Origin of the sequence: Undibacterium parvum (assembly GCF_003955735.1) — a bacterium.
In the GTDB taxonomy this organism is placed as follows: Bacteria; Pseudomonadota; Gammaproteobacteria; order Burkholderiales; family Burkholderiaceae_D; genus Undibacterium; species Undibacterium parvum.
The window spans coordinates 3,109,630-3,224,972 of record NZ_CP034464.1 but is presented as its reverse complement, the minus strand read 5'-3'; the positions used below and the strand labels follow the sequence as shown (position 1 = coordinate 3,224,972).

The 115,343-nt window shown below is 50.0% G+C and carries 95 protein-coding genes, 3 tRNA genes, 1 other RNA gene and 1 pseudogene (1 of these 100 running past the window's edge); 28 read left to right on the top strand and 72 right to left on the bottom strand.

What is annotated here, in order from left to right; all coding sequences use genetic code 11:
* Positions 1–59: 59 nt before the first annotated feature.
* Both EJN92_RS14095 and EJN92_RS14090 read right to left on the bottom strand, forming a co-directional pair.
* Complete coding sequence (locus tag EJN92_RS14095; protein WP_227869552.1) at positions 60–1,073, bottom strand: extracellular solute-binding protein; 1,014 nt, start codon at positions 1,071–1,073, stop codon at positions 60–62.
* 299 nt (positions 1,074–1,372) lie between these two features.
* Entirely contained in the window at positions 1,373–1,975 is a 603-nt protein-coding gene (locus EJN92_RS14090; protein WP_126128407.1) for a hypothetical protein, read from the bottom strand.
* A 535-nt stretch (positions 1,976–2,510) separates the two neighbouring features.
* Here EJN92_RS14090 and EJN92_RS14085 point away from each other — a divergent pair.
* Positions 2,511–3,992, top strand: a complete 1,482-nt coding sequence (locus EJN92_RS14085; protein WP_157984367.1) for a glycoside hydrolase family 10-like protein — start codon at positions 2,511–2,513, stop codon at positions 3,990–3,992.
* A gap of 326 nt (positions 3,993–4,318) precedes the next feature.
* The gene (locus tag EJN92_RS14080; protein ID WP_126128405.1) at positions 4,319–4,513 is read left to right on the top strand and encodes a hypothetical protein; all 195 of its coding nucleotides are present in this window, start codon (positions 4,319–4,321) and stop codon (positions 4,511–4,513) included.
* A 12-nt stretch (positions 4,514–4,525) separates the two neighbouring features.
* Here EJN92_RS14080 and EJN92_RS14075 read toward each other — a convergent pair whose 3' ends face one another.
* Positions 4,526–5,386 (bottom strand): HDOD domain-containing protein, encoded by an 861-nt coding sequence (locus tag EJN92_RS14075; protein WP_126128404.1) that lies wholly within the window; start codon positions 5,384–5,386, stop codon positions 4,526–4,528.
* Between the two features lie 214 nt (positions 5,387–5,600).
* Here EJN92_RS14075 and EJN92_RS14070 point away from each other — a divergent pair, with 214 nt between their 5' ends.
* Together EJN92_RS14070 and EJN92_RS14065 are read left to right on the top strand one after the other, a co-directional pair.
* Positions 5,601–6,386, top strand: coding sequence for a YdcF family protein (locus tag EJN92_RS14070; protein ID WP_126128403.1), 786 nt, complete (start codon positions 5,601–5,603; stop codon positions 6,384–6,386).
* A gap of 29 nt (positions 6,387–6,415) precedes the next feature.
* The gene (locus EJN92_RS14065; RefSeq protein ID WP_157984366.1) at positions 6,416–8,794 is read left to right on the top strand and encodes a VanZ family protein; all 2,379 of its coding nucleotides are present in this window, start codon (positions 6,416–6,418) and stop codon (positions 8,792–8,794) included.
* A gap of 115 nt (positions 8,795–8,909) precedes the next feature.
* Here the strand turns inward: EJN92_RS14065 and EJN92_RS14060 are convergent, their stop codons facing one another.
* Together EJN92_RS14060 and EJN92_RS14055 are read right to left on the bottom strand one after the other, a co-directional pair.
* Positions 8,910–9,383 carry a CreA family protein gene (locus EJN92_RS14060; RefSeq protein WP_126128401.1) on the bottom strand — a complete coding sequence of 158 codons (474 nt, stop codon included), beginning with the start codon at positions 9,381–9,383 and terminating at the stop codon, positions 8,910–8,912.
* Positions 9,376–10,851, bottom strand: coding sequence for an APC family permease (locus EJN92_RS14055; RefSeq protein ID WP_126128400.1), 1,476 nt, complete (start codon positions 10,849–10,851; stop codon positions 9,376–9,378). The genes EJN92_RS14060 and EJN92_RS14055 overlap by 8 nt, the downstream gene beginning before the upstream one ends.
* A gap of 517 nt (positions 10,852–11,368) precedes the next feature.
* Between EJN92_RS14055 and EJN92_RS14050 the strand changes: the two genes are divergently transcribed.
* The gene (locus EJN92_RS14050; RefSeq protein WP_126128399.1) at positions 11,369–12,049 is read left to right on the top strand and encodes a MarC family protein; all 681 of its coding nucleotides are present in this window, start codon (positions 11,369–11,371) and stop codon (positions 12,047–12,049) included.
* 24 nt (positions 12,050–12,073) lie between these two features.
* Here the strand turns inward: EJN92_RS14050 and cadR are convergent, their stop codons facing one another.
* Positions 12,074–12,502, bottom strand: a complete 429-nt coding sequence (gene cadR / locus EJN92_RS14045) for a Cd(II)/Pb(II)-responsive transcriptional regulator (RefSeq protein ID WP_126129935.1) — start codon at positions 12,500–12,502, stop codon at positions 12,074–12,076.
* Positions 12,503–12,628: 126 nt separating this feature from the next.
* Here cadR and EJN92_RS14040 point away from each other — a divergent pair, with 126 nt between their 5' ends.
* Positions 12,629–14,902: a heavy metal translocating P-type ATPase gene (locus EJN92_RS14040; RefSeq protein WP_126128398.1), complete on the top strand. Its 2,274-nt coding sequence runs from the start codon at positions 12,629–12,631 to the stop codon at positions 14,900–14,902.
* Here the strand turns inward: EJN92_RS14040 and EJN92_RS14035 are convergent.
* The 4 genes from EJN92_RS14035 to EJN92_RS14020 form a co-directional block, all read right to left on the bottom strand.
* On the bottom strand, positions 14,866–15,180 hold the full coding sequence (locus EJN92_RS14035; protein ID WP_126128397.1) for a hypothetical protein: 315 nt from the start codon (positions 15,178–15,180) through the stop codon (positions 14,866–14,868). The genes EJN92_RS14040 and EJN92_RS14035 overlap by 37 nt on opposite strands.
* A gap of 92 nt (positions 15,181–15,272) precedes the next feature.
* Entirely contained in the window at positions 15,273–16,817 is a 1,545-nt protein-coding gene (locus EJN92_RS14030) for a SpoVR family protein (protein ID WP_126128396.1), read from the bottom strand.
* An 8-nt stretch (positions 16,818–16,825) separates the two neighbouring features.
* On the bottom strand, positions 16,826–18,094 hold the full coding sequence (locus EJN92_RS14025) for a YeaH/YhbH family protein (protein ID WP_126128395.1): 1,269 nt from the start codon (positions 18,092–18,094) through the stop codon (positions 16,826–16,828).
* 63 nt (positions 18,095–18,157) lie between these two features.
* Positions 18,158–20,080 carry a PrkA family serine protein kinase gene (locus tag EJN92_RS14020; RefSeq protein ID WP_126128394.1) on the bottom strand — a complete coding sequence of 641 codons (1,923 nt, stop codon included), beginning with the start codon at positions 20,078–20,080 and terminating at the stop codon, positions 18,158–18,160.
* 1 nt (position 20,081) lies between these two features.
* Here EJN92_RS14020 and EJN92_RS21595 point away from each other — a divergent pair, with 1 nt between their 5' ends.
* Positions 20,082–20,273 carry a hypothetical protein gene (locus tag EJN92_RS21595; RefSeq protein ID WP_126128393.1) on the top strand — a complete coding sequence of 64 codons (192 nt, stop codon included), beginning with the start codon at positions 20,082–20,084 and terminating at the stop codon, positions 20,271–20,273.
* A 197-nt stretch (positions 20,274–20,470) separates the two neighbouring features.
* On the opposite strand, the gene cysM is transcribed toward EJN92_RS21595, so the two are convergent.
* The 14 genes from cysM to gyrA all read right to left on the bottom strand — a co-directional run bounded on the left by cysM (position 20,471) and on the right by gyrA (position 36,929).
* Positions 20,471–21,373 carry a cysteine synthase CysM gene (gene cysM / locus EJN92_RS14010; RefSeq protein ID WP_126128392.1) on the bottom strand — a complete coding sequence of 301 codons (903 nt, stop codon included), beginning with the start codon at positions 21,371–21,373 and terminating at the stop codon, positions 20,471–20,473.
* Between the two features lie 166 nt (positions 21,374–21,539).
* Entirely contained in the window at positions 21,540–22,115 is a 576-nt protein-coding gene (locus tag EJN92_RS14005; protein WP_126128391.1) for a ComEA family DNA-binding protein, read from the bottom strand.
* A gap of 187 nt (positions 22,116–22,302) precedes the next feature.
* Positions 22,303–23,232, bottom strand: coding sequence for a D-glycero-beta-D-manno-heptose-7-phosphate kinase (rfaE1, locus tag EJN92_RS14000; RefSeq protein WP_126128390.1), 930 nt, complete (start codon positions 23,230–23,232; stop codon positions 22,303–22,305).
* Positions 23,233–23,240: 8 nt separating this feature from the next.
* Positions 23,241–24,614 (bottom strand): UDP-glucose dehydrogenase family protein, encoded by a 1,374-nt coding sequence (locus tag EJN92_RS13995; RefSeq protein WP_126128389.1) that lies wholly within the window; start codon positions 24,612–24,614, stop codon positions 23,241–23,243.
* A gap of 57 nt (positions 24,615–24,671) precedes the next feature.
* Entirely contained in the window at positions 24,672–25,847 is a 1,176-nt protein-coding gene (gene lapB, locus EJN92_RS13990) for a lipopolysaccharide assembly protein LapB (RefSeq protein ID WP_126128388.1), read from the bottom strand.
* A gap of 32 nt (positions 25,848–25,879) precedes the next feature.
* Positions 25,880–26,194, bottom strand: coding sequence for a LapA family protein (locus EJN92_RS13985; protein WP_126128387.1), 315 nt, complete (start codon positions 26,192–26,194; stop codon positions 25,880–25,882).
* Positions 26,195–26,355: 161 nt separating this feature from the next.
* Positions 26,356–26,688 carry an integration host factor subunit beta gene (locus EJN92_RS13980; protein WP_227869835.1) on the bottom strand — a complete coding sequence of 111 codons (333 nt, stop codon included), beginning with the start codon at positions 26,686–26,688 and terminating at the stop codon, positions 26,356–26,358.
* Between the two features lie 14 nt (positions 26,689–26,702).
* Positions 26,703–28,424, bottom strand: coding sequence for a 30S ribosomal protein S1 (rpsA, locus tag EJN92_RS13975; RefSeq protein ID WP_227869551.1), 1,722 nt, complete (start codon positions 28,422–28,424; stop codon positions 26,703–26,705).
* Between the two features lie 116 nt (positions 28,425–28,540).
* Positions 28,541–29,212 carry a (d)CMP kinase gene (gene cmk, locus EJN92_RS13970; RefSeq protein ID WP_227869550.1) on the bottom strand — a complete coding sequence of 224 codons (672 nt, stop codon included), beginning with the start codon at positions 29,210–29,212 and terminating at the stop codon, positions 28,541–28,543.
* Positions 29,209–30,546, bottom strand: a complete 1,338-nt coding sequence (aroA, locus tag EJN92_RS13965) for a 3-phosphoshikimate 1-carboxyvinyltransferase (RefSeq protein ID WP_126129933.1) — start codon at positions 30,544–30,546, stop codon at positions 29,209–29,211. The genes cmk and aroA overlap by 4 nt, the downstream gene beginning before the upstream one ends.
* A gap of 81 nt (positions 30,547–30,627) precedes the next feature.
* Entirely contained in the window at positions 30,628–31,557 is a 930-nt protein-coding gene (locus tag EJN92_RS13960) for a prephenate dehydrogenase (protein ID WP_126128384.1), read from the bottom strand.
* A 255-nt stretch (positions 31,558–31,812) separates the two neighbouring features.
* Entirely contained in the window at positions 31,813–32,883 is a 1,071-nt protein-coding gene (gene pheA / locus EJN92_RS13955; RefSeq protein ID WP_126128383.1) for a prephenate dehydratase, read from the bottom strand.
* Between the two features lie 232 nt (positions 32,884–33,115).
* Positions 33,116–34,219, bottom strand: a complete 1,104-nt coding sequence (gene serC / locus EJN92_RS13950) for a 3-phosphoserine/phosphohydroxythreonine transaminase (protein WP_126128382.1) — start codon at positions 34,217–34,219, stop codon at positions 33,116–33,118.
* Positions 34,220–34,223: 4 nt separating this feature from the next.
* Entirely contained in the window at positions 34,224–36,929 is a 2,706-nt protein-coding gene (gene gyrA / locus EJN92_RS13945) for a DNA gyrase subunit A (RefSeq protein ID WP_126128381.1), read from the bottom strand.
* 866 nt (positions 36,930–37,795) lie between these two features.
* Here gyrA and ompA point away from each other — a divergent pair.
* The 5 genes from ompA (at position 37,796) to dacB (ending at position 42,476) form a co-directional block, all read left to right on the top strand.
* Positions 37,796–38,461: an outer membrane protein OmpA gene (ompA, locus tag EJN92_RS13940; RefSeq protein WP_126128380.1), complete on the top strand. Its 666-nt coding sequence runs from the start codon at positions 37,796–37,798 to the stop codon at positions 38,459–38,461.
* A 201-nt stretch (positions 38,462–38,662) separates the two neighbouring features.
* Complete coding sequence (ubiG, locus tag EJN92_RS13935; RefSeq protein WP_126128379.1) at positions 38,663–39,367, top strand: bifunctional 2-polyprenyl-6-hydroxyphenol methylase/3-demethylubiquinol 3-O-methyltransferase UbiG; 705 nt, start codon at positions 38,663–38,665, stop codon at positions 39,365–39,367.
* Between the two features lie 59 nt (positions 39,368–39,426).
* Positions 39,427–40,110: an HAD family hydrolase gene (locus EJN92_RS13930; RefSeq protein WP_126128378.1), complete on the top strand. Its 684-nt coding sequence runs from the start codon at positions 39,427–39,429 to the stop codon at positions 40,108–40,110.
* 47 nt (positions 40,111–40,157) lie between these two features.
* Positions 40,158–40,518: a transfer-messenger RNA gene (gene ssrA, locus EJN92_RS13925) on the top strand.
* A 524-nt stretch (positions 40,519–41,042) separates the two neighbouring features.
* Positions 41,043–42,476, top strand: a complete 1,434-nt coding sequence (gene dacB, locus EJN92_RS13920) for a D-alanyl-D-alanine carboxypeptidase/D-alanyl-D-alanine endopeptidase (protein WP_126128377.1) — start codon at positions 41,043–41,045, stop codon at positions 42,474–42,476.
* 22 nt (positions 42,477–42,498) lie between these two features.
* Here dacB and EJN92_RS13915 read toward each other — a convergent pair whose 3' ends face one another.
* The 7 genes from EJN92_RS13915 to EJN92_RS13885 all read right to left on the bottom strand — a co-directional run bounded on the left by EJN92_RS13915 (position 42,499) and on the right by EJN92_RS13885 (position 50,455).
* Positions 42,499–42,867 carry a Na+/H+ antiporter subunit G gene (locus EJN92_RS13915; RefSeq protein ID WP_126128376.1) on the bottom strand — a complete coding sequence of 123 codons (369 nt, stop codon included), beginning with the start codon at positions 42,865–42,867 and terminating at the stop codon, positions 42,499–42,501.
* On the bottom strand, positions 42,864–43,142 hold the full coding sequence (locus tag EJN92_RS13910) for a K+/H+ antiporter subunit F (protein WP_126128375.1): 279 nt from the start codon (positions 43,140–43,142) through the stop codon (positions 42,864–42,866). The genes EJN92_RS13915 and EJN92_RS13910 overlap by 4 nt, the downstream gene beginning before the upstream one ends.
* Positions 43,139–43,654 carry a Na+/H+ antiporter subunit E gene (locus EJN92_RS13905; protein ID WP_126128374.1) on the bottom strand — a complete coding sequence of 172 codons (516 nt, stop codon included), beginning with the start codon at positions 43,652–43,654 and terminating at the stop codon, positions 43,139–43,141. The genes EJN92_RS13910 and EJN92_RS13905 overlap by 4 nt, the downstream gene beginning before the upstream one ends.
* Positions 43,651–45,411, bottom strand: a complete 1,761-nt coding sequence (locus tag EJN92_RS13900; protein ID WP_227869549.1) for a monovalent cation/H+ antiporter subunit D — start codon at positions 45,409–45,411, stop codon at positions 43,651–43,653. Before EJN92_RS13900 ends, EJN92_RS13905 begins: the two co-directional genes overlap by 4 nt.
* Positions 45,408–45,779 (bottom strand): Na+/H+ antiporter subunit C, encoded by a 372-nt coding sequence (locus tag EJN92_RS13895; protein ID WP_126128373.1) that lies wholly within the window; start codon positions 45,777–45,779, stop codon positions 45,408–45,410. Before EJN92_RS13895 ends, EJN92_RS13900 begins: the two co-directional genes overlap by 4 nt.
* Complete coding sequence (locus EJN92_RS13890; RefSeq protein ID WP_126128372.1) at positions 45,779–48,805, bottom strand: monovalent cation/H+ antiporter subunit A; 3,027 nt, start codon at positions 48,803–48,805, stop codon at positions 45,779–45,781. The genes EJN92_RS13895 and EJN92_RS13890 overlap by 1 nt, the downstream gene beginning before the upstream one ends.
* 195 nt (positions 48,806–49,000) lie before the next feature.
* Entirely contained in the window at positions 49,001–50,455 is a 1,455-nt protein-coding gene (locus tag EJN92_RS13885; RefSeq protein ID WP_227869548.1) for an aminotransferase-like domain-containing protein, read from the bottom strand.
* An 87-nt stretch (positions 50,456–50,542) separates the two neighbouring features.
* Here EJN92_RS13885 and EJN92_RS13880 point away from each other — a divergent pair, with 87 nt between their 5' ends.
* The gene (locus tag EJN92_RS13880) at positions 50,543–51,817 is read left to right on the top strand and encodes a benzoate/H(+) symporter BenE family transporter (protein WP_126128370.1); all 1,275 of its coding nucleotides are present in this window, start codon (positions 50,543–50,545) and stop codon (positions 51,815–51,817) included.
* Positions 51,818–51,895: 78 nt separating this feature from the next.
* On the opposite strand, the gene EJN92_RS13875 is transcribed toward EJN92_RS13880, so the two are convergent.
* The 3 genes from EJN92_RS13875 to EJN92_RS21455 all read right to left on the bottom strand — a co-directional run bounded on the left by EJN92_RS13875 (position 51,896) and on the right by EJN92_RS21455 (position 55,354).
* A complete protein-coding gene (locus EJN92_RS13875) occupies positions 51,896–52,600 on the bottom strand; it encodes a PEP-CTERM sorting domain-containing protein (RefSeq protein WP_227869547.1) in 705 nt (234 codons plus the stop codon).
* A gap of 650 nt (positions 52,601–53,250) precedes the next feature.
* Positions 53,251–55,026: an ArnT family glycosyltransferase gene (locus tag EJN92_RS13870; RefSeq protein ID WP_157984365.1), complete on the bottom strand. Its 1,776-nt coding sequence runs from the start codon at positions 55,024–55,026 to the stop codon at positions 53,251–53,253.
* Between the two features lies 1 nt (position 55,027).
* Positions 55,028–55,354, bottom strand: a complete 327-nt coding sequence (locus EJN92_RS21455; RefSeq protein ID WP_157984364.1) for a hypothetical protein — start codon at positions 55,352–55,354, stop codon at positions 55,028–55,030.
* 152 nt (positions 55,355–55,506) lie between these two features.
* Between EJN92_RS21455 and EJN92_RS21590 the strand changes: the two genes are divergently transcribed.
* Positions 55,507–55,671 (top strand): hypothetical protein, encoded by a 165-nt coding sequence (locus tag EJN92_RS21590; RefSeq protein WP_170174905.1) that lies wholly within the window; start codon positions 55,507–55,509, stop codon positions 55,669–55,671.
* 130 nt (positions 55,672–55,801) lie between these two features.
* Here the strand turns inward: EJN92_RS21590 and EJN92_RS13865 are convergent, their stop codons facing one another.
* Positions 55,802–56,257, bottom strand: coding sequence for an Lrp/AsnC family transcriptional regulator (locus tag EJN92_RS13865; RefSeq protein WP_126128367.1), 456 nt, complete (start codon positions 56,255–56,257; stop codon positions 55,802–55,804).
* 243 nt (positions 56,258–56,500) lie between these two features.
* Between EJN92_RS13865 and EJN92_RS13860 the strand changes: the two genes are divergently transcribed.
* Together EJN92_RS13860 and rocF are read left to right on the top strand one after the other, a co-directional pair.
* Positions 56,501–57,583: an ornithine cyclodeaminase gene (locus EJN92_RS13860; protein ID WP_126128366.1), complete on the top strand. Its 1,083-nt coding sequence runs from the start codon at positions 56,501–56,503 to the stop codon at positions 57,581–57,583.
* A 29-nt stretch (positions 57,584–57,612) separates the two neighbouring features.
* The gene (rocF, locus tag EJN92_RS13855; RefSeq protein WP_126128365.1) at positions 57,613–58,530 is read left to right on the top strand and encodes an arginase; all 918 of its coding nucleotides are present in this window, start codon (positions 57,613–57,615) and stop codon (positions 58,528–58,530) included.
* 185 nt (positions 58,531–58,715) lie between these two features.
* Here rocF and proB read toward each other — a convergent pair whose 3' ends face one another.
* The 9 genes from proB to EJN92_RS13810 form a co-directional block, all read right to left on the bottom strand.
* Positions 58,716–59,834, bottom strand: a complete 1,119-nt coding sequence (proB, locus tag EJN92_RS13850; RefSeq protein WP_126128364.1) for a glutamate 5-kinase — start codon at positions 59,832–59,834, stop codon at positions 58,716–58,718.
* A gap of 199 nt (positions 59,835–60,033) precedes the next feature.
* A complete protein-coding gene (locus EJN92_RS13845) occupies positions 60,034–61,008 on the bottom strand; it encodes a GlxA family transcriptional regulator (protein WP_126128363.1) in 975 nt (324 codons plus the stop codon).
* Positions 61,009–61,114: 106 nt separating this feature from the next.
* Positions 61,115–61,423 carry a DUF1272 domain-containing protein gene (locus tag EJN92_RS13840; protein ID WP_126128362.1) on the bottom strand — a complete coding sequence of 103 codons (309 nt, stop codon included), beginning with the start codon at positions 61,421–61,423 and terminating at the stop codon, positions 61,115–61,117.
* Between the two features lie 300 nt (positions 61,424–61,723).
* Positions 61,724–63,049: a sensor histidine kinase gene (locus tag EJN92_RS13835; RefSeq protein WP_227869546.1), complete on the bottom strand. Its 1,326-nt coding sequence runs from the start codon at positions 63,047–63,049 to the stop codon at positions 61,724–61,726.
* A gap of 4 nt (positions 63,050–63,053) precedes the next feature.
* Complete coding sequence (locus tag EJN92_RS13830; protein ID WP_194074937.1) at positions 63,054–63,785, bottom strand: response regulator; 732 nt, start codon at positions 63,783–63,785, stop codon at positions 63,054–63,056.
* Between the two features lie 51 nt (positions 63,786–63,836).
* Entirely contained in the window at positions 63,837–64,601 is a 765-nt protein-coding gene (locus EJN92_RS13825) for a hypothetical protein (protein WP_227869545.1), read from the bottom strand.
* 94 nt (positions 64,602–64,695) lie between these two features.
* Complete coding sequence (locus tag EJN92_RS13820; RefSeq protein WP_227869544.1) at positions 64,696–65,322, bottom strand: arylesterase; 627 nt, start codon at positions 65,320–65,322, stop codon at positions 64,696–64,698.
* Position 65,323: 1 nt separating this feature from the next.
* The gene (locus tag EJN92_RS13815) at positions 65,324–67,813 is read right to left on the bottom strand and encodes an ABC transporter permease (protein ID WP_126128361.1); all 2,490 of its coding nucleotides are present in this window, start codon (positions 67,811–67,813) and stop codon (positions 65,324–65,326) included.
* Positions 67,785–68,519: an ABC transporter ATP-binding protein gene (locus EJN92_RS13810; protein WP_126129927.1), complete on the bottom strand. Its 735-nt coding sequence runs from the start codon at positions 68,517–68,519 to the stop codon at positions 67,785–67,787. The genes EJN92_RS13815 and EJN92_RS13810 overlap by 29 nt, the downstream gene beginning before the upstream one ends.
* 456 nt (positions 68,520–68,975) lie before the next feature.
* Between EJN92_RS13810 and EJN92_RS13805 the strand changes: the two are divergent.
* Together EJN92_RS13805 and EJN92_RS13800 are read left to right on the top strand one after the other, a co-directional pair.
* Positions 68,976–69,377 (top strand): annotated as a pseudogene (locus EJN92_RS13805) (methyl-accepting chemotaxis protein); the annotation flags it as partial.
* A 294-nt stretch (positions 69,378–69,671) separates the two neighbouring features.
* On the top strand, positions 69,672–71,588 hold the full coding sequence (locus EJN92_RS13800) for an ATP-binding protein (protein ID WP_170174904.1): 1,917 nt from the start codon (positions 69,672–69,674) through the stop codon (positions 71,586–71,588).
* Between the two features lie 44 nt (positions 71,589–71,632).
* Here EJN92_RS13800 and EJN92_RS13795 read toward each other — a convergent pair.
* From EJN92_RS13795 to EJN92_RS13680, 24 genes are all read right to left on the bottom strand, one after another.
* A tRNA-Gly gene (locus tag EJN92_RS13795) sits at positions 71,633–71,706 on the bottom strand.
* Between the two features lie 113 nt (positions 71,707–71,819).
* The gene (locus tag EJN92_RS13790; RefSeq protein WP_126128359.1) at positions 71,820–72,878 is read right to left on the bottom strand and encodes an AI-2E family transporter; all 1,059 of its coding nucleotides are present in this window, start codon (positions 72,876–72,878) and stop codon (positions 71,820–71,822) included.
* Positions 72,879–72,908: 30 nt separating this feature from the next.
* On the bottom strand, positions 72,909–74,222 hold the full coding sequence (locus EJN92_RS13785; RefSeq protein ID WP_322348660.1) for a c-type cytochrome: 1,314 nt from the start codon (positions 74,220–74,222) through the stop codon (positions 72,909–72,911).
* 8 nt (positions 74,223–74,230) lie between these two features.
* On the bottom strand, positions 74,231–74,959 hold the full coding sequence (locus EJN92_RS13780) for a c-type cytochrome (protein WP_126128358.1): 729 nt from the start codon (positions 74,957–74,959) through the stop codon (positions 74,231–74,233).
* A gap of 211 nt (positions 74,960–75,170) precedes the next feature.
* Positions 75,171–76,874 (bottom strand): alkaline phosphatase D family protein, encoded by a 1,704-nt coding sequence (locus tag EJN92_RS13775; RefSeq protein ID WP_126128357.1) that lies wholly within the window; start codon positions 76,872–76,874, stop codon positions 75,171–75,173.
* 211 nt (positions 76,875–77,085) lie between these two features.
* Entirely contained in the window at positions 77,086–78,543 is a 1,458-nt protein-coding gene (locus EJN92_RS13770; RefSeq protein ID WP_126128356.1) for a Ppx/GppA phosphatase family protein, read from the bottom strand.
* A gap of 146 nt (positions 78,544–78,689) precedes the next feature.
* A complete protein-coding gene (locus tag EJN92_RS13765; protein ID WP_126128355.1) occupies positions 78,690–79,586 on the bottom strand; it encodes a class I SAM-dependent methyltransferase in 897 nt (298 codons plus the stop codon).
* Between the two features lie 118 nt (positions 79,587–79,704).
* Positions 79,705–79,780, bottom strand: a tRNA-Lys gene (locus EJN92_RS13760).
* A gap of 90 nt (positions 79,781–79,870) precedes the next feature.
* Positions 79,871–79,946, bottom strand: a tRNA-Lys gene (locus EJN92_RS13755).
* A 53-nt stretch (positions 79,947–79,999) separates the two neighbouring features.
* Positions 80,000–80,749 carry a tol-pal system protein YbgF gene (gene ybgF, locus EJN92_RS13750; RefSeq protein ID WP_126128354.1) on the bottom strand — a complete coding sequence of 250 codons (750 nt, stop codon included), beginning with the start codon at positions 80,747–80,749 and terminating at the stop codon, positions 80,000–80,002.
* Positions 80,750–80,908: 159 nt separating this feature from the next.
* Positions 80,909–81,436, bottom strand: a complete 528-nt coding sequence (pal, locus tag EJN92_RS13745; protein ID WP_126128353.1) for a peptidoglycan-associated lipoprotein Pal — start codon at positions 81,434–81,436, stop codon at positions 80,909–80,911.
* 59 nt (positions 81,437–81,495) lie between these two features.
* The gene (gene tolB, locus EJN92_RS13740; RefSeq protein ID WP_227869543.1) at positions 81,496–82,776 is read right to left on the bottom strand and encodes a Tol-Pal system beta propeller repeat protein TolB; all 1,281 of its coding nucleotides are present in this window, start codon (positions 82,774–82,776) and stop codon (positions 81,496–81,498) included.
* Positions 82,777–82,780: 4 nt separating this feature from the next.
* On the bottom strand, positions 82,781–83,695 hold the full coding sequence (gene tolA / locus EJN92_RS13735; RefSeq protein WP_126128352.1) for a cell envelope integrity protein TolA: 915 nt from the start codon (positions 83,693–83,695) through the stop codon (positions 82,781–82,783).
* A 155-nt stretch (positions 83,696–83,850) separates the two neighbouring features.
* Positions 83,851–88,143, bottom strand: a complete 4,293-nt coding sequence (locus EJN92_RS13730; protein ID WP_126128351.1) for a translocation/assembly module TamB domain-containing protein — start codon at positions 88,141–88,143, stop codon at positions 83,851–83,853.
* A 14-nt stretch (positions 88,144–88,157) separates the two neighbouring features.
* Positions 88,158–89,999, bottom strand: coding sequence for an autotransporter assembly complex protein TamA (locus tag EJN92_RS13725; RefSeq protein ID WP_126128350.1), 1,842 nt, complete (start codon positions 89,997–89,999; stop codon positions 88,158–88,160).
* Positions 90,000–90,067: 68 nt separating this feature from the next.
* A complete protein-coding gene (locus tag EJN92_RS13720) occupies positions 90,068–90,511 on the bottom strand; it encodes an ExbD/TolR family protein (RefSeq protein WP_126128349.1) in 444 nt (147 codons plus the stop codon).
* 33 nt (positions 90,512–90,544) lie between these two features.
* Positions 90,545–91,240 (bottom strand): protein TolQ, encoded by a 696-nt coding sequence (gene tolQ / locus EJN92_RS13715; protein WP_126128348.1) that lies wholly within the window; start codon positions 91,238–91,240, stop codon positions 90,545–90,547.
* Positions 91,241–91,310: 70 nt separating this feature from the next.
* Complete coding sequence (ybgC, locus tag EJN92_RS13710) at positions 91,311–91,712, bottom strand: tol-pal system-associated acyl-CoA thioesterase (protein ID WP_126129923.1); 402 nt, start codon at positions 91,710–91,712, stop codon at positions 91,311–91,313.
* 102 nt (positions 91,713–91,814) lie between these two features.
* Entirely contained in the window at positions 91,815–92,567 is a 753-nt protein-coding gene (locus tag EJN92_RS13705; RefSeq protein WP_126128347.1) for an SDR family oxidoreductase, read from the bottom strand.
* A 205-nt stretch (positions 92,568–92,772) separates the two neighbouring features.
* Positions 92,773–94,419, bottom strand: coding sequence for a glucose-6-phosphate isomerase (gene pgi, locus EJN92_RS13700; RefSeq protein WP_126128346.1), 1,647 nt, complete (start codon positions 94,417–94,419; stop codon positions 92,773–92,775).
* A gap of 28 nt (positions 94,420–94,447) precedes the next feature.
* Entirely contained in the window at positions 94,448–95,221 is a 774-nt protein-coding gene (gene rsmA, locus EJN92_RS13695; RefSeq protein ID WP_126128345.1) for a 16S rRNA (adenine(1518)-N(6)/adenine(1519)-N(6))-dimethyltransferase RsmA, read from the bottom strand.
* A gap of 40 nt (positions 95,222–95,261) precedes the next feature.
* Positions 95,262–96,296, bottom strand: a complete 1,035-nt coding sequence (pdxA, locus tag EJN92_RS13690) for a 4-hydroxythreonine-4-phosphate dehydrogenase PdxA (RefSeq protein ID WP_126128344.1) — start codon at positions 96,294–96,296, stop codon at positions 95,262–95,264.
* On the bottom strand, positions 96,296–97,696 hold the full coding sequence (locus EJN92_RS13685) for a peptidylprolyl isomerase (protein WP_126128343.1): 1,401 nt from the start codon (positions 97,694–97,696) through the stop codon (positions 96,296–96,298). Before EJN92_RS13685 ends, pdxA begins: the two co-directional genes overlap by 1 nt.
* 90 nt (positions 97,697–97,786) lie before the next feature.
* The gene (locus EJN92_RS13680; RefSeq protein ID WP_227869542.1) at positions 97,787–100,018 is read right to left on the bottom strand and encodes an LPS-assembly protein LptD; all 2,232 of its coding nucleotides are present in this window, start codon (positions 100,016–100,018) and stop codon (positions 97,787–97,789) included.
* A 307-nt stretch (positions 100,019–100,325) separates the two neighbouring features.
* Between EJN92_RS13680 and EJN92_RS13675 the strand changes: the two genes are divergently transcribed.
* The 4 genes from EJN92_RS13675 (at position 100,326) to EJN92_RS13660 (ending at position 104,765) form a co-directional block, all read left to right on the top strand.
* Positions 100,326–101,327, top strand: a complete 1,002-nt coding sequence (locus EJN92_RS13675; protein WP_126129922.1) for an aminoglycoside phosphotransferase family protein — start codon at positions 100,326–100,328, stop codon at positions 101,325–101,327.
* Positions 101,328–101,435: 108 nt separating this feature from the next.
* Positions 101,436–102,188 (top strand): N-acetylmuramate alpha-1-phosphate uridylyltransferase MurU, encoded by a 753-nt coding sequence (gene murU, locus EJN92_RS13670; RefSeq protein WP_126128341.1) that lies wholly within the window; start codon positions 101,436–101,438, stop codon positions 102,186–102,188.
* Positions 102,185–103,534 carry an aminopeptidase P N-terminal domain-containing protein gene (locus EJN92_RS13665; RefSeq protein WP_126128340.1) on the top strand — a complete coding sequence of 450 codons (1,350 nt, stop codon included), beginning with the start codon at positions 102,185–102,187 and terminating at the stop codon, positions 103,532–103,534. The genes murU and EJN92_RS13665 overlap by 4 nt, the downstream gene beginning before the upstream one ends.
* A 43-nt stretch (positions 103,535–103,577) precedes the next feature.
* Positions 103,578–104,765: an FAD-dependent monooxygenase gene (locus EJN92_RS13660; protein ID WP_227869541.1), complete on the top strand. Its 1,188-nt coding sequence runs from the start codon at positions 103,578–103,580 to the stop codon at positions 104,763–104,765.
* 210 nt (positions 104,766–104,975) lie between these two features.
* On the opposite strand, the gene obgE is transcribed toward EJN92_RS13660, so the two are convergent.
* The 4 genes from obgE to EJN92_RS13640 form a co-directional block, all read right to left on the bottom strand.
* On the bottom strand, positions 104,976–106,088 hold the full coding sequence (obgE, locus tag EJN92_RS13655) for a GTPase ObgE (RefSeq protein ID WP_126128338.1): 1,113 nt from the start codon (positions 106,086–106,088) through the stop codon (positions 104,976–104,978).
* A 271-nt stretch (positions 106,089–106,359) separates the two neighbouring features.
* A complete protein-coding gene (gene rpmA / locus EJN92_RS13650; protein ID WP_126128337.1) occupies positions 106,360–106,635 on the bottom strand; it encodes a 50S ribosomal protein L27 in 276 nt (91 codons plus the stop codon).
* A 47-nt stretch (positions 106,636–106,682) separates the two neighbouring features.
* Positions 106,683–106,994, bottom strand: a complete 312-nt coding sequence (gene rplU / locus EJN92_RS13645; protein ID WP_126128336.1) for a 50S ribosomal protein L21 — start codon at positions 106,992–106,994, stop codon at positions 106,683–106,685.
* A 139-nt stretch (positions 106,995–107,133) separates the two neighbouring features.
* Positions 107,134–108,141: a glycosyl hydrolase family 18 protein gene (locus tag EJN92_RS13640; protein ID WP_126128335.1), complete on the bottom strand. Its 1,008-nt coding sequence runs from the start codon at positions 108,139–108,141 to the stop codon at positions 107,134–107,136.
* Between the two features lie 412 nt (positions 108,142–108,553).
* Here EJN92_RS13640 and ispB point away from each other — a divergent pair, with 412 nt between their 5' ends.
* The 6 genes from ispB to zapD form a co-directional block, all read left to right on the top strand.
* Positions 108,554–109,534: an octaprenyl diphosphate synthase gene (gene ispB / locus EJN92_RS13635; RefSeq protein ID WP_227869540.1), complete on the top strand. Its 981-nt coding sequence runs from the start codon at positions 108,554–108,556 to the stop codon at positions 109,532–109,534.
* Between the two features lie 984 nt (positions 109,535–110,518).
* Positions 110,519–112,249 (top strand): type IV-A pilus assembly ATPase PilB, encoded by a 1,731-nt coding sequence (gene pilB / locus EJN92_RS13630; protein ID WP_126128334.1) that lies wholly within the window; start codon positions 110,519–110,521, stop codon positions 112,247–112,249.
* 18 nt (positions 112,250–112,267) lie between these two features.
* Positions 112,268–113,500: a type II secretion system F family protein gene (locus tag EJN92_RS13625; RefSeq protein ID WP_126128333.1), complete on the top strand. Its 1,233-nt coding sequence runs from the start codon at positions 112,268–112,270 to the stop codon at positions 113,498–113,500.
* Entirely contained in the window at positions 113,500–114,366 is an 867-nt protein-coding gene (locus EJN92_RS13620) for a prepilin peptidase (protein ID WP_126128332.1), read from the top strand. The genes EJN92_RS13625 and EJN92_RS13620 overlap by 1 nt, the downstream gene beginning before the upstream one ends.
* The gene (gene coaE / locus EJN92_RS13615) at positions 114,366–114,974 is read left to right on the top strand and encodes a dephospho-CoA kinase (protein ID WP_126128331.1); all 609 of its coding nucleotides are present in this window, start codon (positions 114,366–114,368) and stop codon (positions 114,972–114,974) included. The genes EJN92_RS13620 and coaE overlap by 1 nt, the downstream gene beginning before the upstream one ends.
* Positions 114,975–115,069: 95 nt before the next feature.
* On the top strand, positions 115,070–115,343 hold the 5' end (the start) of the coding sequence (zapD, locus tag EJN92_RS13610) for a cell division protein ZapD (protein ID WP_126128330.1). Its footprint extends 482 nt past the window's final position; only the first 274 of its 756 coding nucleotides appear in the window; the start codon lies at positions 115,070–115,072; its stop codon lies off the right edge, out of view.

Below are 115,343 nucleotides of genomic sequence, written 5' to 3'. Positions count from 1 at the left end.
CGTGTAAAAAGCGAACCGTAGAACAAGGTCCGCTTTTTTAATCGACTACCAGCCGCGCTTTATTTGTAGCCAGCTCTATCCATCAACTTGACCGCTGCTGTCTGCAACTCGCCAGCCTTATTCACGTTGATCAGATTTTGTTTAAACGGACCCCAGGCCAGTAATTTAGGATCGGCTTTGACGGCAGGATTGGCCGGATACTCCATGTCCAGATCAGTAAATAGGTTTTGCGCTTTATCTGAGGACAACCACTCCAGCAGTTTCTGCGCACCAGCGCGATTTTTGGCGTACTTGGTGATCCCCGCGCCAGAGACGTTCACGTGCACACCTTTGGCGTTTTGATTGGCCCAGAAAATAGAAATCGGGAGCGTCGGCTTCTTCTCCATCAAGCGACCATAGTAATACGTATTGGCGATACCAACTTCACATTGTCCGGCCGCGATCGCCTCCAGCATTTTGGTGTCATCGGCAAACACATCGGTGGCTAGATTCGCTACCCAGCCCTTGATAATTTGTTCGGTCTTGGCTTCACCATGCTCGTCTATCAGCATCGCGGTCAAAGACTGGTTATATACTTTTTTGGAAGTACGCAGACACAGCTTGCCCTTCCATTTAGGATCAGCCAAATCTTCATAGCTAGACAGATCTGTGGCTTTTAATTTTTGGGAATTGAAGAAGATAGTGCGTGCGCGCACTGACAAGCCAAACCACTGATTCTTAGGATCACGCAAATGCGCAGGGATGTTCGCGTTCAAAGTAGTTGAAACCACCGGCTGCAATAAGCCTTGGTTGGCGGCCTGCCACAAATTACCAGCATCGACCGTGATCAGCATATCGGCAGGCGTATTGGCGGCTTCAGCTTTCAGACGTTCCATCAAAGGACCTTCTTTATCGGTGACAAATTTAATTTGCACCCCAGTCTGCTTGGTGTAGGCATCAAACAACGGTTTGATCAATTGTTCATTACGCGCCGAATACACCACCACTTCTTCGGCTTGCGCAAAAGAGGCTAAGGATATAGCGGCTGCACTTGCGGCAAATAGCCCAGCTTTAATCGGAGTCATCAATTTCATAGGCACACCTCACAAGAATATTAATTTAATACTTCATGCGAGCAACTTCACAGTCGCTCTATCCAGCAATATTAACATAAATAGTAATGATTATCATTTGACGAGGCGCAAGTTTCAGCATGTTTCCAAAGCAGGCAGGCTGGAGGCGCATATCCCATGCGGGCTACAGCACAGGCAGGCCGGAGAAGCGCATGGAATATGCGCGCTGGCCGGGTGGTGAGTTGAAAACTGACCAATGGTGAATGTTAAGCGCAGGCGGCTGACAGAAAAGTCGTTACGAATCTTCAGTTAGCAGCGACTTAAGGCACCTGCAAGGCATAAACTGCGTCTGCTGGTGAAGGCAAATATCGTGCGCCGTATAAGGTATTTCCTGATAGCACAGCGGTGGCATATTGCACGGCTGGATCTGCGCGAAAATTGTAAGCTGATTGGTTAAAATCGACTCTTAAAGCACGAGCAGCGACCCGCACCGGATAGGCGATTTGTATGCCGTTGAGGTAATTGCCATCGTCGTCAATCGCCATCAAAAATGCCATCAAATTTTCAACCGCAGTGGCGCTGCGCAGACTAGAAACCGTGTAACGGCTGGCCTCGTACAAAGACGAGTATGCAGCTGGCAATTCACCTGGCATGGTAAATAACAGGATATTGCCTAAATAAAAGCTCACTACGTCATTCCCGGTGTAGCCGGTATAGCGCCCAGCGGCAGTCGTAAAATGCAGATCTGATCCGGTACTCGTATTGAAATACTCCAGACCTGAAATCGTCGGATGGGTTAAATATTCAATTCTTTGCTGTGGCGGGATGGGACGATTATCCACCACATCAACATCCACAACGGCGCCACCACAAGCAGTTAGAATGAAAGCGCAAGGTGCTAAGAGTGCGAAAAATTTATTCATGGGTTCTCCTATACGTCTACCCTTAACGCAGTGTGAGCAGATCAGTTGACCCAGAGCGAGCGCAGCCCATTTCAATTGGTTTTAATAAGGGCATGCCGCAAGGCGCAGTATCTATGCGGCTCACCGGATGCATGCCGCCAACAGGCGCATAGCTACTGCGCCTTGGCAGGACGTGTTTTAAAATTCTCTTTTTTAATCAGCTCCACTCAGCCCGACGCGCGCACAATCAAGTGAGCCAAACAAGTGACCGAAAAAGCTGAGCCGGGTTAAGGAAAACTCTGGTGTAGTGCTGCGCGATGCAGTAGCATCTAGTCTCTTTTGTTTAGCAGTGAAACGGCGCATGCATTTACTCTCAAGTTGTTACTGTAGGCATCAGTATCCGTCAGCCCACCTACCCTTATTATTTGGATTATTCGCACGTCTATTTGCGCTCTTGCTTGCCGTCAGCGCCCTATTGAGCATTAGCGCCTGCAACACCACATCAAGCACTAACGCGCGCTCCACTACTTCGCCAACAGTCGCTGCATGGCCGGCAATGACGACTGCCAACTCAACGATAATACTTACGCCCGCAAACGACGCTGCCCTGCCGCCATTGGCACCGCGCGAGTTTCGTGCTGCCTGGGTCTCAACGGTTTCGAATCTGGATTGGCCGAGTCGAAAAAATCTGAGCAGCGCCCAACAGCAAGCCGAAATCATCGCTATTTTAGACACTGCGGCCCAACTCAAACTCAATGCCATCGTCTTGCAAGTGCGCCCCAGTGCCGATGCGCTGTACGCCTCTGAACTAGAGCCATGGTCAGAGTTTCTCACGGGTGAACAAGGCAAAGCGCCCAAGCCATATTACGATCCTTTGCTGTTTTGGATACAGCAAGCACACGCCCGTGGACTTGAGCTGCATGCATGGTTTAACCCCTACCGTGCGAAAACCGCGAGTGGTAAAGCGCCCGTCACCGAGGCCTATTTCAAAAAAATAGCAGGTAATGCCATCAAACGTTATGGCGATCTGTGGTGGCTAGATCCAGCCGAACCAGTGGCGATGCAACATACGCTGGCCGTGATTCGCGATGTAGTAAAACGCTATGACGTCGATGGCATACAAATGGACGACTACTTTTACCCCTATCCATTAAATAACGCCAAAGGCAAGCCGCTGCCATTTCCTGACGATGATACTTGGCTGGCTTACCAGCAGCAGGGCGGTAAATTAGCGCGGGCTGATTGGCGCCGTCAGAATGTCAATCAACTAGTTCAAGCAGTGCAGCAAAGCATCAGACAAGAAAAATCCTGGGTAAAATTTGGCATCAGCCCGTTTGGCATAGGCAAACCTAGCCGCCTGCCGACCGGGATTAAAGGCTTCAGTCAGTATGATCAGTTATATGCTGACGTAGAACTATGGCTAGAGCGCGGCTGGGTCGATTATCTGGTACCGCAACTCTATTGGCCTATGGCGCAAACTGCACAAAGTTTTACTGTCTTGCGCGACTACTGGCATGCGCAGAATCCGCAAGGCAGGCATATCTGGCCGGGTCTATTTACGAATAATCTAGCGCATAAAGATAAATCCTGGTCTGCTGAAGAAATTTTGCAACAGATAGAGGCGAGCCGCGCACCCGGCTTGCATACACAGAGCCAGGGTCATGTGCACTTCAGCATCACGGCGCTGATGCAAAACCGCAAGAATATCCGGCAAGGCTTAAGCGCAGAAAAATATCAGAGCCAGGCCTTGGTACCGGCTAGCCCCTGGCTGACGCAGGAGGCGATGGCGGCACCGATATTGGTCGCCGATCTGAAGCAAAAACTACTCAGCGTTGAGCCCGACCCAACACTGGGTTTTAGTATGCTAGCGGTCTGGAAACGTTACGAAAATGGCTGGGTATTCGCTAGCCAGCCCGCCTCAAACGCTGGTATCAGCCTGAATGACGATAGCGTCCATGGCGCGCTCAAGGAAGTGCAGGTTTCTAAAATTAATCGCGTAGGTCAGGAGAGTCCGTCTACTCGCTACAGCCTGAATTGAACTAGCTGATGCACGCTTGCTACTATTTGAATAGGCACACCGTTTATCCTGCCACATTTCTGATTAAACCCGAGAATTGACAGCTCGTCGCAAAGCCTTGGAGTTTGCGTTATGCCCCGCCTACAGTAGCTATATCTGATCGCTTGTGATCGGCTAGTTTGGCTAAGAAAATCACATGGCCTAACATAACAATATGGAGAGCATCATGGAATTAAGCAAACACATGGATGGACTGCTGATCGCGACGATAGGCTTACTCATCATTGTATCGACCAGCGTATTCCTTAGCCAGCATTTGCTGATACAAATAGTCAACTGAGTTCGCCATGCTGAGCTTACTTTTGTTCTCGATTTTGCTGTTTGTATGCTGGCCTTTGGCCTTGCTGGCGCTCTGCCTGTATCCGCTGTTTTGGCTACTGTTACTGCCATTTAGATTACTGGGGATAGCGGTCGATGGGGTATTTGAATTATTGCGTGCCGTGATCATGCTACCGGCACGCCTATTGCGCGGAAGAAACTAAAATTTTCAGGCTTTAATTGTGATTGAACAAGTCTTGTAACTCATCAAACCTATCCGCCGCATCGTCGTTGCCGATACCAAGAAACTGGCAAGCTTGCTCACCGCCCTTTTCCCATTCGGCAAACAATTCCTGCCCGTGATATTTTTGTATCGCATATTCTGCCAAAAGCGCCAAGGCGATGAGACCTCTGACCATTTCATCGGTAGCGCCATCCTCCATCTCGCTATACGCGTGATGCAAGAGTATCGCGGTGACGATTTCCTCTGGCAAGCCCCAAGTGCGCGCCATCAAGGCACCGATTGCAGCATGATTGGTATTATGCTTTTGATCCTCGACCTCGGTAAAACTACGCTCGAACTCGGCATTGGCAAGACCCAAGGTGCTGGCGTAATCTGGAAAACGCTCAGATAACAAGGGCATCCCTATATCGCAAAACAGACCAAAGGTATGCGCCGTATCGGCCGAACAAATTGGTATATGGCGCGCCAGATAAGTCATGGCCTGAGCGCGTTTACTAGAAAAATCCCAAAATTTCTCGTGCGCGCTATTTGGCGCATTGACCGCCTGGCGCGCCAGTATCCCCATCACCAGCGTTGCGCTCTGCTCAAGGCCAAGCAAATTCACCGCATGCTCGATAGACTTGGCCTTTAAACGCAAGCCAAAAAAAGACGAGTTAGTCAATTTCAATAAAGAGGCAGACAGGGCAACATCGTTGGCAATCACTGCCGCCAATTTTTTCGGGCTAGGCTCAGGCTGTGCCAACTCGGCTTGAATATCGATTAACAGACTGGGACGGGCCGGTATCCGTATGGTCTTGACCAGGGCATCCATGGACAATTCTAAGCTCGCGGCCGCTTTGACATTTTTCTTCATTGCAATTTTTATTTTCTTTCCATGCGGAAATTTTACAGACTTAAGTAATTAGACCTGAGTTCTCAAGCAAAATCAAATAACGCCTAGTAAACATCAGATGCCAAAGCATCGCGACAAATGCATAAAGGACAGTTTAGGGCAAATTTACTAAGATATAATTGCATAAAATCAAACAACACTCGTAGCTTGAGGACTTCACCAAGAAAGAGTTTCCATGGGCAGTGGCACGCTGATTGCTGTTTTTCGTAGCCTCATTACTCCGCCGCTCAGTTTGCTGCTGTTGTTCGCCATCGCTTATGCAGTCAGAAATACAAGGCCACGTCTGGCAAAGACGCTAAGCCTTAGCCTTGTTTCTATTTTTTTGCTCATCAGTACCAATGCCGGTGCCTGGCTCTTGGTGTATCCGCTAGAACATCTGGAGCGTGCTTTACCCGACACCAAAAATACCGGCGCCCAGGCGATCGTGATACTGAGCGCAGGATCACTAGAGCATAGCCCCGAATACGGCGGCCAAGCGATTCCCGACTACATAGGTTTAGGCCGCATACGCTACGCCGCCAAACTTTATCGAGATACCGCTTTGCCTATCCTAGTGAGCGGTGGCTTTGGGAGTAAATCGCCGGCCAAAGACTCGCTCGCCAGCGCCATGGCAAGCGCTTTGCAGTATGAATTTGCAATCCCAGTTTTATGGCAGGAAGATCAAGCCAGAAATACTTACGAAAACGCGCAATTTTCTGCGCGCATCTTACAGCAGGCTGGAATTACCCGCGTACTCTTAGTCACCGATGCCATGCATATGCGGCGCGCAAAATTTGCTTTCGATCAAACGGGTTTAGTGGCGATACCAGCACCGACTCTATTTTTTTCCAGCAGTGATTTCGGGCTACTCAGTTTTATCCCCGGGGTAGAAGGTCTGCGACGATCAAATTATGCGATGCACGAATGGCTGGGCTTGATCCAGTATTGGCTCTTCCATACAAAGAGCCGCCCTCAGCCTTAATCTTTAGAAATCAAAAAAGAACCCTGCCCATGTCTAGCAAGCATCCATCAGCACAAAAAAATACCGGTGTGCTCAAAGAAAAATCACCGACATCCCGACTACCAGCCTGGGTATTTTTTTGGGCTGTAGTGGTATTTATTATTTACGGATCGCTGTTCCCTTTTGATTTTCAGGCGATACCCGCACCGTTTGATCGATTTCTCGATGAGTGGCATCTATTTCAAAATATCCCCGATGTTCTGGATAATTTTTTACTCTTCGTCCCCTTAGGGATTGCGCTACACGCCTGTTTTAGTAGTCTACGCGCACGCATCATCGCCAGTTTTTTTTCTATCCTGATCTTGGCTTTCGGCATACAGTTAGTTCAACTATATTTGCCCAGTCGCACCGCTTCGCTGTCGGATGCTTTTTGGAATACGGTAGGCATGGGAGTCGGCCTGCTGATTGCCGCCAGGGTCTGGCGTGCCTTGCAAAAACGCTTAATACACGCCGATACAGCTGCGCCTCAACAGGATTATTTTCCTATGCTGCTGGTCCTATGTTGGTTTTTTTATGAATCCTTTCCCTTTGTGCCGACCTTGGATATAGGCCTGCTGCGCGAGCATGTGAAATCTGCAGTCTTTGCGCCGCCATTTGAATTGATGCGGCTAAGCCAACATTGGCTGGCCGCCACACTGGCTGGCTGCGCAGCATTGAAAGTGCATGGCTTGCGACCACGCCGACTCAATCTAATGGTCATCGGCGCTGCGGCAATTTTTATGGAGGTGTTCGTCGCCTATGGCAGTTTGCGCAGAGAGACGCTGCTAGGTATAAGTTTAGGTCTATGCACTGCTTATGGTTTAGAAATTGGCTTGAAAAACCAGGCGCGTCACGCGATTTTCTGGCTAGCACTAAGCACTTACCTACTTACGATTTTCACACCCTACCGGGCGCAGCCTTGGGACGCGAGCTTTACCTTTACGCCCTTCTCTAATTTACTATGGCATGGCATCACCAAAGACATCCCGCCAGTCGCCTTTGAGACATTGGCAATCGGTATCATGATGTGGTCGGGCAGTTTGCGCGCTGGACGCAAACAATCATTCTTGACGATCTGGGTAGTGGGTATCTTGGCGCTACTAAGCCTACTGGAAGTATTGAGGGTATTCTTTGTCGGCTACCATGGCGATACCACGCCCTTAATCGTGGCATTAGTGCTGAGCCCATTTGCGCTGAGTGCCAGCACCGCGATGATTCAGGATGAGGATCAAGTCGTATTGCCAGCCTCGACCGCGCAGGCTGAGCGAGAAAATACGACGACTCATTTAACACCGTCGCCCCAGACATCGGACTCGCATTTGCGTGTGGAGGCCTCGATTCCGCTTAATTCCGCCACAGCTGCTTCACACTGGCGCTGGCTGCTGGGCAGCAGTCTGACGCTGACGCTAGCGCTTTGGATACTGCTCCATCTGCCGGGCATTCCCTACAATCTCAAAAAAATTTTTGGTGACCAAATCTTGCTGGGTGCAAGTATTTTTTCGCTGGTACTGCTGTGGTTGGGCATGGCCCCCTGGTGGCTGGCACAAACAATCATCCGACGCAATGCACAAAAACGCCACATCTTGCTTTGGATTCCTTTGGCATTGCTAGCGATGGCCTTGATTAGCCTAGGTCTGCTGTATTTTGCTACTCCAGAGATTATGTTGAATAAAATCATCGGTGCGCCAGACCTGTATCGGCGCGTGGTCACAGAAGATTATTGGGGTGATGTCTGGCGTCTGCGTTTCTCTGTGCTGCCGCAGGCGCTGGTGGAAACTCTGGAATCTAGCTTGCGTTATTGCGCACTGTACTCGCTGTTTATGATACCGCTGACCTTAGCTGCCTTGGCATTGCCTAAGACAAATCGACTGGCGCGCTTGATCGGCTATAGCTTGTTCCTGGCACCATTCTGGTATGCCGCAAAATTAGTAGTGATCGATAATGCGATTACCGACAATCTGGTGGAATTGATTGCGCCGAATGGCAATCTCTTTTTGTTCGCCATAATCATCCTGTTGGCACTGCATGCCAGCTTGATGGCAGAACATCTGTATCGCGCCCGCACTTACCTAAAACCTGGTCTGATGAGCTTGGCCATGTTGCCGCTGAGCTGGTATTTACTCAATCAGGGCATAGATACCTTGATCGTCAAAGACGGGCTGGTTTTCTCTGGCATACAATTCATCCTGGGCGAAAATCGCACAGCGCCAATTTCTGAAATCTCACTCTTCATACGCTGGTGCCTACTCTACACATCGGCAGTTGCAGTCATCGTTATGGGCATGCTGTTGGCGATGCGGATCTTCCCTGCCGCCAGCCTAAGCAAGAGACGACGGCGTAGTAAAATAAAGCATAGCAGTACATCGAACAACAGCTTGGCAGCTGAATAAATGCTTAGCGACAGCGCCCCCACGGCCGGCGGCCCAAGGGTGCGCTAGCGTCTAAGCTCGCTACCGCCACGCTTGATATGATTGCGAGCAAACGTGGCATGCTGGTGCTACGGAATTATCGCAGCGGTATCGGGTTGCTGCGATCTACCGGCACCGCAGTAATGCCGTTCTTCGGCGAGCCGTCCACCAGCTTGTCGGAATACGTCAGGTAGACCAGCGTATTGCGCTGCTTATCCACCATGCGCACTACCCGCAATTTTTTAAATAACACGGACAGGCTTTGGTTGAAAACCTCTTCCTGTTGCTTGAGCGGCTTGGCAAAGCTGATAGGCCCGACCTGGCGGCAAGCGATAGAGGCTTCGGCCTTGTCTTCCGCCAAGCCCAAGCCGCCTTGTATGCCGCCAGTCTTGGCGCGCGACACATAGCAGGTGACGCCCGCCACCTTAGGATCATCATAGGCATCAACCACCACTTTATGATCGGGACCTAGCAAGATAAAGGCTGTGTCGACACTGCCTATGGTTTCGCCAGAGGCTAACCCGGCCATCAAGCTGCCCACTAGAAAAACGCGTAACTTAAGATTACTCATCGCGGTTCAGGCTTGAATTGCGCATGCTGTAAGCAAAATACACCACAACGGCCACTGCCATCCAGATGAAGAAGATATGGTAAGTCGCTGCCGATAAATCCTTCAAGATATATAGGCAGGCGGCGATACTCAAACCTGGCACCAGATACGGCCCAAACGGCACTCTAAAGCCAGCGCGCTCAGCGCCTATCCCCTTGTGACGCATCACAGGTACCGCGACCGACACCACGATGAAGGCGACTAAGGTGCCCATACTGACCATATCCCATAAAAAGCCAGAATCAACCAAGCCAGCCACGATACCCACCAGCAAACAGACAATCACGGTATTGCTGACTGGCGACTTGGTACGCGGGTGCACAGTTTGAAATGAAGAAGGTATCAAGCCATCTTTACTGATCGCATACAAGATACGACTTTGCCCGTAGATGGTCACCAGGGTGACGCTAAAGACCGAAATCACCGCGCCCGCCGACAACACCAGGCCCGGCCAGGCCTTGCCTGTGACATTTTGCAAAATCACCGCCAAACCGGCTTCTTGCCCGGCGAACATACTGGCAGGTTGAGCGCCCACCGCAGCAACTGATACCAGCAAATAGAACAGCGTAACGATGATGAGCGCAGCCAAAATACCCAGCGGCACATTGCGTTGCGGATTTTTCACCTCGGCACCAGCAGTAGCCACGGCATCGAGACCAATAAATGAAAAGAACACGGTACCGGCGGCGGCAGTCACCCCTGCCATACCGCCCAGCCCCTTACTATTATCTTGATTAAAAAATGGGGTGAAATGTTCTGCATTAAAACCAGAAAACGCGATCACCACAAAAAAGCTCAAAATCACTAACTTGATCACCACCATAATCGCATTCACGGTAGCCGATTCTTTAGTACCGCGTAACAACAAAAAGCCACAAATCGCCACCAAGATGACCGGAGGCAAATTAAATTGCCCGGCATGCACTTCCATGCCTTTGACACCGGCGACCAACATCGGTGAGCGCAACATTTCAGGAATCTGCCAGCCTACGGTATTCATAAGAAAATGATTCAGATAGGAGGACCAGCCTATCGCAGTGGCGCTGGCGGCCAAGCCATATTCCAGCAGCAAACAAGCGGCCACGATAAAGGCGGAAAACTCGCCGACGGTGGCATAGGCAAACGAATAGGACGACCCAGAGGAGGGAATTCTTGCCGACAATTCGGTGTAGCACAGGGCCGTCAAACCGGCGGTCAGCGCCGCCAATAAAAAGGCCAGAATGACCGATGGGCCAGCCTTAGGCACCGCCTCTACCATAGTAAAAAATATTCCCGTGCCTATGGTGGAGCCTACCCCTATCATGGTCAAGGGGAATAAACCTAAGGAACGGTGCAGACTATGCGCCTCATGCGCAGCTGAGGCGGTTTGATCAGCATTCTCGACCGGTTTAGTGCGTAACAGACGCTGTATGAATGTTGCTTGTCTCAAGAGAATTCCTCTTCGTATTGTAATTAGGTGGGCGCGTAAGCCTACAGATTCTATTGACGAGTATGCCTGCTGATAGTGCGGCTGAAGCCATCAAAAACCGTAATAATATCTGCAAAATCACTGGTATTGGCATCACAGGGACGAAATTTTAAAGCGCGGTGCGCGCGCCCTTGATAAGCCCACAGACAGTGGTACAATGCCGCCCCCAGCTTGATCGGCATCCCAGATCAAGCGCTAGCAGGGCCTCCATTTTTTAAAAACCGAGTACGCCACTGCGCATATTCTATGCGCCTTCCCAAGGCATATGCCCGCTAAGCCGCATGGGATATGCGTCTCCGATATGCGTCTCCGAGGTGGTCGTGTTTTATTTCTTTTGAGCCTAAACTTTAAGCCCTATGCCAAGCTTGGCGTAGGCAGCACGCTCAGTTAGCTCATACAGAACTGCAAACGCATAGTTTTCATTCATACCTACGCAAAATTATTGCATAATCAATGCTTACGATTTTGAAAGCCTTTCATGAGTATAGAGTTAATCGCCTTTAGCAAAGCCCTGATCGTGGTGCCGATCACCCTGCTGCCTATCTTGAATCCGATTGCAATTGCGCCTATTTTCTTATCGATGACTGGGCCTCTGGAACAGGCAGTAGCAACACGACTGGCCAAGCGCATTGCGATTAACTGTTTTTTCTTGCTGATGGGTGCCTTGTTTATCGGCTCGCACGTATTAGATTTTTTTGGAATTTCGCTGCCGATAGTGCGCGTGGCGGGCGGCATCGTGGTGGCGATGGCTGGCTGGCGTCTGCTCAATGACAATGGTCAGGATAAATTACATTCCTCGGTAGAGGCATCAGCCAATACCTGGAGCAAAGTCGAATTACGCCAGCACAGCTTTTATCCTTTCAGTTTTCCATTGACGGTAGGTCCGGGCACGATAGCGGCATCCATCACGATAGGCACCGAACTTCCCACCAAACCAATCGATTGGTTACTCACAGGCTTCGCCTCAGCCTTAGGCGTGTTACTGACCACCGTCAGCATCTACTTATGCTATCGCTATGCGCGTAACCTGGAACGCTTCTTGGGCACTGTCGGAGCGACCGTATTAATGCGCTTGTCCGCCTTTATCTTGCTTTGCATAGGAATAGAAATAGGCTGGACTGGTTTATCGGCCTTGATCGAGGAATTGAAGCTTCATTGAAGCTTCATTGAAATTTCAATCAACTTACACCTTAGCATGGCAGGCGCAGGCTTCGCCATGCGCCGCCGCCACCAGTTCTTGCAAGATGCCGCAAGCCTGGCCAGCATCAATATACGTACAATGTTTGCGTAACTGCCCTAGTTGTTTTTCCAAGGCTCTCATACTCTTTAAGCGCGCCCGTACCCGCCCCAATTGCGCATCGATCAGTTGATTGACCTCGGCACAGTCGGCAACCGGCTTATCAATAAACATCAATAGAGCGCGCACTTCGGCCAAAGGCATATCCAAGGCACGGCAATGCCGTATAAAAGCTAGCCGCTCCAAATGCTCATTGGCATAGCTACGATAGCCATTGGCCTGACGCTCAGGCTCGGCGATTAAACCTTGCTTCTCATAGTAGCGTATGGTTTCAATCTCGACTCCGGTAGCGTTTGCTAATTCACTGATACGCATCATCTTTCCCTCCCGAATAACAACTATACTAAAAAAAGCCACACACTAATTGCACTTGACTCTGTAGTCGCTACAGAGTCTACACTGACTTCATTCTTAGGAAAAGAAAGAAAAAGAGAGTCATTTATGTCAGAAAAATCCTCCTGCGCGTGTGAGCACGCCCCTATTGATGCAGCCAACGATAAGGCAGCAGCGCCACATAATTTAGCAAAAAATGAGTCGACTGGCGGTCAGGATACTCAATCATTGGCGCTCAAAATTCAAAATATGGATTGCCCAACCGAGGAAAAACTCATACGTCTGAGTCTCAAAACTGTCGCTGGGATCGCAGCCCTCGATTTTGACTTGCTCAATCGGATACTGACGGTACATCACACGCTCAGCAATACCGACATCATATTTAGTAAGCTCAAGGAAATAGGCATGTCTGCTCTGCCCTTGCCTGCGACGACAACAGCCTCGGCGACTACTCAGACGCAAACACCTTCAGTTTCCCGGCGACAAATCATCACCATGAGCATCGCTGCTGTGGCGGCATTTTCATCCGAGTTTCTGGCCTGGCGTGGCGCTGCTAACGATTCGCTGCCAGTCATAATGACGGCCTTGATTGCCGTCTTTGCCGGTGGAATTCCCACATTGAAAAAAGCCTGGGTTGCGCTACGTCACCTAAGCTTAAACATCTATTTGCTGATGGCGACTGCCGTCATCGGTGCGGTCGCGATAGGTCAATGGCCAGAAGCGGCGGTCGTCATCGTCTTGTTTGGGATTGCCGAGTTGATAGAAGCGGCCAGCCTAGATCGCGCCCGCAACGCAATTGCCGGTTTAATGGCACATGCACCTGAAACCGCGAATACTTTGCAAACAAATGGCGAGTGGAAAGATAGCCCCGTCAATGAAATTACGCTAGACCAAATGATACGGGTGCGTGCTGGTGAGCGGATTGCGCTCGATGGCATCGTTGCGAGTGGCCACTCTAGCGTTGATCAGGCCGCCATCACCGGAGAAAGTATGCCGGTAGAAAAACGCACTGGTGATCAAGTCTATGCAGGCACACTAAATCAATCTGGCACTCTGCAATTGCGGGTTAGCTCGCTACAGGCGGATACCATGTTGTCTCGAATTGCCCGCTCGGTGCAGCAAGCGCAAAGCCAGCGCGCGCCAACCCAGAGTCTGGTCGATCAATTCGCGGCCTACTACACGCCTGTCGTTTTTGTGGTCGCGCTCCTGATTGCCGTATTGCCGCCGCTACTGGGCACAAATTCATGGCATGACAGTCTGTATCAAGCCCTGGTATTGTTGGTGATCGCCTGCCCTTGCGCCTTGGTCATTTCGACCCCAGTGACCGTGGTCTGCGGATTGGCATTGGCCGCAAAGCGCGGAATTTTAATCAAGGGGGGCCTGTATCTGGAACAAGGTAAGAACTTGCGGCTGATTGCGTTGGACAAGACCGGTACACTGACCGAAGGAAAACCAAGTCTGACGGATGTCATCGCCTTGGCGCATCTTAGTCAAGCTGAAATTTTGCAGATTGCAGCTAGCCTTGAGGCCGGCTCACAACATCCGGTAGCGTATGCGATCTTATCGCGCCACGCTGAATCAGGTGAAAACCTGATGCCGGTGCTGCATTTTTCATCGATCACTGCCAGCGGTGTTAACGGTGAAATAAACGGGCAGCGCTATTCCCTTGGCAACCTACGCATGTTCGAGTCGCTCAACTTGACGCTAGCGCCAGAGGTAAAAAAAATACTCGATGAAAATCTGGCACAACTGGAACAGCAAAACAAGACTGTCTTAATCCTTGCCGATACGCGCCACGTACTAGCCTTGCTGGCGGTCGCTGATAAGCTTCGTGTTAGCAGTCAAACTGCAGTTCGTGAATTACAAACTATGGGCATCGATCTGGTCATGCTCACCGGCGACAATGCACAAACGGCTAAGGCGATCGCTGCACAAGTTGGTATTTCTGAGGTTCGCAGCCAACTGCTACCAGAAGAGAAGTTACTCGCCATCACACAATTTAGCGACAAACAGATTACTGGCATGGTGGGCGATGGTGTTAATGATGCACCGGCCTTAGCGCGCGCTCATATAGGCTTCGCCATGGGGGCTGCCGGCTCTGATACCGCATTGGAAACGGCTGATGTCGCCTTGATGCAAGATGATTTACGCAAACTGCCAGAGTTCATTCGCATCTCAAAGCAGACTGCCAGAGTCTTATGGCAAAACATAGGATTTGCGATCAGTGTCAAAATCCTGTTTTTTGCGCTAACTCTGACTGGGCACTCGAGTATGTGGATGGCAGTATTCGCCGATACCGGAACCAGCCTATTAGTGGTTTTGAACGGTTTACGTTTATTACGCTATCAAGTTTCAAGCGTTTCAGAGACATCTTCATCCTGAAGCATCAAGGCATGCTCTACATGACTAGTTTCGTCACCGATTTTACTCTTCCATGCCTTGAGAAAATAGGTTTTCTCTCTTTCTGTCGGTGCCACGTGCCAGATCGCCATCAAGGTGCCTTTGTGATCGTGTAACTTGGCTAATTTGACGATGCACTCGGTATTCCCATCGACATCTGCCATCGCAATCGCATATCCGTAAACACGGTATAGGCGCTCTAAGCGATCCGGTTCTGTTTCGCTATGTGTTGCAGAAATTTTCGCATGATCCAGATACATCGTCATTCTCCGTCTAGTCGATTTACTTCATTCTATCTGATCTGTCCGGCAACAGCTATCATTAGCGCGCCTGATGTTTCGAATCTGCTGTACTAGCGTATACGGCTGCGTTTTTCCCATTTGCATTCTTGGGTACTCAATACGTGACTGTTTTCATCAACGATTTCGAGATAAACATCAAAACCCCAGAGTCGCGCCACATGCTTTAGCATATCGCTACTTTGTGCATTTAAGGGACGGCGAAGATATTGATTATGCCGCAAGGTCAGCGCCCTATCGCCCTGCATATCAACTGCCCACACCTGTATATTAGGCTCCCGATTACCCAAATTATATTGCCCCGCCAATTGCTGACGAATAGCCTGATAACCACTTTCGTCATGAATCGCAGAGATACTCAAATTCTCCCTACTATCATCATCAAGAACCGAAAAAAAATGAAAATCCCGTATTAATTTCGGTGACAAAAACTGAGCAATAAAACTTTCATCCTTAAAATTGCGCATCGCAAAGTTTAAAGTAGCGAGCCAGTCAGAACCGGCAATATCAGGAAACCAAGCCCTATCCTCTTCTGTAGGATTTTCACAGATACGCCGGATGTCACGCATCATGGCAAAACCAAGAGCATAGGGATTAATCCCGTTAAAGTAGCGACTGGTCACCGGAGGCTGATACACGACATTGGTATGGCTCTGCAAAAATTCCATCATAAAACCATCGCCGACTATTCCTTCTTCAAACAACTGGTACAAGATGGTGTAATGCCAGAAGGTAGCCCAACCTTCGTTCATCACCTGAGTCTGACGTTGCGGATAAAAGTATTGTGAAATTTTTCGGGTAATGCGTACTAATTCACGCTGCCATGGTTGTAATAGCGGAGAATATTTTTCTATAAAGTACAAAATATTTTCCTGTGGTTCAGGTGGAAATCGTTTTTCCTCCGGGCTGATTTCTGCATCCTCTCGCCGTGGCAAAGTGCGCCAAAGATCGTTGATTTGAGACTGCATATAGCGTTCACGATCCTCTTGCTTTTCACGCTCTTCAGCTAAAGATAATTTAGCCGGTCGTTTGTAACGATCTACGCCATAATTTTGAAGTGCATGGCAAGAATCAAGCAATAATTCAACAGCCTCGACCCCGTGACGCTGCTCACATTCGTTGACATAATTTTTTGCAAACACCATGTAATCGATAATCGCATCGGCATCGGTCCATGTGCGAAAAAGGTAGTTTCCTTTAAAAAATGAATTATGCCCATAAGCGGCATGCGCGATCACCAGAGCTTGCATAGTCAGACTATTTTCTTCCATCAAATAGGCAATACATGGATTTGAGTTGATGACAATCTCGTACGCTAAACCCATCTGCCCGCGTTTATAACTTTTTTCGGTGGCGACAAAATGTTTGCCGAAGGACCAATGATGGTAAGACACAGGCATACCGACCGATGCATAGGCATCCATCATTTGCTCTGCAGTGATGATTTCTAGTTGATTTGGGTAAGTATCCAAACCGAAATTTTGTGCTACCCGACGAATTTCCTCATGCGCCTGCTCAATCAATTCAAAGGTCCACTCAGATTGTTCCGGCAACCGATTTGGATTAACTTTTTTAGCGATACCTTCAGGGCTGTTCATGATTTACCTCATTTGCTTTGTTTCTTGAACAACTCTCTAAACACAGGGTAAATATCGGCCTGTGTCCTTATCCTTTGCATCGCAAAATGTCCGTGATGCGCCGGCACTTGTGTGTACTCCTCCCACAAGTTTTGTGGATCTCCTTCGGTAATTTCAACATAGGCATAATATTGAACCAAGGGCATGATGGTATTAATCAACAAATCACGGCAAGCGACAGAATCGTTGTCCCAGTTATCGCCATCTGATGCTTGCGCCACATAAGCATTCCAATCAGCAGCTGGATAGCGCTCCTTAATGATCTTAGTCAATAGATGTAGGGCTGAAGAAACGATGGTGCCACCCGACTCACGCGAGTGAAAAAAGTCGTTTTCATCGACTTCTGCGGCCGCGGTATGGTGCCGGATAAACACTACCTCTATCTTGTCATAGGCCTTGGTCAGAAAAAGATATAGCAAAATAAAAAAGCGTTTGGCCATATCTTTTTTCTGCTCATCCATAGAACCTGAGACATCAAGTAAGCAAAACATGACTGCCTTGGTGGATGGTTTGGGAACCTTGATACGATTGTTGTAACGCAAATCAAAAGGATCAATAAAAGGGATCGCCAACAAGCGGGTGCGCAAATGATGGATTTCCTGCTTCAATGCAAGAATGCGCAGATCAGCCATGTCTAAGCCAGAATCGAGCAGCGCGGTCATTTCCGTCTCGGCTTCTTTAAGACGTCGAGCTGATCTTCCTCCAACCGCGATCCGCCGTCCCAGAGCGCCACGCAGGGAGCGCAACACATGCAAACTCGAAGCGGTGCCGGATGTCGTATAGCCTGCCCTTTGGCTCTTAAAATCCGTTGTTGAGGCAAGTTGAGTCTTGACTAAATTTGGCAGCTCTAAGTCTTCAAAAAAATAATTGAGAAACTCTTCACGACTAAGCTGAAAACCAAATTCGTCTTCGCTCAAATCGTCGCTATTTCCAGCCTGTCCTTTTCCGGAACCACCGCCACCTTTGGGTCTGGCGATTTGATCGCCCTTCAGGTATTCCTGATTGCCGGGTTGCACCGTTTCCCAAACACCTCCATGCGCATGGCCGAATGTGGGTTCATTGACGTCTTTGACTGGTATTGTGATCTTCTCACCACTTTCTATGTCGGTAATAGAACGTCCTTTAATCGCGCGTGCCACAGCCTCCTTGATCTGTCCTTTATACCGACGTAAAAAACGCTCACGATTCGGTGCAGATTTATTTTTCCCTTGAACTCGCCTATCAATTAAGTGTACCAAAATAGTCTCCCTGTCAAAGCCAGCGCAAACCTTCTTAGCATAAACACCCAGCGCTGCGCTGTACTAGGACGACTTTCTGACTCGCAAATACCACTCGCACAACAACCTAACCTGTTTCGCGGTATATCCCTTGGCAACCATCCTATCGACAAACTCCTGATGCTTGTTGACGTCATCCGCGCTGGCTTTAGCATTAAATGAAATGACGGGTAACAGCTCTTCGGTATTAGAAAACATTTTTTTCTCTATCACCGTCCTTAGTTTTTCGTAGCTGGTCCAGGTAGGATTTTTTCCAGCGTTTTGCGCCCTGGCGCGCAAGACAAAATTGACGATCTCATTGCGAAAATCTTTAGGATTAGAAATTCCAGCTGGTTTTTCTACCTTTTCTAGCTCATTATTTAAGGCGTCCCGATCAAAACTTTCACCGGTATCCGGATCTCGGAACTCTTGATCCTGTATCCAAAAATCAGCAAAAGTAACGTAACGATCGAAAATATTTTGACCATATTCAGAATAGCTTTCTAAATAGGCAGTTTGGATTTCTTTACCAATAAACTCAGCATAACGCTGAGCCAGATATTCTTTGATATACGAAAAATACTTCTGCTCCAACTCGGCAGGAAATTGCTCGCGCTCTATTTGTTGCTCCAAGACATACAATAGATGTACAGGGTTGGCCGCGACTTCGGTATTATCAAAGTTAAACACCTTGGATAAAATTTTGAAGGCAAAACGAGTTGATAGACCATTCATACCTTCGTCAACACCAGCATAGTCAGAATACTCTTGGCGAGATTTTGCTTTCGGATCGGTATCCTTTAAGTTTTCACCGTCGTACACCAACATTTTGCTGTAAATACTAGAGTTTTCTGGCTCCTTGAGCCTGGAGAGCACCGCAAATTGCGACATCATTTTTAAAGTGCCGGGAGCGCAAGGCGCCTCGGCCAACGATGATGTACGTATCAGCTTTTCATATATTTTTATTTCATCGGAAACTCTCAGGCAGTACGGCACTTTAACGATATATATCCTATCCAGAAACGCTTCGTTATTTTTATTGTTTTTAAAGGTTTTCCATTCAGACTCATTCGAGTGAGCCAAAATAATTCCTTCAAACGGTATCGCGCCAAAGCCTTCGGTTCCTTTAAAATTACCTTCTTGAGTCGCTGTCAACAGTGGATGCAAAACTTTGATAGGTGCCTTAAACATTTCCACAAATTCCATCAAGCCTTGGTTCGATAAACAAAGCCCTCCAGAAAAACTGTATGCATCCGGATCATCTTGACCATAGTCCTCTAGTTTACGGATATCGACCTTACCAACCAAGGAAGAAATGTCTTGGTTATTTTCATCACCCGGCTCAGTTTTTGAAACTGCGACCTGCTTCAAAACCGAAGGGTAACGCCGCACTACCCGAAATTGATTAATGTCCCCATTAAATTCATGTAGACGTTTGACCGCCCAAGGACTGGGAATACCGCGTAGATAACGCCGGGGAATGCCAAAATCCTCTTCAAGGATAGCGCCATCTTCGTCCTCGCTAAATAATCCAAGAGGCGATTCATTAATAGGCGAGCCTTTAATACAATAGAAGGGAATTTTTTCCATCAAATACTTGAGACGTTCTGCAATGGACGATTTACCACCACCCACTGGTCCCAATAAATAGAGTATTTGTTTGCGTTCCTCCAAGCCTTGCGCGGCATGTCTGAAGTAGGAGACAACCTGTTCTATCACTTCTTCCATACCGTAAAATTCACGGAAGGCCGGATAGATTTTAATGACTTTATTCGAGAAGATACGAGAGCGTCTAGAGTCGTGACGGGTATCGATTTGCTCTGGCGCACCGATCGCTGCCAGCATACGCTCAGCGGCGGTTGCATAAGCGAGCGGTTCCTTTTTACACAATTCCAAGAACTCAGAGAGGGAATATTCTTCCTCACGAGTGCGTTCATAACGTGCCGCGTAATTGTCAAAAATTTTCATCGTGATCTCCTTTGAAAGCGATAATCAAAACCACATGCCAAAACTATTTTTGCACATGCCAGAGATTCATGATGTTCCAGCACGTTACGATTTTACTATAGGTGATATTAGTAAGAATGGTAACGATTTTTTTAAAAATTTGTTACTTGAGCGAATTAAACCACAAAGGGAAATACTCATTCCAGCAATCTAAACTAGCGAATCCAAACAGATCTAAAAAGAGAAATATATAGAAGCCGAGGCGGAGCTTAGGCATCGCGAGTTACTAGTGAGTATAAACATGACTGTTCATGTCCCCTGTTTATAGAAGGGATTTCCTGGTGAATATCGGTATATTTCAAAAACTCAAAATGTCTCGATTAAAAATTTTCACAAATAACCAAGCGACATTTAAGCAGGAAACACGCCCGTAGAAAGATAACGATCACCTCGGTCACAGACAATAAATACTATCGTCGCGTTCTCTACTTTTTGTGATAATCGTAATGCGATTTCGCAGGCTCCGGCGGCTGATATTCCGCAAAATATGCCTTCCTCCACAGCTAATCGTCTCGTCATGTGTTCAGCATCCGATTGGCTGACCGAGGCAACCTGATCGACTCTGGATTTATCAAATATTTTCGGCATATAGGCTTCTGGCCATTTTCGAATGCCAGGTATTTGAGAACCATCTTCTGGTTGCGCGCCAACAATTTGTATCAGCGGATTTTGTTCTTTTAGAAAAGCCGAAACGCCCATAATAGTTCCAGTAGTTCCCATCGCGCTGACAAAATGCGTAATCTGTCCTTTTGTATCGCGCCAAATTTCTGGCCCTGTAGTTTCATAGTGCGCTAGGGGATTATCTGGATTTGCGAACTGATCAAGAATAGTTCCTTTTCCCTCTTTTTGCATTTGCTCAGCCAAATCCCGGGCATACTCCATCCCTCCGGTCTTTGGCGTTAAGATAATCTGCGCGCCATAGGCGGCCATACTTTGACGACGCTCTATACTTAGATTTTCTGGCATCAAGAGTAGCATTTTATAGCCACGCATCGCTGCAGCCATCGCCAGCGCGATCCCAGTATTTCCACTCGTAGCTTCGATTAAGGTATCACCGGGCTTGATACGTCCGCGTTCTTCAGCGCGCTTAATCATAGACAAAGCTGGCCTGTCCTTGACTGAACCTGCAGGATTATTCCCTTCCAGCTTCCCCAAAATCACATTATTTCTACGCTTAGCGTCTTCACCGGGAAGTCGTTGCAATCTTACCAAAGGGGTATTTCCTATGGTGTCTTCAATGGTCAAGTAAGGCATAAGTGTCTAGTGAGAATGGGGATTAGAGCATCATTCTAAACGCTGAGGCATTTTCATGCTTGCGTGCTATCAAAAGATAAGACGAAGAAAATAAAAATGAAAAATCCTCTCACTAATTATGAGAGGATTTTTATCACCTATTCAGGATTGCTGAATAGGCATCGAGTTACTTAGTTGTTGCAGGCTTGGAAGCAGTGCTTGCTTTAGCAGAAGCCGCCGGCGCGTCAACAACCGACTTTGCTGCGTTAGATTTAGCATCCTTAGCATCCTTAGCGGCCTTATCCTCAGCCGCTTTATTGGCTTTAGCTTCGGCTTTCGCGGCCTTTTTTTCTGCTTTGATTTCCGCTTTTGTTTTTTCTGTAGTTGCAGCGCTCGCGGCTATTGGTTTGTCTACCACTTTTGGTGCGACAGTTGCCGGGGCTTTAGTTGTAGCTGCAGCCACTGGTTTTGCCGCCGCAGCAGCAGCTCCGGCTTTGGCTTGGCCATTCACTGTCAATCCAGCCTCAGAAAATTTAACTGAATTTTTTTCGCCCACACCTTTGACTCTGGTTTCAAAATCAGCCCAGTCCTTGAAATTACCACCTTTACTACGCTCATCGATAATCGCTTTCGATGTTGCGGGGCCTATGCCCTTGATACCATCCAAAGCCGCCTGATCGCCCTTATTGACCTCCACAGCAGCAAACGCGAAACCCATGGTACCAATGAAAACCGCTAACGCTAGAAATAGTTTCTTGAACATGTAAATACTCCAAAAGTGTTAAATAAGAAATCCCTCGAGTTCCTGTTTGCGACAAAACTTTGTATCATGCAATCATTCTTACTCGCTTGCTTGATCAACTACCTCATCTGTCTGCGCACTCAAGATAACGTTGATTTTAAGTGATGGTTGACAGATAAAAGCAACTTACCATAAAAATAACAACTATTTACAAATTTGAAAATAATTCTGCTCTCGATGCGGTGGCAGTTCCTAATTTCCCAACGACAATACCACCTGCTTGATTCGCGAGCATCACAGCTTCTCGCATAGTTTTCCCCTCGGCCAGCATGGCTGCCATCGTGGCAATCACAGTATCCCCCGCACCAGAGACATCATAAACTTCACGCGCCATGGCTGGCACATGGATGACCTCGGTATCAGTGTAAAGCGTCATCCCTTCTTCTGAGCGTGTCAACAGCAATGCCTGCAAATCCAGTTTAACTCTTAGGCTTTGCGCTTTTTCGGTTAACTCCTCTTCACTATCCCAGTCACCTATAATTTGGCGCATCTCTGATTTGTTTGGTGTCAGCATGCTCGCTCCCTTGTAGCGCGAGAAATCACTCCCCTTAGGATCGACCAGTATTAGCTTGCCTAATTGTTTGGCTGCAGCGATCATCGTCGCGACATTAACCAAGCTTCCCTTGGCGTAGTCTGACATGACAATTACATCATAATCAGCAATCAGCCCATTAAAACGGGTCAACTTGTCTTGTAAAACTCTAGCGCTAGGCTTCTGTTCAAAGTCTATCCGCAACAATTGCTGTTGCCGACCAATCACACGTAATTTAATAATCGTAGAAATTGCATTATCCCGATTAAGATAACTTTCAATTCCAGACTCTTGCAATAATTCCTCAACAATATTGCCTGCCTCATCTTGACCAATAACACCTAGTAAACCAGCCGACAAACCCAAAGCCACTGCGTTGCGTGCTACGTTGGCGGCGCCGCCCAAACGCTCCTCGCGTCGTTCAACCCGAACGATAGGTACCGGTGCCTCAGGCGAGATACGATTGACCTCCCCGAACCAATAGCGATCCAACATCACATCGCCCACCACCAACATACGTTTTGCTTGCGCTATTGTAGATTCCATAGGAGTTTTCAACTACGCGTCAATATTGAGCGGCCGATACCGTGGTATTCCAGCCCTAAATCTGTCATCAGCGCTGGCTCAAACAAATTACGCCCATCAAAAATGACAGCTTGCTTCAATCTAGTTTTAACTTGCTCGAAATTAGGGCTACGGAAGGCCTTCCATTCCGTCACGATGGCCAAGGCATCGGCCTGATCCAAAGCGCCCATCGGCGTGGCGGCATAATTAATGTTTTCGAGTAACTCCGGATTCTCTGCGAAATCAAGTGCGAACACACGTTTGGCTTCTGGTATAGCAACTGGATCATAAACCGAGACCGTAGCACCAGCGCGCAACAGTTCCCCCAATAGCACACGCGAGGATGCCGCCCGCATGTCATCGGTATTTGGCTTAAATGCGAGTCCCCAAACGGCAAAATGCTTTCCACTCAAATCATCACCAAAACGCGCCATAATTTTTGCACCTAAGACTTGTTTTTGTTTGGTATTGACCGCCTCAACGGCATGTAATATCAATAAATCCTGTCCATAGTCTTGCGCGGTAGGCTCTAGTGCCTGAACATCCTTAGGAAAGCAAGATCCGCCATAACCACAGCCGGCATACAAAAAACTATGTCCGATACGCGGATCCGAGCCTATTCCATGCCGCACCGCTTCAATATCAACACCAACTCTATCCGCCAGATTTGCTAATTCATTCATAAATGAAATACGCGTCGCCAACATGGCATTCGCTGCATACTTAGTGAACTCGGCAGAACGCACATCCATCCAAAAAGTCCGCTCGTGATTGCGATTAAATGGCGTATACAATTTTTTCATCTGTGCTCTAGCAATATTGCCGAACGAATTATCATCGCAACCAATCACAATACGATCAGGACGCATGAAATCCTCAACTGCCGCACCTTCTTTGAGAAATTCAGGATTTGACACTACAGAATAAGTCGCGTTCGAGCCTCGTAGTTTTAACTCAGTTTCGATTGCAGCGCCAACTCGTTCCGCCGTCCCCACTGGAACTGTGGACTTGACTACAATCACTTTAAAGCCCTGCATGTGTTTGCCGATATTTCGTGCCGCTGCCAATACATATTGCAAGTCAGCTGAACCATCTTCATCAGGAGGTGTACCGACCGCGATAAACTGTACATCACCGTGCGCGACACTGGCCGCGATATCGGTTGAAAATACCAATCGCCCAGCGCTACGATTACGTGCAACGATTTCTTCTAAGCCGGGCTCATGGATAGGGATGCCACCGCCATTCAAAATGTCAATTTTTTGCTGATCAAGATCAAGGCAAAATACGTCGTTGCCTAACTCTGCAAGACAAGCACCCGTAACCAAACCGACGTAGCCGGTACCAATAATTGTAATTTTCATTGCTTATTCACGTTCAAAGATAAGTTTCTACTACACGCCATTGAAATAACTTCAGACTTAATTCATGACACTCAATTCTTCGGTGCGTCGAGGTGGATAGGTTTCCCATCGACTGCATCCCGGACACTGCCAATAAAATTGGCGCGCTTTAAAACCGCAATGCGAGCATTGATAACGTGCCAGTTTTTGCGCATAGCCATGTACCAAGTTTTTAACGACCGATAATTCAGGTCTAATCTCGGGCTGCGCCACCATTAGACGAGCGTCCAACAGCTTATCTAATGCGAGCAAAGTTGGGGTGCGGCGCAACTCATCGCTGACCAACTGATTGGCCAATTCAACAGTATCAAGTTCTAGCGTCGCTTTAAAAACCACTTCCAACAAATCGATAGAGGGAGCCTCCGCAAGATAGCCTTTTAAAAGGTTTAAACCTTCTTGCGGTCTATCAAGCGAGCGGTAGCCATCCATCAGACGCTGTGCGACCAAGGCAACATGCGGCACACTTTGCTGCTCTACCCTGCGCCATGACAACAAGGCATTTTCAGTATCGCCTTTACTGAGCTGCACATCACCCAATAAAATCGCGGCACGGACATTATGTCTATCTGTCGCTAGCGCCTTGTCTAACATAGCCAGAGCAGCGTCCGAATTTGTGTGGACCAATTCGTCCTGCGCCAATTCACAATAAAACTGAGCAATTTCTTTTTGCCTGCCACCAGCACCGGACTCCTGCAGTGCGTGTGCAGCATCAATGGCACGCGCCCATTCTTTTTCGCGTTGATAAATTTCCAGCAAGGAGCGCCGTGCCTGTATCGCATAAGTGCCTGCCACCAGTTGATTAAAGGTTTCTTCGGCACGGTCGAGTAAGCCGGCTTTCAAATAATCCTGGCCCAGTTCGAACATAGCCTGGGTTTGCTGCTCTAAGGGTAAATCGGGGCGCGATAACAGATTTTGATGGACGCGAATCGCACGCTCTGTTTCACCACGACGGCGAAACAAATTACCTAAGGCGAAGTGTAACTCTACCGCTTCGGGATCAAGTTTTACGATATCGATAAAGGCATCGATCGCCTTATCATGCTGATCGTTGAGCAGGTAATTTAAACCTTTGAAGTAACCATTAGGCAGGCTACGTGACTCTGCGAGCAATTGCCGTATATCGACCCGCGCGGCAACCCAACCTAAGGAGAAAAACAAGGGAATACCGAGTAACCACCAGATTTCTAATTCCATATTTTTATATTCGTTTATATTTTACTGATGAATCAGATATTTCGAACGCTGTCGATCTGAGGTGCCTGCGTACTGGCGCGCTGCTCAGCAGCGCGCTCGGCCTCAATTTCCGCGATGGTTTTTTTGTGCTTGGAGATATCCTTACGATGATGAAAAACGATAGGGACCATAGCTAAGATACCAAGAACGGCACCTGTGACAAAAAATGCGAGCAACAAAATAGCTAAAGGAGCCGATTGTGCATACCCCCAAAAATATTGTAGGGTAACTATCTGATCATTCTTTAATGCAAATCCAAAAAATAGGATGAACAAAACTAGCGCTAATGCTCTTGAAATAAATTTCATATTTATACCTTAACTAAAGAAGTCAGACCTCGCGTAGCGCTATATACGGCGTGCGCGCAAAGAATTTATATGTAGATATGAAATTGTACGTGAAAAAAAACGGCATATCGGAAATCCGCTATGCCGTTTTCAATTTTGTTGCTTTAGATGCCAGCTACCACTCAATCATCAAGGATGGGTTGCCCCACCATTGCATCGACTCTTTCGCGCAATTCTTTGCCTGGCTTGAAGTGTGGCACCCGCTTTTCGGGAACCATTACTTTGTCACCTGACTTAGGATTACGACCAATACGTGGCGGCCGGCTATTCAGTGAAAAGCTGCCGAAACCACGTATCTCGATACGCTGCGCACTAGACAATGAATCTGCCATCGCATCGAGTATGGCCTTGACCGCGACATCCACATCTTTTGCAATCAGTTGCGGATATCGCTCTGCCAGCCGAGCAATTAGCTCCGACTTCGTCATAGTTTTTGAAACATCAAAAGCCTCAATGACACTGTTGTTGCTTAGTTCTTATTATCGAACTTTGCCTTCAACAACGCGCCAAGGCTAGTTGTACCGGAAGCTGCATTAGAATTAGTGTCAGTAGACATCTTTTGCATTGCTTCTTGTGTTTCAGCAGAATCTTTTGCCTTGATAGACAATTGGATGCCACGTGCTTTACGATCGATGTTCAATACCAGAGTTTCGACAGTATCGCCAACTTTCAGGTGAGTACCAGCATCTTCCACGCGGTCGCGGGAGATTTCGGAAGCGCGCAAGTAGCCTTCAACTTCGTCAGCCAATTGAATCACAGCACCTTTAGCTTCGACTGACTTAACAGTACCAGTAACGATGGCACCTTTGTCATTCATTGCGCAATAGTTGTTGAATGGGTCGCCTTCGAGTTGTTTAACACCCAGGGAAACACGTTCACGCTCAACGTCGATCGCCAGAATGATGGCTTCCAGCTCGTCACCTTTCTTGAAGCGACGTACGGCTTCTTCGCCGGTTTCGTTCCAAGACAAATCAGACAAATGTACCAGACCGTCGATGTTACCGGACAAGCCGATAAATACGCCGAAATCAGTGATAGATTTGATTGCGCCGCGCAGCTTATCGCCCTTCTTGTGGTTGATCGCGAAATCATCCCAAGGATTAGCTTTGCACTGTTTCATACCCAGGCTGATACGACGACGGTCTTCGTCGATTTCCAGAACCATGACTTCAACTTCATCGCCCAATTGAACAACTTTATTTGGTGCAACGTTTTTGTTAGTCCAGTCCATTTCGGAAACGTGTACCAAACCTTCGATACCCTGCTCGACTTCAACGAATGCGCCGTAGTCAGTCAGGTTCGTTACTTTACCGAACAAACGGGTGTGTTGTGGGTAACGACGTGACAGTCCAGTCCAAGGATCGTCGCCCAATTGTTTTACACCCAGAGAAACACGGTTTTTCTCTTGATCAAACTTCAGAATCTTAGCAGTGATCTCTTGACCGACTGTCAATACTTCTGAAGGATGACGTACACGACGCCATGCCAGATCAGTGATATGCAACAGACCATCGATACCGCCCAGATCCACGAATGCGCCGTAGTCAGTGATATTTTTTACGATACCGACGACCACTGTGCCTTCTTTCAGTGTTTCCATCAGTTTTTGACGCTCTTCGCCCATCGATGCTTCAACTACAGCACGACGTGACAGAACCACGTTATTACGCTTACGATCGAGCTTGATAACCTTGAATTCCAAGGTTTTGCCTTCGTAAGGGGTAGTGTCTTTTACTGGACGAGTATCGACCAATGAACCTGGCAAGAAAGCGCGGATGCCGTTGGTCAGAACAGTCAAACCACCTTTAACTTTACCATTGACAGTACCAATAACGATTTCACCAGACTCCAACGCTTTTTCAAGCGCAAGCCATGAGGCCAAACGTTTTGCTTTGTCGCGGGACAAGATAGTGTCGCCGAAACCGTTTTCCAGCGAATCAATCGCTACGGAAACGAAATCGCCGATGTTAACTTCCAATTCGCCTTGGTCGTTTTTGAATTCTTCAACAGGGATAAATGCTTCAGACTTGAGGCCAGCATTTACGATCACGAAATTGTGGTCGATACGAACGACTTCAGCAGAAATGACTTCGCCAGAACGCATATCTTGACGAGACAGCGATTCTTCAAACAAAGCAGCAAAACTATCTGCGCCGGTATCGAAACCTTGAGACATGAAAACAGTAGACATAATATTCACGAGTGAGCCGGAATAGTGCAAAGGCGCTATTTACCGGGTTAGATTAAACAATCCCTTATCATTTTCATATAAGGGCACGGCAACTTTCATCATATAAATGATTTAATTCATATATTAGAAAGCTTTACTGCATCTGCGTATAAGGCTAGCACCGCATGTACCGACTCATCGACGGTCAACTCTGAAGTATCTAGAATTACAGCACCTGGCGCTGGCTTAAGCGGAGCGGCAGTTCGGGCAATATCCCTCGCATCACGCTCAGCCAAATCTTTTACCAAGTCTTCCATAGTAGCAGAAATTCCCTTTTCTTTCAATTGCTTATAACGCCTGCCAGCGCGCGCTTCGACACTTGCAGTTAAGTACACCTTTTGTAGTGCATCAGGGAAAATTACGGTCCCCATGTCGCGGCCATCTGCCACCAAGCCAGGGGCAAAACGAAACGCAACTTGCAAATCAAACAAAGCCTGGCGAACCTTAGGCAATACCGCCAATTTGGAAGCGGCTACGCCTATTTCCTCGGCACGCACAGCATCGGTAACATCCTCGCCATCGAGTAAGACGTGCCCTTTAACAAACTGACATGGCAAGACCCGCGCCAAATCTGCCAAAGCAGCTTCATCCTCAAGGGAAATGCCTTGTTGCGCAGCGGATAACGCAGTCAATCGGTACAAGGCGCCAGAATCAAGGTAATGAAAGCCCAAATGTTTGGCAACTCTATGTGCCACCGTCCCTTTGCCGGAAGCGGTAGGCCCATCTATTGTAATTACGGGAACAGTCAAAATAACTCCTTATGATTAATCTTGGCAAAGGCTTCAAAATAATCAGGAAAAGTCTTCGCCACACATTTTGGATCGTTGATACGCATAGCCGCACCGCACCTTGCCTTACCATCGAGCGTTGCCAATGAAAAGCACATTGCCATCCTGTGATCATCATAGGTGTCAATAGTTGCAGGCCGTATCTGCGCCGGTGGCGTCACGGTCATATAATCTTCGCCTTCTTCGACTATCGCACCAAGTTTGCGCAATTCGGTGGCCATCGCAGCGATTCTATCGGTTTCCTTGACGCGCCAACTGGCGATATTACGCAATACCGTGGTGCCATTGGCATACAAGGCGGCGATCGCGATCGTCATGGCAGCATCGGGAATATGATTAAAATCCATATCGATAGCTTGCAATATGCCGTTCGATTTGGCTTCTATCCAATTATCGCCACGGGTGATGGTCGCCCCCATTTTTTCCAATGCCTCGGCAAAACGCACATCGCCCTGGATGCTGTTTAAGCCTACGCCCTCAACCCGGATTGGGCCGCCGGCAATCGCCCCGGCCGCCAAAAAATACGAAGCTGAGGATGCGTCGCCCTCGACATGAATCACACCCGGCGAAACATATTGCTGCCCGGCCTTGATGGTGAATGCTTGCCAGCCATCACGCTCGACCTCAACACCAAAACGCTGCATCAGATTTAAGGTAATTTCTATATATGGTTTGGAGATCAGCTCTCCCACCACCTCAATGACAACGTCATGCTGCTGCGCCATCAAGGGCGCCGCCATCAAGACTGCAGTCAGGAATTGACTCGATACATTTCCCTTCACCTGCATGCGCTGCGCATGCAGGCGGCCACGGCGTATATGCAAAGGTGGAAAGCCAGGATTGCCGGTGTAGGTAATTTGCGTGCCCACAGCATTGAGGGCATCGACCAGATCGCCGATCGGCCTTTCATGCATACGTGGCACACCATGCACCGTATAGTCGCCGCCCAAAACCGCCAGGGCCGCCACCAGAGGCCGGATCGCAGTACCGGCATTGCCCATAAACAGGTCGGCCTGATGCTTGGGGAATGCGCCATCGGCACCCTGCACTGTGTAATTTTGGCTGGCCCCGTCTTGGGTCCAGTGCACGCCTAGCGCATGCAAAGCATTGAGCATCACCAGGGTATCGTCGGAGGCCAGCAAATCCATGATCTTCGTATCGCCCTTGGCCAAGGCGGCCAGTAGCAAAATACGGTTCGAGATACTTTTAGAGCCAGGCAAGCGCACCACGCCCTGCACCTCCATGGCCGGATGCAAATCGATGTAGTGCGGATAGTGTTTGGTTGCTTGTGTCATGTGTTGTGTCATGCTTAGTCCCTAGCTTGTATACAATAGGTATGGCCGCTGCGCTCTGCTTTACTCAAGCACCCAGCAAGCTCAATCGCCGCCGTCCTTGCGCTGCTTCTCTGCCGTTTCGATCGCAGTAATCCAATTATGCCTAGCCAATTGCGCGTTTGAATATATGGCTTCAATTGCCTGCGCATCGCCCGCCAATAAATGCGCGCGCAAGCGTCCCAATTGAGCAGTATACGAATCAAGTTCCTGCAACATGGCATCGCGGTTCGCCAGGCTAATGTCGCGCCACATTTCTGGCGAAGATCCGGCGATACGCGTGAAATCTCGAAAGCCGCTAGCCGCATATTGAAACAAGCGTTCGGCATGCGGTTTTCTGGCAATATCGTCGACCAGTGCATATGCCAACAAATGCGGCAAGTGGCTAACAGCGGCAAACACCGCATCGTGTTCTGCAGGGCTTAAATGGTGAATGATGGCGCCGCATTGCTGCCAGGCATTTGCCACCAGATTGACATCGTCTGCCGAATTTTCCGGCAAACGCGTAATGACGATTTTTTTGCCCGCATATAAATCGACTAAGGCGGCATCGGGGCCATTTAACTCACGACCTGCAATCGGATGAGCCGGCACAAATTGGGCTAATTTCTGGCCCATCGCCTGTCTTGCTGCAGCCACCACATCGGCCTTGGTACTACCGGCGTCGGTGACTACCGTCCCCGTCTGTAAATAAGGCTGCATTGCCATCAAAATGGCAGCCGTCTGCGCCACTGGGGCAGCAATCAAAATCAGATCAGCGCCACACACCGCATCTTCAACAGAACTGGCGATCTGGTCGATAATGCCCAGTTCTTGCGCGCGCTGCAGCGAAGCCTGACTGCGCCCTACCCCCACCACCTGCTGCACCGCACCGGCTTTCTTTAAAGCCAAAGCAAAAGAACCGCCTATCAAACCTACCCCGAAGATGGCGATACGCTTAAATACATGTGAACCTGGTTTGCTATCGTTTACCATCACTAGGCCATTCACGTTTTTACAAATCTAAAAAGGGAACTTCTAAAAAACCCATACTCGAGCGCATCGCGGCGTTGCAAATCCTCGCAATACCGACGTATTGCTCCGGTTTGCGCCTTGCGCTGCATCCCGATTAACGGTTTTTTAGAAGTTCCCAAAACCATTGCGCAATATCCATGCGCCTTCTGGCACGAAAATGGCTGCAAAGCCGCATGGATATTGCGCAGACTAAATTGAGTTAGCGACACTATGCGCCTAGGTACAAGGATAAGAGCCCAATACTTTAAAGAAGGCGGCATTGTCATTGAGATCAGCCATGGCAGCGGCCACCTTGGCATCCATCACATGACCTTCCACATCGACATAGAAATAGTATTCCCAATTGCCGGTGCGTGCTGGGCGCGATTCAAAGCGCGTCATGGAGACACTGTGTTTGGCAAGCGGAGCCAATAAGTCATACACCGCTCCAGCCTTATTAGGCACCGCCAATACCAAGGAAGTTTGATCCTTGCCACTAGGTGTAGTCTGCAGACGACCAATGACTGCAAAACGAGTACGGTTATGCGGATCGTCTTGAATGTGGGCACTAACTATACCCAGATGATATTGATGCCCGGCGATTTCACTGGCAATTGCCGCCACACTAAAGTCGCCGCTGGCCATGCGCGCCGCTTCTGCATTCGAGGCAACCGCCTGTCGTTCGACGTGCGGATAATGCTGATTGAGCCAGGCCTGACACTGCGCCAGTGCCTGAGAATGAGCGCAGATACGGGTAATGCCTTCCATATTGCCAGATTTACTCATCAAGCTATGCTGTACTGGAATCGCCAATTCACCGCTGATCGCCAGACTCGTTTGCAATAATAAATCCAGGGTGCGATTAATCGCGCCTTCGGATGAATTCTCTATCGGCACCACGCCAAAATCGGCAGTCCCGGCCTCGGTAGCGCGAAACACTTCGTCGATAGAAACACAGGGTAAAGCCTGAATCGCATGACCAAATTGCTGGTACACCGCTTGCTCACTGAAGGTGCCGACCGGCCCCAAAAATGCTACGACCACGCGGCGCTCTAAAGCGCGACAGGCCGACATAATTTCACGGAAAATCAATTGCACATCGTCGCTATTTAAAGGACCAGGGTTGCGCTCGGCAACGCCGCGCAAGACTTGCGCCTCACGCTCGGGACGAAACACCGGCGCATTCGTCTCTGCCTTCAGATGGCCAACCGCTTCCGCTACGCGGGCACGCTGGTTCAGTAAATCAAGAATCTGGGCATCGATCGCGTCTATCTGATGACGCAAGGGGAGTAATTTATTGTCGCTCATAAGTAACCTAAAAACCGTTTTGCATCACAAGGCCGCTAACAACAATCTCAGTTAACGCTGGACATCTTACCTGCTCCCGCCAAGCTTTTGACTTGGTTCGTCAGCGCCACGGTTTCCAGGTGATGGATGATTCCATGCAAAGAAAGGGCTAACGAAGAGAGGAGACTAAATTTTACATCTGAAGCCAGAGACTGGATTTTCGAGTCCAGTCTACACACTTAGCGTAAGGCGCTTAAGCGTGGCTACTGGCAAATTCCTGCATGAAGTTCACCAATGCTTGCACACCTTCTATAGGCATGGCGTTATAGATAGAAGCGCGCATGCCGCCTACTGACTTATGTCCTTTTATTTGCAATAAGCCGCGCTCTTTGGCTGCTGCCAGAAAAGCCGCATTATGCGTCTCATCACGCAAAAAGAAAGGGACATTCATGCGCGAACGGCAATCCTTTTCAATGCGATTGAGGTAAAAATCAGAGGCATCGAGAAAATCGTAAAGCAGCTTGGCTTTCGCAATATTTTTTTGTTCAATAGCGGCGACACCGCCCTGACGTTTCAACCACTGAAACACCAAGCCTGCAATATAGATCGCGTAAGTAGGCGGGGTGTTGTACATGGAATCATTGTCGGCCACGATTTTCCAGTCAAACGCCGATGGGCAACATGGCAAGGCATGCCCCAACAAATCATCACGTACGATGACGATAGTTAAACCGGCCGGGCCTATATTTTTTTGCGCCCCGCCAAAAATCACACCATATTTAGAGACATCGATCACGCGCGACAAAATCTGCGACGACATATCGGCAACGATAGGCGCCTCGCCCGTATCGTCTCCAACCTCGGGCGTGAAATGGTACTCGACGCCATCGATGGTTTCGTTACTGCAAATATGGACGTAAGCAGCATCCTTGGATAAATTCCAGCTGGCACGCACTGGCACAACGTTAAAACCACTAGCTTCCGCTGAGGCAGCAATATTTACGTTGCCATATTTGCGCGCTTCTTTGATCGATTTTGCAGTCCATGAACCAGTATGGATAAAATCAGCGGTCGCCGGTTGCGGCTTGCGCCCCATCAGATTCATGGGGACGATGGCATTCTCGGCCAAACCACCGCCTTGCAGAAACAAGATTTTATAGTTGGCTGGCACTGCCAGCAGCTCGCGCAAATCACTTTGCGCTGCTGCCATGATGGACATGAACTCGGGACCACGATGACTCATTTCCATGACCGACATACCACTACCGTGCCAATCAAGCATTTCTGCGGCAGCCTGCTGCAATACTTCTTTAGGCAAAACCGCAGGACCGGCTGAAAAATTGTAAATCGTCGTCATCAGCTTACTCCGCAGCGCCAGTATCGGTGCCTGCATCATTCGCTGCGTCATCTGCTAAATCGCTACCGGCATCAGTCGCCACATTGGTCACGACTGCACTGGCATCGACTTCGCCTTCAATCTCAGTATCGACATCCGTTTCAACGATACGCTGTAGCCCGGACAACTTAGTCCCATCTTCTACCGCGATCAGAGTCACGCCCTGAGTTGCCCTACCCATTTCACGAATCTCCGCCACCCGGGTACGGATTAAAACGCCACCGGTAGTAATCAGCATAATTTCATCAACTGGATCGACCAAGGTTGCGGCAACAACTTTACCGTTACGCTCGGAAGTTTGAATCGCGATCATGCCCTTAGTGCCGCGACCATGGCGCGTGTATTCAGAAATAGGGGTACGTTTACCGTAACCGTTTTCAGTCGCAGTTAATACCGATTGCTGCTCGTTCTCAGCAACCAGTAAAGCGATCACTTGCTGACCCTCTTCCAGATTCATACCACGCACACCACGTGCGGTACGGCCCATAGGACGAACATCGTTTTCGTCGAAGCGCACCGCCTTGCCGGAATCGGAGAACAACATCACGTCATGCTTGCCATCGGTCAGCGCCGCACCGATCAGGAAATCGCCCTCATCCAGCGCCACCGCAATAATGCCGGCCTTACGTGGATTGCTAAAGTCATTCAGAGGGGATTTCTTCACCGTTCCGAGACTGGTCGCCATGAAGATGTAATGATCTTCAGGGAAACTACGATTTGCGCCAGACAAAGGCAAAATCACGGTAATTTTTTCGCCATCCAAGAGCGGGAACATATTCACGATAGGTTTGCCGCGCGAATTGCGCGAGCCTTGTGGCACTTCCCACACTTTTAACCAGTACAGGCGACCGCGATTACTGAAACACAAAATGTAATCATGGGTATTGGCGACGAACAATTGCTCTATCCAGTCATCATCTTTAGTCGCCATCGCTTGTTTACCGCGACCGCCGCGCTTCTGCGCACGGTATTCAGAAACTGGTTGGGACTTCATATAACCGGTGTGCGACAAGGTCACTACCATGTCAAGCGGCGTGATTAAATCTTCGGTTTCCAAATCGGTCGCGTTATGAACAATCTCAGAGCGACGAACATCCTTGTTACCTGCACCGTATTCGTTCATGCAGGCAGTCAATTCGTCAGTAATGATGACGGTAACGCGCTCAGGCTTGGACAAAATATCCAGCAAGTCGGCAATCTCCGACATCACATCTTTGTATTCATTGACGATCTTGTCTTGTTCCAAGCCAGTCAAGCGTTGCAAACGCATTTGCAAAATTTCTTGCGCCTGATCGTCTGACAATTTATACAGACCGTCAGTTTGGATACCGTAATGCTTAGGCAGGCTCTCAGGACGGAAAGCTTCGATACCGGCAGGATTATCCGCAGCAGTACGCGTCAACATCTCGCGCACCATAGAGCTATCCCATGCACGATTCATCAACTCGAGTTTCGCCAAAGGTGGCGTAGGCGCGGCCTTGATGATGGCGATAAAATCGTCGATATTAGCTAGTGCAACCGCCAGACCTTCTAATACATGGCCGCGTTCGCGTGCTTTGCGCAGTTCAAATACGGTACGACGTGTCACGACTTCACGACGATGCGACAAGAAGCATTCCAGCATCTGTTTAAGGTTCAACAACTTCGGCTGACCGTTCACCAGCGCCACCATATTCATACCAAAGGTGTCTTGCAACTGCGTCTGCTTATACAGATTATTCAAGACCACTTCTGGCACTTCACCGCGTTTCAATTCGATCACGACGCGCATACCGGATTTATCTGACTCATCACGAATATCAGAAATACCCTCTAGCTTCTTGTCACGCACGTTCTCGGCGATACGCTCTAGCAGGGATTTTTTATTCACCTGATAAGGCAATTCATCCACGATGATGGCGGTGCGGCCTTCTCTGCCATACTCTTCAAAATGGGTCTTGGCGCGCATCACCACACGGCCACGACCGGTGCGATAACCATCGCGCACACCAGACACACCATAAATAATACCGGCGGTTGGGAAATCCGGAGCCGGAATAATTTCAATCAACTCATCGATCGTACAATCTTGGTTACGCAAGACGTGCAAAGCACCATTAATAACTTCGGTAATATTATGCGGCGGAATATTGGTCGCCATACCGACAGCAATACCGGATGCACCGTTGATCAACAGATTAGGGATGCGCGTCGGCAATACCGACGGCTCTTTTTCTTTGCCATCGTAGTTAGGAACGAAATCGACTGTTTCCTTATCGATATCGGCGAGTATCTCATTCGCGATTTTATCCAGTCGGCACTCGGTGTAACGCATCGCAGCGGCATTATCGCCATCGACAGAACCAAAGTTACCTTGACCGTCTACTAAGGTGTAACGCAAAGAAAAATCCTGCGCCATCCGTACCAAGGTATCGTAAATTGAGGCATCACCATGGGGATGGTACTTACCCATGGTCTCACCGACCACACGGGCGCACTTAACAAACGGACGGTTGTACACATTATTCATCTCGTGCATCGCGAACAACACGCGTCTGTGCACAGGCTTCAAACCGTCACGAACATCTGGCAAGGCTCGACCAACAATCACGCTCATGGCGTAATCGAGGTAGCTCTTGCGCATTTCTTCTTCAAGGGAAATCGGGAGTGTTTCTTTTGCGAATTGATCCATTGGCGGGCCGGCAGATTTAGAGCTTGGTTGATAATAACGAGGGAACGATACGACTACAGTATGTTGCCATCGAGTCCAAAAAAGCGGTCTCTGAATTCTATTAAATCACATGAATTCTGCGACTAACTTTATTTGGCGCTGAACTTCTGATTCTAACATGTCTATACAGTGACAACATCGTTTTTACACATAGCAAAAATACCCCAGCTCCAAATATTTACAAAAGCCAGCCTTGCGCCAAAACTCTAACCAGACTTCAACAAGATTAGACTCAGATCAACAAATCGGAAATTACATTAAAGAATAGACACTTAAAATAGCGCCAAAAGTAAGTCAAAGCCGCATTCAATTCTACAATTTGCTGCAAACGCACAAATTAGCAAACTAAAGAAAAAAAAGCATGAAAAATCTTGATAGAATATTCTAAATTATAGAAAAAACTACCAAGATATTTATCATTAAAACACCATAAACGAACATCAACCAGTACCTGGCGCTCGCATTAAGCACCAAGGCAAAATCCTAGAAAACCGCACATTTCGATCGTCAGCATCGTCAGCGCACAAAGCTTAGCTTCATATTAGAAACACAGGAAAATAAGCCTCAAAACATAAAGGGGCTGAACTCGAATGGCAGTAGCCGCAGCCGTCGCAAAAATACGACAGTCCTTACAGAATGCCACTTTACCAACTTCAAGCACTAGCATAGGCTCGATTTTTATGTCAAAATGCTGCACAAGTACGATACTAATTGAATATTTGTTTAACGACATGACACAGTATTGTCATCAAGCACGTGGTAATATCCGATTTTATGCAGTCTTTTTGCGCAGTTAATCTGCGGTAATCTCACTCGAGAAGAGAAATATGAAAATTTTAGTCAAACTCGTTATTGCAGCGTCCGCAGTCGCCGCTTTTTCCGCATCCGCACAAACAATCACGGATATCAAAGCAAGAACTCCACACAGCGCTTATGTTCAAGATGCTCGTGGCGTGATCGCTCGCGATCCTTTCGGTCTGTGCTGGAGAACTGGCTACTGGACACCTGCAGATTCAGATGCAGTCGTAGGTTGCGACGGTGTTGTTGAAAAAGTTGTCGCTGCACCAGTAGTTGCACCAGTCGTAGCACCAGTTGCTGCAGCTAAAGTTATTCCAGTTGCACCTACATCAGAAAAAGTAACATTCGCAGCTGATGCATTCTTTGACTTCGACAAAGCAGTTCTGAAGCCAGAAGCGAAATCAAAATTGGATGACATGGCATCTAAACTGAAAGGTATTAACCTGGAAGTTGTGATCGCTGTTGGTCATACTGACTCTGTTGGCTCTGATGCTTACAACCAAAAATTATCTATCAAGCGTGCTGAAGCTGTTAAAGCTTACTTGGTAAGCAACGGCGGCATCGAAGCTAGCCGCGTATACACTGAAGGCAAAGGCAAAAAACAACCTGTTGCTGACAACAAAACTGCCGATGGCCGCACTAAAAACCGTCGCGTAGAAATCGAAGTTGTTGGTACACGCGCTGTAGCAAAATAATTAAATACACTTTAGTGTGTTTAAACAAAACCCCGCCACGGCGGGGTTTTTTATTATCCTCAAAAAAACAGATGCACCAGATACATAAGCAAGCCTACATTTATTTCTGCATTCTAAATAAAGAATTCAAACAGGGAACTTGTGAAAGTGGCATAAAATACTGATTTGCCGCTTTCAGCAGCCCTTCTCTATCGACATCCAATGACCACTATTAACGCAGACCCAGCAGAAATCAAAAAATTCAGCGACTTAGCGCATCGCTGGTGGGATCCAAGTTCAGAATTTCGCCCCCTACATGAAATAAATCCTTTGCGCTTGGAGTGGATCAACAACAGCATTGCTCTCTCAGGAAAAAAAGTCATCGACATCGGTTGCGGCGGCGGGATACTGGCAGAATCAATGGCAAAAAAAGGTGCCAAAGTGACAGGCATAGACTTATCCGATAAAGCACTCAAAGTCGCAGATCTACATGGATTAGAGTCTGGCATCAGCGTCCACTATGAGAAAATTTCCGCTGAAGAGATGGCAGAAAGGGAGGCCGCGCAATATGATGTGGTCACCTGCATGGAAATGCTGGAGCATGTGCCCGACCCTGCCTCGATTATTCGTGCCTGCGCAAAACTGGTTAAACCAGGTGGGCACGTGTTTTTCTCCACTCTTAACCGCAATCCCAAGTCATATTTATATGCGGTGATAGGCGCAGAATATCTGCTGCAACTGTTGCCGAAGGGCACACATGACTATGCAAAATTCATTACGCCTGCGGAATTAGCACAAGCTATACGCAATGCGAATTTACAGGTAAATGCGATTAAAGGCATGGGCTACAATCCCATTAGTAAAATTTACTCACTCAATCAAGATACAAGCGTCAACTACCTGGTTGCCTGCACCCGCCCGGTCTGATCCCTTAACACCACACGTCATGATTTGCATTGTGTTTGGCGTGTACTTTTTTCTAAGCCATGAATTTGCCAACTCCGCTCGCCATACTGTTTGATCTCGACGGCACACTTGCCGACACCGCGCCAGATCTGGCTGCAGCTGTCAATCTGATGCAGATCAAGCGCGGCTTAACGCCATCTCCCTACCTAAGCTTACGACCACACGCCTCTGCCGGTGCGCGTGGCTTGCTCGGTGCTGGCTTTGATATTAGTCCAGAACATCCGGGCTACGAAGCAATGCGCATCGAATTTCTAAATAATTACGAAGCCTCGATCGCGCTACACAGCCAACTCTTCGAGCATATTGCTACCCTATTGAATGGCTTAGATAAACTGAATATTCCCTGGGGTATCGTGACCAATAAAGCGTCACGATTCACGACGCCTTTAATTCAATTACTAGGCCTGCAAAAAGCAGTCTGTGTTATTTCTGGCGACACCACTGCGCATGCAAAACCACATCCAGAACCCATGTTTGAAGCCGCTAGGCGTCTGAATATACCAGCAGCGCAATGCTGGTACATAGGCGACGACTTACGCGACATCCAAGCAGGACATGCCGCTGGCATGACCTCAATTGCCGCAGCCTGGGGCTATTGTGGGGCAATCGAACCCACCCACTGGAAGGCGGATGCCATCCTGGATGCCCCATTAGAGTTACTCGAACTGGTAAAAGGCAAACATTTAGCCAGTAGCGCCTCTTGAAACTAGCGGACAAGCCCCTATTTATTAGGGTATACTGAACAAGCTTTGGGGACGACCTGGCTTCGACAGGGGTTGCAAAGCAGCGCAGGGCATACCGAGGCCTGACTACCTCGTAAATACAATCAGAAATATATAACTGCAAACGATAACTCGTACGCATTAGCAGCTTAATTGCTTGCTAACTCTACACCGCCTCTTCCCTAGGGCGGGCTGGCAACAGCAGTAGAGTCATTTATAGGGAATCGTATTAAGTCGGGTTACTTGGCTTAAGACTAAATAATAGGTGACTCGTTTTTGCGCAGCGTGTGCGTTCGCGTCGTAAAGATTAAATTAAATAACAGCACTAAGTATGTAGAACTGTCTGTAGAGTGCTTCTGGACGCGGGTTCGATTCCCGCCGTCTCCACCAGAATCGAAAAACAAAAGGCCACCCAGTTTCATCGGGTGGCCTTTTGTTTTGCTGCTTAGGTGGGACTCGAAGCCGCCGCCGCACGAATCTGAGCCGCATACCTGTTGTGAAGTGGCGAGCGGGGATGTCGCGCCCTAGCGGTATCTAGAGCGAACGCTGTGCGCCCTTCAATTTCCCAAGAATCTGGGTTTTTTGAGTTCGCGTGCTTAGCAGGTATTTTGGCTGCTCATTGAAATTCCAGCTTGCTAGCTTTACCTGGATACCCGTCAGCTTATTGATACTCCACCCTAGTATTTTTCGGATGCGCATATTACATGTGCGTAAATGAGGGTTTTTCTCCTAAAAATTGGGGAGTATATTGATTATTCTTCGAATGCGCATGTTTTGTGCTCTTGAGCAGCACATCGTATGCTTAGACTTGGCTTAACAACTCTTTATACAAAACCCGCTAACGCTAGGCATTTTTCGGTCGCAGCGCGATGAGTCCTTTAAAATAGCGTCTGCTCAGACTTTTAAGCCCGCCCATGTTGAAACTTCCCTCCCTGCTGCTGCCCTTCTTCTTTTTTTGTTTGCCTGGCTACGCACAAACCGAGCTGCCACCTAGTGTCGATGCGGCCTTAAAAAAAGCCAACATCGCCCCTAGCAATCTCAGTCTGATGGTGCTGCCCGCGGTCGGTGGTAGCGCAATATTGAGCCAGTATGCCGAACGCTCGATGAATCCGGCGTCCACTATGAAACTATTGACGACACAGGTGGCGCTGGAAGAGTTGGGGCCAAATTTCCGTTGGAAGACTCAGTTCCTCAGTGATATTCCGGTCAAGCAAGAAATCTTATCCGGCAAGCTGTATCTCCGTGGTGGTGGCGACCCGAATCTGACCTGGGATAAACTGGCCATCATGCTGCGCAAACTACGTCAGCAAGGCCTGCGAAAAATCGAGGGCGACATCGTACTAGACCGCAGTTATTTGCAGCCCACCCGGCCCGACCTGAATGCCCCGTTGTTTGACGAAGCCCCGGATGCCTATTACAACGTAGTGCCAGACGCCCTGCTGGTCCATAGCAATATCATCGCATTCGCATTGGAAGCAGATGCCAGCAAACTGAGCGTACGCTTGATGACACCGCTGGATAAAATAACGATCAATAACCGCCTGCAACTCAATAACAAGCCCTGCGCCGATTGGGAAAAAACCTGGTTGCCGCCGACTATAGAAAGCGGCCAGGCACAGCAAATCGAAATCACACTAAATGGTAGTTTTCCACGCCGCTGCGAGAAAACCACCTATCTAAATCTCCTAGATCGCAATCTCTACATCGCCCACATGCTGCGTTTATTGTGGCAGGAAATGGGTGGCAGTTGGCAGGGTGAGGTAGTCGATGGCATCACCCCTGCCAACGCTATTTTGCTGGGCGAACGACTATCCGACTCACTGGCGGACACACTACGCATCATCAATAAGTATTCAGATAACAGCATGGCGCGTTTATTGTATTTGACGCTGGGCGCTGAATCGGTGGCGGCAAAAACCTATCCCGATCATCTGCAAGCGGCACAAGCGCGGATACGTAGCTGGCTAGTTTTACAGGGGATTAATGAGCAAGGGCTGGTCTTGGAAAATGGCTCGGGTTTATCACGCATAGAGCGCATCAGTGCCGCGCAACTGGCTGGCGTGTTACAAGCTGCAGCGCGTAGCAATTGGTATCCGGAATTTGCCAGCAGCTTGCCTATCGTGGCGCTCGACGGCACCATGCGCAAACGTCTAAAGAACGGTTTAAACGGTGGCAACGCCAGAATTAAAACCGGCAGCATCAAGGATGCCATTTCTATCGCTGGCTATGTGCGTGACATCCATGGCGCCAATTGGATCCTGGTCGGCATCATCAACGGCGAGAATGCCGGCAAGGGTAGGCCAGCCTTAGATGAACTGATCGCCTGGGTCGCCGCAGGCCAACCTTAAAAAATTTAAGACCCCTAATATCTTAAGAAGGCTTGGACAGGGCTGGTGGCACCGGCTGCTCTACCTCATTCGGAGGATTGGTCCGACTCCGAAATAAGGCAGCCCGCGCCAGCATGATGGTCGTTACCGGCACCGTCAGTGACAACAAAATGATGATCAGCCAGGCATGCAGCGCCAGGCTTTGCTCCAGCGCCGAAAAGTAAATGATGGTGGCCAAAGTCACACACCAGGAGGCAATGGTAAATGTCATGGCCGGTGGGTGCATGCGCATAAAAAAACTCTTGAAGCGCAGCATGCCTATCGCAGCTGCCAGCGTAAATATACCGCTAGCAATCAATAGCAAAGCCACCGGTATTTCTATCCATAAAGAGAGTGCTTGCGGCGCTATCATTCGATCACCTCACCACGCAGTAAAAACTTGGCCATGGCGCTAGAACTCACAAAACCAAACAAAGCGATCAAGAGCGCCGCTTCGAAGTACATCGCGCTGCGATAGCGTATCGCCAGCACCATCAAGATTAGCATGGCGATTGTGCAGATGACGTCCATCGCCAACACCCGGTCTTGCGAGGCGGGGCCACGTATCATGCGCAGCAAACATAAGGCCATCGCTGCCACGTATAAACCCAGGGTAATGGCAATGGCGCCAAATAGAAATGAACTCATTCGAAAATCTCCTGCAATGGGCGCTCGTAGCGCGACTTGATCAAGGCAATTTCAGCCTCTACGTTGTCGACCTCAAACATATGCACCAGCAGCGCACTGCGATCCAGCGCCAGCTCGGACCAGATGGTGCCAGGAATTACGCACATGATGGCCGCTAACACAGCCAGGCCATTGGGGTCGCGTAACTCTAAAGGCACAATCACAAAGCCGCCTTCAGGCAATTGATCAGTGCGCGCCAGGGTGCCGCGCAACACGCGCCAATTCCAAATCAAAACGTCATAACCGACTTGCCAGAATAGACGCAGCGCCACGCCTGGTTTCTTGAAACTCACAGGCGTTGGACGCAAGGACGCCGTCAGAAATGGTGCTAGCACACCGACCAACACGGCCAGCAAGCATTGCCCAAGGCTAAAAGAATTATTCAACAACAGCCACATGGCAATCAAAGCCAGACTCAGAACAGGTGCTGGCAGCAGGCGCGCTATCCATCTCTTTAACACTGTAGAAATCATGGCTTCACCGCTATAGGTGCCGCTTGCAAACGCTCGGCATTGGTCTTGGTGGGTATCGGCTGAGTGCTGAGTACAGCGGCAATATAGGCTTGCGGCTGATACAGTAAAGCCGCGGTAGCGCGCGCATATTGGGTCAGCGCTTCTGCGTGTATAGTCATGCTCACGCACACTGCCACCAAGATCATGATAGGCGCAAACTCTAGCAGCTTGAGCACTGGTGCCTGACGTCCTTGCGGCGTCCAAAAAAAACGCATGCCTGTGCGTGACAGCGCAATCAAGGCAAATAAACCTGAGATGATCAGCAGACTTAAGAATACCCAAGCCGCTGGTGCTATCGTTTGCGCCGTATCGCTGTTCTGGAATAGCGCAGTCAACATGGCAAATTTTCCGACAAAACCAGACAGCGGCGGCAAGCCTGCCAGCAACACGCTACAGCACACAAAGGCCAGACCTAATAAAGCCGTTGAAGCGGGGATCACCCGCCCCACCAAGAGTTCTTCATTGTCGTCAAGATTACTATTGTGCTGTTTTTCAAGTTGACTTGTATAGGCGATATCCTGCTCCCCTAAAGCAAAGGGCAGCTTATCTTCCTCATCTTCTGGCGCGCGTTGCAGCGCTGGATCCGGGTTGCGTGAGCGCTCCATCAGCTCGGCCAGCAAGAAAAAAGCTGCCACCGCAAAGGTCGAGCTAGGCAAATAATATAGCGCCCCTGCAGTCAGCGCGGGGTTGGCAAAACCGAGTACGCTCATCAAGGTACCAGCCGATACGATCACCGCAAAGGCGGCCAGACGCGCCGGTCTTTGCGCACTGAGCATACCGACAGCGCCGAAGGCCAGCGTCAGCATACCGCCCCACAGCAGCCAGTCCTTACCAAAGCCAGCCGATGCGCCCGCCTCGGCTGAAAACAGTAAAGTAGAAAGCCGCAACAGCACGAAAATCCCGACCTTGGTCAACAGCGCAAACACGGCGGCGGCCGGGGCACTCGCCGCACTGTAGGCGGGCACCAGCCAAAAGTTCAGCGGCCACAAGGCTGCCTTAGCCAAAAAAGCCACCGCCAGAATAGCGCAACCGGCGTGTAGTAAGCCCCTATCCGCACTCAACACCGTCGGTATCTTGGCTGCCAGATCAGCCATATTCAAAGTACCTGCAACACCGTAGATCAAGGCCGCGCCTATCAAAAACAGGGAGGATGCGGCCAGATTAATTCCCAGATAATGTAGTCCTGCCCTGACCCGTGCCGGCCCGCTACCATGCAAGAGCAAACCATACGAAGCGGCCAGCATCACCTCAAAAAACACGAATAGATTGAACAAATCGCCGGTCAAAAACGCCCCATTCAAACCCATGATCTGAAACTGCAACAACACATGAAAATGTGCACCAGCCTTATGCCAGCGCGCCACCGAAAATAGCAAGGCGAGTAAGACGACTATGCCCGCCACCACCAGCATCAGCGCCGACAAGTGATCGAGCACCAGCACAATCCCAAACGGCACATCCCAGTTAGAGGGCAGATACACGCCAAAGCCCTGCGGCTGCGCCTTGTCTATTGCCACGCTGAGCATCAGGAACACCGCCACCGCCAAATTACAGACAGTGGCCAGCAGCGACAGCAAGACCTTGCGTTTATGCCGCTTCTCGCCCAACATCAACAATAAACTGGCAGCGATCAGCGGTACCAGGATAGGTGCCATGGTCAGATGCGGCATCAAAGCCGCATTCGCGATCAAGGCCCATTCATTAAGCAAGGCCATCATGACTGCTGCTCCGGTTCTGGTTCCGGACTTGGATCTGGCGTGCCATCCACATGATCGTTGCCAAAGAAACCGCGCTGCGCCAGCATCACCACCAAAAATAAGGCTGTCATGGCAAAACCGATCACGATCGCGGTCAGCACCAGGGCCTGCGGCATAGGATCGATGTAATGTTGCAGCGTGGTCGGTACCCCAGCCGCCAGCACCGGTTCTTTATCGACGGCTAAACGCCCCATGCTGAAGATGAACAGGTTGACTGCATAGCCCAACAAAGCGAGGCCGATGATGACTTGATAGGTACGCGCTCTGAGTAGTAGCCAGACCCCGCAACTGGTAAGCAGGCCGATGGCACAGGCCATGACGATTTCCATTAGGCGCTCCCTTCGGTAGTTGGTGTGTGATAGCCCGCATCAACTTGCGCATCGACGTCTGCTTCTGTTTCTGCTGCACGCAATTTACCGCGATGACCGCGCACCGCCTGATGGCCCAGAGCAGTGAGTATCAATAAGGTCGCCCCCACCACCAGACTAAACACGCCTATATCGTAAAACAAGGCGCTGGCGATATGGATTTCACCTAACCAAGGTAAATGCAGATGCGCGGTATGGGTGGTCAGGAAAGGATAGCCGAAGAAAAAAGAACCCAGCCCGGTAGTGGTTGCCATCAGCAAACCAAAAGCGATCCAGCGTTGCGGCCTTAGCCGTATATTTGCCTCTACCCACAAAGTGCCTGAGACTATGTATTGCAAAATAAATGCGGTAGATAAAACCAATCCTGCGACAAAACCGCCACCCGGTTGATTGTGACCACGCATAAATAAATGTACGGCAATTAGCACCGAGATCGGCAGCAGCAAGCGCACCAGCACCGCAGGCACCAGCAGATAACCACTGGCTGTATCGGTCGCAGTATTGGCATGCACCAGATCGGTGGCGATATCAGCGGCTAACAGGCGCTGCTGCAAAGGTAGTTGCTTACTCTCTGGTGCCGGACGAAAGCGTCGCAGCAGCGCATACACTGTCAATGCCACGATGCCCAGCACCGAGATTTCACCCAGAGTATCAAGGCCACGAAAATCAACCAGCATGACATTGACGACATTGGTGCCGAAGCCCTCGGGTAAAGCACGTTCCAGGAAAAACGGCGAAATACTTTGCGGAAAATCGCGACTCATCATGGCATACGACAGCAACGTCATGCCAGCGCCCGCCATCAGCGCCAGCAGCAGGTCGCGCCCGCGTCGGCCCATGCGCCTGGCCCTGGAAGTTAAACTCTCAGAGTTTACTTCAAGCGCCTCCAAAGCGGCGATACGCTTGGGTAACCAGCGCAATCCTAGCAAGATCAACACCGTCGTGACAGTCTCTACCGATAACTGGGTCAATGCCAGATCCGGTGCCGAGAACCAGGCAAAAGTAATCACGGTACAAAGTCCTGCGACACCCATCAATGCCAGCGCCGTCAATCTGTGAAATTTGCTGGCCCAGACACAGGCCAGTGCCGCACTGCCACCGATCAGCCAGAGCAGCGCGAAGATAGGTGAAAACGGCAACAGCGTGCGCTCACCTGCTTGGATGTCCTGCCCTTGCGTGGCCAGCGTTGCGGCAATCAGTAGCACGCTCACCAACAGCAATAACTGCGTCTGCAAACGCCGGCTAGAGAGTAGTCGTAACAGCTGACGCGCGCCCATGGTCAAAGCGGCCAAGCTAGACTGAAACAATTTTTGCCCATTTAAAATACCCAATAACGGCGTGCGACTAAAACGCTCACGCCGCAGTGCTCCACGTAGTGCGCAGTACAAAGCAATCCCGCCAAACAGCGCAAGCAAACTCATGATTAAGGGCGTATTGAAGCCGTGCCACAGCGCCAGATCAAAGTCTGGCAGTTGCCCCCCCACTACCGGTGCGGCAGCGGTTTCCAGCACAGACTGCATAGTCCATTGCGGCAAAGTACCAACCACAAAACATGCCAGCACCAGCAACTCTACCGGCACCCGCATCCAATGCGGCGGCTCATGCGGATGGCGCGGCAATTGCGCGCTGGTATCCGGACCAAAGAACACATCGACCGTAAAACGCAGTGAGTACACCACACTAAAAATGCCCGCCAACACTGCCACAGCCGGCAACAGCACTTGAAACCAGGGCACGCTAGTGACGAAGACCGCCTCGGTAAAAAACATTTCTTTGGAAATAAAACCGTTGAGCAAGGGCACTCCAGCCATGGCCGCGCTAGCCACCATCGCCAGCGTGGCGGTAACTGGCATACTACGCATCAATCCACTCAGACGACGGATGTCACGCGTGCCGGTTTCGTGGTCGATGATGCCGACCGCCATAAATAAAGAAGCTTTAAAAGTGGCGTGGTTCATGATGTGAAACACTGCGGCCACCGCGGCCAACGGACTATTCAAACCTAATAATGTCGTGATCAAGCCCAGGTGCGAGATGGTCGAATAAGCCAGCACGCCCTTCAAGTCTTGTTGAAAAATCGCCGCAAAGCCACCTAGCAATAAGGTAATCAAGCCCGAGCCGGTCACGATCCAAAACCATTCTTCACTACCGGCCAGCACCGGCCACAAGCGTGCCAGCAAGAACACGCCTGCCTTCACCATGGTGGCAGAGTGCAGATAAGCCGAGACCGGAGTCGGCGCTGCCATCGCGTTCGGTAACCAGAAGTGAAACGGAAATTGTGCACTCTTGGTCAGTGCGCCCAGCAGCACCAGCACCAAGGCGCTGACATAGAGCGGATGGGCGCGCACCAGCGCACCTGAGGCCAGCACCACATCGAGATCATAACTGCCGACGATATGCCCCAACACCAGTACCCCGGCCAGCAGGCACAGGCCGCCGGCGCCTGTCACCGTCAAGGCCATGCGCGCACCGCGCCGTGCATCCATGCGGTGGTACCAGTAACCAATCAACAAAAACGAAAACAGGCTGGTGAGTTCCCAGAACAGCACCAGTTGCACCAGGTTACCCGACAACACCACGCCACTCATGGCGCCCATGAAGGCTAGCAGGAAAGAGAAAAACCGTGGCACCGGATCGGATGGCGACATGTAATAGCGTGCATACAGCACCACCAAGGCGCCCATCCCCAGCACCAGCATAGAGAACATCCAGGCAAAGCCATCCATGCGCAGTACAAAATTCAAGCCCAACGAGGGTAGCCAGCTAAATTCTTGCCGTATCACGCCACCAGCGGCCACTTCAGGAAAATACAGTGCCGCCTGCACCACGCAAAATAGCGCGACCAGTCCCGCCAAAGTCGATTCTGCATTGCGCGCATTGCTAGGCAAAAAAGCCGCAATCAAACTCGCCAAAAACGGCAGAGCCACCAGGCTAATCAGCCCAAAATGCTGAAAAAAACTAAGGTAGCTCGCTAACTGTAGCGTCATGGATATTCAGGATAGTAGTGAATGTTGGAGGTGCTTACCAAGCTGCGTAGACATCCTGGGTAGAAGTCTAGGTATAGGCCGGCCGTGTAAGGCCGTCAAAACTTAGTCCACATTCAGGATAAAAAGTTCACAGCTTGCTGGCGAAGTATTCCTTATTTAGGGCATTATCACAAGTGCATTTTTACCCTGGTGCGCTCACGCCAAGCGTGCCGCCATCAACTGCGCCAGCAATCGCCCCAAGGTCTGCATGCCCTGCTCCAACTCCTTATCCCAGGGACGTCCAATATTCATGCGCATGAAGTGTGCATATTTGCTCGAATTGGAAAACATCACACCCGGCGTAAACGCGATACCCTCAGCGACTGCCAAGCGCAATAAAGCCAGACTGTCGATATTGTCTGGCAGTTGCAACCACAACCACCAGCCGCCAGCCGGACTGAGCACTTGCGTCCCAGCAGGAAAATAGCGCTGCACCGCCGCCAGCACCAGCGGAATATTTGCCACCAGCCGTTCACGCAGCTTGCGCAGATGCGATGGCAGCGCGCCGGAATGCAAGAACTCGGCCAGCACCGCTTGCTCAAACAAAGGCGTGACTAAGGAGTTACTTAATTTTAATGCGGCGATGCGACCGTGGTAGCGACCACCTGAGATCCAGCCCAGGCGAAACGCCGGTGCCATACTTTTACTGCAAGAGCCGCAATAGATCACGTGTCCATGTTTATCCCAGGCCTTGACCGGCTGCGGACGTTCACCCTGATGCGCGAGATCGCCAAACACATCATCCTCGATCAGGGCAATATCATATTGCTCGACCAATTTTAGTAAGCGCCGCTTATTTTTCTCGCTCATGGGGCAACCGAGAGGATTCTGAAAATTGGGCATCGCCACGATCGCCTTTACCCCGGCATGATGTTCCAGCGCATATTCCAGTGCTTCCAGGCTGAGACCCAGACCCGGCACACAAGGCACTTCCAGCGCTTTCAAACCTAAATTCTCTATCATTTGCAGCAGCCCGAAATACACCGGAGACTCGACTATCACGGTATCGCCCGCTTGCGCCACCGCCCGCAAAGCCACGCTCAGGGCCTCGGTACTGCCATTGGTGATGAGTAAATCCGCCGCTTGCAGATCGACGCCGAAACTGGCCAGATGATGAATCAAGGCACTCTTTAAGGCCGGCAAACCAGTGCCGGTTGGGTACAGCCCTATGGCTTGCGGATCGCTGCGTAGCAAGCGCTGGCCTATTTTCGCCAAGGCGTCGCACGGATACCAGGCCGGTGCCGCATTGGCCAGGTGCAGACCCAGATGCAGAGGTTGAGAGGTGAGCGCATACAACTGCATCATGCGATGCTGGTGCGACATCAGCTTATCGTATTCCATAAGCGGCGCACTCATTGCACCATGCGTTTGCCGCGCGCTACGGCTGACACTCTGCGCCTTCCAGTCTGTTACGTACATGCCCGATTTAGAGCGCGCCTCGACCAGGCCTAAGGACTCCAGATAACGGTAGCAGCGGATCACGGTGGAGGCACTCACGCCGTGCGCCAAGGCATAGGCACGCACCGACGGTAGCCGCTCCCCCACCTGATAATCGACAGCCTTGATCGCGCGCACCAGGTGATCTGCCAGCTGACGGTAACTGTGCTGCATTACAGTTTCAGATTTTTTCATCTGTACAGCATAAGGCAGTTCGCAACTGTAGGCAAATAGTCTCTCCGCTTGCCCTACACTGAGCACATGACTACTTCCAAACCTATCCCCCTCTCACAGCCTGCCGGCACTCTTGCGGACAGTTCTTTGCTAAGTCGAATAACATGGCGTCAGGCCCACGATGTATTTCCGGCGGTGCTGGCCGGTTTCATCGCAGTGCTCATTTCCTACACCGGGCCTATGCTACTCATTTTGCAGGCAGGTCAAACGGCCGGGCTGAGCCAGGCGCAAATGGCGTCCTGGGTTTGGGCCATCTCTATCGGGGCCGGTGTTTGCTGTGTCTGGCTGAGCTGGCGTCACAAGATCCCCGTGATCTGCGCCTGGAATACACCGGGCGCTGCTCTGCTGGTAAGCGCCTTAGCCACAATACCGTATAACCAGGCCATCGCTGCCTATCTGTTTGCAGCAGCCGTGATGTTGCTCATCAGCCTGAGCGGCGTATTCGAACGCCTGATGGTCCTGATTCCAAAGAGTCTGTGCGCCGCCATGTTGGCCGGTATCTTGTTTAAGTTTGGGGTCGAAGTTTTTGCTGGCGCGCGCAGTTCTGTGGCTGGTGCGCCTTTACTGGTGGCGGCGATGTTTGTCGGCTATCTACTCTTCAAGCGCAGTTCGGCACGCTATGCCATCGTCCTGACCTTGTTACTGGGAATCGCCCTGTGGCTGGGTTTGGGCTGGGGCGGCAGCGCGGTCAACAGCGCCAGCGGTAGTGTCATGCAATTTTCCTTAACCCAGCCAGTCTGGACCACTCCAGAGTTTTCACTGAGCGCCATCATTAGCATAGGCCTGCCGCTGGCGGTACTTTGCCTCACTGGCCAACAGGTACCGGGGGTCGCGGTACTGCGTGCCGCCGACTATAACGCTCCGGTCGATACACTGATCAGTACCACTGGACTGGCCAGCCTGATCACTGCGCCGTTCGGCTCACATGGCATTAACCTGGCAGCGATCACGGCCGCCATCTGCACCGGCCCGGAAGCCCATCACCAGCCCGAAAAACGCTGGCTGGCGGGCCTCGCCTGCGGTGCATTTTATCTGCTAATCGGCAGCTTTGCAGGTTCCTTGACCGACAGCTTCATGCACTTGCCACCGGCACTGGTGGGCACCGTTGCAGGGCTGGCCTTACTAGGCGCGATCCAGAATGGCCTAGTCAATGCCATGCAGGAAGCTAGCGAAAGAGAAGCGGCTTTATTGACCTTCATCGTTACCGCCTCCAACGTCACTGTGCTGGGATTGGGCTCAGCCTGTTGGGGCATAGGTATAGGTTTACTGAGTTATTTTGTGCTGCGACCAAAAGCTAGTTAACAGAACAAGAGAGGCATAAAAAATGGGCGCCAATTCACAGAGTGCGCCCATTTTGCGAGTCAAACTAGCACCAACAAATTACATGGCGCGGCGGCGTAAGGCCAGCAACACCAAGGCGCCACCAAATAAAGCAATGCTGCCTGGCTCTGGCACTTTGCTACCGCTATTCGCTTGCAAGAAGCTAAAAGTATTTAAAGCATAGATACCATTGTCGTTCAGCGGCGCATAACTTGCCCCGCACACCGGACTTCCGCACGCGCTGGTTGTTGCAATCATATCGATGTCAGCGATGATAAACAAAGACCCAGCACCAGCGGCATATTCACCCGCATGCCAATATGCAGAGGTCACTTGATTGCTGGCGTTTCTACCACCAACGTGGCCATGTTTTGCCAGAACTGCGGTTTCATCTAATTGCCCGACATTGTAGAATTGTTTGACGTTACTGGCGTTGCCGAAGGGGCCACTAAATAGCGGGGCACTGCCATTTGAATCTGAGCCGTCGCTGGCCGTGGTACTGATGCCCAACGTGGTTCCCAAGATGTCGTGACTGGAATCGTCTTGTAGTAAAAAGAGATCACCACCGCCCAAGAAAAAACTCATCATTGCGGCAGAAAAACCTGCACCTTGCGCATCCGATACCCAAGTTCCGACAAACATATTCACACCAGCCAGAGTGCCGCTATTCACCGCGTTCAGATTGGTGGTGGAAATAGTGCGATTGACGATACCAGCCGGACCAAAATTACTAGTATTTTCCAGTGCACCACGAAAGCCAGCCATATAGGCGCCATCCCAAGCCCATCCCCCACTATCAGATATGAGAGAATTAGTTGCTCCGCCAACGATATAACTCGCATGGGCGCTAAGACAGGAAGCCGCGAGCACGAGCCCGGCTAAGATTTTTGATTTTAACATTTTCATATTATTCCCAAAGTTTGATTTATTGAAACAATCACATCATCCAAAACAGGACCTACATAATCGAAACACAGAAGAAAAAAAAACTTAAAACGAAACAAATTAAAATATTAATCTCAGGAAACCAAATACTTAGCCACAACAACGCAGTTTCCGTTTAAACGAGCCCGTATCTATCCAGTAATTATCAAGAAATGTTCAAGCAAATTACATACCAAATCATGCATGTAAAATATTAGCTAAGTAAAATCAAATACTTAATTGCGCAACTAGGCTTAGGATGCACTCCACAAATCGCAAGAGTGTAAAAATATTCGACATTGCTAAAACGACTAAGAATTGCAAGATATAAACGACCTCCCCTGCCAGCGCGCATATTCTATGCGGCTCGCAGGCCTAGGTGCTTGAAGAAGCGCATGGTATATGCGCCTTGGCAGGGCGGCTATTCAGCTTTTGGCTGGTATGCTTGCGCTTTAGAGTGGGCAAAGCCATGCTGTTACCAGCATTAGCGTTTAGTTAATAAACAGAGTGGCGTTGCTATATTTTTTGATGCTGGAAAATTTCTTACTATAGTCTTTGAGTAAAAAATGATGCACATCGGCGTGCTGCACCAAGAGCGCGATCGCGCCATTATCCGAGGCGCCGTCAAAACCGTGGTCGCTCAACACGATATCATTGACGCGCAGCTTATTGCCCCAGAATAAATCACTACTACGCGAATCCACCAGCGGCAAAGATTTCTTCAGATAAAACGGCAAAGAAGAATGCTCTTCATATCCGCGATATAAAAACACGCTGCGCTCGCCATGCTGCTCTTGTAGCAGACTCGCCATGCCCTTGGTTGAGAGCACAGGCTCGGCCGCTTGCAATAAGCTCAGACACAAGCACAACTGAGCCAATGGCAACAGCAGATAACTGAGTAAACCGGTTCTCGGGTAGCGCCATGTCAGGACGCTACAGAGCAGACTCAAACACGCCATGGCCACCAGCGCATATGCCAGAAACACGCTGGCCGGCCAAGCGCCTATCTGTATCGCATCGAGTTGCGACTCACCTAGTTCAGTCGCACCCCATGCCAGTAACAACAGCACAGCGCTCAAAATCAGACCAGGTGCGACCCGCACGCTGCGCGTCATTCTGCGCTGTTGCAAAGCCAGTGAAAATTGCAGCGCCGCCATAGGCATGACCACGATTAAATAGTAATTCGCCTTGGCCTTGGAGAAAGAAAAAAACAGCAGTGGCAGTAACCAGGCCAGCAATAAAAACCATTGCAAATGCTTGTGCTTAGTGTGCGCTGTAGGTATTTTTACACTCGCACGATTTTTTTTCTTAGCAAACAACAATACCGGTATCAGCAATGAACCAGGGAATAAATACAAGAACATACGAGGCAGGTAATACCACCAACTCCCGGCATAATAATCGTGCGGCAGCCTTTGTCCTAAAAAGCGTAAGACATGTTCATTGATGAAATAAAACCAGGCAAAATTTGGCTCTATGTAGCTAGCAATCAGATGCCAGGGTGCTGCGATCGCCAGAAAAATCAGCAAGGCCTTCACATCAAAATAGGCCTTGAGACGCGCGCAAAAATTAGCACCCGAGGTCGCGCTGACAAGACTAAAACTGCCCATGATTAAGCCAAACAAAATCAAGGCGACCAAGCCCTTGGTCAACACCGCCAAGGCCAAAAAAACGGCGGCCCAGCGCAAACAACTCAGCTTGCCCTCAGTGCTAAATAAATACGCAGAAAACAAGGCGCTAGTCAGACTAGCGGTCAACAACATATCAAACATCAGAGTGCGCGACATCAGCGTGACGCCAAGTCCGCTGATAAACAACAGAGCCGCCACACGCCCGTCACGGGCCCGTCCCAGGCGCGCGCCGAACCACAGCAAAGCACCCACGCATGCCAGCGAAGACAAGGCGGGCACCAGCCGCGCCGCGGTCTCATTCTCACCAAAAATAGCGAAGCAAAGCGCGGTCAGCCAATACAGCAAGGGCGGCTTCTCCATGTACAAAAGACCGTTCAGGTGCGGAATAATCCAATGCTGCCAATCACCTGAGCGCAGCATTTCACGCGGAATTTCTGAGTACAGACCTTCGTTATTATCGAGTATCCCATAGCTGCCAAGACCGGCACCGACCATGATCAGCGCCAGCGCCCACACCAGGCATAAGGGCAGCAGTGCGCCAGCCCGCGCGCGCGCAGCAAAAAATGAAATTGCATCAGCCGCGCTGGCACCCCATAGTGGTCTTACAGCATGCGCAGTAGCGGGATTTGAAAACATATTAGATCTGAAGAGCGGTAAAAAATGCTGCGATAGAAAAAGCCAGCCAGCAGGCGGCCGGAAAATCGGAAACTGTTTTGTATTTTTTGGTCTGTAGATCGGCCACAAAGCTGGCATCTAGCTGGTAACCAGCGGGCCGATAGGCGATGGCTTGGTATAAGTACTCAAAACCTTGCAACGCTGGCGACCATACTTGGTCTAGCGCACTGCCTGCCAATTTTTTAGAAAAAGTATTAGAACGCGCACTGTTTAGTACTGAGCTGCGGTACTTTTTAGCCTCAAGCTGGGAACCAAGGCAAGCAGCAACAGCAACGCCTGGCGCGGGCATGATCCTGATTTTTCTTGAGCTAGCGCAAGCAATACAGCAATGTTGTTGCGTGGCGAAGATGGGGGTTTATGATCACCAGTAAATCTACTTGCCCTGAATTTCTGCGCCTATCCCATAGGCTCAGAAAACCAGCCCCACAATAAGGAAACGGTATGCAAAACACAGACAACGGCGATTGGTTATCGGCGCAACAGGCGGTAAGACCAGACGGCACAGAAATTAGCAATCTGCCGCTGATCAATAAAAAACTACCCCCGCTAGCGACTACGCCAGCAGCTGAGCCAGAACCTGAGCCTGGGGAGGAGCAAGTAGCTTGAATGGCGCTTGCCTCTATTGATATTTCAACGCCCCCCCCCTGCCAGCGCGCATATCCCATGCGGGCTGCAGGCCAGTGTGCTTGGAGAAGCGCATGGGATATGCGCGTTGGCAGGGATGACTTTAAAAATTTTAGACGATAGGCAAACTGCTCACCGGTTTAATCTCTTCCATGCAGATCATAGAGCGCAGGGTGGCGACACCCGGTACTTGCATCAGGCTATCGGTCAAAAACTGCGACAGGCTTTTTAAGTCGGGCGCGACTACCTTCAGCAGATAATCGAAATCGCCGGAGATGGTGTGACACTCTATGATGTCGGGGAAAGCCATGATGTTGCGCTCCACCTCGCGCACATTACGAAACTGCTCGCGGTCTAGCGACAGACTGACAAAGGCCATCACCGCCAAGCCTATAGCTTCGGCCGAAACCTGCGCCACATAGCCGCGTATTACGCCCTGCTCTTCCAAACTACGGACCCGGCGCAGAGTCTGCGGAGCCGACAGGTGGATGCGCTCGGCCAGCAGCAAATTACTCATGCGCCCGTCTTCTTGCAGATGCTTCAAAATATTCTTGTCGTAGTTATCCATGCTATCTCATTAAAAATCATATGTTTTATCAATTATACGATTAAGGAAAGATAAATCCACATAAAGCACAAAATAGAAATTTAATTTCATATTTTTACAATGCAGCGTTAAATTTCGAAATCTAATGTTTTTCCGCCAGCCTATACTCCTTATATCGCAGCAGATTCCTTACCCCGACTATTTGCATCAGGTCTGGTTTGGCATTGCGGCGTGTAGTACATCAAAAAACCCACGGAGATTATTATGGTGACGTTTATCGGCACACAAGAAATGCAAGCACACTTGACTAAAACCCGCCACGAGAACGCGATTGCGACTCTGTCCGGCATGATCAAGGAAGATTATTTGCGATGGAATAGTTTTGACAAATGTGCGCGCGTCGCCAGCCACTCTGATGTAGGTGTGATCGAATTAATGCCGATTTCCGACGGCGTGCAATACTCGTTTAAATACGTCAACGGTCATCCTAAAAACACCCAGGCCGGTTTACTTACCGTCACCGCATTTGGCGTATTGTCGGATGTGAATACTGGCTACCCACGGGTTTTATCCGAATTAACCTTGACCACCGCACTGCGCACCGCCGCCACTTCGGTGCTGGCAGCGCAATATCTGGCACGCAAAGACAGCCGCAGCATGGCCTTGATCGGGAATGGCGCGCAAAGCGAATTTCAGGCGATTGCCTTCCACTGCATATTGGGCATCACAGAATTGCGCGTGTATGACGTCGATCCGGCTGCCACCGATAAACTAATCAACAATCTGCGTGCTTATCCAAACTTGCGTATCATACGTGCCGGCTCTACTGCAGAGGCGACCAAGGGTGCCGACATTATCACCACAGTCACTGCGGACAAGACCAATGCCTTGATCTTGCTGCCAGAAATGATTAGCCCTGGTACGCATATTAATGGTGTCGGTGGTGATTGCCCGGGTAAAACCGAGCTGCATCCGGCAATACTGGAAAATGCGCGCGTGATCGTTGAGTTTGAGCCGCAATCCCGCATAGAAGGCGAATTGCAGCAAATGCCGGCCGATTTTGTCGTCACAGAACTATGGCGCGTGATAGACGGTAGTGCCGCTGGTCGTGAGAACGCGCAGCAAGTGACGGTGTTTGATTCGGTAGGATTTGCGCTGGAAGATTTTTCTGCCATGCGTTACGTAGAAAAATACGTAGTACAAAAAGATTCGCGTATTTTAGATTTGATCCCAGAATTGCAAAATCCTAAGGACTTGTTCGGCATGGGTGCTGCTGCAGAAACCAGCAAACCGAGTAGCCCGAGTAGTCCGATTGCGACCGAGAATGCCGTACCAATATCAGCTTAATACTTTAGATAGATTGAAACGCTAAAACAATGAAAACAATTTCCTTAATTGGAGCGCCTACCGATGTGGGCGCAAGTGTCAGAGGCGCGGGCATGGGCCCGGACGCATTACGTGTAGCTGGCTTGGTCGAGGCGCTAGAAGCGCGCTCTTTGACGGTCATCGATCACGGCAATTTACACGGCCCCGCTAACCCTTGGCTGGAACCGGTAAATGGCTTGCGTCATCTGAAAGAAGCCATAGACTGGAACCAAGCGGTGTATAACGCCGTGGAAGCCGCCTTGGCAGCTGGCCAGATGCCTATGATGCTGGGTGGCGATCATTGTTTAGCGATAGGTTCTATCAGTGCGATTGCCAATCATTGCCGCAAGGTCGGCAAAAAACTGCGCGTCTTGTGGTTTGATGCGCATGCCGACAGCAATCTCTCGACCATTAGCCCTACCGGCAATATCCACGGCATGCCAGTAGCTTGTTTGATGGGGCATGGCCCGAAAGAGTTGATCAGTTACGGTGCGCACACACCGGCCATGCTGCCTAGCGAGATTCGTCTGATCGGCATCCGCAGCGTCGATGAAGGCGAACGCCGCTTCATCCACGAGATGGGGATGCAAGTGTTTGATATGCGTTACATCGACGAGCATGGCATGCGCGCAGTCATGACTTCCGCTTTGGAAGGTATCGATGCCGACACCCATTTGCACGTCAGTTTTGATCTCGATTGCCTCGATCCTGCGATTGCGCCTGGCGTAGGTACCGCAGTATTGGGCGGCCCGACTTACCGTGAAGCACAGCTCTGCATGGAAATGATCGCCGACACCGGTATGCTTGCGTCCTTAGACGTGGTCGAACTTAATCCGGCACTCGATTTACGCAATCAGACTGCGGTGTTAGCGGTAGATTTGATAGAAAGTCTGTTCGGCAAATCGACCCTGGTCAGGCTGAAAGACTAAAGACATATTTACTCTAATTTGCGGGTATGGCAAATGCAAAAAGGCTGAACTTCAGATGTTCAGCCTTTTTTATTTTCCACTATTAATTTTTATTCGTGTCGCTGTTGGCTTATTCCATTTCCAAATCATTTGTGTTTAGGCGTCGAGGCGAAGGCAACAACGACACGAATGATTTAGACATGGAATTACAGCAGTACCAGATTATCTCTGTGTATCAACTCCGGCTCGACCACGAAACCCAAAATTCCCAGTATTTCGGAAGAGGCATGCCGCTTGATGCGGCGCGCATCGCTGCTGGTGTAATTACTCAGGCCACGCGCGATTGCCACGCCCGCTTCATTGAAGCAGGTAATCACGGCACCGCGGCCAAATTCGCCCTTTACTTCCAACACGCCGATAGGGAGTAAAGACTTGCCTTCGGCCGTGAGTTTTTGCACCGCACCGGCATCCAGCACGATCTGTCCTGCCGTTTGCAAATGATCAGCCATCCATTGCTTGCGCGCCGCCAGTGGTGCCATTTGCGACACCAATTGCGTGCCGATTGCCTCACCTTGCGCCAGGCGCACCAGCACATTGTCTTCGCGGCCCCAAGCGATCACGGTGTGGGTACCAGAGCTGGCACCACGTTTAGCGGCCAGAATCTTGGTCAGCATGCCACCGCTACCCAGACTGGAACCAGCACCACCGGCCATCGCTTCCAGCGCCGGATCGCCGGCTCTGGCTTCATGCACAAACTGGGCATTGGGATCTTTACGCGGATCAGCCGTGTACAGGCCTTTTTGGTCGGTCAAAATAATCAGGGCATCGGCCTCGATCAGATTCGCTACCAAGGCGCCGAGGGTATCGTTGTCGCCGAATTTAATCTCATCGGTCACCACGGTGTCGTTTTCGTTAATCACAGGGACGATGCCAAAACCGAGCAGCGTCACTAAGGTGGAGCGGGCGTTCAGATAGCGTTCGCGGTCGGCCAGATCGGCGTGCGTCAGCAAAATTTGTGCGGTCCCCAAACCATGCGCACGAAAACTGGTTTCGTAAATCTGCGCCAAGCCCATTTGTCCAACGGCCGCGCAGGCTTGTAATTCATGGATACCGGTCGGGCGTTTCTCAAACCCGAGGCGCTGGCGCCCTTCGGCGATGGCACCGGAACTGACCAGCACCACTTCCTTACCCATCTGGCGCAGCTGGGCGATCTGGGCCGCCCATTTCTCGATCGCGACCCGGTCCAAGCCTTTACCGTCATTGGTAACCAACGAGGAACCTACTTTAATAATTAATCGTTTGGCGTTTTGAATAACAGAATGCATAGAGTATAAACAGATCAAAATAGCGAATTTGCCAGACACGTCATGTAGTAGTGCGTCTAAGCATGAGTCAGAATTATACTTTATGCGGATAAGTTAGATGGATGCAAAATTTAATTTTGATTTGAACTTAATTTTCCAATTAATTCAATACCGTATCCAGCGGAGATTAGGCTGGTCGCGACACGCTCCCTATGCGTACTCAGTGTCTGGTCGTAAGCCGTCTGTGTGGATGTGCAGACGGTGGCGTGGCATAGGCGCTTTGCCATACGCGACGAAATTGCCGGGGCGAGCCAAAACCGGCAGCCTCTGCGACCCGTTCTACCGACCAATCAGTTTGACTTAACAATTGATCAGCCAGACTTAAGCGCAAACTACTCAGATACTCTTGCACCGAAATTTCGGCATACAAACTAAATAAGCGGCTCAGATGGCGCGTGCTGGTGCAGGCCAGTTCGGCCAGTTGTGTCAAATCCCAGGCATGCGCCGGATCTTTGATCAGTACTTCCTGCACTTTATGCACCACAGGATGTACATGATTACGGTGCCTTAGCCATGGTGATAACTGCGTATCGTTGCCACTGCGCCGCATATACACCACCATGGCACGCGCCACCGCAATTGCGGTTTGTGGCGAGGTAATGCCACTAATCAGGTGTAGTACCAAATCGACGCCTGCCGTGACCCCGGCACTGCTGCAGATATTCCCATCCTCGACAAAGATACGATTTTCTTCCACCAGAATAGAGGCGTCGATAGCGGCCAGATCGGCGCAGTGGCTATGATGTGTGGTGGCGCGCCGTCCGCGCAACAAGCCGGCATGGGCAGCGGTGAGCGCGCCCGAACAAATGCAGATCAAGCGGTGCTGCGGCTGTATTATATTTTTCAACCAGCTCAGACTGAGCTGGTCGGCTGCGCCTGCATAATCAAACTGCATGCCGACTAGCCCGGGCAAGACCACAATCGCATCCTCGGCCAAAGTGTCAGGCAGAGCACTCAAGGGTCCGAGCGAGAGACCGATAGAACAGCGGATTTCTGGCAAGGCGCTAATAAACTCCAGCTCAAATTCGACCTCAGTTTGATGGCGATTGGCAAACAAAAATGCATCGGCGGGCCCTGCCAGATCCGACAGCATGGTCTCAGGCAATAAGAGAAAGTAGATACTTTGCTTGCGCATGACAGTTCCGACTATAGTTAACTTTGATCTTTTTTCAAAAACGTCTGAGGACATTTAAGGACATTTAAGGACATCATACTTTGATATAAATACAATATACCAAAGCCTAGCGATCTTGCGGTTCCAAACCATTTAGGCTGGCGACTAGGGCTGCGTGCGCGCTCGCATCCACGGGCTTGAAGACACGACGCGTACCGGCACCATCTTTACCTAGAAAATTATCGCCTTTCCAGTTATGTGACGGCCGTATCGGGCGCGCCACGAAGCCGCCGCCACAATTAGGGCAGACATTGAGCAAGACTTGCGCTACGCAATCGGCGCAAAATGTACATTCGTAACTGCATATTCGCGCTTCGCTTGAATTCGGTGGCAGAAGCTTATCGCAATGTTCGCAGCTAGGGCGTAGTTCAAGCATGGGAGACCTTTCGTGAGAGGGTTACAGTGAAGGTAGACGAGCTCAAGTTTAGCAGAGCGCTGGTCTGTCACAAGGCAGGAAGGCGACAGATTACGGTCATATCTGGCCATACATTGCCACACTTCGCCACACCTCGTCGGATCTCGATAGCTGACGACGGGTGCGAAGACGAGTAGATTGATTTTGAAATGGCAGTGCCGCCCACGCGCATATCCCATGCGGCCTGCAGGCTAGGCAGGCTGGAGAGGCGCATGGTATATGCGCACTGAGCCTGCCTGCATTAAAGCTTCAGCGCAGCAGCTAAAGTCTTACGGCCCGAGGTAAGATTACTCTAAAACAACTGCCGCCGCCTTCACCCGCCAGGCATTGCACCTGACCGCCATGTCGCTGTGCGATTTGTCTGACCAGACTCAGGCCTAGCCCGACACCGCCATGGCTTTCGCTGGCACCAGGCACGCGATAAAAAGCCTCAAAAATACGCTCGCGCTGCTCCAGGGGGATCCCGGCACCGCGATCACAAACATCTACTTGCAGCTGTTGTGGGCTGATCAGCAGTAACACTTCGGGCGCCGCAGTGCCACCGTAACGCTGGGCATTTTCCAGCAGATTACGCAATAGCCTCCTGAGCAATTTCGGATCACCTTGCAATAACGCGCCCCCCTCAGCGGCTCCGTGCTGAACCTGTATCGTTAACAAGGCATCCGTCAGCGCGCACTCTTCGGCCAGTAAACCGGTCAGATCGAGCTCCTCATTGGTGTGCGGATTCGCCATGTTCGCCTCCAGGCGGCTGCTCAATAAGATCTCCTCTATCAGCTGATCCAACTCGTTGATATTGCGGCTCAGCTCTAGCCGGATGGCAGGCGCAGCCTGCTCTTGCATCAACTCTACCGCCATGCGCAAGCGCGTCAGCGGCGAGCGCAATTCGTGCGAGGCGTTCGCCAACAAAGATTTTTGCGCCGCCATCAAGGCCTCGATACGCGCTGCCGATTGGTTAAAACTCATCGCTAAATGCGCCACTTCGTCATCCCCTTCGACCGCCACCCGGGTCGCCAACGCTCCCTGTCCCAAGGCATGGACGCTCTCTTGCAAATGCTCCAGTCGCTTGGTCAAACGCCGGACAATCGGGTAGGAGCCAAGCGCCAGTGCCAATGCCACCAACAGCGCCAGTAGAACTTGTCCTAAAGTCGGAGCAAAAAAGACGCGATTACTCTGCATGAGCAGCCAGCGTTGATCCGACAAGTGGCCGATCACGCTAAAAGGAAACCCAAAGAACCAGCCTTGTTTAACATTATCCGGAACGCGCGCTGGCGCATCGCTTTTTGTCGAGTTCAGCAAGGTTCCGTCTGGCGCATACAGCGAGAGATCGGAATCCATCCACGTCCCCCAACGTTTTAGCGTCACTAATTGGCGCTCCTTAGAAACACCGGAGGCCGGCAAGACATCGGTCGCTATCTGCGAAAAATGTTCCATATTGAGCTTGAAATAGCGCGGACTATTGAGCAGTATTTGCCAGATCAAGGCCATGAGGACGAAAGCGAGCACCAGACTGGCCAGCATCGCCAGATAGATACGCAGATAAAATTTCAACGACCAGCGTGAGCGCAATCTCGATATCCAGTTTTTCATGGTTTTACACATCTTGTAGTTTGGCGAACACATAACCGGCACCACGCACCGTGATGATGCGACGCGGCTGCTTGGGATCGTCCTCAATGGCGGCGCGCAGGCGACCGACATGCACATCAATCGAGCGATCGAAAGCATCCGGGGTCTCGCCCTTGAGCGCATCCATCAAATGCTCGCGCGACAGCACTCTGCCGGCGCTTTCGGCCAGCACCAGCAATAGATCGAATTGATAGGCCGTGAGGCTGCGCTCTCGCCCATCCAGATACACGCGGCGCGTATCGGATTGAATCTCTAGCCGGCCAAAACGCAAAACCCTGGCTGGCTCCAAGGACTGCGGCGAATACGCCGGCAGCTGTTGCTGGCGCCGCAACAGAGCGCGCAGGCGTGCCAGCAGTTCACGCGGCTCAAACGGTTTAGCAACATAATCATCCGCCCCCAGCTCCAGTCCTATCACCTTGTCCATAGGATCGCCCTTAGCGGTAAGCATCACCAGAGGAATCGTCGCGATAGGTCCTTGCTGTGCGCGAATCTGGCGACAGACATCGAGGCCAAAGGCATCCGGCAACATTAAATCGAGCAACAGCAAAGCATAGCTCTGAGACTGATCCTGCAGCAATGCCAAACCTTGCTGCGCGCTGCTGGCATGCACAACCTCAAAACCGTTTTGCTGCAGATAGGTCTGCAGCATATCGGCCAGACGCTGATCGTCTTCTATCATTAACAAGCGTGGATGCATAGGTAGAGTTTTCGTGATTATGATGCGTTATTCGCCTGGGGCAGAGCAAGACTACAATTGCAAAGTCTTGACTACCTTGCTTTCCATTTTTTCGCCAGCACCGGAAGAGCTGAGCCGGCTTTCTCTGCGCATGAGCAGCAGGCGATCACCACTCAAGCCGTAGATGCTGTCTTCATCGTATTTTTGCTCAAAACTGACCACCACAAATGCGCGCCCGGAACCACTCTGGCGAAAACTACTGGCCAGTGGAGTGCCATCAGCAGCGATCCACAGATCGAGTGTGCTTTCCATTTTTTTTACATATTTACGCTCTCTTTCGCTCAAGCGATCCATAGTGAATTCAAAACTCAGCAGACGCGCTGGCTTGCCATTATAAGTGTCGAATTTCTCCCCCTTAAAAATACCCTCATCGATCTGCCTTGATAAGCCAAGCGCCGCCGCCACCATAGGGCGCAGTTCAGCCGTACTCAACTCACTCAAGGCAGTCACAGTGGGTGTCTTGCTCTTGGGATCCTTGCCTTTAGCACGAGCCTCAGTCTCAGCCCGCGTCAAGGTCTCTTTACTGTAAAAAACTTGCATGCCACGCGCGCCGTCTTCGACGCTCAGACTGGCGTGCGCGCTGCTTTCTTCCAACTCCTTACCTTCGCCCAGGCGCCGGACGCTTTTCAGCTCTATCGTCGCCTTGAGTGGGCTTTGCCCTTGCAAGCGACTCAGGGCAGATTTCAGATCAGCCAGACCGTCGGCGCGGGCCGGCCCCCAAAGCGTCAATAGCATCAGGCCCATCGGGAACAAAGTTAACTTGTTTAAGCAATGCATAGCTTGTCTTTCAGCACAAAAATTTTTGACAAAAAAGAAAAATAAATCCAAGTCAGTACACAGGAAAAATCGTTCCAACAGGAAGGATAGCCGCTCATTTTAACTTCAGCATAGGCAATAAAAACGGCAAGACGTTTTCCTTCATTCTGGCCTGTCCCTCCTCCTTAGGATGAATGCCATCGGTCTGCATCCACTCTGGATGAACCGCCACAGCTTCGAGTAAAAAGGGCACCAGAGACAGCTTATTTTTAGCTGCAATTTTAGGAAAAATTTCCTTAAATTGCTTACTATAGCGCGCCCCGTAACTACCCGGTATCTGCATCCCGACCAATAATACTCTGGCACCGGAACCCAGAGCGGCATCTATCATCGCTTGCAGATTACTCTCTAGCAAAGTGAGAGGCTGACCACGTAAGCCGTCATTGCCACCCAACTCCAAGACCACGATACCAGGCTGATAATCGCGCAGTAGGGCTGGCAAGCGAGTAAGCCCGCCACTACTGGTTTCTCCGCTAACGCTGGCATTGAGCAATTGCACGCCATGCCGTGTCTGTAAGTCTTGTTGCATCAGGCGCACCCAGCCGTACTCTGAACGTATTCCAAAACCAGCACTGAGACTATCACCAAGCACCAAGACTTTAACTGCGGCGCTCTTTGCACACACCTCCAGGCTAATGCAAAGCAGGAATAAAACACCGCCTAGTTTCATCATTCGCATCATCTTAATTTACTCCTCGCAATACCAGACCAGGTGCGCTAGTGAGCACACTGCGACAAGCCGTAGCACCGAAGAGCCCTAGCAAGGCAGCGCTTAGCAAGGGTGCCGCCAGCCAGTAAGTATAGTGTGGCTGTAGCGGCGTTTTTAAGACCAGTACTTGCAGACCGAACAAAATAAACTCAGCGCCCAGAATGGCGACCACGCCCGCCAGCAAACCCAAAAGACTAAATTCCAGCCAAAGACTAGCAAGGATCAATTCCCTGGGGCTACCCAGCGCACGCAACAATGCGCTCTCTTGTCTGCGACTATCAATACTACTCATCACCGCAGAACCCAATACCAGAGCAGCCGCTGCCAACGTCAGCCATAAGATCAACATCACGCCATCCGAAACCTGCTTGATAATATTCTGCAATTGCTCCAGGAAGCGATCTAACTGATACAGCAGCATACTAGGATGGGCACGCAAGAGTCGTGGCAAAAAGTTTGTTTGCGGCGGCGGCAGAAAAAATGCCGTGCTATACGTGGGCGATAAATGATCTAGCGTGCCGGGCTCAAACAAATAGGCGAACGAGCGTTTAACGGCACTTTCTTCAAACTGACGCAAACTGGCCACTTCAGCTTCAAACTCGAAACCGGCCACAAAAAAACGCAAGCGATCACCCACGGTTACGCCTATGTTTTTGGCGGTGGCAGCAGCGACTGAAACTCCTGGCAATTGCCCAGGCTGACGCGACTGACGCCACTGATCCCACCACTGACCAGCGACCAACTGATTGCCATCGGCCAAGCGAGTGCTCCAGCTAAAATCATTTTCGAACTCCAGAGTACGCGATTTTTTACGCATCATTTCATCTGGCACTATGCCCTTGACCGCGCTGATACGGCCGCGCACTACGGGATGAAACGGCTCATGTGACAGTTTTTCCTGCTCAATCAGAGCTTGTACTGCAGCGACTTCGGCGGCCGGAATATTCTCCAGAAAATGATTTGCTGCATCTTTGGGGAATTTCGCACTCCACTCATCCATCAACGAAGTGCGCACTATGCTCAAACTGAGCAAAGACATGAGGGCAATCGCAAACACGATAATTTGCATCACGTTTGATCGTTTGCGTCTTAGCAAATTGGCGAAGGCGAGCCGAGGGTAGCCACTCAGATTAGCAGAAAAATATCGGCTAAAACTTAAAAAAGCCACACTCAGCAATATCGAAAAAACCACCACCACGATCAGCCCAGCGACAACCAGTAAGGCCAGAATCAGATCGCCACTAAATAAGACAAGTAGGGAAAATACCGCTGCCAACGCCAGCGCTGCCTGTAACCACTGCTGGGTAAAATTTACTGTCAACTCTTTACGCAAAATTTTCAAGGGTGGCACTGTCGGTAAGAACCAAAGCGCTGGCAGGGCGAAAAAAATCAGGCACAACTGACCACTTAAAAAACTCAGGGCATACGGCAAGGCGCGCCCCTGCCCTAAACTGATTTTATAGATTTGTAGCAAGCTGGCGGCCACCGCTCTTTGTATTAGTTCGCCAAAGACCAAGCCGATCAAAGAGGCGACGATGCCCAAGGCTAGCAATTGGCCAAAATACAGAGCGCGGATCCGACTAGCGCTGACCCCGAGACTCTTGATCAGGGCCACTTGATTGATATGTCTTTGCGAAAACTGCTGTGCTGCGATAGCGATCGCGACGCCCGCCAACAACACCGCCAGTATCGCAGTCAATAACAGAAATTTTTTAGCGTTTTTAGCCACGCTACCCAAACTTTCCTGCACGCTGGCAGCATCCGTCACAGTCTGACTCGGACTTAGACGTGGCTTGAGTTTTTGTACAAAGTTTGCCAATTGCCCGATGTTATCAGAGGCCAGCAACCATTTATATTCAATGCGGCTACCTGCTTGCAGCAGCTTGCTCGCAGCTAAATCCTGAAGATTAATTAACACAGGTGGGGCTAAACTAAATAACTCAGGTTCACGTATCAGTATCTGACTAACTTTCAGACTCAGCTCACCTAGCTCTATTTGCTGTCCCAGTTGTATTTTTAAGCCCGCCATTAAGCGTGAATCTATCCAGGCTTCCCCCTCCGCAGGGATGCCTGTAGCTTGTTGAATATCTTGTGCTTGCACGGCAAACGGCAGTTGACTGATTTCTAAATGTCCACGCAAGGGATAGTGCTGCGCCACCGCTTTGACTGAGGCTAGCGCCATCTCATCACCGGCATATAGCATGCTCTCAAACGCTACCGCCTGGGTATGTGCGATCCCATCCCGTTCGGCTTCGAGCGCCCATGCTGCGTTGTGTGCCTGAGTACCTGTGAGCACACTATCGGCACCTAGCAGACTGCTACTTTGTGCCAGCATCGTTGTCTCTAACCGGTCGGTAAACACCGCAATACCACTGAGTACGGCAACCGCCAATACCAGAGATGCACTCAGCAGTTTAAGTTCGCCACTACGCCAATTACGCAGCAATAATTTCAAGGCTAGCATGGCTCTCTCCTTTCCCAACTTGGCTAGACGAAGCGCAAACCATTTGTCCGGCCTCTAGCACAATGCGACGCTGACACAAACAGGCCAGACGCTCTTCATGCGTAATAAAAACCAGGGTGGTAGCGGACGCTCGATTGAGTTCAAACAGTAAATCGATAATCCGCGCACCGGTCTTGCTATCGAGATTACCGGTAGGTTCATCGGCAAACAAAATACGTGGCTGACTGGCAAAGGCGCGTGCTATCGCCACCCTTTGCTGCTCGCCGCCGGATAACTGGGGCGGGTAGTGGCGGATACGCGACTCCAGACCTACCCGATTTAAAAATTCTGTCGCCATAGGTCTGGCCTGCTGATTGCCGCGCAATTCCAGCGGCAGCATGACGTTTTCAAGCGCGGTGAGCCCCGGTAAAAGCTGAAACGACTGAAAGATAAAGCCCACATTCTCAGCCCTGACTCGGGCACGCCCCTCTTCATCGAGTGCCGTCAGGCAATGCCCGCTCAAAAACACTTCTCCGCTAGTAGGCACATCTAGCCCCGCCAAGATACCCAGTAAGGTCGACTTTCCAGAGCCAGAAGCACCGGTAATGGCGATCGTTTCACCGGCCATTATTCGCATAGAAATCGGACGCAGTATTGCCAAATCCCCCTCTTGAGTAAGGACGTTTTTGGTAATGGCTTTAAGCTCAAGCACCGGCGTTGCAGACATCATAGACTCACCTGTAAGCGTAGATTTGAGTGGGCAATTTGGCCCACCCAGCAGAGTTAGTCTGCTCAGCGCCTACTGTAAGCGTGCCGCCTTGCTAGGATATGTCGCTAAGGTAAAGTTTTGTAAAGCACAATACTAGCCAATAGCAAGGCTGCACGGCCGCTACAAGCCAGATTTGATGCCAGAGGCCGAATAGATCATTGTTTTCAATTAGCAAGTATTTTCCATATTGCACTAATGGCATCGGATTTCCCTCATCGTTGACCTAATATAAATATTATTGTCTCTGGGTGCGCCGCTGAGGTTTCTGGGGTGATTTGATAGGAGAATAAAATGACTATGAGCTCTCAACTCGGTCGATTTTTGCTATGGCAAAAATTTGAACTCCTGAGTATTATCGCCCTGGTCCTGGCTGGCATACCGACCTACCTATATATGCACGAAGCGGCCAAGAACCTGGAAGCGGCACGTGCTGGCGAGCAGGGGCGGGGCTTTGCGGTCGTGGCGAGTGAAGTGAGAATTCTGGCACAGCGTAGCGCCGCCGCCAAAGAAATCAAGACCCTCATTAGTGATAGCGTAGAACAAGTTGACGCAGGGAATAAATTAGCGGGAGACGCCGGTGTCGCCATGAACGATATCGTCGCCAGCGTCAAACATGTAACCGATATCATGTCCGAAATCGTCACAGCCACCGATCAGCAAAGGGCGGGCATAGAACAAATCGACTTAGCGATTACCCAAATGGATGAAATGACGCAACAAAATGCGGCACTAGTCGAGCAAGCTGCCGCAGCCGCCGAAGGCTTGCGTGAACAATCCCACACTTTAGTCGAATCCATGAGTGTCTTCAGGCTATGAGTACCTAGTATTTACTGTTGGCGAGCCCAATTTTGAGAGCTGGACGCCTGCGCCAGCCTGTCTTTGTGTACCCATTAGACAACAAAAGTATTTTGCTATCGCTTTCTTTATTCGTTAAGCTAAGGAAAAGTGATGAAATTAGGACTTACTCAAAACTGACCCTGCGTCCTTGTATCCGCCTTGCCGTACTCAAGTACTGTCTACGGCGGTAAGTCTAGCTGAAACAATTTTGCGTAAGTCCTAGAAATAAAATCGGCTTGCCTTTGTATCGAATAATTTCCTTTAGCGCTCATGATGAAAAATACTCGCGACGAAACCAATACAAGCCAAGTTTCATCTTTAAACGCTAAAGATTTTGCCTTACCACTCTTCATTTTTGTAGTTGGTTTACTCGGAAGTACGCTGGCTTTTTTTTCACTACACGAAGCAGATCGACTGCGTTCGCAAGATGCCCGACATCAACTAAGCGATCGCGTTGTGCAGGCGTTTCACACCAGACTCTCGAGCGCCATCAGCGCGGTCAAGTTTGGGGCTTTAATGATCGAGGTCAACCCTGATCTGAACAATCTCCAATTTCAAACCTACGCCAACCGCGCGTTGGCGAAACAAGACAGTGTACGCATCCTAGAATGGCAACCACTGGTAGCGGCGAGTGACTTAGCTCAATTTGAGAAAAAAGCCCGTGCCGAGGGCAAGCACAATTTTCGTGTGATACAACCAGATGCGAGCGGCGACGAATGGATAGGCGTAAGTGGTCGCGAGGTCTATGTGCCGGTTTTATATGCATGGCCCTCGACCATAGGGACCATAGGCTTTGATATGAGTTTTAGTCCAATTCGTATGGAGTCAAAACTGAGGTCCGCTGAAACTGGCGAGGGAGTAGCCTCAGGCGTATTTGATTTGATGCAAGGAGGAAAGGTCTCTTCCGGTCAAATGGCATTTGCTATTTCTCAAGCAGTATTGGATCCGCATGCATCCGCCCTTACTAAAGGCGGCAAGCAAGCTGTTAAAGGTTATTTGGCGGCGGTCATCCCTATTACCCCCTTATTTGCACAGGCCTTAAGCCTAGCTAATCTTGCACAGTATGACTTAATCGCGGTTGATCTTACTGCCAATGACGGGAAATTTATTTATAGCTCAATCCATCCAAGCACAGGCAAATTGGATAAGACGAGCACGCCGCAAGATACGGATATTACGCAAACATTGGAGGTGGCAGGTCGCAAATGGAATTTAACCCTACGCCCGAAATCTACTTTCTTTGCTGGCTATTTTCATTATTTTTCATATCTCGTGCTCGTGATTGGAATTTTACTTAGCGCAGTCATCGCCTTCATTGTGGCAGCAACACTGAGAGCCAGACACTGTTTAAAAACCGCAGGCCTGTTGCTGGAACATAGAGTCATGGAACGCACGCGAGAACTCTCATCGGCAATGGAAAGCTTAGCCACCGCGCATACAGAATTAGTCAGCATGGAAAAAAATTCCGCCTTATTTTCTATGGTGTCGGGCATAGCCCACGAGCTCAACACGCCGATAGGAAATAGTCTCACGGTGGCAAGTACACTAAAAGATCACGTTATCACCGTAGAACGCCAGATAGAACAGGGCATGTCGCGCCGTCAGATGAACGATTTTATAGAGCAAGCGCGGACGGGAAGCGAAATTTTGGTGCGAGGCTTGCAAAAAGCGGCCGAGATGATTAATAGCTTTAAACAAGTCTCGATCGATCAGGAAAGCGAAGCGAGGCGTGTGTTTTTTTTACATGAGGCCATAGCTGAAATTTTATTGCTATTAACACCTAGCCTGAGCCGCTCTCACATCAGAATCAGTTGCGATATTCCTCATGATTTACAAATGGATAGCTATCCTGGTGCTATCTATCAAATCATCACCAATTTGCTCAACAATTGCGTACTGCATGCCTTTGAGCCTCAACAAGAGGGCGAGATTAATATACGTGCCGACAGTGACCAACAGGGCAGCCTTCTGCTTGAAGTACGTGACAATGGCAAGGGTATTTCAGAACATGATTTAAAACGTGTCTTTGACCCTTTCTTTACGACCAAACGAGGCAAAGGCGGCAGTGGTTTAGGACTCAACATTGTCCACAATTTGGTTAACAATACACTTGCAGGTGAGCTCAAGCTAAGCAGTGAATTGGGTCAGGGAACGACGGTGTCAATACGTATCCCTTTGTGCGCCAAGTAGGCCACAAGAACATGCCAGACGGCACATAGAAACGGTAGTGATTATGGAGCGGGTGAAGGGAATCGAACCCTCGTCGTAAGCTTGGGAAGCTTCAGCTCTACCATTGAGCTACACCCGCGTTGGCAGATCGGATATTCTACGCCTGATTGTCGGCACTTGGCAAATTCCTGACTTGATCAAGATCATAGCGAGGGCGGCTCATAAGCCACTCTCGAATAATCTCGAAGGGTCTTACTTGCCGCCCGCCTCTTGGTCATTTGCAAAAATTTCCCAACTGGCGATGAACATGGCTGCGATCACGGGGCCGATCACGAAACCACTCAAGCCAAAAACGGCAAGCCCGCCCAGGGTAGAAAGCAACACCACATAATCGGGCATCTGCGTATCTTTACCAACCAAAATAGGACGCAGGATATTATCAACCAAGCCAATCACCAACACACCAAACAAGATCATGCTGATGCCTTGCCACAGCGCGCCAGTCGCCAGATAATAAAGTGCGACCGGGCCCCAGATCAGACCAGCGCCTATCGCCGGCAATAAGGACATGACAGCCATCAATACCGCCCATAATAATGCTCCCTGTATTCCCAGGAACCAAAACATCAGGCCACCTAGCGCCCCCTGAGTCGCTGCAACGCTGAGATTACCTTTGATCGTTGCACGTATCACAGTCGCAAATTTGGCAAACAGTTGTTGCTTATCAGCATTTTCTAATGGTAAGGCCAGTGTGATTTTTGCCGCCAGCGCGACACCATCACGCAAAAAGAAAAACAACAAATACAGCATGATCCCTAAGCTGATCATAAACTGAGCCGTAATTTGCCCCAGGTTCAAGAGTTTAGAGGCGATCAATTGACTGGCGTGACTAGCCGCAGTTGAGAGCGTACTTTTGAGCGTCGTCAGGTCGTCGACCCCAAAGCGTGACAACAGCTTCAACATCCAGCTAGGTAGTGCCGCCATGATTTGCTGAAAATAGACGCCAAAATCAATTTGACCAGAGCGCATCTTGGCATAAAAACTCGTCCCTTCCTGCAGCAGAGATGCGCCTATCAGCAAGAGCGGAAGCAGCACCGCAACCAGTACCAATAACAGACTGGCCAGCACTGCCAGATTGCGGTGTCGAGGCAGTATTTTGAGTAAACTTGTTTGCAAAGGAGCGCACAAAATTGCCAGGACCAAAGCCCAGAAAATCGCTGCATAAAATGGCAGCATGATCCAGCCAAAACCCAAAGTGACGGCGATGAGCAAGAATAAAAAAAACTGATGCCGTAAAGTGCTCTGATTCATGTCCTTGCAACTCCCTTGTCTAGATCTTGTTTAATCCAATGGTGCGGTCCGGTAGCGATTAACTTCTGCTGCGGTGATGACGCTAGCCTGATTGCCCCAGGCATTGCGTACATAAGATAAAACGATGGCCACTTCAGCGTCTGACAACACTGGTCCAAACGGCGGCATTCCGTAAGGACGCGGATTGGCCTCGGTGGCAGGAGCAAAGCCGCCCGCTAAGATGATACGCAAAGGGTTGGTGGCGTTTTGCATCTGCACTGCACGATTACTCGCCAAGGCAGGATAAATGCTGGCAACCCCGGAACCATTGGCGCCATGGCAATCGGCACAATGGGTTTTATACAGACTGGCTCCCTGTTGCATCAGCATCGCCATCTGTTCTTTGCCTAGCTCGGGAGCTTTTAGCGCCTTATCCAGCATATCGGCAGCAGCAGTTTTTGATACCGGCAGGGCTTGCAGATAAGTGCCCATGGCGGCAATATCGGTCGCTGTTAAGTATTGCAGGCTGCCAGCCACCACCTCAGCCATAGGGCCCGACGCGACGGAGTGCTGCGAGACACCGGTTTTTAACAAGGCTTGCAACTGTGCCGGCTGCCAATGCAAGACCCCGGCCTCGTCTTGCGCCAATAAGGATGGTGCATACCAATTGACCATGGGCAGCGCACCTCCAGACAGATCGTGGCTACCGCCATTAGCGCCCAGCACGTTACGGCTACTATGGCAGGCACTGCAATGGGCCAAGCCATTCACCAGATAGGCGCCACGATTCCATTCTGTAGTTTGCTGCGTATTATTTTGATACACGCCCGGACGAAAATACAGGGCGCGCCAAAATGCCAGCAAGATTCGCTGGTTGTAAGGGAAGCGCAAATCATGTGGCTGATTCTCTCTGGCGACAGGTTTAACCGTCTTGAAGTAAGCGAATAAAGCATCGCTATCGGTGCGTGTGATCTGGCTGTAATTGGCAAACGGAAAAGCTGGATACAGCATGCGCCCATCCTTAGACTTACCATTGTGTAGTGCCTGCCAGAAGTCTTCGGCACTCCAGGCACCGATGCCATAGTTAACATCCGCAGTAATATTGGGCGTCAGAAAATTGCCAAACTCAGACTGAATCACACGACCACCGGCATAGGCGTCGCCACCACGCATCGTATGGCAGCCCATGCAATTTCCGGCACGCGCCAGATAGGCACCGCGCGCAACTTGTCCGCCAGTATTTGCATCGACCGCTGGCGTGCCAGGCAGATGCTCGTCCAATAAAAAATAACCGTAACCAGCCACGCCAGCCAGCACCAACAGTATGCTGGTCAGCAGTGAATAAAGAATTCGTTTAATCGACATATTGAGCTTTATTCAGTAACGCTGCCGCAGGCAATTGGCAATTTAAAATGAGGGATATCTTTGGCCACTATCGCTCGAGGGTCAGCCGGCATGTGCTGCGCCGCCAGCCACGCCGATACCGCGCCTATGTCTTGCGGCTGCAATTTCAACGAGATTTTCTGCATACAATCGGGTGCAGTAGCATGGCGGCTAGCGTTTTGCCAGGCCCCCAACTGCGCCACAATATAGTCACGCGGCAGGCCGAGTAAGCCAGGTATAAAAGGCGCGACCCCGGTCATTTTTTCGCCATGACAAGATATGCAAGCTGGAATATTTTTAGCCTTATCACCTTGATGGACTAGCAGCCGGCCACGCTCTAACATGGCGGGGCTCGCCTCACTGATTTGGGGCGCAGAGTACGGTGGATGTTGCGCCGAAAAATACTGTGCGATTTCTTTCAAATACGCATCAGACAAATTCGTCACCATATAAGTCATCAAAGGATAAGTACGCTTAGCATCACGAAAATTGATCAGCTGATTGTAGAGATAGCCCTCGGGCTTACCTGCAATGCGCGGGTAATAGCCATCACTGGTGGCTCTACCGTCTTTTCCATGACAGGAAGTGCAGACCTTCAGCCTTTGCTCTAAGGTGTCTGGCACTGTTTGCGCACTGGCCAATATTGGCAGACAGACGCAACAGGCGCTCAGCAAGCTCAAACGCAAACCATTCAAAAAACTAAAGGACAGATTCGTCATAAACAGCTAAATCGATATGCAAAGGACGAAAGCATAACAGGCTATTGAAAAACGCAGTGCATCGCGTTCCTCAATAGCCTGTCTTCACTGCCATTATTTTCTTAGTCGGCCTCAAACGGATAAGGAGCAATCACCCGCTTGAGAACTTCAGCTCTAGCACCAGCAGACTTTAATGCCGCACATCGCAAGCTGCCTCAACAAGCTACCTTAATTACACTGCCAATAACTTGCGGTTGGCAGCGCCCGGCAACGTCTTCAGAGTCTTACCCGGAACCATGTTGTAAGTCTTAGATTTAACGGTACTGACATAACGCCATTCGGCGCGTGTTTCAGTTGGCGTCGCAGTAACGATCATGAAACCACGATTTTTAGTCTCGGCATACACCAGAGGCCCGATCAACTGTTCCAGACCAGCCGCCAACACCGCAGGATCTTCTTTAGGGAAAATATCTTCAAAGCCTGGCGAAGTCACCGAGGTCACGCCGAACTCTACGCCTACCGCAGCACCCGTCATATCAGCCAAATCACTCGCCCAGGTATTATGGGTGTCGCCCGCCAAGGCAATCAGATTTTTATCCAAAGCTTTAGCAGTGCCGAACACGGTTTCACGTGCGACAGCGTAGCCATCCCAAGCATCCAGATTGTAAGGAATCGCTGGCTGCGCCAGGATCAGTTTCTCTTCGGTCGTCAAACTGGCCGGCGCTGCCTGCGCCTTGCCTACCAGCGTGATGTAATTGGCAAACGTAATTTGCTGCAAGACCAGAGGCGCGGGGATATTCATGCGCGCCATCAATACTTGCTGACCCAGTATCTGCCAGGTCGCACTCGATTTCCCCATCTGTGCTTGCAACCAGGCAGTCTGCTCGGCGCCCATTAACTGGCGCGCAGGGTTGGCCATGTCGGCAGTAAATTTTCCAGCATCAAAAGCACCGCCAGCACCCATGTAATTGGCGAAGGATAGTTGCTTGTCGCGCCCTATCAGACGAGTGTCTAGCATGTGCAAAGAAACCAGATTACCGAAGTCGAAAGAGCGATAAATTCTGTCGTTCTTAGTTGCATCCGGCAAGCGGATCGGCATCCATTCATTGTAGGCTTGCAGCGCAGCCGCACGGCGCGCGCTAAACGGACCTTCGGTAGCAGGATCATGGTTCTCTGCACCACCGGACCAGGCATCATTGGCAAACTCGTGATCATCCCAGATCGCGATCAAAGGCAATTTAGCGTGCATCGCTTGCAGATCGGTATCGGTACGATAGATCGCATAGCGACTGCGATAATCGGTCAGCGTAATGATCTCAGTCTTAGGGTCGACCAGACGATTCAAAGCCGCCGCATCTTGCGAAGCATAGCCATCGCGTGGATATTCGTAGATGTAGTCACCCAGATGCAACACGGCATCAATGTCTGTCAGTTTTGCGACTTCGGCATATACATTGAAGTAACCAGCCGGATAATTAGAGCAAGTCAACACAGCCAGTTTCACTTGATCTAACTTACCGACCGGCAGGGTCTTGGTGCGGCCAGTCGCAGAACGGGTGCTGTTATGTGTGAAGCGATAAAAATACACGCTATTTGGGCTCAAACCAGTGACGTCTACTTTGACCGTAAAGTCACGCGCGGCATTCGTGAAAAAACTACCGTTTTTAACGATTTTAGTAAATTGATCGTCTGCTGCCACTTCCCATTGCACTGCAATGTCTTTGCCATCAGTGCTGTTGGAAGGCGTCACGCGTGTCCACAAGATCACGCTGTCGCTCAATGGATCGCCGCTGACCACACCATGTAAAAAAGTGACGGAAACGCCGTCATCGGAGCTGCCAGCACCACAGGCACTCAGTGCCAATGAGCCAGTAACAGCTGCAGTAGTAAAAGTAAAATCGCGAATAAATTGACGACGGGAAGGTTTGAGATTCATCTGGCTGATCCATGAGTGGCTAAGCGCAGAATGATAGGAAATGAATATTACTGGGGCGTGACGCGATTTAGAGAGATGGCTCTAATTAGTTATTGATGACAACCCCATTCTAGGGTATTTCCAAAAACCATATACGCAATATCCACGCGGGCTGCAGGCCGAAATGCCGCCACGAGGCGCATGGATACTGGGCATACCAACTTGAAAATTTTTAAACGTTGGCCTTCACCAGAAATTCGACACCGACTTCGCGCCAGCATTCGATTTCTTTTTGCAGCCAGAACGCCACGGTAGGATGTAGGCTGACCCAGTCCTGTCGTATCTCAAGTTCAATTTTGCTTTTCATCTTTAAGCGCAAATCGGCATAATCAAGCTCTACGCGGGAGTGCATCAGGGTCACAGCCAAACGTAATGCCAGCACTGCCTTGGCAAAATCGAGATCAGAAAAACCATCGCTGATTTTTCTGAGATTACCTTTCTGGCTCAGGATCAGCTTACTCATGGTGCGCTGCTCACGTGTAGTAAAGCCCGCCATGTCGGCATTCTCTACCATGTAGGCGCCATGTTTGTGATAACTGGTATGTGAGACCACCATACCGACCTCGTGCATCAAGGCACTCCAATACAGATGGCGCGTGTAAGCGTCTGAGCTAGGCTTGAGTTGCGCGTACAAGGAACGCACCATTTCAGCAACCCGATTGGCGCGCGACATATCAGCATGAAACAGGCTGGCGACCGTGTGCACAGATTGCTCACGGCGATCGCGCTTAGTCGAGCGTAGGTACATGTCCCACATCACGCCCATACGCAAGCCGGCTTCAATCGGATGCAAAACCTGGATATTAAATTCTTCCAACAGACCTATCAATATCGCTAAACCACCGACCACCATGGCCACCCGTTCCGGTTTGATGCCGTTCAGTTCTAGCTCGCTGATATGCCCGGTTTGCTCACAATAGCGGCGTAGTGAATTTAGATTTTTCAGAGTAATGCTGCCATCGCCCAGACCGTTTTTATGAATCGCATCGGAGATCGCGCGCATCGTTCCAGATGAGCCGTAGGCGCTACGCCAATGCACGGGCTGATACGGTGGCGCGGCATCTTCAAACATCGAGCGCGCCGACAGTATCGCGGCATCAAAGCCGGCCTCGGAGATATGTCCATCAGGGAAAAAACTGGCGCTATGCTTAACCGTACCAATCGCAAAAGACTCTACTTTAACAATTTCATGGCCACGCCCCAAGATCACTTCGGTAGAGCCGCCGCCGATATCAAGTACCAGTCTGCGCTCGCCCGGGATCGCAATCGAGTTAGACACGCCCATGTAAATCAGGCGCCCCTCTTCCAGTCCAGAGATCACCTCGATAGGATAGCCTATGGCAGCTTCGGCGGCGGGCAACAGCGCACCGGCGTTCTTGGCGATACGCACGGTATTGGTAGCAACCACACGTACCCCGACGATAGGATAGGCATTAAGAATTTCGCGAAAGCGCGCCAGGCAAGTGACCGCACTTTGGATTGCGGCTGGACTTAAATTACCCTCGGCATCCAGACCGGCAGCAAGGCGAATCGGATCACGCGCACTTTTTACCACCCTGATCACATCACCATCATGGTGGCCGATGTGCAAACGAAAACTATTAGAACCAAGATCTACGGCAGCAAACATAGCTAGACCTTCCTTTTTTGTATGCGATGAGACTAAGGGGCTAGATGAAAATCACGCTTAGTCAATAAAGATAAATTATATTAATCATTATTTATGACGTGCTAGTGACGCAATTACCATTCGGGCGAATTTACCACAGTGCAGTTTCAGGGCGTAAAAAATCGACTGCTTAGACTTTCCAAACCGGTGCTCGTCAAGACTTGATTCAGGCGTTCGGCGGCACGCTTAAGCGGCTGCGCCTTGTATTCAGCGATGATTAGTTCATTCTTCATAGAATGTTCCCAACCTACCAGTTCGGTCACGCGCACCTGATAACCATGCGCCTCTAATTGCAGACAGCGCAGCACATTGGTGATCTGACTACCAAATTCGCGGGTATGTATCGGATGGCGCCACATTTCGGACATAGGATTATTTTTGAGCACCTCGCCTTTACCCTTGCGCAATTCGGCCGCTACTTCAGCCTGGCAGCAGGGCACCAGAACCATAAATTTCGCCTTCTTTTTCAAGGCAAATTCTATCGCATCATCGGTCGCAGTATTGCAGGCATGCAGGGCCGTGACTATATCGATCTGATCAGGTAAGGCACTTGAGGAAGTCGAATCAGCCACCGATAAATTAAGAAACGACATGCCTGGAAATTCAAGTTTTTGCGCGAGCTCGCGCGACTTTTGCACCAGTTCGTCACGAGTTTCTATGCCGTAAATCCGCGAAGCGCCACCATCATTGAGCGCCTTGAAAAACAGGTCATACAAAATAAAGCCGAGGTAAGATTTACCAGCACCATGATCGACCACACTGACGGAACCATGACTAGCTCGCACCTGTTGCAACAAGGGCTCGATGAATTGATACAGATGATAGACCTGCTTAAGTTTGCGCCGGCTATCCTGATTCATCTTGCCGTCACGTGTCAGGATATGTAGTTCTTTAAGTAGCTCTAGCGATTGGCCTGGACGGATTTCGTGTTTTTCCTGCACTGCATTTTCCTGCTCCGTTTTCACTGCTACCCGCTTGGCTTGGCTTTCTGGCTTGTGTTTCATCGGGCATCCTTGAATGAGTAAGAAATTGAGGCGGCATAGGCGTGCATATTTATATACGCGCAGCTTATCACCGAAAAAACAAAAAAGGACTCAGGTTTTCACCTGAGTCCTTCGTATTTGGTAGGCCGTGCGGGATTCGAACCTGCGACCAACGGATTAAAAGTCCGCTGCTCTACCAGCTGAGCTAACGACCCAAAGACTGCTTGTATCTGTACATAATTGCCATAAGCTATTAAGTACAAATGAAAAAGACTTAGATCTAGACCTAAGTCTTTCGAATTTCGTGGTAGGCCGTGCGGGATTCGAACCTGCGACCAACGGATTAAAAGTCCGCTGCTCTACCAGCTGAGCTAACGACCCGAAAGAACGAAATTATAGGGGGTTTAGCTCAGCCTGTCAATCGCCTACCGGGTTTATTTTCCTGCAGCCAAGCGACTCTTGGCCGCTTGCGCGGCTTCCGAATCTGGATAATGAGCGATGATGGCCTCTAAAGTTTTCTTATTCGCGGGCTTGTCTTTTAGCTCTAGCTGGCAAGCGGCAATATTGAGCATGGCATCCGGCGTCTTAGGGTGATCAGGAAGAGACTTCAGCATAGGCTGTAGGGCCGTGATGGTGTTTTTGCAATCGCGTTGCGCATAGTAGGAGTTTCCCAGCCAGTATTGCGCCGCGCCAGCATAGGCGGACAGCGGATAATTCACCACAAACGCCGAAAACGCAGCGCTAGCGCTCTTGTAGTCAGCCGCCTTAAACAAAGCCATAGCAGCGTCATAGGAGCGCTGCTCATTGACCTCTACGGTCGATTCCTTGCCGTCTACAGTCATCTTCTTAGGTTCGATCTTGCGCAGCCGATTATCTAAGTCCACATAAAAATCTTGCTGGCGGCGTTGAGCGTTGGTTAAATCATTGGTCAAGACTTCAATTTGACCACGCAATTTAGCAATCTCACTGCGCAACACCTCATTTTGATTGGCTAAATCAAGTGCACTACTCTTGTCCGCCTTAGTGTCCACTCTGACATTCACTGCATCGATCTTGGCGCGAATATCGAGAATTGCTCTACGCGCCTCATCATCATCGAACAGGCCGGCAGAAGCCAGGCCAGGAGCAAGCGCGGCGGCGAGGACGGCCACAGCGGAGAATTTAGTTAAAGAGAGAAATTTCATAGCAGCTCAAGCTTCAATTAGTTTGATACAGGTAGAGGGGGATAATACTGCGTAAAGGAAGGCCAGCACAATAGCATTCGGGCTTTGCAACAGAAGCTGCAAAGCCCGATATGGATCTCGTTTAAACGCTATCCGAGTTCACTAGCAAGTGAGGCTCGATTATTGATAAACAATATCAGCACGACGGTTTTCTGCCCAAGAGGCTTCGTCGCTACCGGTGGCCTTAGGTTTTTCTTTACCCAGGGAAACCGCTTCTACTTGCGCTTCAGGCACACTCAATAAAGCCAAGGCCTTGCGGACTGCTTCTGCACGTTTTTGACCCAGAGCCAAATTGTATTCACGGCCACCGCGTTCATCGGTATTACCTTGAATTAAAATCTTACGGCCTTTATTCGCGGACAAATATTTAGCATGGGCCTCCACCAAAGATTTGAACTCATCCTTAACCACATAGCTATCATAGTCAAAATACACACTACGCTTAGACAAGATACCTTTAGGATCATTCAAAGGATCGACCGAAGTTGCTTCAACCGGGCTAACAGTGCGCGTGTCTACTGGTGTGACGACTTTTGTTGACTTGTCTTCGACGACAGGTTTGTCATCGAGTTTAACTGGTGTGCTGCAAGCGGTGATCAAAGCAAGACTGGAAATGATCAGGGCGAGACTAGTATTTTTGAAATTCATTTATTTCTCCTATTAATTTACAAGCAAAAACTACACTAACAAAAAATTTACCTTGCCGACTACTTCATGAAGGGACCCCAAGTAGGCTCGCGTATATCACCAGCCTGCACCGTCAACTTTTGCTTCACTTTACCATCAACAGAAACTACCGCCAGCGAACCGCGACGTCCAGATTCTGTGGCATACATAATGTAACGACCATTCGGAGAGAAACTCGGCGACTCGTCCTTGACGGTATCTGACATTCTTTGCTCTTGCCCACTAGCTAGATCCAAAGTATATAACTGAAATTTACCTTCACGACGTGAAATATACGCCAAAGTTTTGCCATCCGGTGAGATACGAGGCGTGATATTGTAAGAACCACCGAAAGTCACGCGCTTGGCATCTCCGCCTGAGCTGGACATACGGTAAATCTGCGGCCCGCCACTACGATCACTTAGAAAATAAATCGACTGACCATCGGCAGAAAATTGCGGCTCAGTATCTATTCCGCTAGAACTAGTCAATCTTTGCAAGCCGCTACCGTTGGCGTTCACAGTATAAATCTGCGTCAAGCCATCACGCGACAGGGATACCGCCAACTTACTACCATCAGGCGCCCATGCTGGCGCAGAGTTACTGCCCTTGTAATTGGCAACCACGGTGCGCTCACGGGTAATCAGGTTTTGCACATAGACCACAGGCTTTTTTGCTTCAAACGAAACATACGCGACCTTGGTGCCGTCAGGTGACCAGGCCGGCGAAATAATTGGCTCATTCGAGCGCAATGCAACTTGCACGCCTTCCCCATCAGCATCGGCAATCTCCAGACGGTATTGATTACCCGCCTTGGTAACATAAGCTACCCGCGTGGCGAAGGCGCCACGCACTCCGATTAATTTTTCATAAATATCGTCGGAAATTCTATGCGCGGTCAATCGCATATTTTCGGGCGTGCTTGCCAAAGCAAAACCAGATAGCGTGGAAGATTTAATGGTATCGAGTAATTTATAGCGCACATCAAAACGCCCATCGCTGAGTCTTTGTACGCTACCAACGACCAAGGCTTCGGCCCCACGTGATTTCAAGTCCCCAAAATTCACCGAAGTCGTTTCAGAGATAACGCCAACTCCGTCTATCAATTTAAAATAACCGCTGCGCGTCAAATCATCTTTAATGATGGCACTAAGCTGCTGAGTCGCCAGACCTTCATCCGAAAAACTGGCTACAGCTATCGGTATTTGAGTGGAACCTACACCGGAAACCTCGACGCGCAATTGTGCCTGTGCCGCAGTCGTAAACACTAATACGCTTAGCAATAGGCTCTTCAACATTAAGGTCTTCAACAATATTTTCATTAATCTATTCTTTCATGCGATGAACATACACAATACTTGCCGGCACCTCGCCAGACTTATCGCGTGGAAATGGCAATGATTTTTCTATTGCTTTCTCCACCGCCTCATCGAAGGCGGGCACGCCCGAGGACTTTAATTTACGAATAGCGCCACGCAGTGAGCCATCCGGCAATAGGTCGATACGATATTCTACGGTAGGATTATTACTTGAATTATCGCTGGTATTAAAAACTGTATTCGAGCGCACTTTGGCCGCAATACGTGCTGCGTAACTAGGATCGCCACGGTTATTTCCAGTCGATTTGGCGGCATCACCACTACCGCCGCTACCACTAGTACCGGCCTGCCCTGTCAGCCTACGCATATTTTCTTCATAGGCTTTATCGCGAGACGCCTGCTCTTTGCTTTTCTGCTTGGCCAGTTCGGCTAGTTTTTGCTTCTCGGCCTCGTCGAGCTTAGATTTCTCCGCAACTTTCTCAAGTTTTTTCTTTTGTTCAGCCAGTTTTTCTTTCTCCAGCTTCAAAGCCTTGTCCTTCTCCCTCTCCCTCTCCCTCTCCTGCTCCAGCTTTAATTCCTGCTCTTGCTTTTGTTTTTCTATACGTTTACGTTTTTTCTCTTGCGCCAAAGCGATTTCCGGATCTTCCAGAGGTTCTTCTTTAGTCACAATTTTTTCTGGTTTTGGGATCGTTTTTTCTGGCTCTAGCTGCATTTCAATTACTGGTAAAGGCGCGGCCTCGCGCGTTGTCATATCCCACACCTCAGCCTCGACTGCAGTCGATTCCTTATTTTGCCACTGCACACCAACCCAAAGAAATACGATCAACAGCACATGCACCATCGCAGCCAGAGAGATGGACTGCCATTGCACGGGCCGCTGCCCAATCATAGGCGACAAAGCTGTTAAAGAAGAGTTTGTCATGAGATTATTAGAGCTAGCCACATTCACTTAGTTCCATTTAGTTTTATCTTAAACTCAAAAAAGTGCGTTAAGGCAATTTTATCAATTGCTATTTGCATGCCTATCACACTTATATTTATAGTTAAGAAATTATATGTCAATTCATTTTTGTATCATTAATGAAAAGAAAAGGTGTAGTAGGCGTCTAGCGATGCTTCTGTACCCGACCGGGCAATTACACTGATACGTCGCGTCAATTGCCAGCTTAACTTAACCGCACCACTGGCATCTGACAAGCCTCTTTCCACTGATAATACCAAACCTGGCAGCAAACGCTTGCCAACACTCACTACCTGGTCTCCGGATGAAGATCCTACCGAGGTAGATCCTGCCACTGTCTGCGCTGGTAGTTTAGAGCCGCCACCGACATCGGCAGTGCCAATAGAAAATTCATCAAACCCTATACCCTGGACGATCTCACGCGGTACATTGCGACTCCCATCGCCACCAAAAATTGTACTGGCAGCCGACATCAGTAGACTCGCGTCACTGCCACCCAGTTGATTTGATCCGCGTCCCAGAACTAACCAAGACAATTTTTCCGCATCGGGTACCACCGGCTCGGACACCAGTCGTACTTGAGGCGAGGAAACGGTACCAACCACTTCAACACCAGCCTCGACTTCAAGACCGGTTCTTAAGGCGCGTATATTTAAACCAGGATTACTAGGAGAGCCTTGAAAATTCAAAATCCCTCGCTCTATATCCAATTGTTGACCGTATCCCTCGTAGACTCCGCCTACTGTTCGTATCGACCCTGTCGCTTGTAGTGGCGAGCCATCGCTACTGCGCAAGCGTATGCTGCCCGCCAGGCCAGTATCTAAGCCACTACCGGTGAACACAAAGCGTTCCCCCATATCAAAGTTAACATCTACCCGCGTCTTGATGGCTTTTTTCTCTTCACCAGCGCTATCCGCTTGCGCTTTGCTTGCGGCACCACGTTTGACGATGACGTCACTGGAGAGGCTAGGTGGCGGCGATTTAGGCAACTTAAAGTAGGCGCCATCGGTAGTGATATTGCCGACCAAAGCCCAGATATCGCTAGTTTGCTTAATACTGGTCTCACCACTGACGACCAGCCAACGATCTTTACGCTGCAAGACTGGAAATTTCTGAAATTTTGCTTCTATACTACCGCTTTGCTTGCTCCAGTCTATCTCCCCTGCTGCATTAAATTCGCCTTTTTGCCCTAGCCACTTGGCGTCACGAAACTTCGCATGCTGCGGCATAGTAGTAATTTTATTAGTAAACTGTAGTTGCTTAAGCTTTAGTTGCTTTTCATCCAACTGCGCACTGAGTATGCCATTTGGTAACAGCAGCCCCTCCGATGCGAAGGCGACTTCCAGATCGCGGCCATCTATCTGCGCCTGATATTTTGGCGCTGAAAGTATACCCGCCAAACTTGCATCCACCAGCAATTTACCTTTGAGCGCTAAGCCGGGGTTTAGCCAAGGCCCCAGCCATTGCAGATCAGGCACGTCAGCATTGAGCCTACCTTCAAGAGCAGCATTGCTTGCCAGTACCCATCGTTCATCTTTCTTGCTCACTTGAGAATTTGCATTCAAATGCCAATTTCCCAGGAGTTTTCCAGAACCATCTAATTTCAAGGAAAGGCGTTCAGCATCGGTACCCGCTATCAAGCCCCCCAGCGCCAGGCTAAGTTGCAGCTCTTTCATTTCCAGAGCTAAAGGCTTACCAGTCCCATCAACATCTCGGACTCGCACATCGCCACTCTGTCTCTGCAAGTTAAGTTCACCACGTATGTTATCTTTTAGTTGCAGATCCCAACTGACCCCAACTTGCAAATCCCCATCGACGGCCGACTGCGGCTTAACTAAGTTGACCAGCTCCAATACTTTAAGATGATCAATTTTTCCGCGGGTTTTCATCTGGCCTGGTGTCCATTCAAATTTTTCCAGCGCCAGGCTTCCTAAGGCACCGTCAAATTGCGCAGATCCCAGCTTAAGTAATTGCGCGCCGGCCTCGATACTCATCGGTGTAGCCAACTTTAGATCTGGATGTCCGCTAATACTTAAGCGTTCCAATTGGCCCGCCCATATTGGCGGTTTACTCTGGTCCATCTTCACGCCACCGCTTGCATTTAACTGCAACTGACGTGCGGCATTAAAACGCAAATTTCCATCGATCTGATGTAGCTCGCGCCTTCCCTTAATCGTCACTGAGGCTTGTTCCGCCAACAACGGCAATTTAACTGTTTTTTTATGCTCAGCGGATTTCACCGCATTAGCCACACTCTGCTCTAGTTGGGCATTATCCGAGTTAGTTTTAGTTCGAATTTCTTGCACCTGCAACTGCGCGTTAATGCCACCCTGCAGGGCGTTTTCCAGATCGATATCCGCACTCAATTTTGCCAGGTGTAGCTGCTTTTCTATTCCCAAGCCCTGCGCCGCGATATGCAACTTAGCCGATGGATCGGATATTTTCCCGTGTAATTGCAGCTCCGCTTGCGCACTTCCAGTCAGGTTGATGTCTAGCAGGCTAGACAAGGCCGGCAAATCGGGTGCATCGAGTTTCAGTTGCAGACCGTCTTTCCCGCTACCCCATATGCCCTGTCCGCTGATGCTATTTTTACCCCAGTGCAAATCCATTTTTGATATTTCTAAGGCCGCACTTTCCAATAAATTTAACTGCAGCACGCCGGACAAAGGCTGGCCTGCATAACTCCCCTGCAAACGTGGCAACTGCACTTGCAAGGACAGCTTAGTTTGCAACTGTCCGATTACTGAAAGATCTGCATCAATATTTCCAGTTGGGCCAGCGATCCAGCGTGCCGGATCAAAGCGTCGCAATTCACCTTGGAAATTAAATTTTTGCTTATTTGAAAAACTAAATTCGCCCTGCCCTCGCATTTGTGCACTACCTGAAAGAAGCTCAAATTTCTCCAACTTCAGCACATCTGCGGCGTCGTTTAAATGATAACTGGCCTCGGCGTTCAAACTGGCACGCGGCTCAGTTAAGCGGGTTTGCAGCGTCAAAATTGTGTCGCCCTGATTTGTGTCGCCCTGATTTGTGTCGCCCTGATTTGTGCTGCGAGTTTGTGCTTGTAGGCTTCCGGATATATTGCTCGCTTGAATATGTTTGTCTATTTGAGCCAAATTAATTCCAGACAGATCAAAGCGCGATTCAATCAAAGGCAAGCCAATTGCGGCTAATTGTATGCGGGCGTTTCCACTCACTTTGCCATTGCCTGGCAATTTTAACTGCGTCCCTTTGAGTTCTATCAAACTTTGATCCCAATGCAGATCAGAGTCGAATGACAGCAAAGGCAAGCCCTGTTGATCTATCCTGGCCGGCTGAGTATTTTCGATAGCGATATGACCGATCAAGGCTAACGGCGGCATCACCACTGCCGGTTTTTTTTCTGCAACGGGTCTTACTTGCTGAGCCGATAAATTTGCACGAACATGCAGAAGTGCCTGTGGCGCTGAACTGGCAAAGTCAGCAGGATTCAAGCCTGCGATATCGGCATGCAAAGAGCGTATAGGCTGACTAGCAAATGGCGCCAGCACAGTCTCGAAACCACCTTGCAAAACAGCGTTTTTGGCTGAAATCGGGTTCTGCGCAGCTTGATCCGCAATGGCCTTGCCCTGCAGAGATAATTCCAGCAGTGAACCCTGCGCACTACCCTGTATGCCTAAATTTGGCATAGCTGGATTGAGTTGCCCGCGATAGCTAAATTCTCCTTTTAGCTTAAAAGGCTTACTCGTCTGTATCACGGTTTGCAATTGCAAAGCCCCCCAGGGAGAGCTTACAGCGCCCGCTATTTTGTGCTGGAACTCAGTCGTGTTCAGACTTGCTGTGATCGCAGTCAATTTCACGATCGCATGCTCATTGCCATCGGGCAGCAGATCAGCGATCAATAGACTACCAATCGCAGCGCTCTTAACATGTAGCGCTATTGGCAGTTGCAAGTTTTCTGGTATTTGCGTAGGGGTTGGATCGGGCGCACTGGCCAATTTAATCGACGATACCTGCAGCGTCTCTAGCTCTAGCTGCCTGTGTAATAAAGCCCAAGGACTCCACTCCAATTTGATGCCGCTCGCTTTGAACTTGCTGGTAGTATCAATATAAGTAAGTTCGTCTATCTGTAACTGTCGCGCCAGACTACCGTTGATACCGGAGATGCTTAAAGCGCCGCCACTGGTATATTGCGCCAACTGCAGTATTTTTTTAGTGCCCGACTCTGTCGCACATAGCCCGATGAACGTAACCATTAATACGCTGATAAACAAGCTCAGCAGCAAAGCGAATCTTATTAAGTAGCTCGGTAAGTTCGACCAAATTTCCTGGCCACTAGCGCGTCCTTTTTTCTCCCGCATCGCGGTCTTCACCTCAACGCTGACCTCGTTCTCTTTTTGGGTTTCGGGAGTGATTTGCGCGCTACTCATACTAATTCACTCAATTAAAATGCGATGGCAATAGAAAAATCTATCGCAAATTTTTTCTTCTTGGCGGCGTACGCAAGATCCAGTGCGATAGGGCCGGCCGGTGTCATATAGCGTGCGCCTACGCCATAAGCTTGCTTGCCACTAAAATCGCGCCAGGTATCTGCTGCATCGCCGACATCCATAAAAACAGCGCTGCCCCAACTAGCATCTATCCAATGCACGTATTCGGCGCTGGCGACCGACATCACGCGACCACCAGTGACGCCCGTTTCGTGTTGTATGCCCAAGCTTTGGTAAGGATAGCCACGCACCGTCGTACTACCGCCGCTACGAAATAAATAATCCTCGGGAATACCATCCGAGCCTTCAGAAAAAACCTGGCCCAACTCAGCACGCAAGATGATGCCATCGCGCGCGCCCACCGGTATCCAACGTTGATATTTTCCGTAGGCACGAATAAAGCGTTGATCAGAAAAAACTGCCTTTTCTGAGACCGCCAAATCGAATAAGGCGATCTGGCCTTTACGCGGCGCAAAATTATTATCCACATCGCGCCAGGTCCACCCTATAGAAGCGACCAGAGCACGATTTTTTTCGGCAAGTTCACCGTCCAACTGGCTGGTTTCGAAAGTTAGATTCAGACCAAGGCGCTGCTCCAATTTATTTTTTGTCGTGGTGCGTTTTATTCCCATTGCCGTACGGGTGGTGTCGAGGCCGTTCAAAGCAGTGTGATCATTCAAGACGCCGAAGGAATCTAATTGATTACCGGCGGTCGGTGGCAAATAAATATCGGCATAGGCAAGCTGTCGCCTTTGCTCAATTCTGAGGGCGCTACGCAAATCCCAGGCGCGGTCAAACAGGTGTCTATCTCTATACGTCAATTCAGATCTAAAACCCGTATTCGTACTATAACCAAGGCCCAGCGCAACATCACGTGCGCGACGCTCAATCACGCTGACATCCAAAGGCACGGCCTCGGGCGTGCTGGAATCTGGGTCGACACTCACCGCCACGGTAGAGAAATACGGCGAGTTTTGCAGCACCCTTTGAAACTCAAGCAAACGCTCCCTTGAATACGGCTCGCCAGCCTTGGGTGGTGAGTAACGGTCCAGCAACCAACTTGGGTAGCGCTGCAATCCCGTGACCGCCATTTCTCCAAGTATGAAAGGGGGGCCGCTAGCAACCGCCACATCCAATACCGCTGTATATTTTTCTGCGTCTATGGTGGCGCTGCTGTCTTCAATTTTTGCGCCTGCATAGGATTCATCCCGTAGATTATCCAGTAGCTTGATTTTCGCACGGCCCCATTCGGCATCACGAAAAGCAGTGCCTTGCGGCAGCAACCATTTTTTGATCAAACTATCACGGCGTGCGACTTCTTTAGCTAACCCGGCATTCACCGCATCAGCCAAAGCTCCGCTAAACTGAATATTAAAAGACCGCACCGTAGTGCGTTGCCCTGCATCGATATTGACCAAAATCAGCTTGGCATTGTCACGTTCTTTTTCGAATTTGACGACAACAGAAAAATATCCCTCGGTTGCAAGAATCGACGAAATTGCATTGCGTATTCTTTTTAAGACGCCCGGTGTCAAAGTAAGGGCATCGGCAGATTTGGATAGTTCAGGGATGTGCTCGACCAATAGACCTTGCCACTCATCATCGGCTTGCCCTATTCGAAAACGTGTCAGCTTGGAGTTCGCACTGAGAATTTGGTCTTGTTCCAGGTCTGGATCAGCCTCGTCTGCAGTTGGCGTTAAGCTCGCAGTTTCATCTGCTTTTTCTGCATTGAAGATGGGGGGTACGTTGTCCGCGCTGCTACTTTCTGGCGGCGCGGCTGCCAGCGTGAATGGCATAGACCAAACCTGGCTGCTTGGCACAAGCAACAACAAAGCAGCTGTATAAGCGAAAACACGCAAATATGTCACTTGGTCGCCAACCCTACCCTATTGATGCCCAACTTTTTGGCTTCAGAAATAACTTGTATCACTTCATCATATTTTATTTCATTATCGGCAGATACCAGCACCGACAACTCCGGCTTAGCTTCATGATATTCGCGTAATTTTTGCATCAATTGTTTGCGATTGGCAGCTGTCTCTTTGGACTCTTGCTTGCCGTTACCATTACTACTACCGCGGGTGTTGAGGCTAATGGTGGCGGAAGCATCAGGGCTAAGCGAGATTTCTATGTAATCGGAAGGAGGTTGGGTAGACTGTCCTGCGGTCGGTAAATTGATTACGCTAGGGTTGGTCATCGGTGCCGCCACCATAAAAATTACCAGCAGTACCAACATCACGTCGATGTAGGGCACCACATTGATCTCGGCTTTGAATTTACGTTTACGTTCGCCACGCAGAGTACTCATGCAATCTCATTCACTTTCATTTTGCGTCGACTGTTAACGTGATTGTCTTTGTAAAATATTTGAAAACTCTTCAATAAAAGTTTCAAAATGAATCGCCAATCTATCAATTTCATGGGTGTAACGGTTATACGCCAATACCGCCGGGATCGCCGCAAACAGGCCGATCGCAGTAGCGATTAAAGCTTCGGCGATCCCAGGAGCGACCGCTGCCAAGGTCGCTTGCTGAACATTCGCTAAACCGCGAAACGCATTCATGATGCCCCACACAGTACCAAACAAACCGACATATGGCGAGACAGAACCTACCGAGGCAAGGAAAGACAAATGGGTCTCGAGGGTATCCATTTCACGCTGGTAAGCAGCGCGCATGGCACGGCGTGCGCCATCTAACATGGCACCGGGATCCATTGTGGTTTTGGTGATCGCCTTGACCTTGTGGTATTCGTTCATGCCAGCCTCAAAAATACGCTCTAGCGCACCAGTCTTAGCCTGATTATTTCTATGATTGGAGGACACCACCTGATATAACTCGACCAAACTACCGCCCGACCAAAAATTGCGTTCAAACTCTTCCGTTTGGGCGCGTGCTTTTTTCACCGCAAACATTTTGCTGAAAATATAGGTCCAACTGGTGAGAGAAACCCCTAACAGCAAGAGCATCACTAACTGCACCAGCAAGGAAGCATTGGTGATGAGGGTAATAAAGGAAAGATCTTGAGTAACGGTCATGGCGGGATTTTCTTTTTTACTGAAATAACGAATAAATAAATCAAAAATACGGCAAAAAATTTGCCCTGTATTATAGGGAAATCATTGCCAAAACTGGTTCAGGTATGGCGCTAGGGCGCAAGCTCAGCGCATCGACACAGCCAACCTTGATCTTGCCGCTGCACAGCAAACGATCGCCGCACCAAGCCTCTTGAATGAACTGCACCGAGGCACGTCCTAAACGCTCAACGATCACCGCGATCCTGATTTCATCGTCGAGTCTGGCAGGTGCATGATACTCGACTGCCGTCGATTTGACGACAAACATAGCCTGATGCTGCGCCAGCATCTGCTGTTGATTGACACCGGCCGCGCGCAGCCATTCGGTACGGGCCCGTTCAAAAAATTTCAGGTAATTGGCATAGAAGACGATGCCTCCGGCATCGGTATCTTCGTAATACACCCGCAGCATCCAGTTAAACTCTTCAGGCATCATCATTTATCTACATTAAGGGGGAGTATCATCGATTTTCGAGCTAAGGCCAGCATAGATACTGCGCAGTTAAAATATACTCTACTCCAGTATTAACAATAATCAGGGAACATTCCGGCGTACATTCAGCGGTCCGAAACCCTGACAGGTTGGCATCATCTCTATGTAATTAATATTCACATGCGGCGGTAAAGTCGCGATCCAATAGGCGGTCTCGGCAATATCGACGGCAGTCAGGGGAACGGTACCTTCGTAGACTTTAGCTGCGGCCGCATCGTTGCCACGAAAACGCACATTGGAAAACTCGGTGCCACCACACAAGCCAGGCGCGATATTGGTGGTGCGGACCCCGGTGCCAGCCATGTCGGCACGTAAATTTTTAGTAAATTGCTCGACGAATGCCTTGGTCGCGCCATACACATTGCCGCCCGGATAAGCAGTAGACCCGGCGATCGAGCCTATGTTAATGATCATGCCGCTATTGCGTGCCACCATTTCAGGCAAAATCGCGCGCGTCACCATCACCAGACCTTTGGCATTGGTGTCTATCATGGTTTCCCACTCGTCCAGCGAGGCCTGATGCGCCAACTCGGTACCCAAGGCCAAACCGGCATTATTGATCAAGACGTCAATCTGCTTCCAGTTGGCGGGCAAACCGGCCAGCGCCTTGCTAATCGATGCCTTATCGCAGACATCCATGGTCACTGGCAACAAATTCGCGCCCAATTCCTGCTGCAGACTGCTCAGACGCTCTGCGCGTCTGGCGCTGGCGATCACCATGTGTCCGTGCTGCACGAACTTGCGCGCCATTTCCTCGCCGAAACCTGAACTTGCTCCTGTAATTAAGACGATCATGGCACACTCCACTAAAATTAATAATCATAGGACTTACGCAAAATCGCCCCAGCGTCGTTGCACTCGCCTTGCCGTACTAGCGTAAGTCTTCGGCGGCACGCCTAGCTGGAACAATTTTTCGCAAGCCCTAAATTAATGTAAAAAAAACAAATAAATCGTATTTTAAGATATTTCAAAAATGAGCTGGGATTTTGCGATACTCGCTCTAACTATTCCCGTGCCGTCTGAAATACGCGATCAAACCAGCGGTAGAGGCATCCAGATTCTCGTCATAAGCTTGATCGCCATTAATCGCTGGCAATAGGCGATTCGCCAATTGTTTGCCCAACTCCACGCCCCATTGATCGAAGGAATTCAAACCCCAGATCACGCCTTGCACAAAGACTTTATGTTCGTACAGCGCCAGCAACATGCCCAACTGAAATGGATCCAGGCTAGGCATCAATATCGTGGTCGAAGGCTGATTGCCGGCAAATACTTTATGCGGCAGTAATTTGGCGATACTCGCCTCGTCCAAGCCGGCCGCACTCAGCTCAGTGCGCGCTTGCTGTTCGGTTTTTCCAAAAGCCAGAGCACCACTTTGTGCCAGACAATTTGCCAGCAAGGGGGCTTGATGTCCGGGCAAAGGATAATCGCTGGAAGCGGTCACCACAAAGTCGCAAGGTATCAGCCAACCGCCTTGATGCAGCAACTGAAAAAACGCATGTTGGCCGTTCACACCGATCTCACCCCAAACGATAGGGTTAGCACGACAACTCAAGGGCTCACCATCCCGATTGACGGTCTTGCCGTTCGACTCCATCTCTAGCTGTTGCAAGAAGGCGGGGAAATGCCGCATCGATTCGTTATACGGCAAGACTGCACTGGTTTCCGCGCCTAGAAAATTAGTATTCCAGACCGAGATCAGCGCCAACAACACTGGCATGTTTTTCTCTAAGGGCGCCGAGCAAAAATGCTTATCCATGGTTTCAGCGCCTTCCAGCAGACGCTCAAAACGGCTCATGCCTATCGCCAGTGCCACCGACAAACCTACCGCAGACCACAATGAATAACGACCGCCGACCCAATCCCAGATTTGCAGAATATTTTGATCAGGAATGCCGAACTCGTGCGCCTTATCTGGACTGGAAGTGACCGCAATAAAATGTTTGGCAACCGCCCACTCTTCCATCGCAGCAGCCATCAGCCAGGTGCGCGCAGTATGTGCGTTGATGCTAGTTTCTTGTGTCGTGAAGGTCTTTGAGGCGACGATAAACAAGGTGGTGCGTGGATCAAGTTTTTCTAATAAGGGTGCTAAGTGCGCACTATCAAGATTCGATACATAGTAAAAATCGATACCAGGGTGCTCGGTCGCGGCGAGCGCGCGCGTCACCAGTTTAGGCCCAAGATCAGAGCCTCCGATGCCAATGTTGACCACGTTTTGGATCGCGTCACCCTTAAAGCCACGCCATAAACCACTGCGCACCCGCTCGACGATGTCGCGCATCTGCTTGCGCACCGCACGCACCTGCGGCATCACATCATGTTCGGCATTTGGAAATGGCGTAAACGCGGTATGCCGCAAAGCGGTATGCAGTACCGCCCGTTGTTCACTGACATTAATTTTCTCACCGGCAAACATTCTATCGCGCCAACCAGCCACATCGGTACTGCGCGCCAAAGCCAGCAAGTCATCCAAGACCGCCGCATCGATTCTTTGCTTGGAATAATCGACCAGCAAATTATCCAGTTCTAGTGAAAAACGGCTAAAACGCTGAGTATCAGCCGCGAATAAATCGCGCAAATGTTGCTGCTCAAGTCTGGCTTTATGCGCCAGCAGAGTTTGCCATTCTGGAGTGAGTGTCAGATTCATAAAAGCGATAAAAGTTTAGTCAGTAAGCTTAATCAGCGAGTAGATTTGCCAGCGCCACGTACTGTTCAAGTGGGATAGTTTCTGCACGCAACTGAGGGTCAATCCCAACCGAGAGCAACTGTTCTTCGGTAAACATACCGGCGACACAATTGCGCACTACCTTACGTCTTTGCGAGAAGGCCTTGGTCACCACTTGCTCCAATTTACGTACATCGCAGGCTAGACGGGTGGCTTTAGGGATCATGCGTACGATCGCAGACTCCACTCTGGGTGGCGGGTCGAATGCAGTTGGCGGTACCACAAACAAAAGGTCCATGTGATAACGCCATTGCAGCATCACCGATAAGCGGCCGTAGGCTTTACTACCCGGCTCGGCCACCATACGCTCTACCACTTCTTTTTGCAGCATGAAGTGTTGATCCTCAACCAAATCAGTAAATTCGGCCAGATGAAATAATAAGGGGCTGGAAATATTGTAAGGAAGATTGCCGACGATACGCAGTTTTTTCCCGGCCGCGACGGGCAAGGCAGCAAAATCGAATTGCAGAGCATCGCCCTCATGCACGATCAATTTGGCAGGATCAAAACTCTTTTTCAGACGCGCGACTAAGTCCCTATCAAGTTCCACCACATGTAAAGTCGTCAGACCAGCTAGCAGTAAGCGTGTCATGGCTGCCAAACCTGGGCCTATCTCGACCATGCTTTGATCTGGCTGAGGATTGATGGCCGCGATGATGTTATTGAGTACCAATTGATCAGTTAAAAAATTCTGACCGAAGCGCTTACGTGCGATGTGTTTCATGGATAATTTTCTTGTTGTTTTTTATAGGACTAGCCTAAATCTAGACTTGCCGATGCACCATCTGTGCAGCCATTCTGAGCGCCACGAGCATGCTACCGGCATCAGCATGACCGACCCCGCGCTTACTCAGATCAAGCGCGGTACCATGATCGACCGAAGTACGTATCAATGGCAAACCCAAAGTGATATTGACACCGAGTCCAAAACTGGCGTACTTCAAAACCGGTAGACCTTGATCGTGGTACATCGCCAGCACACAGTCGGCATCTTGCAGATATTTTTGTTGGAACAGCGTGTCGGCAGGATAAGGGCCTAGCACGTTCAAGCCCAAGCCTTGCGCTGCCGCGATCACTGGACTGATGACATCAATTTCTTCGCGTCCCAGATAGCCATTTTCACCGGCATGCGGATTCAAGCCGGCTACCAAAATACGCGGCTGAGCAATGCCAAATTTAGTCTGCAAATCATAGTTGATGATTTTCAGAGTATTGAGTAATTGCTCAAACTCGATTGCTGCAGCAACTTGTTTCAAGGGTAGATGCGTAGTCGCCAAAGCCACTCTCAGAGGCTGCGGCACACTAGCAGATGCCTCACAGGCCAGCATCATGACGACTTGCCCGGTGCCGGTTTTCTCAGCGAAATATTCGGTATGCCCAGTGAACGCGATGCCAGCATCATTGATGGTGCTTTTTTGCAGCGGCGCGGTGACGATAGCCTGACACCATTTTTGCTGCACACTTTCGATGGCGACGTCGAGCGTCTGCAATACCGCACGGCCATTGCGTGGATCGAGCTGCCCGGCGATAACATGGGCGTCGAGCGGGCAATCGAGCACGGTGATTTGATCCTTGCCGCAGCCAGGCAAGCCGTTGTAGTGTAGCGCCTGTTGCGAGACCCCCATCAAACGTATTGAGGGATCGATTTCATGAGCTAGCATGGCTAAATAGGCCGCATCGCCCAACAGTACCGGTCTCAGCTCATGCCGCAATTGCCAAGCCGCGCGCAGCGATATCTCTGGTCCTATACCGGCAGGTTCCCCTACCGTGATAGCGATCACCGGGCGCTGTTGTGACATTATTTATCGTCCAGACGAAATTCAACATAGGCGCGGTCGCGCAATTGGCGCAACCAGTCTTGCAGAGCTTCGTCGGCTTTGCGTTCGCGCACCGCCTGACGCGCCGCCAGTCGTTTTCTATCCTTGGACACGTCGTCGGTCTTGCGCTCTAGTACTTGTATCAAATGTACGCCGTAAGGTGACTCGACCGGCTCACTGATCTCGTTAAGCGCCAGCTTATTCATGGCTTGCTCGAACTCCGGCGCGGTATCGCCAGGGAAGACCCAACCTACATCACCGCCTTTAGACGCCGACAAATCATTGGAAAAAGTTTTCGCCAAGTCTTCAAAATTGGCAGCCTTATTATCCAGGCGTTGCTTAAGCTCTACCAATTTACGCTTGGCCTCGGCCGAACTGACCACCTGGGTCACTTTAATCAAAATATGGCGGACATGAGATTGCTGAGGAGCGTCCACCGCTGTAGCAGCGCCAGCCGCACGTTTTCCGAGTAGTTTAACCAGATGAAATCCATTTGCGCTACGCACAATTTCAGAAACGCCGCCGACCTTGGTTTTATTGATGGCATCGATAAACAATTGCGGCAAGCGATCTTGTTCGCGCCAGCCTACATCGCCCCCTTTTAAGGCCTCAGGTCCATCGGAATACGTCGCTGCGAGTTTTGCAAAATCTTCACCAGCTTGAATTTTTTTCAAAACTTCTTCAGCGCGCGCGCGTTTTTGTGCGATCACTTCGGGCGAAGCATTTTCAGGGAGTCGGACTAAAATTTGCGCTAGATTTAACTCTTGTTGACCACCTACGGTTTTTTCTTCGGCCGCGAGGAAGTTATCGACTTCTAATTCAGAAATTTGGATTTTGCTATCGACTTCACGCTCACGTATGCGCTGCATCAGGATATCTTCACGAATTTCCTCACGGAAACGAGCAAAGGGTGTGCCCTCACGCTCGACCTGATTTCTAAATTCCTGGATAGACATCTTGTTTTGTTCTGCCAGGCGCTGCATAGAGCGATCCAGCATCACATCGTCGACCCGAATTCCGTTTTCTTTGGCCAATTGCAACTGAGTACGATCGACGATCATGCGCTCCAGCAATTGTTTCTGTAAGTCGATACGATTTGGCAAAGCCGTACCTTGAGCGGCCAGACGTTTCTCTACCGAGCGTAGACGCTCATTGAGCTCTTGACGCGTAATCACTTCATCATTCACCACCACCACGATGCTATTGACCACTTCCGCTTTGGCATTTTTACTCGTAGCTGGCGTCGCCGTCACTAAGGGCTTAAACAAAGGCGCTTCGGTGGCGTTCGTTTTAAACTGAGCCCAAGCCGAATTCGATGCCAGCAAAGATACAGAGACCGCCAAATAAATAATTCTTTGATTCATGGGCAAGATGTGTCGCATAGTGATCCAAATTTCATGTTAAAAACGAAGGAGTGCTTGAAGCGCCACCCCTCCCATCACCAGAGTCTGGTGAAAGCTGCAATATACACGCTAATTAATCGGTTGATAACCCGATATGCCCTTTCTCAGGGCGTCCATCGTATTCGACCCCAACTTGGCCAAACCGTTCAGTTCTAACTGTATCGAAATCCCGGTGGTACTGGTGGAGGTGGCGGTCACGAATCTTTGTGCCAAGACCCGAAATGACCAACAATCCTGTTTGTACTCAAAGCCGGCCAAACCTTCGATCAATTTATTTGTTTGCAAAGAAAAATTACTCCGCCCCACCATATACCAGCGATCCGCCACCGGCCATTGCATAGAGATATCAATCTGCTTAACCTGATTATCCGGTGTCACTTTGTCGCGCTGAAACCGGTACTCGGCATTGATGACTTTTTTCGGGCCAGGGTTCCAGCGCACCCCAAAGTTAGAACGTACTGACTCTTGATCGGTTTGACTGATCTGCAAATTGATATCAGCGCTCAAGGTTTTCGAAAATTTACCGCTTGCCGACAATAACAAATCCGAGCGACTCTGGTTCTCACCAGCGCCTAGTGTCACTTTTTGTTGATTGAAATAGAGTCTTTGCCCTATCGCCATCTTAAAACGCTCTTCCCCATCACTCTCAATAAAACGCGAGACCAAGGCAGTAGTGATCTGATTGGCATCGCCAATTCTGTCTTGCCCCGTGAAGCGGTTTTCGGTGAACATCTGAGCGAAATTAAAATCTGCCGGGCCGCTGTCAAAGTTCGGGAACAGGCTTTGATCGCGATACGGGGTATTCACATAAAACAGCCTAGGCTCCAGAGTTTGCGTCATCAGCGAGCCGAACCAGTTGGCCTGACGCTCAAAAATCAATCCGCTATCGACCGACACCGTAGGCACCGCTATTTGAAAGTGATCGCCCAAGCCTGGCCCTGGATTCGACAAGCTATAACTAGCCGCATGCAAGGATAGCTTAGGTATAACAAAAAATCCTGACTGTATAAAAGGCAGCGACACTTGCGGATTAAGCACCAGTCGCTCGCCTTGCACCATAGTCGGATGACCAAAGCTGGTGAATATCGTATCAACCGCCCAATCAAAACCTTTCACATCAAATTGCCCGCCATGTAGCGTCAGTTGTGGCAAGCGATCATAGGGTGGCGTGATCGGTGCCGCTAACTCTTGCAAAACCTGGTACTTAGAAGTCAGAAGGTTCACATTCCAAAAAGTTTCGGCGTACATGAAAGTCAGATCACGCGGCAGCACGCGCACCGCAGTTTTATTAATGCTGGAAGCGAAATCGGCCGGATAGGCATCATCCGAAGCATAGTTAACATTCCAAGCCATCGTCAGCTTAGGCATCAAAGTCTGGGTATGTATAGAGTTCAGGGCATAGCGATTGGTGCCGGTTTCTTTGTCGCTAGGCAAAAACTCAAAATTTGATTCACCGGCATAGCCCACGCCTAAATACCGGCCATCCAAGCCCACTTGCAAACCGCGTTTTTGTATGTACTTAGGAAACACCGTCAAATCGCGATTCGGCGCGATGTTGAAATAATACGGCAGGCCCACTTCCATACCGCCATTCGAGGTACTCCCCAAACTCGGTGGCAAGACCCCGGAGTGACGCGCATCTGACAATGGAAAACTCATCGCCATAAAAGAAGGCACTGCCAGAATAGGTACCCGTTTGAAATAGACCATCGAGGTACCAGCGATACCGGTATCGAGACCTGTATCTAGATTTAAGGTATCAGCCTTCAGATACCAATCCGGATTCAAACCTTCGCAGGTACTGTAAGTGCCATGGAAAATCGTGGAGCGCTCTTCATCCTGAAAATCGATGCGATCGCCGCCGCCCTGTCCATTATTGCGCAGCAATTTATAGGTAGGATTGAGCACCGAACCGGCATTGGTATCGAGCCGCATCTTCATGGTGTCGCCGTTATAGCAATCACCATTGCGCGTAACCCGCACATCGCCGCGGGCATCGACTTCATCTTCCAGATTACGGTAGGTGGCGTGATTGGCAATGATGGTGGTATTGCCCTTCACCACCTCCACTTTTTCATCGAAATTAACAAACCTGTCCGGACGTCCGGAAATTTGTTCGGCCTGAATAAAGGTCGTGGCGTTTTTGTCGTCGGTCTTAGGCTTACCGGCGATTGCAACACTTTGCACCTGAGCTTGCGCCAAGAGTGGCCAGTACAGTGCCGCCAACATGGCAGGCAAGACGGCTAAGCGCCAAGCCGGACGCCTAGCATCCACGGCATTTGCCGGAAATGTAGAAAACAAGGGCTGCGGGTGAGATAATACGGTTTTCCGGCGCATGTAATGAGTAGGCTAGGGCGTTAAGGCGAATATTTTCTGTTTATGCAAAGTGCGGGCAGCCATCATTTGTGATGAAGCTTAAAATCAAGCGCACATTATAGGGGGAAATAGCCTAAGCCCGTCGTTTTTACCCATAAACCGTCCCGCCCGCTCCATAAAATGGTTTTTTCTAAGAATTTTCGCTATGTCAATTAATCCAGATCACCCCCTCACACCTACAGCAAGTAGCAATTCTGCCGATACCAATGCGATTGAGCAAGATAGTCTGCGCATGGCAGCGATTCATGCCTGGCTCGCGCAAATAAGTAACCCTACCCTGCTCGCCGCCAGCTTGCGTCCGGCCTCGACCGATGCCAGCTTTCGCCGCTATTTCCGCATCGATGCCGCCGATGGCAAGACTTACATCGTCATGGATGCGCCACAACCGGCCGAGGATGTCAGACCCTTCATCCAGATCGCCGAACTGTTTTCGCAGATCAATCTGACGGTACCACAAGTACTGGCACAGGATACAGTGCAAGGTTTCTTGCTGTTGAGCGACTTGGGCACGACTACCTATTTCGATGCCTTCCAGGCGCAGCCAGAACAAGCCCATGCTTTGTATATGGATGCGATTGCCTCGCTGGTGCAAATGCAAAGCCATAGCCAGCCCGAGGTGTTGCCAGAATACGACCGCGCCTTTTTCTTGCGCGAGCTGATGATCTTCCCGGAATGGTATTTAGGGGTACACAGAGGGGCCACTCTCACCGAAGAGCAAAGCACCAGCCTGCACAAGGTGTTTGAGGCGCTGCTGGCGAATATTATGGCGCAGCCGCAAGTCTACGTGCACCGCGATTACCATTCGCGCAATCTGATGGTGATGGATCAGGGCAATCCCGGCATCCTCGATTTCCAAGGCGCGCTGTACGGCCCCATCACTTACGATCTGGTGTCGCTGCTGCGCGATGCCTACGTCTACTGGGATGAAGACAAGGTACTCGATTGGGCGATCCGTTATTGGGAACAGGCACGTCGTGCCGGCCTACCGATCAGCCCTGAATTTGACAGCTTCTATCGCGATTTCGAATTCATGGGCCTGCAACGCCATCTGAAAATCCTCGGTATTTTTGCCCGTCTGGCACATCGTGATGGCAAAGAACACTACCTGCAAGACATCCCACTGGTGATGTCGTATGTGCGCAAGACGGCGCAACGCTATAACATCCTGATTCCTTTATTACGTCTGCTCGATGTCATAGAAGACACCGCACCGGTGGTTGGTTTCACCTTTTAATTCTTCAGCTAGCTAGGCAATATGGGGGGAGTATCAGTAAAAACACTCCATATCGCACAATATAATAGCGGGCATATTTTAATACCCCACCCAGTATAAAAGAGATCTATGAAAGCCATGTTACTTGCCGCCGGTCGCGGCGAACGGATGCGACCGCTAACCGATACCTGCCCTAAGCCTCTACTCAAGGTACGCGGCCGACCTTTGATCGTCTGGCACATACTCAATCTGGTGAAAGCCGGCATCACTGAAATCATCATCAATCACGCTCATCTCGGTCACATGATAGAGGAGCTGCTAGGCGACGGTAGCCAGTTCGGCGCGCAGCTACGCTATTCGGCCGAAGCCCTTGCCTTAGAGACCGCCGGCGGCATTGCCCAGGCTTTACCTCTGCTGGGTGATCAGCCTTTCATCGTAGTCTCTTCCGACATTTACATTCCGCATTTCAATTTCAGCGAATGCCTGAACACACTCGAAGACAATGATATGTGGGGCAATCCGCATCCACTGGATAAGCGCGACGTCGCCTGGCTGTACATGGTAAAAAATCCCTCGTTTCATCCTGAAGGCGATTTTGCGCTGAACCTAATGGGCTTATCGAATCAAGGTAAAGAAGGCGAACCGCGCCTTACTTTCGGCAATATCGGCGTCTACCGGCCCGAGATGTTTGCCGGCATCAAGGCAGGTGAGCACGCCAAATTAGCACCGATACTGCGCGACTACGCTGATCGCGGCCAACTCGGCGGGGAGTTGTATAGCGGTGTCTGGCACAACGTCGGCACCCCCGAGCAATTGGCCGCGCTGAATGCGCCACTCAATGGGCCTTTAAATAAAGCAACGACGCAAGGAAAACCGACATGAGCGAAAGCATGAACGCGTATTTCCAGCGTCGCCAACAATTGCTGGCGCAGATGCAAGCGCACGGTGGCGGCATCGCCATTGTGCCAACCGCACAAGAAATGACACGCAATAGCGACAACACGTTTCCGTTTCGCCACGACAGTTATTTTTACTATTTATCCGGCTTCACCGAACCGGAAGCCCTGATCGTCCTAATCGCCAATGGCAGTGAACAACGCAGCATTTTATTTTGCCGCGAAAAAGATCTGGAGCGCGAAATCTGGGATGGTTTCCGTTACGGCCCGGCAGCAGCCCAGGCTCAGTTCGGCTTTGATGCTGCCTACCCCATCGAAGCCCTCGCCAGCGAAATGCCAACACTGCTGGCCGATAGCAAGACGCTGTTTCACAGCAGCGGCACCGATGCGCAACTCGACACCCAACTACAGCATTGGATGGAAGCGGTACGCGCCAAAGCGCGCAGCGGTGTCACTGTACCAGGCAAAACCCTGGATCTGCGCCAGCTACTCGATGAAATGCGCCTATTCAAAGATGCCAGCGAAATCGCGCTGATGCAAAGCGCCGCCAACATCTCCGGCGCAGCCCATGCACGCGCCATGCGCAGCGCCCGGCCTGAGATGCATGAATACGAATTAGAGGCAGAACTGCTACATGAATTTCGCCGTCAGGGTTCGCAAGCGCCAGCCTATGGTTCCATCGTTGCCGCCGGTGCCAATGCCTGCATCTTGCATTATCAAAGCAATGCCGCCCGCATCAAGGACGGCGACTTAATCCTGATCGACGCCGGCTGCGAATTTGACAGCTACGCCTCCGACATCACGCGTACCTTCCCCGCCAACGGCAAATTTAGCCCAGCCCAAAAAACTCTGTACGAGTTAGTGCTGACGGCTCAAGCGGCAGCGCTGGCTTGCGCCCGCCCCGGTGCCGGCTATATGGAAGGCCACCACGCGGCAGTACGGGTACTGACACAGGGCATGTTAGAGACAGGCTTACTCGACAAAAACCAGGTCGGCAGTTTGGACGATGCGATCGCCAGCATGGCCTACCGCCAGTTTTACATGCACGGCACCGGCCATTGGATAGGATTGGACGTACACGATGTCGGCGACTATCGCGAGACCCACAAGGTCGGCAATGAACGCCCTTACCGTAAACTGGAAGCGGGCATGGTCTTCACCATAGAACCTGGCATCTATGTGCGTCCAGCCGAAGCTGTGCCAGAACAATACTGGAACCTAGGCATACGCATAGAAGACGATATCCTGATCACACCCGAAGGCCATCTGAATCTAAGCCGCGACACGCCAAAGACCGTGGCCGAGATTGAAGCCCTGATGCAAACAAAGTAAAAATCAAAGCGGAAATTTGGCAGCCAATATGGAGAAACCTAGTTTGACTAAGCACGTACACATCGCCATCTGCGGCGCCGGGCCGGTCGGCCAGGCGCTGGCCCTGATGCTGCAGCAGCAAGGCTATGCGGCCAGCGACATCTTACTGCTAGACGCCAAAACCGCAGAGCAAGCCAGAGCGGATGCGCGTTCGATTGCGCTCTCATATGGTAGTAAGCAGATCCTGCGCGCGCTACATGCCTGGCCGATCGCCGCCACCGCGATTACGCAAATCCACGTCTCGCGCCGCGCCCACTTTGGCCGCAGCCTGATCAAGGCCGCTGATTACGCTTTACCTGCGCTGGGCTATGTGGCGCGCTACGGCGACATCGTGACAGCGCTACAAAATTTAATTCAACAGCGCGGCATAGCCCTACAAAGACCAGTACAGGTAAGCGCGCTAGAAGAGCAGGCTGATCTGGTCGAACTAACGCTCGCTGACGGCAGCAAGATCACGGCCGATCTGGTAATACAGGCAGAAGGCGGCACTTTCAGCGCGCAACAGCAGCTGCCGCAAAAAGCGGGTGGCCGCCATCACGACTACCAGCAGACTGCAGTGATCGCTCACATCATCAGCGACACGCCGATCGCCGGGCGCGCCTTCGAGCGCTTCACTGATCAAGGACCGCTGGCCTTACTGCCGCAAGAAGACGGCTACGCGCTAGTCTGGTGCATGCGACCGGACAACGCGCAAACCATACTGGCGCTAGACGATAGCGCTTTCATAAGCGCATTGCAAACAGCCTTTGGCGGCCGCCTAGGCAAGTTTATCAAAGCCTCGCGCCGACACGCCTACCCGCTAGGACTGATGGCCCAGGAAACAGCCCCAACATCGGCCAAGACACGCAACGTCAAAATAGGCAACGCCGCCCAGACCCTGCATCCAGTAGCTGGCCAAGGCTTAAATCTAGGCTTGCGCGACGCCGTAGTACTAGCAAAATGTCTGGCCGCGCAACTCAATACGCAAGGCCATTGCCAGTCGCCCGCGCTGGCGATCAGCGACTTCATCAGCCAAAGGCAGAGCGATCGCAGCGCCACCATCAAGATCACCGATAGCATGGCAAGAATTTTTGCAAGCAGCCCCGATGGCGCCCTCAGCCAAAGCCTACTAGGTTTGGGACTTACTGCGATTGATCTATTCACACCGGCAAAAAAATTGCTGGCCGAACAGATGATGTACGGCTGGCGTTAAAATTTAAGCGCGTAAAAAACCACAAGGCAAAGGCCTAAGGCGCATATCCCATGCGGCTTGCAGGCCAGGCAGGCTGGACAGGCGCATGGAATATGCGCGCTGGCAGCATGCGTTTTTGCAATCGACAGAAGTGCTTAGCCATCTCAATCAGACGGACGTAAAAAAAGCCTGAAAAATCAGGCTTTTTTATTCTGCGCATTCGTCCCAGTATTACTCTTCGTAGACTTTAAAACGCGGATCATCTGGATCGATAGACAAGATGCCTTGCGCTTCTTCTTTCATCTGGGTCTCTTGCGAGCGCTGCTCGGACTGACGTTTTTCTGCCAGATAGGCATAAATCGCAATCACCAATTCCTGGCAACCTTCGTGGGTCAAGGCTGAAATCTCAAATACCGGCCCTTTCCAGGCGAAGCGTTTGACGAAATCCTTGACACGTTTTTTGCGCTCTTCCGGGCTCAGAATGTCGAGCTTATTCAAGACCAACCAGCGCGGTTTCTCGAACAGCGATTCATCATACTTGCGCAGTTCTTTGACCAGCGCCTTATTGTCTTTGACCGGATCGACGCCTTCATCGAAAGGTGCCAGATCGACGATGTGCAACAGTAAACCGGTACGCTGCAAATGCTTCAAAAATTGTACGCCCAAGCCTACGCCATCGGCCGCACCTTCGATCAGACCAGGAATATCGGCAATCACGAAACTCTTTTCGTGACTGACGCGTACCATACCCAGGTTCGGATGCAGGGTGGTAAACGGGTAATCGGCAATCTTAGGACGGGCGTTCGAGACCGCAGTAATGAAAGTCGATTTACCGGCATTCGGCAAACCTAACAGACCGACGTCGGCCAATACTTTCAATTCCAATTTTAATTCGCGGCGTTCGCCTTCCTTACCATCACCACGCTGACGCGGTGCACGGTTAGTCGAAGATTTAAAATGGATATTACCCCAACCACCTTCACCGCCCTTCACCAGCACCACTTCCTGACCATGCTCGGTCAGATCGGCAATCGGCTCATCGGTATTGCGGTCAACAATTAAAGTGCCTACCGGCATGCGCAACATGATATTGTCCGCGCCCTTGCCGTAGCAATCGGCACCGCGACCATTTTCACCATTCTTGGCTTTATGTAACTTGGCATAACGAAAATCGACCAGGGTATTAATGTTGCGATCGGCTACCGCGATAATACTACCGCCCTTGCCGCCATCGCCACCGTCTGGACCACCAAATGGTCGGAATTTTTCACGACAGAAGGAGGCGACGCCGTTACCGCCATCACCTGCAATGACTTCAATTCTTGCTTCGTCGATAAATTTCATGTTTGCCACCTAAACAATAGAGCTTTACAGCTTTAAGACCAGAGCCAAGTAAAGAATCGAGCGCGCTGCGCAGCGCAATTCCTCGTAATATCTCTTGGAGACCAGTGAATACGATAGACAGACCACAAAGCTATTTGCCGTGCAGCGAATGCGCGCACCAAGCAAAAACTATTTTGCATCTATCCTGATTTTTTTATTTTATAGTACAAATTAAAAAGGCTCCACCAACGGCAGAGCCTTTTTATATACGGGCTTGCGCCTTACTAAGTGCTTAAGCGGCTACAACTGCAGCTGCTGCAACAACAGTAACGTATTGACGCTTAGCAGCGCCCTTGATTGCAAATTGTACTTTGCCTGGTGTCAGCGCGAACAAAGTGTGATCTTTGCCCATACCGACGTTTTCACCAGCGTGAACGCGTGTGCCGCGTTGACGAATGATGATACCGCCAGCATTGATAGACTGACCGCCGTAAACTTTAACGCCGAGTCGTTTTGACTCTGAGTCACGGCCGTTGCGCGTGGTGCCGCCGCCTTTTTTGTGTGCCATTTATTAGCTCCTTGAAAATCAGGTGAGTAAATTGCTTTATCGACGGATTAACCGTTGATAGAAACAATCTGCAGTTCAGTGTAGTTTTGGCGATGGCCTTGACGCTTCTGGTAATGCTTACGACGACGCATTTTGAAAATGCGAACCTTGTCGTGGCGTCCGTGATCAATCACCTTAACCAGCACCGTAGCACCTGCGACCAATGGAGTACCAACTTTAATGGTATCTCCCTCGCCCATGGCGAGTACTTGATCTATGGTGAGTTCGGAGCCAATGTCTGCAGGTATCTGTTCTACTTTAAGTTTTTCACCAGCGACAACTTTATATTGTTTGCCACCGGTTTTTATGACCGCGTACATGTGAAACCTCATCAAATAAATATAGGGATTTTCTCTCGCTTTAAAAAAGCTGCACAAGAAAGCGGGAGAACCGCGGATTATACATAGGCTTGGCGCTGCCGTCAAAACTATTTGCGTATTTTTTCAGCAGCCCCTGGCGCTAAGGGGCAGGCGTGGCGGCGCTACTTAAGTCGACCGCATCTCTGCGTGCCGCCCGAATTGCTTTCCATACATCAATACTGCGCCATGCAGGCGCACTTAGTTGCAGATCCCATAAAGCAATTCCCACGCCTAACGCCTGCGTTTCCTGCACGTGAGGGATTAAACCATCCCCCAAGCCGCCCTTACCCCAGGCACCCAGCCAAGTTGGCATGCCCATCAAGATTTGCTCGGGCAGATAGCCAGCTTTACGCGCATACGCCAATTGCCAGCTATATTTAAACAGCGCGGCACCGCCCTCACAGACCGGCTTGCCTTTGGGAGTAAACGTGGCATCACTGCCTTCGTACAGATCTTCGTAACCCATACTGTGAATAGCGTCTATATGTCCCAGCCAATCGGCCCACCAGCGCATGTTCGGTGCATTCGCGCAAGGACTATGGAAACTATCGATAGTCAACAACTTAGCGCGCGCCTTGAGCGGCACTGCGAGTTGCTTGACAAACTTGGCATACGCGGCTCGGTCAGCATCCAGCGCGCCCTCGCCCTCCAGATCCAAATCGATGCCATCAAGCTGATATTTATCCATCTCCGCCACTAGCGCAGCAACAAAGGCGTTACGCTGAGCGCCGAAAGCACGCCTTGCCAAGCGCCAATCCCATTGATTCCTGACTTGGGAATTATTGTAAACCGTCAAAAATACTTTAATGTTGCGATGCCGCGCCCAATCACGGAAGCGCAGCACATCGGCAGCGCTAACCAATTGCCCCTGCTTATTCACCGGGGCGAAGACCAGAGAACGCCCGTCAGGACTAGGATTCCAGAATTGCAAACCTATGCGTGTCAAGCCCTTGCCTATCTCGGCTTGCGATGTGAGCGCCTCGATTGCGGCCTCCATGCCGTAAGCCGGCACCCACCCCATCACCTGGATGGAAGTGTCCGCCGCGCGGCCATTTACACAAAACAACAGGCTAAGCAACGTCAGCAGCAGGGATAAATTTAAGCGCACATTGACCTCGATATCATCGCAAAAAAAGAGCCATTGTTGACGCTAAAACTGCCATTTGCAATGCATATCGACTGGTCTGCCTACTCTTGGATAATTATCGAATTAGTACACTATGAAACAGAATAAATTGGTCTGCTGCCTGCGTCTAAGCTGCAAATGCAACTTTCAAACTGATTTTAAAAAGCCTCTATCTGGAAACCCAATACCCATGCGGGTCTCCGAGGCGAGTGCTTGCAGACCCGCATGGATACTGCGCAGCTGAGCATGCCGCATTTTTAATTACGCCACATCTGCCTGAATCAATCGAATCGGCAAAATTTGACTTAAACCAGCACATCGGCGCGCCATTTCCCGCAAATCGCATTGCAACATCGTATAATCGCGCTATCTTGAATTTTTTGCAGGTTCGCCCTTGTCTGCCATTAGCCCACAAAACAGCATCACAGAATTTATCGCCCCAGAAATGGCCGCTGTAAATCATGTCATCCGTCAACAACTTCACTCCGAAGTTCCGCTCGTAAACCAGATCGCTGAATACATTATCAGCGCGGGTGGCAAGCGTATCCGGCCAGTGTTGGTCCTGCTGATGGCCAACGCTTACCAGTATCAAGGCAGCCGTCATCATGAATTGGCGGCCATCGTCGAGTTCATCCACACCGCCACTTTACTGCACGATGATGTAGTCGATGAGTCCTCGTTACGGCGTGGGCGCCAGACCGCCAATGCCCTGTTCGGCAATGCCGCCTCGGTCCTGGTCGGTGATTTTTTGTACTCACGCGCTTTCCAGATGATGGTCGGCATCAACAGCATGCATGTCATGCAAATTCTCGCGGATGCAACCAATGTGATTGCCGAAGGCGAAGTCTTGCAATTGCTAAATATGCACGACCCCGATGTCTCGGAAGAACGCTATTTACAAGTGATACGCTCTAAAACCGCCAAACTATTCGAAGCCGCCGCGCAAATCGGCGCCCTGATCGCGGGTGCGAATATTGAGCAGATTGAGGCCGCGGCCGAGTATGGTCGCTCGCTCGGTACCGCTTTCCAACTGATAGACGACGCGCTGGACTACTCGGGCAACGCGGAAGAAATAGGTAAAAACGTGGGAGATGATTTGCGCGAAGGCAAACCTACCCTACCTTTAATTTACCTGATGAAGCACGGTACTGACGAGCAAAGAAACTTAGTGCGTGCCTGCATAGAGCAAGGCGACGAATCAAAATTTGAAGCTATCTTGGCGGCCATCACCAATTCTGGCGCGCTTAACTACACTAAAGAAGAAGCCAGCAAAGCGGCTTTGCGTGCCACCAACTCGATCGCCAGTCTTGCAGAAAGTCCCTACAAGCAAGCTTTACTGACACTGGCTAGTTTTGCGGTAGACCGTAACCACTAAACTAAAATACCCTGCTAGATGCGGCACGGAAATTTTATTAATATTATTTCTTATGACGCTGGCTTAAACATCGTATCTAACTGGGTGGAAGTATCTGCGTCAATAGGATGAGCTTGCTCTCATCCTATTTCTCCATGAGTGAAACTGCCCCGATCGCAATCCATCGCTACGCTCGTTTTTTCTCATCGTCTGCGCGAAAATCGAGTCAAAATTATTAAAACGACTTCGCCGAAACGCATTGCCCCCCAACCTTATATTGCGAAGCTTGCTGACACTTACCCGAGCACCGATCCGGTTGGTGAGTTTATTTGTAAATGCATTGTTACAAGTGTTCAGGGAAGTATTCAATGAAAACTATGGGCAACACATATTGCCAGAGCGGCAGCGCTCTATAATCCTAGAGAGTGCAAGCTCATTCTGCAGCAATAGATGTATTTACTCAGTTACAATATTTTCAGGCAAATCGCGAAAAATTAGGTATCATCGTCAACGCAAATGGCGAAGCACAAGGCGTATTGACACTGTAAGACATTCTTAGGCGAAAGATAGGCAATTTACCACCTTGACCTGCGGTGATACGCACGCAGCTTCCTTGGCCTTGAATGCGAAACAAGAATCTGCCGGTTGCATGCGAATTTTACGCTGGGCGACATCAACAAGCGTTTGCAACAGCACCTCCCCTTGCTTACCCCAAAAACGTGGGATACTCTTCTATTGAGATATTTGCAATATATTCCAGAGGCGCAGATTAAGCTTAATTTGAATGACTGCATTATTGAGGTGTTGGAAGTGCGAAATCTCCCCATTTAGGTGGTGAAACTGATACGAAACCCAGATTTGCCATTAGTAAAATAGTTTATTTATAAGAACATCGCTATACTGTAAATTAGGATAATCGCGGCACACCGCAATACAATAGTTTTGCACTGTGTTCTATTCCGAAGTAAAGTTTGATTCAATAAATACTTACATTCAAAAGACCCTATGTCTGCTGTTTCACCAAATTCTGCTGCCCAAGCTTCTACCTCATCGGGCCTCGCTAGGGCGCTGATACAGGCCAATGTATTATCATTGGCGCAAATCGATCCTATCCACAAAAAATCATTGGTCGAAAAAAGTCACTTTGTCGACGGTTTGCTCCAAAGTGGCTTAATCAATGCTCGCGATCTGGCGACGTTTTGCTCGGAAACCTTTGGTTACCCTTTGGTGGATTTGGCGGTGTTTAATGAAAGCATGCTGCCTGAAAAAATTGTCAACGTAAAACTCATGCAAGCACAACGCATGGTGGCCTTGGCGAAAAAGGGCAATAAAATTTCACTGGCGATCTCCGACCCAACCAATACCAATGCCTTAGATCAAATCAAATTCCAGACTGGACTGGGAATAGAATTGGTGATCGTTCAGCACGATATTCTCCTCAAATTACTAGAAAAGCTGAGCAAAACCTCTGAACAAAGCATTGCAGATTTAGCCGGTGATGACTACAACATCGAGTTTAATGAAGAGGACATGAGCTCGGGTGTCCCGGATACACAAGTAAGCGAAGTCGATGACGCACCGGTAGTTAAATTTTTACAGAAGATGTTAATTGACGCGATTAATATGGGCGCCTCAGATTTACATTTTGAACCTTTCGAAAAATTTTACCGGATACGTTTTCGGGTTGACGGTGAGCTGAGGGAAATTGTCCAGCCGCCCATCGCGATTAAGGACAAACTAGTTTCGCGTATCAAAGTTATTTCTAAATTGGATATTTCGGAAAAGCGTGTACCACAAGATGGCCGCATGAAACTGACCTTGTCGCCAACCAAAGCTATCGACTTCCGGGTCAGCGTACTGCCGACCTTGTTCGGCGAAAAAATAGTTATGCGTATCCTCGATGGATCGCAAGCCCAAATGGGTATTGATGCTCTTGGCTATGATCCGGATCAAAAAGCCATACTAATGGATGCGATTCAAAGACCTTACGGCATGGTCTTGGTCACAGGACCGACTGGCTCAGGAAAAACGGTCTCTCTATATACGTGCTTAAACGTTATAAATAAGCCTGGTATAAATATCTCAACGGCAGAAGATCCTGCCGAGATTAACCTACCAGGTGTGAATCAAGTCAATATCAATGATAGAGCAGGTCTGACCTTTCCAGTCGCACTCAAGGCGTTTTTACGCCAGGATCCTGACATTATCATGGTCGGTGAGATTCGCGATCTGGAAACGGCTGACATAGCAATTAAAGCCGCGCAAACAGGTCACATGGTATTTTCCACCTTGCATACCAATGATGCGCCGTCGACCTTGACCCGTCTGATGAATATGGGGGTCGCACCTTTTAATATTGCCTCCTCAGTCATTTTGATCACGGCACAGAGGTTGACACGTCGACTTTGCACCTGCAAAAAGCCGGTTGATATTTTAGATGAGGTTTTGTTGCAAGCCGGCTTCAAGGAAAATGAACTCGATGGCAGTTGGAAGCCCTATGGCCCAGTTGGTTGCGAGCGCTGTAGCGGTAGCGGCTACAAAGGCAGGGTTGGCATTTATCAGATCATGCCAATTACCGAAGCAATAGAACGCATCATTCTGGCCAATGGCTCTTCACTTGAGATCAAAAAGCAATCGGAAAAAGAGGGCGTCAGGGGACTAAGACAATCCGGCCTACAAAAAGTAAAGCAAGGTGCTACTAGCTTAGAAGAAGTACTAGGTTGCACCAACGACTAAAGTGACAGGAATAGTGACATGGCAACGACACAAAAAAAATCGGTTAAATTAGCACAAGTAAAAGAGCAATTGTATGCCTGGGAAGGCAAAGACAAAATGGGAAAAACCGTGCGCGGTGAGTTGCGCGCGGGAGGGGAGGCGATCGTCAATGCAACTTTACGACGTCAAGGTATCCTAGTCAGCAAGGTTAAGAAAAAAAGTTATAGTACTGGAAAAAAAATAACTGACAAAGACATCACTTTATTTACTCGCCAATTGGCAACGATGATGAAGGCAGGCGTACCACTATTGCAATCTTTCGATATCGTAGGTAAAGGTCACTCCAATCCATCCGTATCTAAATTATTACAAGACATACGTGCTGACGTAGAAACTGGCAGCAGTCTGAATCAAGCATTTCGGAAATACCCTCTTTATTTTGATCCACTGTTTTGTAATTTGGTCGGCGCTGGTGAGCAGGCAGGTATCTTGGAAGACTTACTGACTCGTTTAGCCATTTACAAAGAAAAAACCTTAATGATTAAGGCTAAAATTAAATCGGCACTCACTTATCCAATTGCGATTCTCTCTGTCGCATTTATTGTCACCGCTGTCATTATGATTTGGGTGGTTCCTGCGTTTAAAGAAGTGTTTTCCAGCTTTGGCGCAGAACTCCCTGGGCCAACTCTGGTAGTAATGGCCATTTCAGATTTTTTTGTTTCAAACTGGTATTTTATTTTTGGTGGTTTGTTTGGCGCAATTTACTTCTTTATGCACACGTGGAAGCGCTCGCTCAATATGCAGCGTTTCATGGATAGAATATTATTGCAAGCACCTATCTTTGGTGATGTGATACGTAAAGCAACGATTGCTCGCTGGACACGTACCCTGGCAACCATGTTTGCCGCTGGCGTTCCCTTGGTGGAGGCATTGGATTCCGTCGGGGGAGCAGCCGGTAATGCGGTCTACCTAGATGCAACCGTTAAAATACAGACCGAAGTAACCACTGGCACCAGTCTCACCGTTGCCATGCAAAATGCAAATGTATTTCCCAATATGGTGACACAAATGGTCTCTATCGGTGAGGAGTCTGGATCGCTCGACGCGATGTTAGGCAAAGTAGCCGATTTTTACGAAGAGGAAGTAGATGACGCGGTCTCCAACTTAGCCAGCCTTATGGAACCTATGATTATGGCGATACTCGGCGTGATTATTGGTGGTTTGGTGGTTGCGCTTTATCTCCCTATCTTTAAATTAGGCTCGGTGGTTTGATGCAAGATGTATTTTTATTTGCAGCGCCAGGAAATCTCCTGGCGACTGCTTTCACCGCGATGATTGGCTTGCTTATTGGTAGTTTTTTAAATGTAGTCATACATAGAATTCCCAAAATGATGCAAAGGGAATCGGATAACTATGTGGCGATAGAAAGCGGTAAAGAACTGGTACATACGGATACCTACAATCTGATGTTGCCGCGCTCTGCTTGTCCGCATTGCGGCCATCAAATTACCGCGCTGGAAAACATTCCGGTACTCAGCTATCTATTCATTCGAGGAAAATGCACAGGATGTAAAGCCCCTATTTCCCCTCGCTATCCGCTGGTGGAACTACTGACCGGTGCTTTATCTGGCTACATGGTCTGGCGTTTTGGTAGTGGCTTAGTCGGCATGGGGGCAGTGTTTTTTGTCTGGCTACTGATAGCAATGACTTTCATCGATGCCGATACTCAATTATTACCGGATGATTTGACCTATCTCTTATTATGGTCTGGACTACTCATCAATCTGAATGGCAGCTTCACTTCGCTATCTAGTGCAGTTATCGGTGCGGCGGCGGGCTATCTTTCCCTATGGTCGATTTACTGGTTGTTTAAATTAGCGACGGGTAAAGAAGGTATGGGTTACGGTGATTTTAAGCTGCTGGCGGCGCTTGGTGCCTGGATGGGCTGGAGTATGCTTCCCATTATCATATTATTGTCCTCATTAGTCGGTGCGCTAGTCGGCATTTCATTAATGCTATTCACCAAAATGAGTAAGAATAAACCTATACCTTTTGGTCCCTATTTAGCGGCCGCTGGCTTGATTGCTCTAATATGGGGGCAACAATTGTCGCAAACCTATTTTGGTTTGATGGCCTGATGACTTTGGCAGCATTTACGCTTGGGTTAACAGGCGGCATCGGTAGCGGCAAATCGACTGTCGCTGACATGTTTGCCGAACTCGGTGCTGGCCTGATCGATACTGACTTAATCGCGCATCAAATTACCGCGCCCAATGGTATCGCAATGCCGGCAATAGGGAAGGAATTCGGATCTGAATTCATCCTCGATTCGGGTGCGATGAATAGGCAAAAGATGCGTGAGCACGTTTTTAGTCGGCCTGATGAGAAAAGTAAGCTGGAACAAATACTTCACCCCTTGATACGGGCGGCCACAGAATCTGCAGCAAAAGATACGGCTGGTAGCTACCTGATTTTTGTGGTGCCCCTGCTAATCGAATCTGGCACCTGGCGACAAAGAGTCAGCCGTATCTTGCTAGTAGATTGCCCAGAAGAGACGCAGATAGAGAGAGTCATACACAGAAATGGCATGACAAGAGCGCAGGTAGTGGCCATCATGCAGGCTCAGGCAAGTCGAGAGCAAAGACTGCAGGCGGCCGATGATGTGATCTTCAACGAAGGAAATTTAGACGAAATTCGCAAGCAAGTGAGTGTCTTACATAGAAAATATCTTCTTTATTCAAAGTAACTAATACAAATCGCAAGCAATGTTTGTAATTTTGCTCAGCTTGGTTCAGAATCACGTGAAACTTAAGTTAGCATTATTTTTACAGGGATATTATTTTGATTGTTTACGAATACCCTTTTAACGAGCGTATTCGCACGTTATTGCGATTGGAAGATCTGTACGAAAAATTTTCATTTTTCTTACATCAGTCAGACCCGATGCAGCATCACGTCGCCCTCGCCACCATTTTCGAAATGCTGGAAGTCGCTGGTCGTGCCGACCTGAAATCAGATTTATTGCAAGAGCTCGAACGTCAAAAACACACCTTAATTAGCTTCAAGTCCAATCCCAATGTGCAAGCGGATATGCTCGATCGCATACTCGAAGATG

Excerpts from the sequence above, each read along its gene's own strand:
- EJN92_RS13810 (WP_126129927.1), bottom strand. The coding sequence starts at position 68,519 with ATGTCTGCAACGCCGGTGCTTGAGCTTAAAGCCATTACCAAAAACGTC.
- EJN92_RS14085 (WP_157984367.1), top strand. The coding sequence starts at position 2,511 with ATGACGACTGCCAACTCAACGATAATACTTACGCCCGCAAACGACGCT.
- coaE (WP_126128331.1), top strand. The coding sequence starts at position 114,366 with ATGACTTTGGCAGCATTTACGCTTGGGTTAACAGGCGGCATCGGTAGC.
- pdxA (WP_126128344.1), bottom strand. The coding sequence starts at position 96,296 with ATGTCACAACAGCGCCCGGTGATCGCTATCACGGTAGGGGAACCTGCC.
- EJN92_RS13900 (WP_227869549.1), bottom strand. The coding sequence starts at position 45,411 with ATGATGGCCTTGCTTAATGAATGGGCCTTGATCGCGAATGCGGCTTTG.
- ybgC (WP_126129923.1), bottom strand. The coding sequence starts at position 91,712 with ATGCCTGAAGAGTTTAACTGGATGCTGCGGGTGTATTACGAAGATACC.
- EJN92_RS13905 (WP_126128374.1), bottom strand. The coding sequence starts at position 43,654 with ATGATTTCTACAGTGTTAAAGAGATGGATAGCGCGCCTGCTGCCAGCA.
- EJN92_RS21590 (WP_170174905.1), top strand. The coding sequence starts at position 55,507 with ATGCAAAACACAGACAACGGCGATTGGTTATCGGCGCAACAGGCGGTA.
- cysM (WP_126128392.1), bottom strand. The coding sequence starts at position 21,373 with ATGCCTTACTTGACCATTGAAGACACCATAGGAAATACCCCTTTGGTA.
- EJN92_RS13815 (WP_126128361.1), bottom strand. The coding sequence starts at position 67,813 with ATGCTAGCCTTGAAATTATTGCTGCGTAATTGGCGTAGTGGCGAACTT.
- EJN92_RS13800 (WP_170174904.1), top strand. The coding sequence starts at position 69,672 with ATGAAAAATACTCGCGACGAAACCAATACAAGCCAAGTTTCATCTTTA.
- rpsA (WP_227869551.1), bottom strand. The coding sequence starts at position 28,424 with ATGTCTACTGTTTTCATGTCTCAAGGTTTCGATACCGGCGCAGATAGT.
- EJN92_RS13875 (WP_227869547.1), bottom strand. The coding sequence starts at position 52,600 with ATGGCTGGCTTTCGTGGTGCACTGGAAAATACTAGTAATTTTGGTCCG.
- ompA (WP_126128380.1), top strand. The coding sequence starts at position 37,796 with ATGAAAATTTTAGTCAAACTCGTTATTGCAGCGTCCGCAGTCGCCGCT.
- EJN92_RS13995 (WP_126128389.1), bottom strand. The coding sequence starts at position 24,614 with ATGAAAATTACAATTATTGGTACCGGCTACGTCGGTTTGGTTACGGGT.
- lapB (WP_126128388.1), bottom strand. The coding sequence starts at position 25,847 with ATGGAATTAGAAATCTGGTGGTTACTCGGTATTCCCTTGTTTTTCTCC.
- murU (WP_126128341.1), top strand. The coding sequence starts at position 101,436 with ATGAAAGCCATGTTACTTGCCGCCGGTCGCGGCGAACGGATGCGACCG.
- EJN92_RS13770 (WP_126128356.1), bottom strand. The coding sequence starts at position 78,543 with ATGTTTGCTGCCGTAGATCTTGGTTCTAATAGTTTTCGTTTGCACATC.
- EJN92_RS13675 (WP_126129922.1), top strand. The coding sequence starts at position 100,326 with ATGGCAGCGATTCATGCCTGGCTCGCGCAAATAAGTAACCCTACCCTG.
- EJN92_RS14090 (WP_126128407.1), bottom strand. The coding sequence starts at position 1,975 with ATGAATAAATTTTTCGCACTCTTAGCACCTTGCGCTTTCATTCTAACT.
- EJN92_RS13705 (WP_126128347.1), bottom strand. The coding sequence starts at position 92,567 with ATGATCGTCTTAATTACAGGAGCAAGTTCAGGTTTCGGCGAGGAAATG.
- EJN92_RS13890 (WP_126128372.1), bottom strand. The coding sequence starts at position 48,805 with ATGACGCTACAGTTAGCGAGCTACCTTAGTTTTTTTCAGCATTTTGGG.
- pilB (WP_126128334.1), top strand. The coding sequence starts at position 110,519 with ATGTCTGCTGTTTCACCAAATTCTGCTGCCCAAGCTTCTACCTCATCG.
- aroA (WP_126129933.1), bottom strand. The coding sequence starts at position 30,546 with ATGACACAAGCAACCAAACACTATCCGCACTACATCGATTTGCATCCG.
- EJN92_RS14030 (WP_126128396.1), bottom strand. The coding sequence starts at position 16,817 with ATGAACAGCCCTGAAGGTATCGCTAAAAAAGTTAATCCAAATCGGTTG.
- EJN92_RS13960 (WP_126128384.1), bottom strand. The coding sequence starts at position 31,557 with ATGGTAAACGATAGCAAACCAGGTTCACATGTATTTAAGCGTATCGCC.
- EJN92_RS13885 (WP_227869548.1), bottom strand. The coding sequence starts at position 50,455 with ATGCAGCACAGTTACCGTCAGCTGGCAGATCACCTGGTGCGCGCGATC.
- rplU (WP_126128336.1), bottom strand. The coding sequence starts at position 106,994 with ATGTACGCGGTCATAAAAACCGGTGGCAAACAATATAAAGTTGTCGCT.
- pheA (WP_126128383.1), bottom strand. The coding sequence starts at position 32,883 with ATGAGCGACAATAAATTACTCCCCTTGCGTCATCAGATAGACGCGATC.
- cadR (WP_126129935.1), bottom strand. The coding sequence starts at position 12,502 with ATGCGTATCAGTGAATTAGCAAACGCTACCGGAGTCGAGATTGAAACC.
- EJN92_RS21455 (WP_157984364.1), bottom strand. The coding sequence starts at position 55,354 with ATGCCCGCGCCAGGCGTTGCTGTTGCTGCTTGCCTTGGTTCCCAGCTT.
- EJN92_RS13790 (WP_126128359.1), bottom strand. The coding sequence starts at position 72,878 with ATGAATCAGAGCACTTTACGGCATCAGTTTTTTTTATTCTTGCTCATC.
- EJN92_RS14075 (WP_126128404.1), bottom strand. The coding sequence starts at position 5,386 with ATGAAGAAAAATGTCAAAGCGGCCGCGAGCTTAGAATTGTCCATGGAT.
- EJN92_RS13625 (WP_126128333.1), top strand. The coding sequence starts at position 112,268 with ATGGCAACGACACAAAAAAAATCGGTTAAATTAGCACAAGTAAAAGAG.
- EJN92_RS13720 (WP_126128349.1), bottom strand. The coding sequence starts at position 90,511 with ATGAGTACTCTGCGTGGCGAACGTAAACGTAAATTCAAAGCCGAGATC.
- tolQ (WP_126128348.1), bottom strand. The coding sequence starts at position 91,240 with ATGACCGTTACTCAAGATCTTTCCTTTATTACCCTCATCACCAATGCT.
- EJN92_RS13830 (WP_194074937.1), bottom strand. The coding sequence starts at position 63,785 with ATGCATCCACGCTTGTTAATGATAGAAGACGATCAGCGTCTGGCCGAT.
- serC (WP_126128382.1), bottom strand. The coding sequence starts at position 34,219 with ATGACGACGATTTACAATTTTTCAGCCGGTCCTGCGGTTTTGCCTAAA.
- EJN92_RS13665 (WP_126128340.1), top strand. The coding sequence starts at position 102,185 with ATGAGCGAAAGCATGAACGCGTATTTCCAGCGTCGCCAACAATTGCTG.
- EJN92_RS13730 (WP_126128351.1), bottom strand. The coding sequence starts at position 88,143 with ATGAGTAGCGCGCAAATCACTCCCGAAACCCAAAAAGAGAACGAGGTC.
- EJN92_RS13910 (WP_126128375.1), bottom strand. The coding sequence starts at position 43,142 with ATGAGTTCATTTCTATTTGGCGCCATTGCCATTACCCTGGGTTTATAC.
- EJN92_RS14050 (WP_126128399.1), top strand. The coding sequence starts at position 11,369 with ATGAGTATAGAGTTAATCGCCTTTAGCAAAGCCCTGATCGTGGTGCCG.
- EJN92_RS14020 (WP_126128394.1), bottom strand. The coding sequence starts at position 20,080 with ATGAAAATTTTTGACAATTACGCGGCACGTTATGAACGCACTCGTGAG.
- EJN92_RS13825 (WP_227869545.1), bottom strand. The coding sequence starts at position 64,601 with ATGCATTGCTTAAACAAGTTAACTTTGTTCCCGATGGGCCTGATGCTA.
- EJN92_RS14005 (WP_126128391.1), bottom strand. The coding sequence starts at position 22,115 with ATGTTCAAGAAACTATTTCTAGCGTTAGCGGTTTTCATTGGTACCATG.
- EJN92_RS13870 (WP_157984365.1), bottom strand. The coding sequence starts at position 55,026 with ATGTTTTCAAATCCCGCTACTGCGCATGCTGTAAGACCACTATGGGGT.
- proB (WP_126128364.1), bottom strand. The coding sequence starts at position 59,834 with ATGCATTCTGTTATTCAAAACGCCAAACGATTAATTATTAAAGTAGGT.
- EJN92_RS13860 (WP_126128366.1), top strand. The coding sequence starts at position 56,501 with ATGGTGACGTTTATCGGCACACAAGAAATGCAAGCACACTTGACTAAA.
- EJN92_RS14095 (WP_227869552.1), bottom strand. The coding sequence starts at position 1,073 with ATGAAATTGATGACTCCGATTAAAGCTGGGCTATTTGCCGCAAGTGCA.
- ubiG (WP_126128379.1), top strand. The coding sequence starts at position 38,663 with ATGACCACTATTAACGCAGACCCAGCAGAAATCAAAAAATTCAGCGAC.
- rocF (WP_126128365.1), top strand. The coding sequence starts at position 57,613 with ATGAAAACAATTTCCTTAATTGGAGCGCCTACCGATGTGGGCGCAAGT.
- pal (WP_126128353.1), bottom strand. The coding sequence starts at position 81,436 with ATGAATTTCAAAAATACTAGTCTCGCCCTGATCATTTCCAGTCTTGCT.
- EJN92_RS13780 (WP_126128358.1), bottom strand. The coding sequence starts at position 74,959 with ATGACGAATCTGTCCTTTAGTTTTTTGAATGGTTTGCGTTTGAGCTTG.
- rsmA (WP_126128345.1), bottom strand. The coding sequence starts at position 95,221 with ATGAAACACATCGCACGTAAGCGCTTCGGTCAGAATTTTTTAACTGAT.
- tolA (WP_126128352.1), bottom strand. The coding sequence starts at position 83,695 with ATGACAAACTCTTCTTTAACAGCTTTGTCGCCTATGATTGGGCAGCGG.
- EJN92_RS14070 (WP_126128403.1), top strand. The coding sequence starts at position 5,601 with ATGGGCAGTGGCACGCTGATTGCTGTTTTTCGTAGCCTCATTACTCCG.
- EJN92_RS13835 (WP_227869546.1), bottom strand. The coding sequence starts at position 63,049 with ATGAAAAACTGGATATCGAGATTGCGCTCACGCTGGTCGTTGAAATTT.
- ybgF (WP_126128354.1), bottom strand. The coding sequence starts at position 80,749 with ATGAAATTTCTCTCTTTAACTAAATTCTCCGCTGTGGCCGTCCTCGCC.
- EJN92_RS13895 (WP_126128373.1), bottom strand. The coding sequence starts at position 45,779 with ATGGAAATCGTCATGGCCTGTGCCATCGGCCTGCTTACCAGTTGCGGG.
- EJN92_RS14035 (WP_126128397.1), bottom strand. The coding sequence starts at position 15,180 with ATGTATCTGGATCATGCGAAAATTTCTGCAACACATAGCGAAACAGAA.
- pgi (WP_126128346.1), bottom strand. The coding sequence starts at position 94,419 with ATGAATCTGACACTCACTCCAGAATGGCAAACTCTGCTGGCGCATAAA.
- dacB (WP_126128377.1), top strand. The coding sequence starts at position 41,043 with ATGTTGAAACTTCCCTCCCTGCTGCTGCCCTTCTTCTTTTTTTGTTTG.
- EJN92_RS13725 (WP_126128350.1), bottom strand. The coding sequence starts at position 89,999 with ATGCCATTCACGCTGGCAGCCGCGCCGCCAGAAAGTAGCAGCGCGGAC.
- gyrA (WP_126128381.1), bottom strand. The coding sequence starts at position 36,929 with ATGGATCAATTCGCAAAAGAAACACTCCCGATTTCCCTTGAAGAAGAA.
- obgE (WP_126128338.1), bottom strand. The coding sequence starts at position 106,088 with ATGAAATTTATCGACGAAGCAAGAATTGAAGTCATTGCAGGTGATGGC.
- EJN92_RS13820 (WP_227869544.1), bottom strand. The coding sequence starts at position 65,322 with ATGATGCGAATGATGAAACTAGGCGGTGTTTTATTCCTGCTTTGCATT.
- EJN92_RS14080 (WP_126128405.1), top strand. The coding sequence starts at position 4,319 with ATGCTGAGCTTACTTTTGTTCTCGATTTTGCTGTTTGTATGCTGGCCT.
- EJN92_RS13620 (WP_126128332.1), top strand. The coding sequence starts at position 113,500 with ATGCAAGATGTATTTTTATTTGCAGCGCCAGGAAATCTCCTGGCGACT.
- tolB (WP_227869543.1), bottom strand. The coding sequence starts at position 82,776 with ATGAAAATATTGTTGAAGACCTTAATGTTGAAGAGCCTATTGCTAAGC.
- EJN92_RS14040 (WP_126128398.1), top strand. The coding sequence starts at position 12,629 with ATGTCAGAAAAATCCTCCTGCGCGTGTGAGCACGCCCCTATTGATGCA.
- EJN92_RS14065 (WP_157984366.1), top strand. The coding sequence starts at position 6,416 with ATGTCTAGCAAGCATCCATCAGCACAAAAAAATACCGGTGTGCTCAAA.
- rpmA (WP_126128337.1), bottom strand. The coding sequence starts at position 106,635 with ATGGCACACAAAAAAGGCGGCGGCACCACGCGCAACGGCCGTGACTCA.
- EJN92_RS13775 (WP_126128357.1), bottom strand. The coding sequence starts at position 76,874 with ATGAATCTCAAACCTTCCCGTCGTCAATTTATTCGCGATTTTACTTTT.
- EJN92_RS13845 (WP_126128363.1), bottom strand. The coding sequence starts at position 61,008 with ATGCGCAAGCAAAGTATCTACTTTCTCTTATTGCCTGAGACCATGCTG.
- EJN92_RS13865 (WP_126128367.1), bottom strand. The coding sequence starts at position 56,257 with ATGGATAACTACGACAAGAATATTTTGAAGCATCTGCAAGAAGACGGG.
- EJN92_RS13985 (WP_126128387.1), bottom strand. The coding sequence starts at position 26,194 with ATGAAATTTATTTCAAGAGCATTAGCGCTAGTTTTGTTCATCCTATTT.
- EJN92_RS13930 (WP_126128378.1), top strand. The coding sequence starts at position 39,427 with ATGAATTTGCCAACTCCGCTCGCCATACTGTTTGATCTCGACGGCACA.
- rfaE1 (WP_126128390.1), bottom strand. The coding sequence starts at position 23,232 with ATGGAATCTACAATAGCGCAAGCAAAACGTATGTTGGTGGTGGGCGAT.
- EJN92_RS14060 (WP_126128401.1), bottom strand. The coding sequence starts at position 9,383 with ATGAGTAATCTTAAGTTACGCGTTTTTCTAGTGGGCAGCTTGATGGCC.
- EJN92_RS13880 (WP_126128370.1), top strand. The coding sequence starts at position 50,543 with ATGACTACTTCCAAACCTATCCCCCTCTCACAGCCTGCCGGCACTCTT.
- EJN92_RS13685 (WP_126128343.1), bottom strand. The coding sequence starts at position 97,696 with ATGCGACACATCTTGCCCATGAATCAAAGAATTATTTATTTGGCGGTC.
- EJN92_RS13765 (WP_126128355.1), bottom strand. The coding sequence starts at position 79,586 with ATGAAACACAAGCCAGAAAGCCAAGCCAAGCGGGTAGCAGTGAAAACG.
- EJN92_RS13915 (WP_126128376.1), bottom strand. The coding sequence starts at position 42,867 with ATGATAGCGCCGCAAGCACTCTCTTTATGGATAGAAATACCGGTGGCT.
- EJN92_RS13785 (WP_322348660.1), bottom strand. The coding sequence starts at position 74,222 with ATGTCGATTAAACGAATTCTTTATTCACTGCTGACCAGCATACTGTTG.
- EJN92_RS13840 (WP_126128362.1), bottom strand. The coding sequence starts at position 61,423 with ATGCTTGAACTACGCCCTAGCTGCGAACATTGCGATAAGCTTCTGCCA.